Raw genomic sequence first — 115,018 nt, 5'->3', positions numbered from 1 at the left:
CAGTCCACCTGGCCGCCCAGCAGTTCATTGATCGCCGACCCCTTGTAGGGAACATGCAGCATGTCCACGCCCGCCGCCCTGCAAAAAAGCTCTGCGATGACGTGCGTGGTGTTGCCGATCCCGGACGAACCGTAGGTCAGCTTGCCATTCTTCGCAGCCTCGATGAACTGCTTCAGCGTCTTGTAGGGGGATCGGCTGGAAACGAACAACGCGAAACCGGGCGCTGACGTTATGCGCGTGATGGGCGTGAAATCGGCGATTGGATCGAACGGCAGGTTCTTGATCAGGACCGAATTGGTGGTGTGCGCGCCGGTGTTGAGAAGCAGCGTCAATCCATCCGGCTTCGACTTCGCAACAAACAGCGAACCGATGGAAGCGCCAGCGCCCGGCTTGTTGTCCACGACGACAGTCTTTCCACTTGTCACCGTGATGGCTTGCGCCAAAGCACGTGCGGTCAGGTCCGACCCCGACCCTGCCGTCAGCGGGACGACGATACGGATGGTGTCTGGCTCGGCCGCCCGGCCGAGCAGCGGGAAGGCGCTTGCTGCGGCAGCGCCCAAAATCTCTCGACGCGTGAATTTCATCTGGTGTCTCCAATGACTTGTGAAAGGCAAAATATCGACTTGCGGTGAAGTAAGCGCACCGCGCTTCCGCGACGGCTCAACCTGCGGCGACCGACATGTCGCGGGTCGGCCTGCCGTGCAGCTACGCAGGCGAGAACGGCACAGGCTTCAGGATCCTGGATTCCTGTTCGCGTATGGCACCCATTTCCTTGTTGCGTACCCTGTAGGCCTGCCAGGCAGGATCCGCCTCCAATGCGGTGCGACGCTGTTCGCGGTCAGCCAGACTGGCAAAGCGCCACAGATGCACCATCTGGTTGAGTGGGCCGATCTCGCTGAGGTAGAAGCCCACAAGGCCGCCCAAGTGTTTGTTTTGCAATGGCAGCGCCATGGTCTCGTACTGCTTGAGATAGTCGGCGGTGCGACCAGGGTGCGCGGTGTAGGTTCTCAGTTCGAAGATCACGTTGACTCCACGGGTTGGTTCAGACGGGCATGCTTTGATGCATCGGGTACAGGCGGTGCTCGAAGTTTTTTTACCCATGGCGCCTAAGCGTCGTCTTCGATCCGGTTCGACAGGATGCCGATGCCTTCGATCTCGACCTCGACGGTGTCGCCGGCCTTCATCCAAACCGGCGGTGTGCGCGCGTAGCCGACGCCGGCAGGCGTCCCCATGATGACAACGTCGCCTGGCTCCAGAGTCATGGCCTCCGTGATGAGGCAAAGTGTTTCGACCACGGGGAACAGCATCTGCCCCGTGTTGCTACTTTGCATGACCACGCCGTTCAACCGCGATTCGATCGACAGGCCCGCGGCGCCCGGCGGCAGCTTCGAGGCAGGCACCAGCCAGGGCCCGAAAGCGCCGGTCGCGTCGAAGTTCTTGCCGATAGTCCATTGCGCGGTTTTGCGCTGGTAGTCACGCAGCGTGGCGTCGTTGAAGCAGGCGTAGCCGGCCACCGCTTCCAGCGCGCCCGTTGGGGTCAGATGGCGCACGGTCTTGCCGATCACCACCGCCAGTTCGGCTTCGAAGTCCAGTTTGGTGGAGGCGCGCGGTCGCTTGATGGGCGCCCCATGCGCCGTCATGGACGACGGGCCGCGCATGAAGAAACTCGGATAGTCAGGCCGCGCATTGCCGCCTTCGGCAGCATGATCAGCGTAGTTCAACCCCATGCAGATGATTTTTCCGGGGCGCGGTACAACCGGCAGCAGCTTGACGTGATCCATTGGGTAGCGGTCGGCGAGGGGTGCGGAGGAGGCCAGCTTGGCGGCGGCGGCAAGGCCGTCGGCGCCGCTCGCGCAGAGCGCGACCATGTCGCCTGGCAGGGTGACGACGGAACCATCGGCGACCGCGCCCAGGCGAGGTGTGGCGTCGGCCGCGGTACTGAAAGTGACGAAATTCATTTGCTTGTCTTGAAGTTGGAGGATCAGCGAGCCTTCAGTCCCGCGCCGACGGAACTCATCAGGTTGTACAAAGCGGTGTGGCCCTCGAAGCCGATGCCGGGCAACTGCGGCGCCTGCACATAGCCGCCCTCCACCACCGCGCCGTCGGCAAAGCCACCAAAGGAGCCGAACACGCCGGGATAGGCTTCGCAGCCGCCAAGACCCAGGCCGGACACCAGGGCCAACGACATCTGGTTGCCTCCGTGTGGGAAATGCCTGTGCGCCGGCCACCCTTGCGCTTCGAGCGCAAGCACCATGCTGGCAAAGGCATGCATGCCGTAGGACTGGGGTGGATCGACCTGGATCAGGTCCTGGTCGCTGCGCCAGCCGCCCAGGCGAACGAGGTTCACCACGTCCTGGATGCCATACAGGTTCTCGCCTGCAGACAGCGGCGACGCGTACACGGACGCCATTTCGGCCATCAGCGAAAAGTCGTTGGGGTCGCAAGGCTCCTCGAACCAGCGCAACCGGTATGGCGCCAATGCAGCAGCGTAGACAAGGGCTTCGTCGCGCTGGAATTTGCAGTTGGCATCGACCGCCAGATGCCCGCTGTCGGGGAGAACGCTCAAGGCGCAATCGATGCGACGCAAGTCCTCGTCCAGTGGCGCCCCGCCCACTTTGATTTTCACGTGCGTATAGCCGCTGGCCTGGTAGCGCTGGATCTCGTCGGCGACGTCCTGCGGCGCGCCACCCGGCCGGTACCAGCCTCCGCCGACGTACACCGAGACCTTTCGATGCATCGATCCGCCGCGGTAGCGTTGGGCTAGCAACTCGGCCGTAGGCAGGTCCCGGGCCTTCCCGATCGCGTCCCACAGCGCGGTCTCGATGGTGCCAATGGCGATGGAGCGCTCGGCGTGACCGCCCGGCTTCTCGCCGACGAGCATAGTCGCCACGGCCTGGGCCGGATCGAGCACACCGCCAGCATCGAGCAACGACTCGGGTCGAGCGCGCAATAGCCGGGGAAAGAAGCGCTCGCGCATAGGCTGGCCGCAGGCGTATCTGCCGGTGGAATTGAACGCATAGCCCGTGACAGGTGCTTTGCCGGTGCCCGGATCGAGCCTAGCGGCGACGATGGACGTGGTCATCTCCGCGAAAGAGAAAACGGCATTGCGCATGGTGCTCTGCACAGGAAACGCTGCTTCTTGAAGGTCGATGATTCGCATGGGTTGGCTTGTTGTTGTCAGCGCTTCGACCTCCACATGAGGTCTGACGCTGACGGTGTGTGTGTCTCCGCTTGTTGCGATTCTGGCGGGACAGGAGCCAACGCAAAAGCATAGATTTCAGGTACCGTCCATCTAAACTTTCGATGGATTGGTCATAGGAGCCCTGAATGGATCTGCGTCAAGTTCGCTACTTTGTGACGGTGGCCGAGAAGGGAAGCATCAGTGCGGCGGCCGCAACGCTGCATGTGGCTCAGTCGGCCGTCAGCCGGCAGATGCGTTTGTTGGAGGAAGACATGGGCGGCCCACTTTTCAACCGAAGCATCGCGGGCGTCGCCCTGACGGACAGCGGCCTGATGTTCCTGGAACGAGCCCGATTCATTCTGCGCGAAGTGGAGAGCGCGACCCAGGATGTCTCCAACTTCAATCGTGGAATGCGAGGGTTCCACCGCGATGTGCGCGGCAGTGTGCGAATGTCCGCAGCGCCGACGATCGGCCAGGCCCTGCATGGCCGGCTGGCCCTCGACTTTCGGGCGCGATTTCCTCAGGTGCAACTCGAACTGACGGAAAGCTGGAGTGAGGACGCGCTGCATCGGCTGTCCACCGGCACCATTGATATGGCAATCGTGTCAAATCCCGGCAATCTTGAGCACATCGATTTCACGCCGCTCATGAAGCAGGAGACGGCCGTGTTCTGCCTTCCTGGTGCCAAGTTGGCCACCCGATCGAGCGTGCATGCCCGCGAGTTGCGAAAGCTGCCCATCATCATTTCCCAGGGCCTGCGGCGCAGTCTCGAAGCGCAACACGGCGCGATGCAGCCGGTGATTCAGATGGATGGCCTTGAAGGCATTGCGCAGTTGACCCGCGCTGGCATCGGGGTCGCGGTGATGCCAGGATCCGTGCTGCGAACGTCGAACCTCTGGCAAGGTCTTGTCGCGCTGCGCATTCAAGGGTTTTCAGTCACCCGCGCGCTTGCCGTTGCGAAGGGCCGCCCGGTCAGCTTGGCCGCAAAAGTCTTCCGTGGTGCGATCGAAGAGCAAGTCGGCCACTGCATTGAAGAGGGCCTGTTCTTGCCTGCTTGAAATGCAGGCAAGTCAGCCACGCCGTCGGCTGGCCTCGCCACTGCTCTCCGCGTCAGGCCGGTCCGAACGCGGCAAACGTTCGGACTGTTCATGCCGCCTCAGTCGGGCTGAACGGGATGCTGCGCCAGCGCTTCGAGGGCGCGCACCAGTGCCGAGTGATCGGACTGGCCATGGCCCAGCGCAGCACAGGCGTTCATGAGTTGCGCCGCGCCCGCCGTCTGGGGCAATGCCACGCCGAGCGCACGCGCGCTTTGCATCGCCAGGTTCAGGTCCTTCTGGTGCAAGGCAATGCGGAAGCCCGGCGCAAAGGTGCGCTTGATCATGCGCTCGCCATGCACCTCCAGGATGCGCGATGAAGCGAAGCCGCCCATCAGCGCCTGTCGCACCTTGGCCGGGTCGGCGCCGGCCTTGCTGGCGAACACCAGCGCCTCGCCGACCGCCGCGATGTTGAGCGCCACGATGATCTGGTTGGCCACCTTGCAGACCTGGCCGTCGCCGATGCCGCCGACCAGGGTGATGTTCTTGCCCATCTTGTCGAGCAGGGGCTTGACCTTGTCGAACTCCGCCTGCTGGCCGCCGCACATGATGGTCAGGCTCGCGGCCTTCGCGCCCACTTCGCCGCCGGACACCGGCGCATCGACATAACCGCAGCCCAGCGCCTCGATCTTCTTGCCGAAGCCCTTGGTGGCCACCGGGTCGATGGAGCTGCAGTCGACGACGGTCTTGCCCTTCGACAGGCCGGCCGCAACGCCACCTTCGCCGAACAGCACGAGTTCGACGTCGGGCGTGTCCGGCACCATCACGAAGATGATGTCGGCCTGCTGCGAGACCTCGGTGGACGTCTTGCAGACCGTGGCCTTCGACGCGAAGGGCTCGGGCGTCTTGCCGTGGGTGTTGACGAAAAGCTGGTGGCCTGCATCGAGCAGGTGGCCGGCCATGGGCGCACCCATGATGCCGAGTCCGATGAAGCCGATCTTCTGTGGAGTGGTGCTCATTGAAAAAATTCTGTGTGATGCGCTGCTGCGCGAACTGGCTCGAAGGGGCGCGGGATCGGGTTCAGGCGCCCGCCGCTTCTGTTTGCCTGGTCAGTGCCTCGCGCCAGCCGAGGCCGGCAGTGGTGGTGGTGCGGGGCTTGTATTCGCAGCCGATCCAGCCGTCGTAGCCGATCGCGTCGATGTGCTTGAACAGCCACTCGTAGTTGATCTCGCCCGTGCCGGGTTCGCCGCGGCCGGGGTTGTCGGCGAGCTGGATGTGGCCGATGCGCGCGAGCTGCTTGCTGAGCGTGTTGCCCAGCTCGCCTTCCATGCGCTGCGCGTGGTAGATGTCGTACTGCACGAAGAGGTTGGGCGAGCCGACCTCGTCGATGATGGCCAGCGCCTGGTCGGTGCGGGTCAGGAAGAAGCCGGGGATGTCGAAGGTGTTGATGGGCTCGATCAGCAACTGGATGCCGGCGGCTTGCAATTCCTTCGCGGCAAAGCGCAGGTTCTCGATCAGCGTGGCCCGTGCGACCTGCGGACTCACGCCCGCCGGCAGCTTGCCGGCCAGGCAGTTGACGCGCGGGCAGCCCAGCGCCGTCGCGTAGTCGATGGCCTTGGCCACGCCTTCGCGGAATTCGGCGGTGCGGGCGGGGTCGACGGCGATGCCGCGATCGCCGCCGTCCCAGTTGCCCGCGGGCAGGTTGTGCAGGACTTGCTTGAGCTGGTTGTCACGAAGCGCGGCGGTCAGTTCCTGCTTGCTGAAGGCATAGGGGAACAGGTATTCCACCGCTTCGAAGCCCGCGTTGGCGGCGGCTTCGAAGCGTTGCATGAACGGAAGCTCGGTGAAGAGCATGGTGAGGTTTGCGGCGAACTTGGGCATGGTTTCAGCTAGGAGTGTTGATTCGCGTGCAACACCACAGCGCCGGCGATTTGCCGGGCCGCGGGTGTTGCGTCGAGAGGCGCACGAAGTGCCCGGAACCTGGGGCTAGTCGAGCATTGCGGCTGCAACCGCGGTCGGCGCATCTTCAAGTCCTTCGGCCAGCGGCTCAAACTCGTTGATCGCGTCGATCTCGGTGCCCATCGCGATGTTGGTCACGCGCTCCAGCATGACCTCGATCACCACCGGCACGCCGTACTCGGCCATGAGCTGTTCGGCACGCTGGATGGCGGGCTGCATCTCGGCCTGCTTGTAGACGCGGATGCCCTTGCAACCCAGGCCTTCCACGACCTTCATGTGGTCCACGCCGTAGCTGGCTTCGATGCCCGCGTCCGGCCCGGCATTGAGGTTGTCGAAGCCGAGCTGCACGCAGTAGTCCATCTCGAAGCCGCGCTGGCTCTGGCGGATCAGGCCGAGGTAGCTGTTGTTCACCACGATGTGGATGTAGGGCAGCTTGAACTGCGCGCCCACGGCCAGCTCTTCGATCATGAACTGGAAGTCGTAGTCGCCCGACAGCGCGACGATCTTGCGGGTCGGGTCCGCGGCGCGCACGCCGAGTGCTGCCGAGATGGTCCAGCCCAGCGGACCGGCCTGGCCGCAGTTGATCCAGTGGCGCGGGTTGTAGACGTGCAGGAACTGCGCCGCGGCGATCTGCGAGAGCCCGATGGTGCTCACGTAGCAGGTGTCGTGGCTGAAGTTGTTGTTCATGCACTGGTACACGCGCTGCGGCTTCATCGGCACGTCGGCAAAGTTGGTCTTGCGCAGCATCGTCTTCTTGCGCTGGCGGCATTCGCCGGCCCAGCCGCCGCGGTCGGGCAACTGGCCCTTGGCCTTCATTTCCTCAGCCACTTCGACGAACAGCTCCAACGCTGCCTTGGCGTCCGACACGATGCCGAAGTCCGGCGTGAACACGCGGCCGATCTGCGTGGGCTCGATGTCGACGTGCACGAACTTGCGGCCCTTGGTGTAGACCTCGACCGAGCCGGTGTGGCGATTCGCCCAGCGGTTGCCGATGCCGAGCACGAAGTCGCTGGCGAGCATCGTGGCGTTGCCGTAGCGGTGGCTGGTCTGCAAGCCGCACATGCCGGCCATCAAGGGATGGTCATCGGGTATCGCGCCCCAGGCCATGAGCGTGGGGATCACCGGCACGCCGGTGGCTTCCGCGAAGCGAACCAGCAGGTCGGCCGCATCGGCATTGATGATGCCGCCACCGGCGACGATCAACGGGCGCTCGGCCTCGTTGAGCATGCTGATGGCCTTCTCGATCTGCGCACGTGTCGCAGCAGGCTTGTACGGCTTGAGCGGCTCGTAGGTGTCGATGTCGAACTCGATCTGCGCCATCTGCACGTCGAAGGGCAGGTCGATCAGCACCGGGCCAGGACGGCCGGAACGCATGATGTGGAAGGCCTGCTGGAACACCTGCGGCACCTGGCCGGGTTCGCGCACCGTGACCGACCACTTGGTGACGGGCTTGGAGATCGACTCGATGTCGACCGCCTGAAAGTCTTCCTTGTAGATCCGTGCGCGCGGCGCCTGGCCGGTGATGCAGAGGATCGGGATCGAGTCGGCGGAGGCCGAGTAGAGGCCGGTGATCATGTCCGTGCCGGCCGGGCCGGAGGTGCCGATGCACACGCCGATGTTGCCGGCGACGGCGCGGGTGTAGCCCTCGGCCATGTGCGATGCGCCTTCGACGTGGCGCGCCAGGATGTGGGCGATGGTGCCCTGCTTGCGCAAGGCCGAATACAGCGGGTTGATGGCTGCGCCGGGCACGCCGAATGCCTGCGTCACGCCTTCTTTTTCCATCACGAGCACTGCGGCCTGGGCCGCTGTCATCTTTGCCATTGGGTATCTCCTGTTGATGGGCTCGATTCTGGGAATCAACGCGCTTTGTAAGAAGTGGGTATGCAGCCATAAAACCTATTCCGCCCTGGAATAAGTCGATACGATCGGGACCGCCGGGCGGGTCGCCCGGAGCGTGCAATCAGGAGTAGCCGTGGACCGCTTGCTTGCCATGGAAATGTTCGTCCGCGTGGTGGAGACCGGCAGCTTCTCCAAGGCCGCGCGCGAGTTCAACACCACCCAGCCCACCGTGACCAAGCAGGTCGCGGCCATCGAGTCGCGGCTCAAGGCGCGGCTGCTCAACCGCAACACGCGCGGCGTGAGCCTGACCGAATCGGGCGCGCTGTACTACGAGAAGTGCAAGGGCATCGTGCGCGACGCGGAGGAGGCCGACAGCATCGTGCAACTGCGCCAGTCGCAGGCGCAGGGCCTGCTGCGCATCGGCACCTCGGTGGCCTTCGGCCGGCGCGTGGTGGTGCCGCAGGTGCTGGAGTACCTGGCGCGCCATCCGCAGGTGCAGGTGGATCTCAGCTTCGAGGACCGCTACGTCGACCTGGTGGCCCAGGGCATCGACGTCGCGATCCGCATGGGCAAGCTGGCCGATTCATCGCTGGGCGCGCGCTTCCTCGGTCGCAATCCGTGGGTGATGGTCGCCGCGCCCAGCTACCTGAAGAAGCACGGCATCCCCAAGCGCGCGCAGGACCTGAGCACGCATGTCGCGCTGATCTACAGCAGCGTGGTCGGCGACGATGTCTGGCAGATGCACACGCCCAAGGGCGAGCCGGTGACGGTGCCGGTGTCGGGCCGGCTGCGGTCCAACAACGTGTCGGCCGTGCTGGTGGCGGCCAGGGAAGGGCTGGGCATCGCGATGATGCCGCACTACGTGGCCAGCGAGTCGATCGCCACCGGCAAGGTGCTGCGCGTGCTGGCCGACCATCCGCTGGCCGAGCAGGAGATCCATGCCGTGTTCCCGTCGCCCAAGCTGGTGCCGGGCAAGGTCATGAGCCTGATCGCCTTCATGCAGGGGCGTTTTGCGGACGGCTGGTGGACGCATTGATCATTTCGGCGGTGGAATGTCCTCGTCCGGCACATCGTCCAGGTTGCCCGAATTGACGAACAGGCTCCACGCCGCCATGAACAGCGCCGCGATCGCCGGCCCGATCACGAAACCGTTGATCCCGAAGATCGCCATGCCGCCAATGGTCGCCATCAGCACGACATAGTCGGGCATCTGCGTGTCCTTGCCGACCAGCAAGGGCCGCAGGATGTTGTCGACGAGGCCGATCACCGCCACGCCCACGAACACCAGCACGCCGGCCTGCCAGTAGTGCCCCGTGGCCAGGAAGTAGATCGCCACCGGCCCCCAGATCAGCGCCGCGCCCACGGCCGGCAGCAGCGACAGGAAGGCCATCAGCACCGCCCACAGCAGGGCGCCCTGCACCCCCAGGAACATGAACGCCAGCCCGCCGATCGTCCCCTGCGCGATGGCCACGGCGACGTTGCCCTTGATGGTCGCGCGGATCACGGTGGTGAACTTGTTGAGCAGGTAATGCGTGTGCGGCTTGGCCATCGGCAGCGCGTTGCGCACCGTCTTCGAGAGGTCGGCGCCGTCGCGCAGCAGGAAGTACAGCAGGTACAGCATGACGAAGAAGCTGACCAGGAAGTCGAAGGTGTTCTGCCCGATCGCCAGCGCATGCGTCGCGATCGACTGGCTCGCCGCCGAAGCGCCGGCCGTGATGCGCGACTGCCAGGCGGCCATGTCGCCGAGGTTGAAGCGCTGGGCCAGGTCCACGAGCCAGCGTGGGGAGGCGTCGAGGATCTGCTGGAAGTAGGCGGCGAAGTTGATCTGCCCCGAGCGGATGGCCTGCGCGAGCAAGGTGACCTGCTCGATGACGGACAGGGTGATCATGATCAGCGGCAGGATCACGATCACCAGGCAGATCGTGAGCGTCACCAGCGCGGCGAAGTTGCGCCCCTTCGGCAACCGCTTGAACAGCCAGCGGTACATCGGCGTGAACAGGATGGCCAGCGCCATGGCCCAGAACACCGCGCCGAAGAAGGGGAGAAGGATCCAGACGAAGCCAGCGGTGACGGCGGCCAGCAGTGCCAGGAAGACGCCGCGCTGCAGTTGGGTCGAATTCATATGCAGCTCACCGTACAGCACGCTCAGCGCGTCTGGCGTGGCTTGCCGGCGAGGGACAGCGTGGTTCGATGCCGCGTCTGCGCGTCAGGTTCCGTCGCGCGCTTCATTCGCCAAACCAATACGAATTGACTATCAATTTCCTAATCGAGGAATCTTTCAGCAGAAAAGCATTGACACAAAATGGCACAACGTGACTACATATGTGTCCAAAACACCGTAAACGGCTAACAAAAACTGGCTTTTTTGAGAATTTGGAATCACTAACATCGCAAATTTGTTATGCTGCCCACAAACGATCAGGGAGGATCACATGGGTTGCAAAACCAACGCATTGGCACGGAACACGTTCGGGGGACCACGTTTCGGTGTCACATTCGCAGTCATCGCGCTGCTCGCCGCATGCTCGAAAAAAGCACCGGAAGCCCCGGCCGCCGCCGCGCCCGCCGACGTCTCCGTCATCACCCTCAAGGCGAAGGAAGTTCCGGTTTCCTACGAGTTCGTGGGCGAAACCGAGAGTTCGCAGAAGGTCCAGATCCGTGCGCGGGTCGCTGGCTTCCTTGAAAAGCGCGTCTACACGGAAGGCGCCGTCGTCAAGGCCGGTCAACCGCTGTTCATCATGGACAGCAAGCCCTTCGTTTCCGAAGTCAAAGCCGCGAAAGCCGTTCTGGCCCAGCAGCAGGCTCGCCTCAACACCGCGCGCGCCAACCTGAACCGCGTCAAGCCCCTGGTGGCCGACAACGCACTGGCCGCCAAGGATCTCGACGACGCCACCGGGCAGGCGCAAGCCGCCGCCGCGGCGGTCGAGGCTGCCGCCGCCAAGGTGACCGACGCGGAACTCAACCTCGGCTACACGACCATCACATCTCCCTTGGCGGGCATCAGTTCCTTCGCCAAGGTGCAGGACGGCGCCTATGTCAATGCCGCCAACAGCCTGCTGACCTACGTTGCCAAGCTCGACCCCATGCGCGTGAACTTCAGCCTCTCGGAGAACGAAAGCCTGAAGCTGAAGAGCGACGTTGCCAAGGGCCTGCTCAAGGCCGCCCCGGGCGACAAGTACGAGGTCGAAGTCCTGCTCGCCAACGGAACCACCTTTCCGTCGCGTGGCCGCATCACCTTCGCGGACGCCTCGTTCAGCCAGGAAACGGGCACCTTCCTGTTGCGTGCCGACCTGCCCAACCCCGCGGGTGAATTGCGGCCGGGCCAGTTCGTGCGCGTCAACGTCCATGGTTTCACGCGGCCGAACGCCATCGTGGTGCCGCAGCGCGCCGTGCAGGCCGGCCCGACCGGCTCCTTCGTCTGGACGGTGGACGCCGAGGGCAAGGCGCGTCCGCGTCCTGTCGATGTCGGCCGCTGGATGGGCGACAACTGGCTCGTCAACACCGGCCTGAAGGATGGTGAACGTGTCGTGGTGGATGGCTTCATGCGCATCGGACCGGGCTCGCCGGTGACTGCCAAGGAAGCGACACCATGAGCATTTCCCGCTTCTTCATCGACCGCCCGATCTTCGCAAGCGTCATCTCGATCATCCTGGTGCTTGCGGGCGGGGTGGCGTTGGTGAACTTGCCGGTCGCGCAGTTCCCCGACATCTCGCCGCCGCAGATCTCCGTGATTGCCAGCTATCCCGGGGCGAGTTCAGAGGTCGTGGCGCAGAACGTGGCCGCGCCCATCGAGCAGCAGGTCAACGGCGCCGACCACATGATGTACATGAACTCCACGTCGACCTCGACGGGGACCATGTCGCTTTCGGTGTTCTTCAACATCGGCACCGACCCCGCGCTCGCGCAGGTCGACGTGCAGAACCGGGTCAACCTGGCGCTGCCGACATTGCCGCAGGCGGTCAGCTTGCAGGGCGTTTCTGTCCAGAAGCGCTCGCAGTCGTTCCTGATGCTGGTGTCGATCTATTCGCCGGACGGCAGCCAGGATCCCACCTACGTCGCCAACTACGCCAGCATCAACGTCCTCGACTCGATCAAGCGCCTGCCCGGTGCCAACCAGAGCGAGATCATGGGCTTCCCGGACTACGCGATGCGGCTGTGGCTCAAGCCCGACCGCATGGCCAGCCTTGGTCTGACCGTGGGGGACATCCAGCGTGCCGTGGCGGCGCAGAACCAGCAGTACGCCGCGGGGCGGCTGGGTGCGCCGCCGACCTCGTCGCCGGTCCAGCAGACCATTCCGGTCGCCACGGCCGGGCGCATGACCGAGCCTTCGCAGTTCGACAACATCATCCTGCGCGCGCAAGAAGGCACTGGTGCGATCGTCCGCGTCAAGGACATCGGCCATGCCGAGCTGGGCTCCAAGGACTATTCGATCCGACCCAAGTACAACGGCAAGGACGCCACGCTGATCGCGATCTACCAGCAGCCGGGCGCCAACGCGCTGCAGGTGTCCAAGGACGTCCATGCGGCCCTGGCCGAGATGAAGAAGAACTTTCCTGCCGGGATCGAATACGACATCTCGCTCGACACCACGGAGTTCGTGAAGGAGTCGATCAACGAAGTGGTCCACACCTTCGTCGAGGCGCTGATCCTGGTGGTGATCGTGGTGTTCATGTTCCTGCAGAGCATCCGCGCGACCATCGTGCCGATCCTGGCCGTGCCGGTGTCCATCATCGGCACCTTCATCGGCCTGTCGCTGATGGGCTTCTCGGTCAACATATTGACCTTGTTCGGGCTGATCCTGGCCATCGGGATCGTGGTCGACGATGCGATCGTGGTGGTGGAGAGCGTCGAGCACAACATGGCGACGCATGGCCTGTCTCCCAAGGAGGCGGCCCGCAAGACCATGGACGAAGTGAGCGGCCCTGTGGTCGCCATCGTGCTCGTGATGTGCGCCGTGTTCATTCCGGTGGCCTTCCTCTCCGGCATCACCGGGCAGCTCTACAAGCAGTTCGCCATCACGATCGCGTTCTCCGTGGTGCTGTCGGGCGTCGTGGCCCTGACGCTGTCGCCGGCACTTGCAGCCATCCTGCTGAAGGCGCCGAAGCCGGGCGAGCACGGCCAGAAGAAGGGATTCTTCGGCTGGTTCAATCGCGGCTTCGATCGCATGACCGAAGGCTACAGCTCGGCGACCAAGCTGATCATCAAGCGGTCGGCCGCCGCGGGTCTGCTCGTTCTCGGCATGTGCGCCATTGCGCTGGGCCTGTTCCGGCAAGTGCCGACCTCGTTCCTTCCCGTGGAGGACCAAGGCTACATCTTCGCCGCGACGATCATGCCGGACTCCACCAGCCTGGATCGAACCCAGGCCGAGACGGACCGCCAGGAGGCCTGGTTCGGCAAGCAGCCCGGTGTCAAGAACACCGTCAGCATCCCCGGTTTCAGCCTGTTCGACATGCAGCTGAAGCCCGATGCAGGTGCGCTGTTCGTCGTGATGAAGGACTTTGCCGAACGCAAGGACCCCAACACCAAGGCGGACGCCTTGATCCGGAATGCAAGCGAGGCGTTCTCCAAGGACCAGAAGAGCGTGATGATTCCGATGAATCCGCCTTCCATCCCGGGCTTGGGTACGACCGGCGGCTTCGAATTCTGGATCCAGAGCGAGGGTGACGGGACGCTGCAGCAACTGGAGAAGGTGACGCGCGACTTCATCGCCAAGGCCAACTCGCGGCCTGAACTGAAAGGGTTGAACTCCACCCTCAACACCAGTTCGCGGCGCTTGATGGTGGATGTGGATCGCGACAAGGCGGAAAGTCTCGGCGTGCCGGTGCAAGAGGTCTACATGACCCTGCAGACGCTGTTCGGCTCGGCCTACGTGAGCCAGTTCCCCAAGAACAGCCGTTTGTTCCAGGTGCTCCTGCAAGCCGAGTCGGACGCGCGCACAAAGCCGGAGGACTTGCAAAACATGTACGTGCGCAGTGCCGACGGCAAGATGATTCCGCTCAACGCCTTGGTCAAGACCAGCTATGGCATTGGCACGGACGTCGTCGCGCGCTTCAACAACTTCACGGCGGCCAAGATCACCGGGGATTCCGCGCCGGGCTACAGCTCGGGGCAGGCGCTCTCGGCGATGGAAGCGGTGGCAAAGGAAGTGTTCCCGCCGGGCTATTCGTTTGCGTGGTCAGGCCAGGCCTACGAAGAGAAGAAGGCGGGTTCCACGGCCGGGCTGGTGTTTGCGTTCGCACTGGTGATGGTGTTCCTGATCCTTGCGGCCCAGTACGAGAAATGGGCGCTGCCCTTCGGCGTTCTGCTGGCGGTGCCGTTTGCCTTGTTCGGCGCCATTGCGGCGATCTGGATGCGTGGCACCGAGCAGGACATCTACTTCCAGATCGGCTTGACCGTGCTCATTGCGCTGGCGGCGAAGAACGCCATCCTGATCTTCGAGTTCGCGATCGAGATGCGGCACAAGGAAGGCATGTCCGCCTATGACGCGGCCGTTGCCGCTGCCAAGATGCGCTTGCGTCCCATCATTATGACCTCGCTGGCGTTCATCCTGGGTTGCGTGCCGTTGGCGATTGCCAGCGGTGCCTCCTCGGCGAGCCGCCATTCGCTCGGTACGGGCGTGATCGGCGGGATGCTGGCTGCGACGGTGATTGCCATCTTCTTCATTCCCATGTTCTTCTGGGCGCTGGAAGTCTGGAGCGATCGCTTCGGCAAGAAGTCGGCGGAGCCCGCTCAATTGGCCGATGGCAAGGAGGTCGTCGATGCGCACCATTGATCATCCGGGGCGCCCCCGCGCAGTGCGGGGCGCGATGGGACTGGCGCTGGTCGCGCTCTTGTCCGGCTGCATGCTGGGCCCGGACTACAAGCGACCCGAACTTTCCGTGCCGACAAAGTTCAGGGACAACGCGTTGCTGGCCGGTGCGAGTGCGACGGCGGCCGACACGGCGTGGTGGCAGCGCTTTGGCGATCCCCAGCTGGACGCGCTCGTCACCGAAGCGCTGGCCAACAACCAGGACATCGTCGCCGCAGCCGCACGCGTGGACCAGTTCTACGGTGCGCTGGGCACGACTCGTTCGGCGCTCTTCCCCCAGTTTGGCGCGCAGGTGACGGACACCCGCACCCGCGCCAGCGAGCTCACGATCACGCCGGCGCCGGGGACGAATCCGTTCAATTCCGCGCAGGCCAATCTGCTGGCCAGCTGGGAGATCGACCTGTTCGGCCGCACCCGTCGTCTCACCGAGGCCGCCGTGGCGGAACTGCAGGCGAGCGAGGCAGCCCGGCGCGGCACGATTCTCTCGGTCGTGTCGGCCGTCATCAACGGCTATGTGACCTTGCGCGAACTCGATCAGCAGGTGGATGTCACGCGCAACACAGTCCAGTTGCGCAAGGACACGTTGACGCTGTTCGAGAAGCGCTTCCGGGGCGGCGTGGTATCGGAACTCGAGTTGAACCAGGCCCGGTCCGAGTACGCGGCAGGACTGCGCGCGTTGCCGCAACTGGAGCAGGCGCGGGCGCAGCAGGAGAACGCGCTGTCGAATCTTGTCGGCCGCAATCCGGGGCCGATCGCGCGCGGCAAGACCATCGGCGAACTCGTGTTGCCCCTGGTTCCGGCGGGACTGCCTTCGGATCTGCTCGAACGCAGGCCCGACGTGCTCCAGGCCGAGCAGTCGCTGGTGGCGGCCAATGCGCGCATCGGTGCAGCCAAGGCGGCGTACTTCCCGTCCATCTCGCTCACCGGGGCGTTTGGCGGTGCCAGCCGCTCGCTGTCCGATGTGTCGAAGGGCGCCGCGCGGTTGTGGACCTACGGTGTTGACGTCAACTTGCCGATCTTCACCGCTGGCGCCATCGCCGGCCAGGTCCAGAGCGCGGAGGCGGCCCAGCGGGCGTCTCTCGCGCAGTACCGCAAGGCGGTCCAGGCGGCCTTTGGCGAAACCGAGAACGCGCTCGTGGGCGTGACCGAATCGGTGAAGTCGCGCGACGCATCGAAGATGCAGGCGGACGCCTTGAGCAACTACGCTCGGCTGGCCCGCAAGCGCTATGAAGGTGGCTACAGCAGCTACCTGGAAGTCATGGACGCGGACCGCAGCCTGTTCAATGCCCAACTGCAATACGTCGATGCACAGGCTGCCGTGCTGTTCCAGGCCACGGCACTCTACAAGTCGATGGGTGGCGGCTGGGTGAATCTCGCGAACAAGGAAGCGGCGCAGCCTGCATTCCAGGTCAGCGAGAAGGCTGCACCGACCGCTGCGCGCTGATCCTTCGCCGACCCCGTGGCTGCGCGCTCAGCGCGCAGCGCGGGGTCTCGCGACGGGCGCGAGCGATGTTCGCAGGCGGGCGGATGCGTCGGGCTGGGCATTGGCCTGATCCACCTCGAGTGCTTCCTCGACGTTGCCGATGTGCCTGAGCATCAACGTCCGGGCCAGTGCGTTGTTGCCGGCTTCCAGTGCGGCCACGATCTCGCCGTGCTCGGCGCAGGACTGCGTTGCTTCATGTTTCGACTGGAACAGCGTGGCGGCCAGCGTGGTGCGTGCCGTAAGGTCGCGCAGCATGTCGCTGAGCAGGCGGTGGCCCATCTGCTCGGCCAGGCAGACATGGAAGTCGGCCAGCAGGAAGGCCCGTGTGGCGGCATCGGCGCCATCGATCGCACGCTGTTCGTCCGCGATGTGCTCGCGCAGTCGGCGGATCACCTTCTGCAGCGGCTTGCCGGCGTGGTTCAGGATGCCCGACTCGACAATGCGCCGCGCCGAGAAGGCGTCACGCGCCTCCTCGACCGAGGGCTCCACCACGAACCAGCCGCGCTTCGATTGCACCTCGACGAAGCCGCGCGCCTGCAACTGCATCAGGGCCTCGCGCACCATCGTGCGGCTCACGCCGAAGTGGGTGGCCAGTGCCTGTTCGCCGAGCCGCTCGCCGGGGGCCAGCTTCTGGGCGAGGATGGACTCGACCACCTGCTCGGCGATGACGGTGGGCGAGACGATGGCTATTGAAGCTCCCGCGCCCGGCGCTGAAGTGTCCTCGCTGCTCCTCGGTGGAGTGCGAACTTGCTTGGGGCGGCCGGGTGCGGCGCTCATGTCCACGTTGTTCAATGGCTCGGGTTGAGAGCGGGCGACACTACCACGCCCGGCTCGGCCAGCGGTTCATCGTCCGGCGAGTAGCTGCCATTCAGCACCGCATGCGCCCGCTCGCGGTCGATGTCGCCTTCCCATGCCGCGATGGCGACGGTGGCCACACAGTTACCGATCAGGTTGCCGAGCGCACGGGCGATGCCCATGAACCAGTCCACCGACAGCACCAGCACCAGGCCAATCGCCGGAATCGCCGGGATGGCATGCAGCGTGGCGGCCAGCACCACGATGGCTGAGCCCGGCACGCCGTGCGCGCCCTTGGAGGTGACCAGCGCAATCGCGAGGATGGTCATCAGGTCGGTCATCGAGATCGGCGTGTTGGTGGCCTGTGCGATGAACACGGCCGCCAGCGTGATGTAGATCGAGAAGGCGTCGAGGTTGAACGAATAGCCGGTGGGGATGACCAGGCCGACCGTCGAGTCGCGGATGCCCATGTTGCGCAGCTTGGCCATGATCTGCGGCAGCACGCTGTCCGACGAGGTGGTGGCGAAGACGATGGTCAGTTCTTCCCGCAGGTAGCGCAGCAGCTTGATGAGGCTGAAGCCCGACATGCGCATCACCAGCCCGAGCACCACGAACACGAAGATCAGCACCGCGCCGTAGAACAGCGCCACCAGCATGCCCAGCTGCTTGAGCGAGCCGATGCCGTACTTGCCGACCGTGAAGGCGATGGCGCCCAGCACGCCGAGCGGCGCCAGCTTGATGATGATGCCCATGATCTTGAACAGCACCAGCGACAGCGCATCCACCACCTGCGCCACCGGCTTGCCGCGGTCACCCAGCAACGCCAGGGCGCAGCCGAACAGCACCGCGAACAGCAGCACCTGCAGCACGTCGCCGGTGGCGAAGGCGTTCACCACCGTGGTGGGGATCAGCTTCATGAGGAACTCGACCGTGCCGCCGCTGGTGAGCTTGTCGGCGTTGGAGGCATAGGCGCTCATGGCCGATGCGTCCAGCAGCTTGGGGTCGACGTTCATGCCGACCCCCGGCTTGAAGACGAAGGCCAGAACGAGGCCCATGGCGAGGGCGATGGTCGTCAACACCTCGAAGTAGATCAGCGCCTTGACGCCGACCCGGCCCACGCGCTTCAAGTCGCCCGCGCCGGCGATGCCATGCACCACCACGCAGAACACGAGCACGGGGATGATCATCTTGATCAGCTTGATGAAGCCGTCGCCCAGGGGTTTGAGCTTGGCGGCAAAGTCGGGCACGAAGAGGCCAAGCAGCACACCGACGACAAGCGCGATGACAACCTGGCCAAAAAGGGATTTCGCGAAACGGGGCATGAAGGGGCTCCTGTTAGGTGCAAGGTTGCATGCAACATCGATCAATCTTGCATGCAAGAAATGTAGGCAAGATTGAGCTTCGGGATGCAGAGGGTATTCCCGAGGGTGGTTGGGTCTAGCAAGCGCCGCGCCCGCAGCGCCATTCGGCGCGCCAGACGCAAGAACGCCCGCGGGCAGCGGGCGTTGCGGGCACCACGCGAGAGCTTTTTCAGCTGCCGGGGTGCATGCTCTCCAGTTCCTTCAGTCGCTTCATTGCATCCTCCTGCTTCAGCAGGCCGTAGTTGATGCCGCCCGCATTGAGCGAACTGCCCGCCTGGTAGGGGTAGTCGCCGAAGTCGCTGAAGAACTTCTTGATCTGGCCCTGTACCGGCACCAGCAACCACATCTGCTGTGCCAGGAACTTCATGGCCTCGCCGCCTTCTTCCATGCCCTTTTCGTAGGGGTCCATGCGAAGGTTGGCGATGGTCGCCCAGGCGGTGACGGAGCGTACGCCGGTCGCGATGTTGCCGTACTGCACCGCGAAGCTGACCTTCCAGTCCTGATAGCGCAGCGCGTTGAGGTTGCCGCCCTGGTCGAAGTAGTAGATCTCATCGCGAGGGCCCTTCGTTTCCTTGCCCTGGAAGTAGGGCATGAAGTTGTAGCCGTCGAGGTGCACCTTGAACTTCTTCTTTCCGAGCGTCGTCCCCTTGGCTAGTTGCTCCTTGATGTCGGGTGCCCCCGCCGCCGCACACAGCGTCGGAAAGAGGTCGAGCAGCGAGATGACGTCGTTGTATACGGTGCCCGGCTTGATGGTGCCGGGCCAGCGGATCGCCATCGGGATGCGAAATCCGCCTTCCCAGGTCGACCCTTTCTCGCCGCGGAACATGGTCATGGCACCGTCCGGCCAGAGTGCGATCTCGGCTCCGTTGTCGGTTGTGTAGACGACGATGGTGTTGTCGTCGATGCCGAGTTCGTCCAGCAGGTCGAGCAGTTGGCCGACATGGCCGTCATGCTCGACCATGCCGTCCGCGTGCAGGCCCTTGCCGGACTTGCCGACCGACTCTTCCTTGAGGTGGGTGAAGACGTGCATGCGCGTGGTGTTGAACCACACGAAGAAGGGCGTGTCGGCCTCGACGCTGCGCTGGATGAACTTCTGCGCGCCGGCGAGGAATTCCTCGTCGACCGTGGGCATGCGGGCGCGATTGAGCGGGCCGGTGTCCTCGATCTTTCCGCCTGCGATGGAGTGGATCACCCCGCGCGGGCCGAAGCGCTTCTTGAACTCGGGGTCCTTGGGATAGAAATAGCCCTCGGGCTCCTCTTCGGCATTCAGGTGGTAGAGGTTGCCGAAGAATTCGTCGAAGCCGTGGTTGGTGGGCAAATGCTGGTCCTGGTCGCCCAGGTGGTTCTTGCCGAACTGGCCGGTGGCGTAGCCCTGCGCCTTCATTGCGTCGGCGATGGTCGGCATCCAGTCCGTGATGCCGTGCGGGTCACCGGGCATGCCGATGGTCAGCAGGCCAGTGCGGAATGGCTCCTGGCCGAGGATGAACGAAGCCCGCCCGGCGGTGCAACTCTGCTGGCCATAGGAGTCAGTGAACAGGGCCCCTTCGTTGGCAATGCGGTCGATGTTCGGCGTCTGGTAGCCCATCAGTCCGCGCGTGTAGGCGCTGACCTGCGGGATGCCGATGTCGTCGCCGAAGATGACGAGGATGTTGGGCTTCTTGCCCGCCGGTGCGTTGGAAGATTTCCTTGCTGCCATGTCTGCTCCTGTGATGCGTATGGGCGCGTGACGTCCCCGAGGCGCACGCGGGGAGAGCGTCATCATGGAGGCGGGCGTTGCCGCCATCTGTTGTCCTGTGGTGCAGTGGGCACTGGCACCTTGGTGCATCGGCGGAGTTGCGCCGCAGCTGTCGATCATGCGCACAATGGCCCGATGATGCGAACCGTCTCTACTCCATCCGGCGCCGCCATGCCGGTGCTCGGCCTCGGCACATGGCGACTTGGTGAAAACACGGGGCTGCGCGTGGCGGAAGTCGCTGCGGTGCGCATCGCGATCAAGATGGGCTACCGCTTGATCGACACCGCCGAGATGTACGGCGACGGCGGTTCGGAAGAGGTGGTCGGACGGGCGATCGCGGAAGCCATCGACGCGGGCGAGGTGCGCCGCGACGAGTTGTTCATCGTCAGCAAGGTCCTGCCGCATAACGCCAGCCGCAAGGGCACGGAGCAGGCTTGTGCGCGCAGCCTGCAGCGGCTGGGCCTGGACCGCATCGACCTCTACCTGCTGCACTGGCAAGGCTCGCATCCCTTGCGCGACACGTGTGCCGCGTTGCAGGCGTTGGCCGCGCGCGGCGAGATCGGCCAGTGGGGCGTGAGCAATTTCGATGTCGACGACATGGCGGAACTGAATGCGCTCGGGGAGGGCAAGGATTGCGCCGCCAACCAGGTCTATTACTCGCTGAGCGAGCGCGGTCCGGAGTTCAGCCTGCTGCCCTGGCTGCGCAACCATGGCCAGCCGTTGATGGCCTACAGCCCGATCGACCAGGGCGCGCTGGCGACCGATCTGGAACTGGGTGCGCTGGCTGCGCGTCGCGGCGTCACGGCGGCGCAGCTTGCGCTGGCGCGGCTACTGGCGGAGCCGGGCGTGGTCGCGATTCCGAAAGCTGTTCGCGAGGGCCATCTGCGCGAGAACCTTGCCGCGGCAGACCTCGTGCTCACTTCCGAAGATATCGCGGAGATCGACCGCCTTCATCCACCGCCGCGGCGCAAGACGCCGCTGGCGATGATTTGATATCTCAGGTTCGTTTGGCGCCGCGCATCATGACCATGTAGATCACCGCACCAGCAATCGCGCCGATGAACCAGCCGAAGTTGTTCTCCGGAATCACATGGAACAACTGCGAGGCGAACTCCCAGCCGATTGCGATGGCGCTCGACAGGCCCAGCGCAGCAAGACCGACCTTGTTCCACCCGCCGTCGTAGTTGTAGCGGCCGTTGGGTGCCATCGTGTAGAGCTGTTCCACGTCGACCACCTGCTTCTTCAGCAGGTAGAAGTCGGCCACCATCACGCCGAACATCGGCGCCAGCACCGCTCCGAACACGCTCACGAACACGGTGATCGCCTTTGGGCTGTCGACGAAGATCCACGGGCAGACGCATACCGCCAGGATCGAAGCGATCAGGCCGCCCTTCTTGAAGCTGATGTGCTTCGGAAACAGGTTGGCGATGTCGAAAGCCGGTGAAACGAAATTCGCGACGATGTTGATGCCCATGGTCGCAACGATGAAGGTCAGGCTGCCCAGCACCACGGCCCACTTGTTGTCGATCTTCGAGACGATCTCGATCGGGTCCATGATCATGTGGCCGAACACCTTGGCGCTCCCCGAGGTGACAACCACCACGATGATCGCGAACAGGATGAAGTTGACCGGCAGGCCGAGGAAGTTGCCGACCTTCATGTCGCGCTCGGTCCGGGCATAGCGCGAGAAGTCGCCGAAGTTCAGCAGCAGCGCGGCGAAGTAGCTCACCACCAGCAGGATGGCATTGCCCATCGCGAACCATGCCTGGGTGCCCGTCAGCACCTTGTCGCTCAGCGTGAGGTCGAGCGACCAGCCGGCCTTCCAGATGATCCAGCCCATCAGCAGGAACATCACCACGTACACGGCCGGGCCGCAGAAGTCGATGAACTTGCGGATCGCTTCCATGCCACGCTGGAAGATCAGCAACTGGAAGAACCACATGAACAGGAAGCAGGCCCAGCCCAGCAGGTCGAGCCGCAGGAAGCTCATGTCATGCAGCGCGGCCGCTCCGGGGAAGAACACCAGCACCAGCGTGGCCACCGCCTTGGAGGCGAAGTAGGTCTGCACGCCGTACCAGACGATGCCGACCACCCCGCGGATCACGGCCGCGAAGTTGGCACCCATCACGCCGAGGCTGACGCGCGCCATGACCGGAAATGGAATGCCATGCTGCTGGCTCGGCTTCCCGATCCAGTTCATGAGGACGTTGACCACCGAGATGCCGATCACCAGCGCCGCCAGCACCTGCCAGCCGGAAAGGCCCAGCAGGAACAGGCTGGCCGCGAAGGTGTAGCCGCCGACGCTGTGCACGTCGGACATCCACATCGCGAACACGCTGTAGTAGGACCAGCCCTTGCGCTCGCCCGTCACGGGCGCCAGGTCTTCGTTGATGAGCTGGGGGTCAGAGCCCCGGATGCCGTGATCGCCGTGTTCCATGGGTGTCCGCCTACCGTTGTAATGGATGAAGGAAAGGGATCACCGCGGCGTGCACCGTGGTGTACTCCAAACTGTATACACTTCATCAACGAGTCTATATGGCGGAAAACCCTTGTTTCCAAATCAACGGGATCGTGAGGATTCGTGAAACGTGGCGGACTGGCTTTGCCGGCCGCTGGTGTGCCCCCCGGTCGTGGCGCAAGGCGTGCGCCGCCGCCGGGGTAGGGGTCAGTGCGCTTCAGCCTGCTTCGCGGCCGCGATGATTGCGTCCTCGTCGTGCTTCGCCCCGTTCAGGAACAGGTTCAACGCCACCGCGCAGATCGAGGTCAGCAGGATGCCCGACTCGATCAGCGAGTGGATGCTGTGCGGCATCCATTGCTTGAAGTTGGGCGCGATCAGCGGAATCATGCCGAAGCCGATCGACACCGCCACGATCATCGCGTTGTAGCGGTTGGTCTTGAAGTCCACGTTCGCCAGGATGCGGATGCCGGTCGCGGCCACCATGCCGAACATCACCAGCCCCGCGCCGCCCAGCACCACGGTGGGCAGTGACTCCACCAGCGCCGCCATCTTCGGCAGCAGCCCCAGCACGATCAGGATCACGCCACCGGCCACGCAGACAAAGCGGCTCTTCACGCCCGTCACCGCCACCAGCCCCACGTTCTGCGAAAAGCTGGTGTACGGGAAGGTGTTGAAGATGCCGCCGATCAGCGTGCCCAGCCCGTCGGTGCGCAGGCCGCGTGCCAGGTCCTGCTGGGAGATCTTGCGGCCGGTCATTTCACCGAGCGCGAGGAACATGCCGGTCGATTCGATCATCACCACGATCATCACCAGCGTCATCGTCAGGATCGACAGCGCATCGAACTTCGGCATGCCGAAATGGAAGGGCGTCACGATGTCGAGCCATTCCGCCTTGCCGACCTTCTCGAAGGTCATGATGCCCATCATCGTCGCCACGATGGCGCCAATGACGATGCCCAGCAGCACCGAGATGTTGGCCACGAAGCCCTTGGCGTACTTGACGATCAGCAGGATGGACACCAGCACCAGCGCCGCGATGCCCACGCCGGTCAGGTCGGCGTACTTGGGGTTGGGCACGGTCGGCACGATGGCCAGCCCCTTGGGCACTGGCGGCAGCGCCGAGCCCGGCGCCGTGATGTCCGACAGCCACTTCAGGTGCGCCGGGTCGACCACGTTGGGCGCGGTCGGACCGAAGGGGTTGCCGAAGATCCAGTTGATGCCCACGCGCATCAGGCTGATGCCGATCACCGCGATGATGGTGCCGGTCACCACCGGCGGAAAGAAGCGCAGCATGCGGCTGACCATCGGCGCGATCAGTATCGAGATGATGCCCGCCCCGATGATCGAGCCGAACAGCAGTTGCGCGCCGGCCGTGCCCGGATTGGTGTTGGCCATGGCCACCATCGGCGCCACCGAGGCGAAGGTCACGCCCATCATCACCGGCAGCTTGACGCCGAACCACTGCGTCGCGCCGAGCGACTGGATCAGCGTCGCGATGCCGCAGCAGAACAGGTCGGCCGAGATCAGCATCGCGACCTCATCCGGGGTCAGCTTGAGCGCGCGGCCGACGATCAGCGGCACCGCGACCGCGCCGGCGTACATCACCAGCACGTGTTGAAGACCCAACGCCGTCAGCTTGCCGGCCGGCAATCGTTGGTCGATGGGGTGGACGGAGGGCGAACCGGCTGAACTCATGAAGGACTCCTGGGCGGCTGACGAATGGGCGGTGCACGAATGAGGTGGCACCGCAGCGTGCATGCAAAGAATAGGCCCACGACGCAAATCGAAAAAGACGCACAATCGTATAAATCAATCTGGATTCACGATGAAAGCCTCCCTGGCCGAGTTGCGGGTGTTCGTCACGTTGGGGGAAAGCGGTCATTTCACGCGCGCCGCCGAGCGGCTGGGCATGTCGCAGTCCTCGCTGAGCGCCTCGCTGGTCAAGCTGGAGAAGCAACTCGGCACGCGGCTGTTCGACCGCCACACGCGTGCCTGCCGCGTGACCGAGGCCGGTGCGGCACTGTTGCCCTCTGCACGGCGCCTTGTCTCCGACTGGGACCATCTCTTTTCCGATGCGCGCGACTTCGCCCGCTTCTCGCGTGGCAGGGTCACCGTGGCCGCGCCGAACGCGCAATGCGCCTTGCTGCTGCCGCCGGCCATCCGCGCCTTCGCGTCCTCGCATCCGGGCGTGCGCGTCGTGCTGCATGACGTGCCTGAGCACGAGGTGCATGAACTGGTGCGCAGCGGCGTGGCCGACCTGGGCATTGCCACGCAGACCGATGCGCGCACCGACCTGGTCTCCACCGCGATGTCGTCCGACGAATGCATCGCCGCGCTGCTGCCGAGCCATCCGCTGGCGTCGCGCCGCTCACTCGAATGGGCGCAGTTGGCGCGCGAGCCGCTGATCGGCTATCTGCCGGGCAACCCGGTGCGCCGCATGCTGGAGGAAAAGCTGGCCGGGCGTGGCATCACGCTGGACTATGCCTACGAGATCGCGCTGCCCTGGACCATGATGGGCCTGGCGCGCGAGGGCCTCGGTATCGCGGTCGCGACCATGGCGCTGCGGCCGCTGGCGCAGTGGAACGGGCTGGAGGTGCGCACCGTCGGGCGACCCCAGTTCGCCCGCACCATGACCCTGCTGCGCGCGCCGGGCAATTCGTTGTCGCCGGCGGCGGCGGCGTTCCGCGAGTTGCTGCTCGGGGGCAGTGTCTCGACCCAGTGACAGTGCTGGGCGGGCATTCAGGTGACAGTCATTTACTTTCGCCAGAATCCGGAACCACCTAATCCTCCGTCTGGTGTGGAGGCTCGTTTTCCATGCAACTTCCGTCCATTGCAATCACGGTGCTCCTCTGCGGTGGCGCGTGCGGCGCCGTTGCGCAATGCGTGCCGTCGGCCGCGGGCTTCGGTGCTGCTTGCGCCAACGCTGCACGGCCCGAAACGGGCGCCTACATGGGCAATCGACGTGTCGGTGATCTGCTCTTTGTCTACAGTCTCAGCGACCGGATCGGCGACTACTCGTTGGTGTCGCCTGCCAGCCCCGATGCACCCGGCGCCGGGCGCGGCTTCTGGATGCGCACCGGCGGCGAAGGCTTTCGCCTGAAGGCCGACGGCACTGGCTTCGGCGTCGACAGCAGGCAGGCCTTCATGCAGGCCGGGGCGGATGTCTGGCAGTGGTCCTTGGGCACGGGCCGGCTGTCGGTGGGTGCGTTGCTCAGCGTCGGCGGCGGCCGCACCGACGGCACCTCGCCTGGCAGCTTCTTCACCGCACAAGGCCGCACCAACGGCGGCGGCTTCGGCTTCTATGCCACCTGGTTCCAAGACGGCCAGACCCGGCTCGGCTGGTATGCCGACACCTGGACGCAATACGCGCGCTTTCGCAACGAGGTCGAGAGTCCCCTGGTCCGGCAAGCCAGCTACACCTCGCACAACGGCATGGCGTCGGTGGAGGCGGGCTACGCGCTGCGCCTGTCGGACAGCAGTTCCTGGGTGATCCAGCCACAAGGCCAACTGATCTACGTCCACAACCACGCCTACAACGTGACCCAGTCCGACGGCACCCAGGTCGATGGCGCCAAGCGCGGGGGCTGGACTTCGCGCCTGGGCGTGCGGATGTACCCCGGCTGGATCGGCGAGGGCGACACCCGCATCAAGCCCTACGCGGCCGTCAACTGGCTCTACGACCACCTCGACGACGAACTGACGTACGGAAGCCAGTTGCCGAGCAAAGACGTGTTCCCGTCCAGCCGCTATGAGCTGAAGGCGGGCGCCGACCTGCGCATCGGGCGCGGCTGGGCTGGGTGGGGCGACATTGGGTGGCAGGCGGGGTCGTCGTACAGCGCGTGGACGGCGCGGGCGGGGGTGAAGTACAGCTGGTGAGACTGGGCCTCCGCATGTGCTTTCATGCGCCTTGCATGCGGCGGCAGGCCAGTCTCCAGTCGGCTGAGACGGGACCCGTGTGACCTGCCGGTGCGGGCACGTAAAGTCGCTGCATGCATACCCCCATGTCTCCCCTTCAAACGCTTGAAGCGGTCCGGATTCCACCGCGCCTGCAAGGCTTCGAATCGCACGGCGCCGAGGTCTTCGACGTGAGCTTGGCCGGCGGCCGGATCGCTGCGATCGAGCCTTCAAGGAAGCCGTCACGCGGCACATTGCTGAGCGCGCTGGTCGACGCCCATGCCCACATCGACAAGAACTTCACCGTGCGCGAAGCCGGCGCGGCGCAGGGCAATCTCTTCGCCGCCATCGAGCGCATGGCCACGCACCGCGCCGGCTGGACCCATGACGACCTGCACGCGCGGATGACGCGTGGTGTCGACGAGGCGTGGCGAGCCGGCACGCGTGCGCTGCGCACCCACCTGGACTGGCAGGACGCCGAGCCGCCGCTGTCCCTTGCCGCGTTTTCGGATCTCCGTGAAGCGTGGCGGGGAAAGGTTGAACTGCAGTTCGTCGCGCTGGTCGCGCTCGATGTCTTTGCGGACGCGAAGGTGGGAGAGCGCATCGCGCAGGCGGTCCGTGATGCGGGCGGCGTGCTGGGTGCCTTCGTCTATCGCAACGCGGACATCGCGGGCAAGCTCGCGCGTGTGTTCGACCTCGCGAAGACGCACGGGCTGGCGCTGGACTTCCACGTCGACGAAGGGCTCGACCGCGAGGCGACAGGGCTGGCCGACATTGCGGACCTGACGATCGCGCACGGCATGCAGGGACGCGTCGTGTGCGGGCATGCCTGCTCTCTCTCGGTGCAGGACGACGCGAGCGCGCTGCGCACCCTGACGCGCTGCGCCGAGGCCGGCATCCACCTGGTGTCGCTGCCCACCACCAACCTCTACCTGCAGGGCGCCTGGGATGGCACGCCGGTCCACCGTGGCATCACGCGCATCCGCGAGGCGGCGGCGCAGGGCCTGCGCGCCTGCCTGGCCACGGACAACGTGCAGGACTCCTTCTATCCCTATGGCGGCTACGACCTGGTCGAGACCTTTGCCCTCGGCGTGCAGATGGCGCACCTCGCGCCTGCCGACGACTGGCTCGACACCATCACCGTCAACCCCTCGCGGGCCATGGGACTCGCATGGGACGGGCGCATCGCCATCGGCTGCCCGGCCGACCTGGTGCTGCTGGCCGCCACGGACGAACACGAACTGCTCGACGGCAAGGGCCGGGCCCGCACGGTGATCCGCGCCGGGGGGACAATCGCAGCATGAGCATGGGCATACCAATGGCCAACTACGCCGCCGCGAAGCGCGTGGGCGACTTCGTCCTGATGAGCGGCGTGGTGGCAGTCGACCCTTCCACGCGCCGCGCCGTGACGGCCTACGAAGACATTCCCGAATCGGCATGCACGGCGCTGCAAGGCATCGGCTATGCCACCGGGCAGATGTCGGTGGATGTGTTCGAGGCGGCCATCGTGGCGCAGAGCTGGTTCGTGCTGGAGCGCATCCGGCAGATCGCGGCCGAGCATGGCGGCACGATGGACGACGTGGTGAAGCTGGTGCAGTACTTCCGCCACCTGCCGCACTACGCGTTCTACAACCGCGTGCGCGGGCTGTTCTACCCGGGCGAGCCGCCAGTCAGCACCGTGGTCGAGGTCTCGCGCTTCCTGCCGGGCGACGAGGTGCTGGTCGAGGTCGAGGCGACGATGTACCTGCCGCAGCGCGCGACTACCGCGCCTACCTGACGCCTGCGCCCTTGAGCAGGAACGCGGTCACCTGCTCGATCAGGTGGCGGCGCTCCTTGTCGTCACCCTGCAGCGCTTCCGCGCGGTAATAGGCGGCCTGCGTCGCGTGGTCCGCATAGAACTGCGTCACGGCCCAGATGTGGAACAGCAACAGCATCGGGTCGCCCTTGTCCATCAGGCCCTGGTTCATCCAGTTCTGGATCACGGCCGCGGCCTGGTCGGTTCGCGCCTTGCTGGTGCCCATCATGTCGTTGAGCACCGGCGCGCCGCGCATCATTTCCGCCGTGAAGATGCGCGAGCGCAGCGGATGCTCGAAGGAGAACATCATCTTGCGATGGATCAGGTCACCGAGCACCTTGCGCGGACCAAAGGCCTCGTCGCTGAAGCCGAACACCACGATCCAGTCGCTGAGGATGTCCTGCAGCACCTGCCGGTACAGCGCCTCCTTGCTCTCGATGTAGTAGTGCAACTGGGCTTTCGACAGGCCAGCCTTGTCCGCGATGGCCTGGGTCGACGCGCCGGCCAGTCCCTCGCTGGCGAACACCTCGATCGCCGCCTGGTTGATGAGCGCGAGCACCTGCGTGTACTTGCGCGAACGTCCGCGCGTGGCCGGTGCGTCGTTGGCGCCCTCGTCGGGGGCGATGTCGGGTCGCGCGCTCACAGTTGCAGCACCAGTTCCTGGCCCTTGGCGCGCGAGCAGCAGAGCGCGACCCGGGTGCGCCGCTCGCTGCCGGTCAGGCAGTAGTCGCGGTGCTCCGCACCAGTGCCATCGCCTTCCACCACGCAGGTGCCGCACAGGCCTTGCTGGCACGACACGGGGATGTCGATGCCGACCTCGTGCAGCGCATCGACGGCGGTCTGGTCGGCGGCCACCGGCACGCTGATGCCACGTTGCGCGAGCCGGAGGGTGAAGGCCTGGCCGGTGGTGGTGTTGGCATCGGTCGGGGCGGCGAAGTATTCGGCGTGCACCGTGTCCTCGGGCCAATGTGCGGCGGCATTGCGCACGGCCTGCATGAAGCCGCCGGGGCCGCAGACGTAGAGGTGCGTGTCCGCTTCGCGCTCGGCCAGCAGGGCGGTCAGATCGATGCGCTGCGATGCATCGCCCTGGTCCAGATGCAGGCGCAGATGCGGTGCCAGGTCCGGGGCGCGCAATGCATCGGCAAAGGCCAGGTGCTCCTCGCTGCGGGCGAACACGCAGAGCGTGAACGCTGCGCCGCGCGCCGCAAGTGACTGCGCCATTGCCAGCAGCGGCGTCATCCCGATGCCGCCCGCCAGCAGCAGGTGATGCCGGGCCTCTGTGCGCAGCGGGAAGGTGTTGCGCGGGGCGCTGATGGGCAGCAGGTCGCCCTCGCGCACGCGCTCGTGCATCGAGGCCGAGCCGCCGCGGCTGGCCACCTCGCGCTTCACGCCAATCACGTATGAACCGGCATCCGACGGCGCACGCGCCAGCGAGTACTGGCGCGAGAAGCCGCCGGGCATGTGCACGTCGATGTGCGCCCCGGCCTCATAGGACGGCAGCGCGCGGCCCCACGGATGGGCCAGCTCGAAGGCCAGGATTTCCGGCGTCTGCTGCGAGATGCGTTCGACGCGGACAGTGAGAGTGCGTTCAAGGCTCATGGTCTTCGCTTCCTTGGTCTTGAAGGATGTCAGATGTGCTGCAGTTTGCGTGCAACGCGCGCGATGAAGCGGGCGCGATCCTGCGCGGTGACGGCGTTCATGTCGTGCAACTGCAGCCAGGTCACCTTGCATCGCCACGCGAACAAGGCACGCAAGGCGCGCGTGAACAGGCGCCGGCCCGGATCGCCGATCGCGATCACGAACCAGCGCGGCGAGCCGCCCGTCGTCACCACCGTCAGCCGCCGGATGTGCCGCAGGCCGGACTTCACCGCTTGTCCCTTGCGCTCCGCCGGCAGGAAGGCCACGCCCGGCAGCCAGACCCGCTCCAGCCAGCCCTTGAGCATCGACGGGGGTCCGTGGAACCAGGTGGGGTAGACGAACACCAGATGCTCGGCCCAGAGCAGTGCGTCGACATGGGGTTTCACGCGCTCGCGGATCAGATCGGGCTTGTCGATGTAGGCGATGCGCTCCTCGCGCGTCAGCGTGGGATGGAAGCCTTCCGCATAGAGGTCGATGGCTTTCACGGTGTGCCGGGGCGCGAGCGATTCGAGGGCGGCTTGGTAGAGCGCGTGGTTGAAGCTGTCGGGGTCCGGATGGCAGTGAATGACGAGCGTTTTCATGAGGAGACCTCCGCTCGCCGGCCCTTACTTTCCGCCGAGCTGCTTGCGAATGTCGAGGCCGACGCCCTTGTTCACGAACTGCGTCGTCGCGACCTTCGACAGTTCGATCTCGCCCGGCTTGTAGAGGCCGGCCTTGACCATCTTCTCGTAGAAGTCCTTGATGCGCGCTTCGTCCATGGCGCCGATGCCGCGGGTGAGCGATTCACCGCTGTCGACGATGCCCATCTTCTTGATGAGTTCGATCGAGCCCTGCGACGACGCGACAGGCGAGTCGGGGTTGAGCTTGGCGATCATCTCGTTGGCCGCCTTGTTGTCGCCGTAGAGGTAGTTGTTCCAGCCGATGATCGAGGCCTCGACGAACTTGCGTACCGTCTCGGGCTTGGTCTTGATCAGGTCGGCGCGCGTCTCGATGGTGTTGGCATAGGTCGAGAAGCCATGGTCGGCCAGCAGGTACACCACCGGGTCGAAGCCCGCCTGGGCCTTGATCGACAGCGGCTCGGAGATCGCATAGCCCTGCTGGATCGACTTCTTGTCGGCCAGGAAGGGGCCGACATTGAAGGTGTAGGGCTTGAGTTGCGTGTCCTTGAAGCCATGCTCGGACTTCATCCACTGCCAGAAGCTGAACTGGCCGTCCTTGCCGATGAAGGCGACAGGTGCCTTGGTCAGGTCCTTGAAGGTGTCGTAGCCCTGGCCGGGGTGAGCGAAGATGGCCTGCGGGTCCTTCTGGAAGAAGCTTGCGACCACCACCGTGGGCACGCCGTTCTTCACGTTGTCGAAGGACTGCAGCAGGTTGCCGGTCATGAGGAAGTCGACCTTGCCGGCCGGCAGCATCGGCCGGTTGTTGACCATCGGGCCGCCTTGCTGGATGTCGACGTCGAGCCCGTACTTCTTGTAGGTGCCGTCCACCAGCGCCTGGTAGAAGCCGCCGTGGCCGGCCTGTGCCTTCCAGTTGGTTGCGAAGACGACTTTCTCCTGTGCGTGCGCTGCGAAGGCGGCACCCGCAAGGGTCAGGCCGAGCGTGAGGCCGCGCAGGAGCGGGCGGTTCTGTGAAGCGAGGGTGTGCATGGCGGCGATCTCCTGGACGGTTGCGGATGGATGTGTGGATGGAATCGGGTCAGCGGTCGCGGGCCATCGAGGCGTCCCAGCCGCGTGTCTTGCCGGGGTTCATGAGCCCCATCGGGTCGCTGCGCTTCTTGAAATCGATCTGCTGCGTGTCGATGGTCTTCATGCCGCCGTCCTCGATGGTCACGACGTGCGGGTTGAAGATCTTGCAGCCGCCTTGCGACTCGATCTCGCGGATCAGTTCGTACTGGTGGGCCTCGCCCTTCCAGCGCACCAGCAGGATGCCGAAGGTGCCGCACTCGCCGTTGGCGCGCGCGAAGTCCTGGTGCTGCAGCACGTCGTCGCCGAAGAGGGCGAGGTGCCGCTCGACCACGGCCGCATCGAAGGGCTGCGCGTAGGCCACCTGCAGATACGTCCAGCTGCGGTCGGCCTTGAGCGCCTGCAGCGTCGTGTGGTTGAACGCGCATTCGTAGGCGGGCGGGAGGCCCTCGGACTGCAGCTCGGCTTCGGTGCCGGCCACGGAGATGCTGCCGCCGAGCGACCCGGCCAGCGCGCGGAAGTCCGCCATCGACTCCGGCGAGACCATGGCGAACACGGCGTGCCGGTCGGCTGGAAAGCGGTCGCGCATGGACTTGTAGTAGGGCGAGAAGCGGGCCTCGACCGTGGACAGCAGGAAGATGTCCAGCGTCGGCGCTTGCGCCGCGATGCCGAAGTCGAGCGCCCCGCGGTAGGTCTCGAACAGCACCGTGCAATGGACCCATTCGACGGCGGGGCTCAGCGCCACCTCCACATCGAGGATCACGCCGTTGGTGCCATAGGCATGGTGCACCTGCTGGATCTCGTCGCCCACCAGTTCGATGATTCGCGGCTCGCGCTCCACCGTCATCACGCGTGCGCGCAGCAGGTTGCCGGGGTCGCGCAAGATGCCGTGGCGGAACGACCCGATGCCGCCGAAGCCGCCCGCGATGAAGCCGCCGATGGAGGCCACATGCCAGGTCGAGGGCCACATGCGCAGGGCCTGTCCGGTTTCCCGTGCCATGAGGTCGATGTCGTGCATGCGTGCGCCGGCCTCGACGCGGATGCGGCCTTCGCCGATGTCGAGCACGCGGCACATCTGCGTGACGTCGAGGACGATGCCGCCTTCGAGCGGCACGCACTGGCCGTAGTTGCCGGTGCCGCCGGCACGCACGGTGAGCGGCAGCTTCCACTTCGCAGCCACGCTCGCGGCCTGTCGCACGTCCTCTTCGGTGCTGACCTTCACGACCAGGTCGGCCACGCAATCGGCGAGTTGCGCGCTGAGGATGGGGCTGTACCAGTAGAAGTCTTTCGACAACTGCTTGCGCTGGCTGGGCGCGGTGACCAGGTTGAGCCCGCGCAGTTCATGGCGGACGGCGTCCCAGTCCACGACGCGTGCGGCCGTTGGCTCCGGCATGGCGATGGCGTCCATGGCTTCCATCTCGAGCGCCGGATCAGCGTTCACGGCGCATCTCGCTTTCATGCCAGTGGCCCAGCACCATGCGCGACAGCGCGGCGAACACGATGAATATCACGATGCCCAGCAGGGACACCAGCAGCAGCGCCGCGAACATCATCGGAATCTCCGTGCGGAAGCTCGATTCCAGGATGCGCGAAGCCAGCCCGGTTTCCTTGCCCGCGGTGCCGGCGGTGAACTCCGCCACCACCGCGCCGATCAGGCTCAGGCCGCCCGCGATCTTCAGCCCCGCCATGAAGTAGGGCAGCGCGCTGGGCGCCAGCAGGTAGCGGAAGGTCTGCCAGGGCGAGGCCTTGTAGAGCTGGAACAGGTCGCGCAGGTTGCTGTCGGCGCTTTTCAGCCCGATGACCGTGTTCGACAGGATCGGGAAGAAGGCCACGATCCAGGCGCACAGCAGCAGCGCAGCCGTGGTGTTGGAGACGTAGATCAGGATCAGCGGCGCGATCGCGATGATCGGCGTCACCTGGAGGATCACCGCGATCGGGAACAGCCCGATCTCGACCCACTTGAACAGCGCGAAGGCGATCGCCAGCAGCACGCCGCCGACGATGGCCGCACTGAGCGCGAGCAGCGTGAGCTTCACCGTGAACCAGAGTGCGCTGGACAGCGAATCCCAGTTGTCGAGCAGCGTGCGCAGGATCAGCGACGGCGCCGGCAGGATGTAGTGGGGGATGTCGTTGGCGCGCACCATCCATTCCCAGGCCAACAGCAGCGCAAGGACGATGGCCGCGGGCACGGCCATGCGCAGCATCGATTCGCGCCGGCGCAGCTTGTCTTCACGCGCACGCAGCGTCTCTGCGGACGGCGTGGCCTCGGTGGTGTTGACGGGTGCCACGGGTTCAATGATCGATGTCGAGGCCATGGAGCGCTCCACGCAAGGATTGGGACACCGCCGTGCAATGGGCGTTGTAGCGGCTCGAGGTGCGGAACTCCTCGCCGCGCGGATAGGGTTCGTCGATGCGGATCTCGTCGATCACGCGGCCCGGCCGCGCCGCCATCACGACGATGCGGTTCGACAGGTACACCGACTCGTAGACGCTGTGCGTGACGAAGACGATCGAGAAGCGGTGCTCCTTCCAGATCGCGAGCAGGTCGTTGTTGAGCTTGATGCGCGTCATCTCGTCGAGTGCGGCAAAGGGCTCGTCCATCAGCAGCAGCCGCGGATGCGTGACCAGCGCGCGGGCGATCGACACGCGCATCTTCATGCCGCCCGACAACTCGCGCGGATAGACGTCGGCAAAGCGCGTGAGGCCGACCAGTTCGAGCACCTGCTGCACCACGGGCGCAGCCGCGTCCCGGCTCACGCCGGTGAGCTTGAGCGGCAGCCAGACGTTGTCGAACACCTTCGTCCAGGGCATCAGCGTCGGCTCCTGGAACACGAAGCCGAGGTCGCGGTCGCTCGTGCCCTTGACGCTGTTGGCATCCGACCAGCGCATCTCGCCGGAACTGATGCGGGTCAGGCCGGCGATGAGCCGCAGCGCGGTGCTCTTGCCGCAGCCCGAGGGGCCGAGGAAGCTGATGAAGTCGTGCTCGCCGACGTCGAGGTTCATGCCCTGCAGGGCCAGCGTTCCGTTGCCGAAGCGCTTGCTGACGTTGCGCAGGCTGACCAGCGGCGCGGTGGTGGATGGCGTGTGGCTTTCCATGGTGGCTCCTGCGGTGGCGGGGCTCAGTGCCAGGCCGGTTCGTTGGCGAGGCGCTCGATGGGGAAGCGGTCGACTTCGTGGAGCAGTTCGACGAAGCGGCGCCCGACGTGGTCGAGCACCGCGGCGCCCTTGTCGGCCGTGGCGCGCGTGGCATCGCCTGCCGCGCCCAACGGGTTGATGTCGTGCATCTGCCAGCCGAGCTTGCCGCTGGGCGTGATCGACAGGAACTTGCTTTCGTTGGCCATGTCTTCGGTCATCGAGCGGAAGTTCTGGAACTGATCCTTGCGCACGTAGTCCGGCGTGAGGTGCAGCATCACCGAGCTCTCGAGGTCGCCCGCGTGGATGCCGTGCTTGCCTTCATGCGCGGTGAAGAGGCCGTCCGGCAGGCCGAGGGTGTACCAGTTGGCCGCGACGACCATCATCCCGTGCGCCTCGCGCAGGTCGCGCGCGACGATGTCCATCACCGACATCTGTCCGCCGTGGCTGTTGTAGAGCACCAGCTTGCGCACGCCGGAACGGGCCACGCAGTCGCCGATGTCTTTCCACATCGAGATCAGCGTGGTGGCCGACACGTTCAGCGTGCCGGGGTAGCGCGAGTGCTCGTTGCTCTTGCCGTAGGGCACGGTGGGCAGGAACAGCACCGGCAGGTCGTCGGGCAGGTGCGGCAGCGTGGCCTGCACCATGCCGTCGATGGTGGCCGTGTCGGTCGACATCGGCAGGTGGGGACCGTGCTGCTCCGTGGCGCCGACAGGCAGCACTGCGATGAGCCGGTTGCGGTCGAGCCGCGAAAACTCTTCACTGGTCAGGTCGGACCAGAAGCGACTGCGTGGGCGGACGTGGGCCATGGGGTGCAACCTTCATCGTGGACGATGGCTAAATTATCCAACTGGACAAAAATAATAGCCTATCGTTTACCCGAGGTATCGGTCACTGGATTGAAACTGCTTGTTGCTTGAGTGCGCTGCGAAGAGGCGAGGAAGCGTGCGCCGATCCCTCGCCGTGCGACGGAGTGAATGGGAAATTACTGCACCCGAGGTACAGCGGACGCAGCCCCGATGCTCTCCTCAAAAAATGTCCGAGTGGTCATAAAAGGAGGGCTGACCTCGATGCAGAAAAAGGCGCTGCTTCCTCAGGCGGCAGGCGCGATGCCGATATGGGCGGGGCGTGTCTGCCCGTGGCGCTTGGCTCGCTCGCTCTGGCCGAAGACGCCAGCGGTTCAGGTCTGCAATGACAGGCGGTCCCACGCCTCGCGCGCGCTGACGATGGGAATGCCCTCATAGCTGGCCAGGGGCAGGAGGTCGCGCCGGTCGCCCGAGGCGATCAGGTCGGCGGCACCGGCCAAGGCCGCGGCCAACACCTGATCGTCGTCCGGGTCGGTGGGCACCACACGCGGCACGCTTGCGGGTGTGACCACGATGGCCAGCAAGCGCAAGTCGGCTGTGATGCTCTCGGGAGTTCGGCCGGCGAGGCGATCGGCGAACTTGGTACGCCCGAGCACGCGTTGCAGTTCGACGAGCAGGGCTTCGCTTATGCACAACTCAAACTCGCCAGCACGCGCGGCATCCAGCAGTTGACGCGGCAGGCCCGGAGAGATGACGCCCGAGACGATCAGATTGGTGTCGATGACGAAACGCATGGGCGCCGCGTCGCTCAAGCGCCTTGGCGGCGGGCTTGGCGGTCAGCTTGTACTTCGGCCTCGATCTCTTCCTCGGAAAGTGGCGGCAGGCCCAGGGCGTCGATGCTGGCGAAGGTATCGCCCAGGCGAGCCGCGGCTGCCGCGCGTTCTTCGCGCGCAGCCAGGAACTCCACAAAATCCACCACCTCCGCGACGCGGCCGGGCGGCAATTTCTTCAGGCGTTCGATCAGGCGGGCTTCGAGAGCGGTCATTGGCTGGTTCCTTGAAACACAAGGGCGTGAGTCGTTGAACGGGTTGTACCGCAGGTTGACTCAAACCGTGCACTGCTCCTAGAAAACGGCCGCGACCTTTCCGTGTTGGGTCGCTCGCAAATCAGGGCCGGGCGATGGCTCCCAGATATTGATTCACAGCGTCGCGCCAGAGTTCAGGCCGCGCGTGGATTCCGTGACCGCCTTGTCCGATGCCGGGGTCGATCGCCACGAAGTCGGCCCTGCCGCCTGCGGCAGTGAACGCATCGTAGTTCTTGCGGCTGTGCGCCATCTTGTAGAAAGGATCGTTCTCGCCATAGAGCCAGAGCTCGGGCTTCCTGAACCTGGCGCCGCGTTCGAAGGCCGGTGCGTTGATGGCATCCACCTGCAGGCACCCATCGCCCATCCAGCCGCCGACGAAGTTGATGACGCCTGCAAAGCGCTCGGGGTGCATGCCCGCATAGGCGACCGACAGGACGCCGCCCCTGGAGACGCCGGCGATGACACTGTGCCTGGTGTCCACCTCGGGTTTGGCGAGCAGGTAGTCGGCGGCTGCGTCCACGTCGGCCAGCGCGTGATCGAAGCCAGCCAGTGAGAGCGCTGGATTGCAGCTGTAGGCCGACCGTTCGCGGTTGAAGCCTTCGTCATAGAGCCCGTCGGATTTGCCGCGTCCGCGCCGCTGCGGATACGCGACCATCCAACCCTTGCCGACGAAGTACCTGGTCAGCGTCGGGCTGGTGAAGGTGCTGGTGAAGAGGGCGGGGTTGTCGCCATTGCCGGTCGAGCCGTGGTTGACCATCAGCAATGGGAAGGGTCCGATGCCCGCAGGCTTGTAGATAACGACTTCGAGCGATACCGGCTTGCCGCCTTCGACGAAGGGTGTCGGAATGCGTTCGACCACGCGTTGCGGGCTGCTGGCGTCGGCCTTGGCCAGAACGCCCGCGGCGAACTCCGTCGCACTGCGGCGAGACAGAAACTCCATCACATTGCCGTCGCGAAGGCGAAACACAAGCTGCCTGCCGTTGGTCAACGTGCCTTGCAGTTCACCATCGGCATTGAAGCGTGCTTCGAGTCGCTCGCTGTAGCTCGCCATCGCGGAAGACGCTGCAGCGTAGACGATCGTCGCGCCCTGATCGCTGACTTGCTCGACGGCCACCTTGACATCGCAGACGCGCGCCGCACACGCCCAGCCCGACCACGCGCCGCTCCAACGTTTGCGCGACGCCGGCAATGCGGCGTCAGGTACCCGCACCACCGCATCTGCCGGGAGCGCGGCCATCACCGGGCTTTCCGATGTGTCGGGCTCCAGCGAAGATATGTAGTCGGGCCAGCGCGTCTGGCCTGACGCCATGCCTGCGCAGAAGACAAGGGCGACGAAGAGCGCGCGGCGAATCATGGGTTCGCCGCTTATCAGGCCAGCAGATCCGCCAGCGTTCGCGCCACCACCTTGGTCGCGCGGCGCAGGTCTTCAAGCACCAGGCGCTCGTCGCTGCGCTTGGCATGCGACTCCAGCACCGTGCGCGGGCCGGCGCCGTAGATCACGCCGGGGATGCCGGCCTCGCCGTACAGGCGCACGTCGGTGTAGAGCGGCGTGCCGACGGCCTTGAGCGGCTCGCCGAAGATGTCTTGGCCGTGCTTCTGGATCGCATCCACCAGCGGCTTGTTGCCGGGCAGGGGCTGCATCGAGTTGGCCAGCAGCAGGCGCTTGATGTCGACCGTGATGCCAGCCATTTCCGCGGCCGCGTCGGCGATCACCTTGCGGATGCTGGCCTCGACCTCGACCGGATTCTCTTCAGGGATCATGCGGCGGTCGAGCTTCAAGACGACCTTGCCGGGCACCACGTTCGTGTTGGTGCCGCCTTCGATGCGGCCGACGTTGAGGTAGGGATGCGTGATGCCCGCGACTTTGGACGTGACCTGCTGGTAGAGCGTGTTCTGCGCATAGAGCGCCGTGAGGATCTTCGTCGCGCCTTGCAGTGCATCGACGCCGGTGGTCGGGATGGCCGCGTGGGCCATCTTGCCGTGCACCGTCACTTCCATCTGCAGGCAGCCGTTGTGGGCGGTGACGACTTCGTAGCTGAAGCCGGCGGCGATCATCAGGTCGGGCTTGGTCAAGCCCTTCTGCAGCAGCCAGCCAGGGCCGAGCAGGCCGCCGAATTCCTCGTCGTAAGTGAAGTGCAGTTCGACGCTGCCTTTGGTCGGCTTGGCGACGGCTTCGAGCGCGCGCAGCGCGAAGGTGAAGCTCGCGAAGTCGCTCTTGCTGACCGCGGCGGCGCGGGCGTAGAGCGCGCCGTCGACGATCTCGCCGCCGTACGGGTCATGCGTCCAGCCTTCGCCGGGCGGCACCACGTCGCCGTGCGCGTTGAGCGCCACGGTGCGGCCTTCGCCGTACTTGCGGCGCACGATCAGGTTGGTGATGGATTCGAGGCCGTAGTCCTTCACTTCCTGTTCGGGCACAGCATGCTTCTCGGCGTCGAAGCCGAAGTCCTTCAGCAGCTCGGCCGTGCGTTCCGCATGCGGCGCGTTGTTGCCGGGCGGCGTGTCGGTGGGCACCTGCACCATCTGCTGCAGGAACTTCACTTCCTCGTCGAAGTGGGCGTCGATCCAAGCGTCGAGTTTGGCGTAGTCAGTCATTTTTTTATTGAACCGTGAGGTTGTTGAGCAGGTGCTGGAAGGCCTCGACGGCCAACTGCATGTCGTCCGAGGTGCTGGACTCCAGCGGGTTGTGGCTGATGCCGGAGTTGATGCCGCGCACGAAGAGCATGGCTTGCGGCATGACTTCGTGCAGCTTCATCGCGTCATGGCCGGCGCCGCTGGGCATGCGGAACAGTGGCAGTCCGAGCGAGCCGACCGCGTCTTCCCAGCGCTTCTGCCATTCGGGCGCGCTCGGTGCGGCGGCGGCGCGCATCGTCTCTTCCAGCGTGTAGCGCACGCTGCGGCGCTCGCAGATTTCCTTGAGCGCGGCCAGGATGTCGTTGGCCATGCTGTCGCGTTGTGCGTTGTTGGGCGCGCGGATGTCCAGGCTGAACTTGCAGTTGCCCGGCACCACGTTGATGGAGCCGTTGGGCACCTGCAGCATGCCGACCGTGGCGACCGAATCGCCATCCTTCGCGGCGCGCTGCTCGGCGAAGAGGATCAACTCCGCGACCGCGGCGGCCGCATCGCAACGGCGGTCCATCGGCGTGGTGCCCGCGTGGCTGGCCATGCCGATGACTTCGCCGACATAGCGCACGCTGCCGTTGATGGACGTGACGATGCCGAGCGGCAAGTCCTTCTCGGTCAGCACCGGACCTTGCTCGATGTGCACCTCGACGAAGCCGAGGTACTGCGCCGGATCGCGCTGGATCTTGGGAATGTCTTCTTCCTTCAACCCCGCATGCTTCATCGCCTCGCGCATGGTGATGCCGTCGGCATCCTGTTGCTCCAGCCAATCGGGGTTGAAGTGGCCGATGAGCGCGCCGGAACCGAGGAAGGTGGCCTTGTAGCGCTGGCCTTCCTCTTCCGCGAAGCCGACCACCTCGAAGGCGAAGGGCAGGCGCTTGCCCTGGCGATGCAGTTCACGCACGCAGGCCATCGGCACGAAAATGCCGAGGCGCCCGTCGTACTTGCCGCCGTTGCGCACCGTGTCGTAGTGCGAGCCGGTGATCAGCGCCTTGGCGCCCGGCGTGGCGCCTTCATAGCGGCCGACCACGTTGCCGACCGCATCGATGTGCACCGAGTCGAAGCCGCATTCGGTCATCCAGGTCGAGATCTGCGCGGCACAGGCGCGGTGCGCATCGGTGAGATAGGTGACGGTAAGCTGACCCAGCTCGCCATAGCCCGGATCGGTGTAGACCGCGAGTTGCTCCTGCCAGTCCCACACGTCGTTGCCGAGCGTGATGTCGCGGCCGAACTTGTCGTTCAGGCGGATCTCGGCGATGCGGTGGATGTTGCGCATCGCCTCACCCAGCTCGAACGCGGGATGGTGGTGCAGCCGGCGCTCGAAGGTCTCGATGATCGCCTTCTTGCCGAGACCCGCGCCGCGCGGGCCGCGCACCGCGAGGATGAAGGGAAAGCCGAACTTCTCGCCATAGGCCTTGTTGAGCCCGCGGATGTGCGCAAGCTCTTCCGGCGTGCAGTTGGTCAGCCCGGCCTTGCCCTGCTCGTTGGTCGATTCTGCGGTGAGCGTCTTGGCTTCCATCGCCTTGCCGGCCAACTCCGGGTGCACGCGGATCAGGCCCAGCTTCTCTTCCTCGCTGGCGCGCTCCAGCACTTGGACCATCGCCAACTTCAGATGCGCGAGCGACTTGAAGGGCCGCTCGGCCAGCGCGCGCTCGCCCACCCAGGGCGAATGCTCGTAGATGCCGTCGAGCATGGCGACGGCCTCGGGCGCCGAAGCGCTGTTCAGTTGTTCGATGGTCAGTGGCATGAGAGTCTCCCTTTAGGCTTGGAACGGATGCACTTTCTTCCAGTGCTGGGCGATGTCGATGCGGCGGCAGACCCAGACCTTGTCGTGCTTCTGCACATGGTCGAGGAAGCGCTTGAGCGCGCCGATGCGGCCGGGCTTGCCGAGCAGGCGGCAATGCATGCCGATGCTCATCATCTTCGGAGCCTCTTCACCTTCGGCGTACAGCGCGTCGAAGCTGTCGCGCAGGTAGTTGAAGAAGTGCTCGCCGGTGTTGAAGCCCTGGGCCTGCACGAAGCGCATGTCGTTGCAGTCGAGCGAGTAGGGCACGACCAGGTGCGGCACCACGCTGCCGTCGCTCTTGGTGACCTGCGTCCAGAAGGGCAGGTCGTCGCCGTAGTAGTCGCTGTCGTATTCGTAGCCGCCGTGGTCGGCCAGCAGGCGGCGCGTGTTGGGGCTGTCGCGGCCGGTGTACCAGCCGAGCGGCCACTGGCCCTTGGTCATGTCGCGGATGACATGCGTGGCCAGGTCCATGTGCCGCTTCTCGTTCGCGGCAGGCAGGTTCTGGTAGTGGATCCAGCGCAGGCCGTGGTTGGCGATCTCGTAGTCGTTCTTCATGAAGACGTCGAGCAACTCGGGATAGCGCTGCAACGCCATGCCGACACCGAAGATGGTCATCGGCAGGCCGCGCGATTCGAACTCGCGCAGGATGCGCCAGACGCCGGCGCGCGAGCCGTACTCGTACATCGACTCCATCGTCATGTGGCGGTTTTCGTACGCTTGCGCGGTGACCAGTTCGGAGAGGAAGGTCTCCGAGGTCGGGTCGCCGTGCAGCACGTTGTTCTCGCCGCCTTCCTCGTAGTTGAGGACGAACTGGACGGCGATCTTCGCGCCGTTGGGCCATTGGGCATGGGGAACGTCACGGCCGTAGCCGATCATGTCCCGTGGGTAGGGAGTCTTGGGTGAATCGCTCATGATGGGTTGCGTCGCTAAGACAACGCGAGGGAAATATCGTTCGTCGGGACCTTGCGGTCGAAGGTCAGATTGGCCTCGACATGCTCAAGGTGTTCGGTCATCAGGCGCACTGCGCGTTCTTCGTCCCTCGCCGCCAGCGCTTTCACGATGTCGGCGTGCTCATCATTCGAATGTTCTGCTGCACTGGCGCTCTGGTACATCAAGGTGATGAGCGCGCAGCGTGAAATCAGCTCTCCCAATATCTGGGCCAGCACCGTGTTGCCCATGAGTTCCGCCATGCGCACATGGAAGTCCCCCAGCAACTCGGTGCGGCCCGAGATGTCCTCGCCTTCGACGGCGGATTTCTCCAGCGCCACGTGTTCCTTCAGCGCTTTGATCTTGGCCGGCGTGACAGTGCGCACGAAGGCGCGCGTCATTTCGGCCTCAAGCATGCGGCGCACCGCGAACACCTGCTTGGCCTCGTCCACCGCCGGCGCCGCCACGAAGGCACCGCGCGCGGGCTCCAGGCGGATCAGCCGGTTCTGTGAGAGCTGGAACAGGGCTTGCCTGACCAGCGTGCGCGACACGCCGAAATGGTCCGCCAGCTTCTGCTCGGCCAGCTTGGTGCCGGGCTGCAGGCGGTGGTCGACGATCGCTTTTGTGAGCGCGTCGACGATGGATCGGGTGGCGGATGAGGTCTCCATGATTTTTATGATAGCCCCAAAGTGAATAACTGTATACACTTTTGTCCACCGGAATTTTCCGCGGCAAGATTCGAGGAGCAAAACCATGGGCTTGAGCACCCACGTACTGGACACGATGCATGGCGGCCCGGCCGCCGGCATGTCGGTGGCGCTTTACACCACCGACGGCGAGCAGGCGACGCTGGTGCGCCAGTTCACGCTGAACCACGACGGCCGCAGCGACGGCCCGCTGTACGACAACAACACCATCAAGGTCGGCACCTATCGGCTGGTGTTCGATGTGGCGGGCTACTTCAAGGCGAAGGGCGTGCAGTTGCCCGAGCCCAACTTTCTCAACAAGGTGGCGCTGGACTTCGGCGTGGCGCACACCGACCAGCACTACCACGTCCCCTTGCTGGTCAGCCCGTGGAGCTACTCCACCTACCGCGGCAGCTGATCAGAGTTGCCCTTCGCTGAGCGTGTCGAGCTGGAAATGACCGCCCTTGTCCCACAGCCAGGTGTCGGTCCAGGTCACCTTGCCGAGCTTCGTGGCGACCGGGAAGGGCGCGGCCGCGAGCACCGTGCGCTCGATTTCCTCGATGACTTCGGGCGCATGCTTCGGCGCGCGCATCCAGTGCATCGATGTCACCTTGCCGCTGCCGTCGACGTTCACTTCCAGCGTGCCGATCGCGTAGAGCAGGGCGGGCAGCTTGCCTTCGTAGATGCGCTGGGCATTGGCGGCGTAGACGTGGCGTGCGGCATCGCGGCGGTATTCGCGCGCAGTGGCGGCGTTGGAAGGGCGGGGTGTCGGGCTGGGTGTGCCGCCCTTCGAGACGGTGGCGTTGCTCAACTGGCCGGGAACCGTGGGGCCGCTGCTTCCGCAAGCCGCGAGGCACAGGGTGCAGAGCAAGGCGCCGACGCGGGCGAGGCGGCGCAATGGGAGCGAAGAGTTCATCGGCGGGGTTATACCGCGTGCGTGCAACCCGAGGACGCTTCGAGGTTTCACGGGCGCGCGCTTGGCCGCCGCTCTGGTACAGCACGCAGTGCCGAGTCCGGCGTGAAAGGCCTTGGATGAGCGGCGACGTCGATCTGTTGCTCGACCGCCTGTCGCGTGAAGACGGCGTGCTCGTGCGCATCACACGCACGCAAGGGTCCGCCCCGCGAGAGGCTGGCACCTGGATGGCAGTCTGGCAAGACGGCCTCACCGCCACCATCGGCGGCGGCCAACTCGAATTCCAGGCCACGCAGGAGGCGCGCGGCTGGCTGCTGGGCGGGGAGGGCATCCCCGAAGTGCGGCGCTACCCGCTCGGCCCCAGCCTGGGCCAGTGTTGCGGCGGGGTGGTGTTTCTTTCATATCAATACATCACCGCGGTCGACCGTGCTGCGCTGCAGCGCGAACTCGTGGCCCGGCTGACCCCGGTGGCCCTGTTCGGCGGCGGCCACGTGGGCGCGGCGCTAGCCCGACTGCTGGCCGGCCTGCCCTACTCGGTGCGTTGGATCGACAGTCGGGATGGCGTCTTCCCCGAGGCCTTGCCCGCACAAATCGAAACCGAGTATTCCGAGCCGGTGCAGGACGCCGTCGCGCAGCTCGCGCCGGGCTCGCACGTGCTGATCATGAGCTTCAGCCATGCGGAAGACCTGGACATCGTCATCGCCTGCCTTCGGCGCCTGCGCGAGCGGGACGACCTGCCCTACATCGGCCTCATCGGCAGCAAGACCAAGTGGGCGACCTTCCGGCACCGGCTGGAGGCACGCGGTTTCACGGAAGAAGAAACGGCGCGCGTTACCTGCCCGATCGGGGTGCCGGGCATCACCGGCAAGGAGCCGGAGGTGATCGCCGTGGCGGTCGCGGCACAGTTGTTGCAACGCCGCGAAGGGTAAAAAAAGTGTGCGCAATTGCAGAAACTGTATACACTTCGGTTCACAAGCCGCAGCGGAGCGAGGGAATTCGCGGCTTTCTGCTGTTCACAGCCCCGCAGTGGTGAACAGAAGCAAACATAAACGCGGCGTCCCGATGCGCCGCCAGGGCTGAGAGCAATCATGGAAAGCTACTACCTCGATTGGGCCAATCTGCTGCTGCGGTGGGTCCACGTCATCACCGCGGTCGCGTGGATCGGCGCCTCCTTCTATTTCGTGATGCTGGACAACAGCCTCGAAAAGCCCGAGGACCAGGAATCCCTCGACAAGGGCGTAGGCGGTGAGCAATGGGCCGTGCACGGCGGTGGGTTCTATAACTCGCAGAAGTACCTGCTGTCGCCCAAGAAGCTGCCGGACCACCTGCACTGGTCGTACTGGGAGAGCTACACCACCTGGATCACCGGGTTCGCGCTCTTCACCATGTCGTACCTGTGGAACGCCAGCACCTACCTCATCGACAAGAGCAAGATGGACTGGCAGCCGGGCGCGGCCATCGGCGTGGCACTGGCTTTCTTCGTCGTGTTCTGGATGGTCTACGACGGCATCTGCCAGATCTTCGGCCGGCGCAAGAACGGCGACACCATCGTCGGCGTGCTGATCGCCATCTTCATCGTCTTCGCGACCTGGCTGGCCTGCCACCTGTTCGCGGGCCGTGCGGCCTTCCTGCTGGTCGGCGCCATGATGGCCACGACCATGAGCGGCAACGTGTTCTTCTGGATCATCCCCGGCCAACGCAAGAACGTCGCCGCACTGCGCGCCGGCCAGCCGGTCGACCCGGTGCACGGCCAGCGTGGCAAACAGCGCAGCGTGCACAACACCTACTTCACGCTGCCGGTGCTGTTCGCGATGCTGAGCAACCACTACAGCTTCACCTACACGCACCAGTACAACTGGATCGTGTTGCTGCTGATCATGCTGGGCGGCGCGGCGATCCGCCAGTTCTTCGTGGTGCGGCATCGCTTCAAGCTGGGCAACGCGGGCAACCCGCTGCCGTATGCGCTTTTGGGCATCGCAGTGCTGGGCCTGACCATCGTGTGGATGAAGCCCCAGCCCGCGGCGGCGCCTGCGCCTGGCGCGGTGGAGCAGAAGGTTTCGTTCGGCGAGGTGCAGAAGGTGCTGGAGCAACGCTGCTACATGTGCCACGGCACGGCCATGCAGATGAAGAACGTTCGCGTGGATTCACCGGACCAGGTGGCCGCGCATGCGCAGGGCATCTACCAGCAGGTGGTGGTCACGAAGATCATGCCGATGAACAACTCGACCGGCATGACCGATGCGGAGCGGGCGTTGATTGGCAAGTGGTTCGAGGGCGGAGCGCCGACGAAGTAGGTGGATCAGCCCAGCTGCAGAACGATGGCCCCGCATTCGTGATGAATGCGGGGCTTCTTTCTTGTCGGCTTGTCGCTCTTGTCAGTGCCAATGGGCAGCGATCACGCGGCGCAGTCCCTGAAGTTTCTGATGCCGTCCTTCGCCGTCGGCATGCTTCCGATGACGGCGCTTGTGCATGGCTCGTGCCGTGTGGAACTGTTCGAGCCATTGCCTCGCTTGGGCATCGATCCTATTCCGTGGACCGCATGGCCTCTCCGTGCGCGGCGGCGTATCGTCACTTTGATTCACGTGCGAGGGTCGCAGATCGCGAGACGTGACCGCTCTCCATCGAATTCAAAGAGTTCGTGGAGCTGCAGATGCCCCGACCGCATCAGGCTCGATCGCTGCGGCGGATCGCACCGTCAACGCGTTTCAAACCGGAAAAGATGGGGCCTTCCACCGCACCGGGCATGGCCAGCGGCATGTAGGCGATGGCTTCCGCCTCTTTCGGGTCGAGCCCGAAACCGACCAGCACGCTGCGCAGGATGTGCTCGGGATGGTGCTTCTGCGTCGGCTCGGTGAGCATGGTCTCGATGCCGTAGAAGATCGAGCCGAGCACGATGTCGCGCGCGACGGTGACGCTGTCGACCTGGATCCGCTTGCTCTTGCGCGCGGCCTCGAGGTCGCGCGTGAGGTAGACATCGATGAGCTGGCCGCGCGTGGCGATGCGGGTGCCGACGCGCGTGATGAAGCCGCCCCACAGCGGGTAGCGCACGGCCATTTGCATGTAGAGGCGCGTGCCGCATGCGACGCGCGCGACAGGGTCTTCCAGTTGCAGGACGAGCGGGTCGACGATCTGCAGCACCTCGTCGCTCATGGCTGCCGCCAGCTCGAGCAGCAGTTCGTTCGTCGTCTTGAAGTGGTTGTAGAAGGTGCCGCGCGAAACACCGGCCGCGGCGATGAAGTCGTCGATGACAGCCACGTCCGGACCCTTCTCCGAGAACACCGACAGCGCGTTCTCCAGCAGTCGCAATTTCGTCTTCTCGCGTCGCTGTGCGCCGACGCGCACGCGGTGGTCTTCGGGGGCTGTTTCTGCTTGCTTCGTTGCCATGGCTGTCGAGGGTACACGATGAGATTCGACCGGAAATCGATCGGTGGGGCATAGGGAAACCACCTACCATTTTTCCTTGTTTGTCATATTGATGTTTTTGTCAGTTCGACTAAAGTTCGTTTTAGACAAACAGTCCAAATCAACTACCGAGAGGCACATTCATGAAGCTGCTACGTCACGGCCCCGCAGGGGCAGAAAAGCCAGGCGCACTCGACGCGAACGGCAAGGTCCGCGACCTGTCCCTGCTCATCCCCGACTTCACGCCCGAGTGGATGTCGCCCGCCAAGCTGCAGGCGCTGACCGCCATCGACCTGTCGAAGCTGCCCTTGGTCCCGGAGGGCACGCGGCTCGGCGCGCCGGTGACGGGCGTGCGCCAGTTCGTCGCGATCGGCCTCAACTACCGCAAGCATGCGGAGGAGTCCGGCCTGGAGATCCCGAAGGAACCGGTGGTGTTCACCAAGGCGCTGACCTCGCTCGCCGGCCCCGATGACGACGTCGAATTGCCCGAAGGCTCGGTCGCCGGCGACTGGGAGATCGAACTGGGCTTCGTCATCGGCACGCAGTGCAAGAGGGTGTCGGTGGCCGATGCGCTGAAGCACGTGGCCGGCTACTGCCTGGCCAACGACGTGTCGGAGCGCGACTGGCAGATCAAGCGCAACGGGCAGTGGGGCAAGGGCAAGAGCTTCGACGGCTTCGGTCCGATCGGCCCGTGGCTGGTGACCAGCGACGAATTGCCGGACCCGCAGAACATCCCGCTCGAACTGGCGGTCAACGGCGAGGTCAAGCAGCAGAGCAACACCGCCGACATGATCTTCCCGGTGGCTGAAGTGGTGTCCTACCTGAGCCAGTTCATGACGCTCCTGCCCGGCGACGTGGTCATCACCGGCACACCGCAGGGCGTGGGCCTGGGCATAAAGCCGAACCCGCAGTTCCTCAAGCGCGGCGACGTCATGACCCTGTGCGCCGGCGTGCTGGGCACGCAGCGCCAACAGGTCATCTGACCCCGCGCCAGCCGCTGAACGCTTTCAAGACAACGCCGTGCTGCACGCGTTGCAGCCGGCGAGGGCGGAGCTTTGCCCGCCGCCAGAGCCAACAAGGAGACAACGCATGACTGCAACGACAAGCCATCGCAGCGACAACGACTTCCTGGCGGTGCACTCCGTCGACGAATTCGTCTACAGCGTGCCCGACCTGGAACAGGCGCGCCATTTCTACACGGCCTTCGGGCTCGATGTGCGCGACGAGGGCGACGCACTGGCGCTCTACACCTTCGGGCATCCGCATCGCTGGGCCCGCGTGTTGAAGGGCGGCGACGCCAAGCGGCTGGCATGGATCAGCCTTGGCATCCACGCATCGGATGAGGCGCGCTTCCGGCAGCACCTGGCGGCCAAGGGCGTCGCGACGATTGCGGCCCCTGCGCATGCCGATACCGGCGGCATCTGGATCGAAGGCCCGGACGCGATCCCTCTCCAACTGCGCGTCGCAGCGAAGTCCTCGCCGTCGCAACCGGCGCCGCGCGAATTCCCGCCGGTGAACGGCAACGCCGGCCGGTCGCCGAGCCGCAGCAAGGCGAAGGCTGCGCGCCCGTTGTACCTCTCGCACATCCTGCTGTTCAGCGCCGATGTCGATGCAGCGCGCGCGTTCTACGAAAACGTGCTGGGCCTGCGCCTCTCCGACAAGTCGGGCTCGGTCATCGCTTTCCTGCACACGCCGCACGGCAGCGATCACCACCTGATCGCGCTGGCGTTGTCGAACGGCGGCGGATTGCACCACAGCAGCTGGTGCGTGCCGTCGATCGACGAGGTCGGGCAGGGCACGCAGCAGATGGCGGAGGCCGGCTACGCGCAGGGCTGGGGCGTGGGCCGCCACGTGCTCGGCTCCAACTACTTCCGCTACGTGCGTGACCCGTGGGGCAGCTATGCGGAGTACTCCTTCGATATCGACTACGTCGAGGCCGGCAACACCTGGCCTGCGGCCGACCACCCGGGCGAGGACTCGCTCTACGTCTGGGGCCCATCGCTTCCCGAGGATTTCATCGTCAACCACGAAACGGCTGCTCGCTGAGCGCGCGGCACAAGGAGACTCGTCATGAACAGCAGCAACATCCCCTTCTACGACGTCGTGCAGATCGGCTACGGCCCGGTCAGCGAGATCATGGCCCTTTCACTCGCCCGTCAAGGCCACAAGGTTGCCATCTTCGAACGCTGGCGCGAGCGCTATGCGCTGCCGCGCGCCGTGTGCATCGACCATGAGCTGTACCGCGTGCTCTCCGCGCTCGGGATGAGCCAACAGTTGCCAGCCGTGAGCCATGCCGGCCCGCACTACAAGTGGTTCAACGCGGAGTGGAAAGAGCTGCTTTCCATCGACTGGGAATCCGAGTCCATCTCCGGCGGCCCCGAGGTCAACTTCGTGCACCAGCCCACGCTGGAGAAGATGTTCGAGGAAGTCGTGCAGGCGCGCCCCGAGGTCACGCTGAACCTGGGCTGGGAAGCCATCGAGGCGACGCAGACGGCCGACTACGCACAGCTGGTGGTGCGCGACACCGAATCCGGCGAGACGCGCACCGTCCGCTGCAAGTACCTGATCGGTGCCGACGGTGCCAACAGCCTGGTGCGCCAAGCCATTGGCTCGACGCAGGAAGACCGCGGCTTCGAAGCCGACTGGCTGGTGATCGACGTGCTGCCGAATGAGGGCGTAACGCTCGACATCCCGCCGGCCGCCCAGTACTGCAACCCGGTCCGCCCGACCACCATCGTGCCGGCCGGTATCAAGGACGGCCGCTACTTCCGCCGCTGGGAGTTCATGCGCCTGCCGCACGAGACCGCCGCGGAACTGGAGCACGAACACGTCGCATGGGACCTGCTCGAACCGTGGGTGAAACGAGACCAGGCCACCATCGTGCGGCACAAGGTCTACACCTTCCGCTCGCTGCTGGCCAACACCTGGCGCAAGGGCCGCATGCTGATCGCCGGCGATGCGGCGCACGTCATGCCGCCCTTCATGGGCCAAGGCATGTGCGCCGGCCTGCGCGACGACTGGAACCTCGCCTGGAAGCTCGACCTGATCCTGAAGGGCCACGCCGAGGACACGCTGCTCGACACCTACCAGCCCGAACGCCGCCCGCATGTGAGCGATGTGATCGACCTGTCGATGTTCCTCGGCAAGATCATCTGCATTCCCGATGCCGACAAGGCGGCCGAGCGCGACGAAGCCTTCTTCAGCGGCAAGGTGCCGCCGCCGCCCGCGTTCCCCTCGCTGACCGACGGCATCCTGCGCCGCGATGCGAGCGGTGCCGTGCAAGCGCCTGCCGGCCTGCTGAGCCCGCACGGCACGGTGCGCTCGGGTGAACGCCAGGGTCGCTTCGATGAGGTCGTGGGCCTCGGCTTCGTGCTCGTCTCGCGTGGCAGCGCGCCGTCGCTCGGCGCATCGCAGCGCGCGTTCCTCGATGCGATCGGTGCGAAGCGCGCGGTCGTCGGCAACATCGCGGCGCAGGGCACGCTGGTCGATGTCGACCACAAGTACCTGCCCTACATGGAACAGCACGGCATCCAGACCATGCTGGTGCGCCCCGACTTCTATCTCTATGGCGCGACCGCCGATGCCAGCGGCGTCAACGATCTCGTCGACGACCTCGCCGCCGACCTGAAGCGCCATGGTGTGCATGTGCAAGCCGGGCAAAGCGAGCAAGCACCACAGGCGCTCGCCGCCTGAGCAAGCACCTGAACACCAAGGAGACAAGCACGATGAACACCTACGTCGCAAGCCAACCCGTCACCGCGCCGTCGAAGTCCCGCTGGGACGTCAGCTACGAATGGAAAGCCGTCGCGCTGCTGTGCCTGGGCTTCGGCCTGGTCGGCATCGACCGCTTCATGATCCTGCCGCTGTTCCCGGTCATCGCGAAAGACCTGAACCTCAACTACCAGCAACTCGGCCAGGTGACCGGCGTGCTGGCCATCGCCTGGGGCGTGGCCGCGCTGTTCATGGGCAACCTGTCGGACCGCTTCGGGCATCGCAAGGTGATCATCCCCGCGATCATCGTGTTTTCGCTGCTGGCCGGCTTCAGCGGGCTTGCGACCGGCGTGATGAGCCTGATGTTCATCCGCGCCCTGATCGGGTTCGCGGAAGGAGCCTACACGCCGTCGAGCATCGTCGCGACGCTGGATGCCTCGAAGCCTTCGCGGCAAGGCATGAACATCGGCATCCAGCAGGCCGCGCTGCCGCTGTTCGGGCTGGGCATCGCGCCGATCATGGTGACGCAACTGCTCAAGGTGGTGGAATGGCACTGGATCTTCGCGATGGTGTCGATCCCGGGGCTCCTCATCGCGTACCTGCTGTATCGCATGCTGCGCAACACGCCGGCCGCTGTCGCCGCGACGCATACATCGACGCATGACGCCTCGCCGCACAAGTGGTCCGACGTGTTCAAGTACCGCAACGTGCCGCTCAACATGATCGGCATGCTGTGCTGGCTGACCAACATGGTCGTGCTGAGCGCGCTGCTGCCCAGCTACCTGATCGACTACCTGCACCTGTCGCTGGAGCAGATGGGCCTGGTGCTGTCGGCGATCGGCTTCGGCGGCACGATGGGCACGCTGGTGATGCCGGCGCTGTCGGACCGCATCGGTCGCAAGCCGGTGATGATCATCTCGGTCATCGGCGCGGCCATCGGGTTGTACTTCCTGATGCACACCGGTGCGCAGCCCTGGAGCCTGTTCGCCTGGCTGTTCGTCACGCTGTTCTTCATCTTCAGCATGATCTGCCTGACCGTCGGCCCGCTGAGCGCGGAGTCGGTGCCGGCGAAGCTGATGTCGACGGCCTCGGGCATCGTGGTCGGCACGGGCGAGATCTTCGGCGGCGGCATTGCGCCGGTGATCGCGGGCTACGTGGCACAGCACTTCGGCATTCAATACATCATGCACCTGGCGGCCGTGGCGTTGGTGATCGGGTTCTTCGTGGCGTTGCTGCTCAAGGAGACCGCGCCCGGGAAGACTTGATCTGCCGCTGGTCTCCATGCTTCGCGCGCTCCTCAGCGCCCTGTCGGGGGCAACACCAGCGGCCCGAATCGCTGTTGATCGCTCCCGGCTCCGCTTCGCTTCGCCAACCTCCGACCCGGAGCGCATCAGCGCCTCGCAAGGCCGGGTTCGTCGCATCTCGCCTCACTCATCCAATCGATCGTTCCAATGAACACGCTCTCCTTCGCCCGTCGCGCCCTCGGCGCACTCGCCTTCGCATGCGCCGCTGTCACCGCGCACTCCGCTCCCCTCAACGTCACATTGCTCGGTACCGGCAGCCCCGTGCCCAGCAACGTGCGCTTCAGCCAATCGATCCTGGTCGAGGCCGGCAAGGAGAAGCTGGTGTTCGACCTCGGTCGTGGCGTCACCATCCGGCTCGCGCAACTGAACATCCCGTTCAAGGACGTCACGGCCAGCTTCATCACGCACTTTCATTCGGACCACCTGGTCGGCCTGCCTGACCTATGGCTGACGGGCTGGCTGCCCACGCCCTTCGCTTCGCGCAGTACGCCCATGGTCATCTACGGACCGAAGGGCACCGAAGCCATGACGAAGAACCTCACGGCCGCCTTTGCCGAGGACATCCGCACGCGCATCGCCGACGAGAAGCTGCCGCCCGCGGGCATCGCCTTCGACGCGCACGACATCGCAGCCGGCGTGGTCTACGAGCGCAATGGCGTCAAGGTCACCGCCTTCCCGACGCACCATGGCGACCTCATCGAACACAACTTCGGCTACAAGATCGAGTACGAGGGCAAGAAGGTCGTGATCTCCAGCGACACCACCTACGACGAACGCATCGCCGCGCAGGCCAAGGGCGCGGACCTGCTGATCCACGAGGTGGCGGACATCGATCCCGAACTGCTGAAGGCCTACCCGCGCTTCAAGGAAATTGCGGCGCACCACACCACGCCGGAAGAGGCTGGCCGAATTTTCTCGCTGGCACGGCCGAAGGTGGCGGCCTTCACGCACATCATCGTGCTCAAGGCGAACGCGCCGCTGGACATCCCGCCGACCGAGGTGCTGGCGCGCACGCGCACGACGTACGACGGCCCGCTTGTCCTGGGCGAAGACCTGACGCGATTCGAGATCGATGCAGAGGTCAAGGTCTTCGACGCGAAGAGGCAAAGCATCGATCCGGTCGCGCCCTGAATCCCATCTTCAGGGCAGTTGTACTCCCCAGTCCCCGGCAGCACAATCGCGCGGAGCGCAACATGCGCGCTCGATGCCAGGGCCGTCGACAGTGCGCGCCTGCCTCGGCCCGCACCTGAAGACGGGACAGCGTGGTCGAGGCTGGGTCCGGCGAGCAGTCGATCAACGGCTTGTGATTTCCACCCACCTTGGAAGTACCTCACGATGACCATGTTGACTATCAATGGCAAGGCGACCACCGTCGCCGCGCCGGATGACACGCCGCTGCTCTGGGTCTTGCGCGACCATGTCGGCCTGACCGGCACCAAGTTCGGCTGCGGCATGGCGCTGTGCGGCGCCTGCACCGTGCATCTCAACGGCGCGCCGGTGCGTGCATGCCAGACGCCGCTGTCCGCGGCGGTGGGCAAGAAGATCACGACGATCGAGGGGGTCGGCGCCAGCCCCGCCGGCAAGGCGGTCCAGGCGGCGTGGATGAAGATCGGTGTGCCGCAATGCGGCTATTGCCAGTCCGGCCAGATCATGAGCGCCACCGCGCTGCTGCAGACCAACCCCAAGCCAAGCGATGCCGACATCGACGCCGCGATGAGCGGCAACATCTGCCGCTGCGGCACCTACACCCGGATCCGCTCGGCGATCAAGTCGGCTGCCGGCATGGGAGATGCAGCATGAACGCGCGTCGCCAACCCCATTCGCTCGCCGACTACGTTGCAGCCGGCGGCTCGATGGACACGCCGCCTGTTCCCTCGGCGGGCACCAGTCGCCGCCGCTTCCTCCAGGCGGCGCCCCTGACAGGCCTTGTGCTGTACGTCGGCCTTCCCGCCATCGGCGTCGCTGCCGATGCGCCTGCGAAGTACGGCGGCGACGGCATGCCGGAAGGCCTGCGCGACAGCCCGAAAATCTTCGTCTCGATCGCACCGGACGGCACCGTCAGCATCGTCGTCAACCGCTCCGAGATGGGGCAGGGCGTGCGCACCAGCATCCCCAAGATCGTGGCCGATGAACTGGAGGCCGACTGGAAGCGCGTGCGCGTGGTGCAGGCGCCGGGTGACGAAGCCAAGTATGGCAACCAGGACACCGACGGCTCGCGCAGCACGCGCCACTGGTTCGATCCGATGCGGCGCTGCGGCGCCAGCGCGCGCGTGATGCTCGAACAGGCCGCGGCCGCGCGCTGGAAGGTGCCGCTCGACTCGGTGCAGGCCAGGAACCACGAGGTCGTGCACAAGCCCAGTGGGCGCAAGCTCGGCTATGGCGCTCTTGCACTCGCCGCGGCCAAGCTCGACGTGCAGGCACCGGCCTCGGTCAAGCTGAAGGATCCGAGCCAGTACCGCTACATCGGCAAGGAGGACACCTTCCTGACCGACGGGCAGGCGATCGCGACCGGCAAGACCTGGTTCGGCATCGACACTCGCCTGCCGGGCATGTTGTATGCGGTGATCGCGCGCCCGCGGGTGCTCGGCGGCAAGGTCAAGAGCTTCGATGCCACGGAGGCGTTGAAGGTGCCTGGCGTGGTCAAGGTCTTCGCAATGGAAGGCACGCCGCCGCCCTCGGAGTTCCAGCCCATCGGCGGCATCGTCGTGGTCGGCAAGGACACCTGGGCGGCGATCAAGGGCCGTAGCCTGCTCAAGATCGAGTGGGACGATGGGGCGCACGCGAGCTACAACTCGCCCGCCTTCAGGGCCGAACTCGAGCAGGCCGTGCTGAAGACCGGTGGCAAGGAAGTGCGCAACGAAGGCGACACCTACGCTGCGCTGTCCAAGGCCGCGAAGAAGGTCGAGGCCAATTACTACGTGCCGCACTACGCGCATGCGTCGATGGAGTGCCCGGCGGCGACCGCGCGCATCGTCAACGGCGCCTGCGAGGTCTGGGCCTGCACGCAATCGCCGCAGGCCTCGCGCGACCGCGTTGCGAAACGGCTCAACCTGGCGGCGGACAAGGTCACGGTCAACGTGACGCTGCTGGGCGGCGGCTTCGGGCGCAAATCGAAGCAGGACTTCGTGGTCGAGGCCGCGCTCACATCCAAGGAAATGGGCGGCCAGCCGGTCAAGCTCACCTGGACGCGCGAGGACGACCTGCACCACGACTACTTCCACACCGTCTGCGCGCAGCACCTGGAGGCAGGCCTGGACGCCAACGGCAAGGTCACGGCGTGGCTGCATCGCACGGCGGAACCCACGATTGCGTCGATCTTCGCGCCGGATCCGAAGACGCTGGCGACCTTCGAATTGGGGCTGGGCCTTGTCGGCTTGCCTTACGCGATCCCGAACATCCGCATCGAGAACCCCGAGGCGACTGCGCATGCGCGCATCGGCTGGCTGCGTGCGGTCAACAACATCCAGCATGCGTTCGCTTCGCAGTCCTTCATCGCCGAGATCGCGCAGGCGCAAGGCAAGGACCATCGCGACCTGCTGATCGAGTTGCTGGGGCCGGACCGGCTGATCGATCCGCGCAAGATCGGCGACGGCTGGAACCATGGCGAGTCGCCCGAGCGCTATCCGGTCAACGTAGGCCGGCTGCGCGGGGTGATCGAGCGCGCGACGAAGGAAGCGCAGTGGGGCCGCAAGCTGGGCAGCGGCAAGGGGCTGGGCCTGGCGGCGCACTACAGCTTCGTGACGTACGTCGCCGCTGTCGTGGAAGTGAGCGTCGATCCCTCGGGCGACATCCTGATCCCGCGCATCGACGTGGCGGTGGATTGCGGCCCGACGGTCAACCCTGACCGCGTGCGCTCGCAGATCGAGGGCGCTTGCGTGATGGGCCTGAGCCAGGCGGTGGTCAGCGAGATCACCTTCAAGAACGGCCGCGCCGAGCAGGACAACTTCCACCAGTACGAGGTCATGCGCATGAACCTGGCGCCGAAGAAGATCGTCGTGCACATCATGCCCTCGACCTATGACGTGCCGCTGGGCGGCGTGGGTGAGCCAGGGGTGCCGGTGATCGCCCCGGCGCTGATGAATGCGATCGCGGCGGCGACCGGCAAGCGCATCCGGCAGTTGCCGCTGCGTGCTCAGCTGGCCAACGTGACCTGAAGTCGGATGCTCCAGCAGTTCACCACGTCCCTTGTCTTCCAGACGCGCGGACGTGGGTTGCTGGAGGTCACTTCAGAGGTGGCCGACTGGGTGGCCGAGGCCGGTGTTGCCGAAGGTCTGTTGACGGTCTTCGTCAGGCATACCTCGGCAAGCCTGTTGATCCAGGAGAACGCGGACCCCGATGTGCGCGGCGACCTGGACCGCTTCTTCGCGCGCCTGGTGCCGGACGGCGATCCCTTGTTCCGTCACCGTGACGAAGGCGCGGACGACATGCCGGCGCATGTGCGTGCGGCGTTGACGGCCGTGCAGTTGTCGATCCCGCTGTCCGGTGGCCGCCTGGCGCTCGGGACCTGGCAAGGCATCTACCTTTGGGAGCACCGGACGCGCCCGCATCGGCGCGAGTTGGTGTTGCATCTGCTGGGGTCGTAGGCGGGCTCCTTGGCCCGAAGCCCTTTGCACGCTCAGCGAGCGGTCGGCCGCATGAATCCTGTGGCCGGCAGGATCCAGTCCACGGCATCGCGCAAGCGGGAAGGCACCGTGGAGCCGCCGCCCGTGAAAAGCAATCGCTCCTCGACCAGCAGGAAGCGGAGGGCGTTCGCATCCTGGGTGTCGACCACCGCACGGATCGTCGCACCGCCCACTTCCAGTGCATCTTCCGCTGAAGCTTGGATCGCACGGGCTTCCGGCCACACGGCCCGCAGGCTTTCAATGGTCCCTGCGTCCAGGCGTCCGCGCGCTCCGGTCGAGAGGATCCACCGGACCGGACCCGGCGCCGCACCGCGCAGCGCCGCAAAGTGCGTCGATGTCATGGGCATCGGGTCAATCAGCGCGCAGTCGCCACCCGCCTCGCCGACGAAGTAGCTGTTCAAGCCTGGTGCAGACGAGGCCCCATCCACACCATCCGTCACCCGCCAGACCCTGGGCGAGAGCGACATCGCAAGCCCCGCCTCCAGCGCGTAACGCCCGGTGCTCTTGCCATCCGGATCGATGTGCCCAAGCTCCTCATGCGCCGGCTCCTCGATGTTCACCGCGCGCTGTCCTTGTGGGCCTTGCGCGAGCCGCGGCATGTTGAGCGGGATGCGTTGCAGCGATCGCGCATGGGCCAGGCAATCCTGCGCGGTGCCCAGGAGGTCCAACTGCTGCAGGATGCGCCGCGTCACGTTCATCAGCTTGAGGCCACGCGCCGGTGACAGCGCTTCATGCGGACGCAGCCACATGTGCTCGACGGTTTCGCGTCCATCTTCGCGGACCGCTTGCGCAGGCGGCATCAAGGCCGCGAAGAAGCGCGTGTCGAAGCGGCGCGGCATGCCGGGCGGCGTGAGCCAGTGGGCGAAGTAGGTCAGGTGATCGACGGCCAGGCGCCAGCCCCGTTGCTCGCACAGCTCCAGCAACGCATGCGTGCCTTGCTCGGCGGCAGCGCGCATGGCTGCGAGTTCCTGCGCCGGCAGGCCCGCCAGGTCGACCAGCTTGCCGTCGGCATCGCTGGCGAACAGCACGCCGGCCTCTTCGAAGCATTCGCGAATGGCAGCGGCGTAGTAGTCGAGCCCGCCCGCGTTGATCGACAGGCGCTCGCTTGCCTTCGCGTCGTCCAGGCCGGCGCAGTGGCTGTGCAGCGTGCGGTCGTGCGCGTCCAGCACACCGCCCGGAAACACGCTGGCGCCGCTGTTCTGGTCGTTGGCCTTTTCGGCGCGGCGCAGGAGCAGCACCTCGAGCCCCTCGGGTCCGTCGCGCAACACAAGCAGCGTGGCGGCGGCGCGTATCGGTCGCGGTGTCGATGGTTGCAGGGTCGGAGAGCTGGGGGCGGTGGTGTGGGCTTGCATGACTCGCAATTGTCGATGGCAAGCTTGGCCGATCCAAGCGGCGCCTGTCGCCTCCGAGGCCGGCTCGCGCCTCCGGCATGCGATTTGCGTGTGACATCGCGAACGGTTGGGCTGGGTGAGAATTGCCGCGACCAACTTCGTGGGGACCCATCTCGTGATGAGCAAACGAATACTGTGGCCGATCGTGATCCTCCTGGTTGCCGCATGCGCGACGCTTGCAGGAGGCCGCTTCGACAAGCTGTTCGGCCCGGCCGATCCAACGCGCTTCGACGCGCGTCCCGCCGGCCCGGCATCGGGCGACTACGTCCGGGCGGTCCAGCCCATCCTCGACCGGCGCTGCGTCGTCTGCCATGCCTGCAACGACGCGCCGTGCCAGTTCAAGGCCACGAGTTGGGAAGGGATCGCCCGCGGCGCCAGCAAGACGCCGGTCTACGATGCGACCAGATTGCTTGCCGCGGAGCCTTCGCGCCTGTATGTCGATGCCGACAAGACTTCGCAGTGGCGTGAGCTCGACTTCTTCCCGGTGTTGAACGAGCACGCGGTCCAGACGCCGGAAGCCAACAAGACCGCCGGTCTCATGCACCGCCTGCTCGCGCTGAAGAAGGCCCACCCGGGCCCCACCACAGGCGTCGTCGGCGGCGGGCTGGATTTCTCGCTGGAACGCAGCGCATCGTGCCCGGCTGGCGAGGAAATCGCCCATTACGAGCGCACGGCCCCGATGGGCGGCATGCCCTTCGGCCTGCCCGCCCTCAGCACGACAGAGAACGACACGCTGACCCGCTGGCTGGCGGACGGCGCACCCGCAGCCGCGCCACCCACACCCACCGCGCTGGCCCTGCAACGTGTCGCGCAGTGGGAGCGCTTCTTCAACGGTGATTCGCTCAAGGAACAACTGTTCAGCCGCTACGCGTACGAGCACCTGTTCCTGGCCCACCTCTGGTTCGACGATGACCCACAGCGCCAGTTCTTCAAGCTCGTGCGATCGGAAACGCCGCCCGGGGAGCCGGTGCGCATCGTCCGAAGCCGCCGGCCGGTCGACAGCCCCGAGGTGGACCGCGTGTACTACCGTATCGTTCCCGAGCGCGAGACCATCGTCGACAAGACGCACATGCCTTATGTGCTGTCGGCCCAGCGGATGGCCCGATGGCGCGAGCTGTTCCTGGACCCGGCCTATGAGGTGACCCGGCTTCCCGGCTACAGCGCGCAGGACGCGGCCAACCCGTTCTCGACTTTCGCGGCATTGCCGGTGAACGCGCGCTACCGCTTCATGCTGGACGAGGCGGAGTTCACCATCATGGGTTTCATCAAGGGCCCGGTGTGCCGCGGCCAGATGGCGCTCAACGTGATCCGCGATCGCTTCTGGGTGGTGTTCGTCGCACCGGAGAAGCGCTTCGACGAGCCGCTGTCCGCGCTGCTGGCACGCGACGCCAATTTGCTGCGACTGCCCACCGGCAGCAGCAATACCAACTTGCTCGTGCCATGGGCGCAGTACGCCCGCCTGGAGAACGAGTACCTCAAGTCCCGCTCCAGCCTGCTGGCCAACGCGTTCGGCAAGAAGCGGGTCAAGCTCGACCTGGACTTGATCTGGAACGGCGACGGCCGCAACGACAACGCAGCGCTCACGGTCTTCCGCCACTACGACAGCGCCAGCGTGGTCAAGGGCCTGGTGGGTGACACGCCCCGCACCGCCTGGGTCATCGGCTACCCGTTGCTGGAGCGCATCCATTACCTGCTGGTGGCCGACTACGACGTGTACGGCAACGTGGGCCATCAACTCAACTCGCGCATGTACATGGACTTCCTGCGCATGGAGGGCGAGTTCAACTTCATCACGCTGCTGCCGCGTGCGCAGCGCGAGGCCGTGCGCGACGCGTGGTACCGCGGCGACAGCAGAAGCACGCGCGAACAGGTCTACGGCGGCCCAGGCACCACGCTGACCGCAGAGAGTGCGGTGCGCTACAAGACCGCGGATGCCAGGCAGGAACTCATGGGCCAGTTGAAGACCCGCCTCGGGCCGGTGCTGGACACGCGCCTCGATCTGGCGGTGAATGCGCCACCGGCCCTGCGCGCGCCGCTGCGCGAACTCGCCGCCATCCAGGGTGAATCCTTGCAATGGCTCCCCGAAGTGGCGCTGCTCGTCGTCGACACACCCGGCGGGCCGACGAACACCTTCACGCTGCTGCGCAACACGGCGCATGCCAGCGTCTCGCACCTGCTCGGTGAAAGGAAGGAGCTGCGGCCCGAGGAGGACACCGTCACCGTCGTGCCGGGCGTCGTCGGCAGCTATCCGAATGCGTTCTACCGCCTCGATGCCGCGCAGCTTCCGGCACTGGTCGATGCGATCCGCCAACTGCGCTCGGAGCAGGACTACACCGCCTTCGCACAGCGCTGGGCCGTGCGCCGCACCAGTCCGGTGTTCTGGGCCGTCAGCGACGACGTGATCGCGCGCTACATGCGGTCGCAGCCGCTGGAAGCCGGGGTGCTCGACTACAACCGGCTGGAAAACCGCTGAGCGTTCAAGCGTGCCCGCGGGTGCGCCCGGTCTGCAACGCATCCATCGCCGCAGCCTCCGCCCCCGCCGAAGTCAGCATGTCCCGCGTCAGCACGGCATTGGTCTGGATGATCCGCGCCACGCAGCCGGTCCAGCCCGTCTAGTGGCTGGCGCCGACGCCCGCGCCGGTGTCGCCGTGGAAGTACTCGTGGAACAGCACGAGATCACGCCAGTGCGGATCGTCCCTGAACCTGTGCGCGTCGCCATTCGCCGGCCGCGCACCGGTCGCGTCGCGCAGGAACAGCCGGGTGATGCGCTCGCCCAGTTCGTGCGCCACTTCCATCAGCGTCATCATCTGGCCGGAGCCTGTCGGGCACTCCACCTTGAAGTCCTCGCCGTAGTAGGCATAGAGGCGCAGCAGCGCCGAGACGAGCAGGAAGTTGATTGGCATCCACACCGGCCCGCGCCAGTTGGAGTTGCCGCCGAACATGCCGGAGTCGGAGTCGCCCGGCACATAGCCCACGCGGTACTGCCCGCCGCCATGCTCGAAGACATACGGGTGCTCCAGGTGTTGCCGCGACAGGCCGCGAATGCCGTGCGGGCTGAAGAACTCGCTTTCATCGAGCATGCGCGACAACAGTCGTCGCACCTTCCGCTCGTCGACGATCGCCAGCATGCGCCGGCCGCTGACGCCGGGCTGGTCGGGCAGGTGCATGCTGCCCTTGAACTCGGGATGGCGCATCAGGAACTCGCCCGCGCGCTTGCGGAAGTTGGGCAGCTTCTCGAGCATGCCCTCCTCGAAGATCGCGATCGCCGCGAGCGGCAGCAGCCCGACGATCGAGCGCACCTTCAGCCGCTGGGCATTGCCATCGGGCAAGCGCAGCACGTCGTAGAAGAAGCCGTCCTGCTCGTCCCACATCTCGTCGTTGCATTCGCCCACGCGGTCCATCGCAGCGGCGATCGACAGCGTGTGGCAATAGAACTTCTCGACGAACTCCTCGTACAGCGGCTCATGCACCGCCAGCTCGCCGGCGATGCGCAACATCTGTTGGCTGAAGAACACCATCCAAGCGGTGCCATCGGCTTGGTCGAGGTAGCCGCCGGTGGGCAGCGGCTTCGAGCGGTCGAACACGCCGATGTTGTCCAGCCCGAGGAAGCCGCCCTCGAACACGTTGGCGCCGGTGCGGTCCTTGCGGTTGACCCACCAGGTGAAGTTGACCAGCAGCTTCGAGAAGGCGTACTTCAGGAACTCGACGTCTCCGTCGTCGTCGCGATGCTCCTTGTCGACCAGGTAGAGCTGCATCGTCGCCCACGCATGCACGGGCGGATTGACGTCGCCGAAGTTCCATTCGTAGGCCGGCAACTGGCCGTTCGGATGCAGGTAGTCGTTGCGCAGCATCAGGCCGAGCTGCTGCTTGGCGAAGTCGGGGTCGACCATGCCGAGCGGGATCATGTGGAAGGCCAGGTCCCATGCGGCGTACCACGGGTACTCCCACTTGTCCGGCATCGAGATGATGTCGTCGTTGTACATGTGGCCCCAGTCGACGTTGCGCACACCCTGGCGTCGGCGCGCTTGCGGCGTTTCGGCGCCTGCGCCGTGCTCGTCGAGCCACAGGCCGACGTCGTAGTAGAAGTACTGCTTGGACCACAGCATGCCGGCGAGGGCCTGGCGCATGACGCTGGCGCGGTCGGGGTCTGCGGTCACGGCGGGCGGCGTGAGGGCCTCGTAGAACGCATCGGCCTCGTCCAGGCGCGTGGTGAACACGTCGTCGAAGTCGGCGAAGGTGCTTGCGTCCGGCCTGCGCGTGGACAGGCGCAGGCGGATCACGCGTGTCTCGCCCGCGGCCAGCGTCATCGCATGGTGCGTGGCCGCCTTGGTTCCCTGCTGCGCTGGGTTCACCGCGCTGGCGTCACCGTGCACGACGAAGTTGTGGAACGCATCCTTCACATGGGGCGATGCGTTCTGCGTACCGAACAGGCGCGCGTTGTTGGTCTCGTTCTCGGTGAACAGCAGCGGGGCGTCCGTGTCGCAACTCAGGTGGTAGTCGGCCAGTGATTCCCGGAACAACGGGTCGGTGTGATGTGCCCGCAGCGCCGCACGGCCGGGCAGGTCAATCTTCTCCAGCACCGGCTTGCTGCCACCGCCCGGCGCCGCCCAGGTGTTGCGGAACCAGAGCGTCGGCAGCACATGCAGCGGTGCGGCAACGGGCCCGCGGTTGATCGCCGTGATGCGCACCAGCACGTCCTCGGGCCCGGCCTTGGCATATTCGACGAAGACGTCGAAATAGCGGTTGTTGTCGAACACGCCGGTGTCCAGCAGTTCGTACTCGGGCTGCTGCCTGCCGCGCTGCCGATTGGTCTGGATCAGGTCGAGGTAGGGATAGGCCGCCTGCGGGTACTTGTACAGGTACTTCATGTACGAGTGCGTCGGCGTCGAGTCGATGTAGAAGTAGCACTCCTTCACGTCCTCGCCGTGGTTGCCTTCCTCGTTCGCAAGCCCGAAGGCGCGCTCCTTCAGGATCGGATCCTGCCCGTTCCAGAGCGCAAGCGCGAAGCACAGCACCTGGTGGTCGTCGCTGATGCCGCCGAGGCCGTCCTCGCCCCATCGGTAGGCGCGCGATCGGGCGTGGTCGTGGGTGAAGTAGTTCCACGCGTCGCCGTTGTCGCTGTAGTCCTCGCGCACCGTGCCCCATTGGCGCTCGCTGAGGTAGGGGCCCCATTTCTTCCAGTCCGCCTGCTTCATGCGGGCTTCGTCGAGCCTGGCCTGTTCCGCATTGGGGATCAACGCACACCTCCGGGACTTGGGGGAGAAGCGCCGAGTGTCGCGCAGGTGTTGCACTTGCGCTGCGCGTTGCACCAAGGTGCAGTTGCAGGCTCCCTACGAGACGAGTGGAAATGCGCGCTGCCAAGGGGTAGAACTGCGCCACCATGATGATCCGAAGCGAGCGCCCGCCCGACCGCTGCATCGACAACGGCACCATCCACACGCGCTACGGCGCCCTGACCTTCGACAAGGGCCAGCCGACCCTCGAATCCGCCGAGCGCCTGGCCCAGATGCTGACCTTCAGCCGCGCCGTCGACATCTACCAGCACAACGCGGAAGCCGTCGCCATGTTCCGCTTCCGGCAGGGGCTGGCCAACTCGGGCATCCGGCAGACCTGCCAGGTCGTGATCTGGAAGACCGTGCAGGACGTCATCGAAGGCTCGACGTCCGGCGTCCGCGAGAAGGTGCAGGTGTGCAACTTCCTGAACCTGCGCAACGGGCCGATCGTGATCGACGTTCCGGCCGGCATCGTGAGCGTGTTCGACGACATGTGGCGGCGCCCGGTGGGCGATGTGGGGCGTCTCGGCAGGGCCGCGGGCAAGGGCCGGAAGTACCTGGTGCTGCCGCCCGATGACCTGCAGGGCGACCGGCCCGGCTACTTCGCACTGCGCTCGCCGACCTACGGCGTGTGGATGCTGCTGCAACCGGTCGACGGCGATCCGCTGCTGGCCGTGCGTCGCTTCGCCGGGCTGCGCATCTATCCGCTGGCTCAGCAGGCAGCATGCGTGCCGGCCGTGCAGTTCCTCGACCGGTCCCACGGCCCCATCGACACGAGCGCGCCCGCCGACTACCGGTACTTCGAGCAATTGGGCGAACTGGTCGAGCAGGAACCCGCCGGTGCCGTGACGCCGCTCGAGCGTTTCCATCTCTCGCAGATCGGCATGCGATTCGGCCATCGCTTCGCGCCCGACGACACCATGAAGGCGCTGCTGGCGGAAGCCGCGTTGGTGGGCGGCGCCGCGGCGCGCATGGGTCATGCTGGACGAGTGGCCGCCCCGGCAGGGGGGCATCGGGGCCAATGGCAGCGCACGCCCGCCTGATGGGCCGGCAAGCCTGACGAATGAAATCGGCCATCCCCGGCTTTCTTGCCACTGGAGTGGCCGCCGCAGGTATCTCCGCCTTCGCGCAAACGAGCCAGACGACTGTCGACCGCACCGCCATCACGATGTTCGGCATTGCCGACGTGACGATCGGCTATGGCGCGGGCAGCACATCGCATCTCGTCCAGCTCTACAGCGGCGGCAATGCGACTTCGCGCGTGGGATTCAGGGGCTTCCAGGATCTGGGTGGCGGGCTCGCTGCCGGGTTCTGGCTGGAGATGGGCTACGTCCTGGATACCGGCCTCGGCATGGCGGGCAATACCAACAACCAGCCCGACGGCGCGACCTCATCGAATGTGATCTCGTTCAACCGTCGCGCCACGGTGAGCTTGGCCGACCGCTGGGGCGAGTTGCGATTGGGGCGCGACATCACGGCCTCGTACCGCAACCGTCAGGACATGGACCCCTTCGACAATAACGGCGTCGGCACCACCGAGCCGCAGGTCGAATCGATAGCCGGACCGACCTCGACCCGCGCGTCCAACATGATCGGCTACTTCCTGCCGCACGACCTGCACGGTTTCTTCGGCGAGGTCCAGTACTTCCTGGGTGAAAGCATCTCGGGCACAGGCTTGCCATCGTCGCGCGACGGCACGGGGTATGCCGGCCGGCTCGGATTCACCGTCGGCAACTTCGCGATGGCGGCGGCGGGGTCGAAGGTCAGCTATGCGCGCACCGCCGACTTCGGAACCGTCCGTGTGTTCAACATCGGCGCGGCTTATGACTTCGACTTCGTCAGGATGACGATCGGCTACTACCGCGACAGCGTGGACAGCGCGCCACCCGTGACCCGCAAGGGCTTCGTGCTGGGCGCCGTCTTTCCGGTGGGGCAGGATCAACTCAAGATGGCGATCTCAAGCTACGGAACACGCGAGCCCGGCGACCCGGCCACGCGCAAGCTGTCGCTCGGCTACGTCTACAACCTGTCCAAGCGCACTGCGCTCTACGTCACCGGCGCATACGTGCGCAACAGCGGCGGCGCGTCCGTCGCGTTGAACGGCGCCAGCACCGCGCCCAACGAGTCGTCGCGGGGCATGGACCTCGGGATGCGCCACAACTTTTGAGCCTCGAGGCCAGGCAGCGCCCGGCCCCGTTGCGCGCGCCACCGTATAGGGATGGCGAAGCCGCATCGACCCGAGGGCGCCGGCTCTGCGGCGCGCAGCGGCTAAAGTCACCGTCCCTCCTGCTCCCTCCGTCATGCGGTTCCAGATGCCACGATTCGCCACGCTCTTTGCCCTCGTCATGCTTGTTCTCGTTGCCGGATGCGCGTCGGGCTCTGCACCTCGTGTCACGCGGCTGGGCGATGGCGTTTTCACGTCGCCGACCATGCAGGAGGCCGAGGCCTATTGCCGCAACTTCGGCGCACCGATGCGGCTCACCGACCCCAAGCTCAAGCCGGCGCCAGGTGCCGAGCTGTCATTCCGCTGCGACTGATGCGACTTCGCCATCCATCGCATGACTGGGTCGGATCGCCTTCCCGTGCTGCCGGACCAACTGCGGCGCCCCGCCTTGTCCTGCGCGTGAATGCAAAGTCGCCGGACGCTCTCGGCGCATTCCAAGAGCGCCCGATGATTTGAAAATATTTGTGAACAGCCTTGTCCGCAGGGGGGCGGATGTGCTCCCATGACGCCCGCACTTCTTCGGAAGCACTTGCAGGGAGCAGCATGGCCTTCGGGTGGGGCGGCAGTCGGGTGACCAGGCCATGGTGTTGCTGTCCGGCCCACTAGACCAAAGGGTAGGTTGCCGCGCGCCAACCCGCCAGATTCAATAGCCGTCTACTACGACATGACAGCCGAACAGGGAGCTGGCAGCCATCGACGCGCATCGGGCGCGAAAGGTTGAGATGACCGAGAGCGACTTGTTGGACGACAGCGAGGATGCAGCGCTGGTGCGCCTCATCGACGATGACGTGGCATTCCGGCGCGAGCTTCAAGGGGTTCTTCGCGCGGCGGGGTACAGGGTGTCGGAATACGGTTCCGTCGGCGAGATGTTGCTTGACGGGATCGGGGACGCGCCGGGCTGCCTGGTGCTGGACATCCACATGCCCGGCCCGAGCGGGCTGGACCTGCAGGAAATGATTGCCACGCAACCGGAGCCCTTGCCCGTCATCTTCGTGACGGCGGAAGCCACGGTGCACGAGACCCTGCGCGCCATGAAGGCCGGCGCCGCCGACTTCTTCTTCAAGCCGGTCGACAGCGATGCATTGCTGCCGGTCGTCGCCAAGGTGATCGAGGACGACGCCCTGCGCCGCCGTGCGCGCCTGCGCCAGACCGCGCTGCAGGCCCGCTACTCGAGGCTCAGCCCACGCGAACGGCAGGTGCTCGACATGGTGGTGAACGGCGCCCTCAACAAGCAGATCGGCTGGGAGCTCGGTGCGGCGGAACGCACCGTCAAGGCCCATCGAGCACACGTCATGGAAAAGATGGAGGTCCGCTCGCTGGCGGAACTCGTGAAGGCGGTGGGGCAACTCGAAGCCCCGCTTGCATTCGCAGCGGGGCGCGGCGGGAGCTGAGGGGGGGCGCGGCTGGGAAGGGACGCGAAGGCGCTCAGCGCGGTATCACGCGCGCGCTTTCTCCGCTGCCCTCGATGAAGACGTTTTGTCCCACGCGCAAATCGGGCGCCACGGGTTGCGTGACCGAAACCAGCACGCCACTGCCAGTGCGCACGATGATCTGCTGCCCTGCCACGGGTTGCTCGTAGCGTTTCTGGACTTCATTGCCAGCGACCGCGCCGCCGATCGCGCCGACGACCCGTGCCACATCACGCCCGTTGCCGTTGCCGATCAGGCTCCCCACGGCCAGGCCACCGAGCCCGCCCACGATGGCGCCGACGCCGATCTGGTGCGAGTCCTGCAATTGCGTTGCACTGATCTGCTCGATCCGGCCCATCCGAATCTCGGGCGGAGCCGAGTTGTTCGCGCCGGGCAGGGCGCAGGCGGCGAGCGTGCCGGCCAGTGCGAGCGAGGAGATGCGGGTGAGAAAACGAGCGGTCATGAATTTCACTTTCAGTGGAGGATCAGATCTTTGATGCAATGCTGCCCAGCCCTGCGTGCGCAGCCCGGCGCAGAGGCGAATCCGCTGCGCGACAACCGTGTGGGCGAACCGAGGTGCGACGACCTACTGCGGGCCGCCACCATTGCGCCGCAACATCGCAGCCAACAGGTCGGTGTCCGGATCGGTGTTCTTCCGCGCGGTCGCTGGGGCGCTGCTCGTCTCGCGGCGCTTGTCCTCGCGTCCCTTCGCAACGGTCGTGCTGTGGGGCTTTCCCGGTGCGTGCGCCTTGCCCCGCGTCGCTACCATGTGGGCGGGTTGGCGGGCCTGCTTGTCCGTCGTTTGTTTCCGAGCGGGCTTGGGTGCCGCGACTTTTCGGGGCTTGTCCGATCCGATTTTCGATGCGCCTGTCGCCGCCTGCGCAGCCACCGCCACAGAGGCTGCGGCCACGTCCTTGGGCACATGTGCAGGCGCGTCGGTGATCTTTGCGACGTGGGTACCCGCGGCGGTGGCGGAGTCGAGGTTCAGTGCGGTGAGGGCGGGAACCGTCGGCTTCGGCGCCTCGGCTGAGACAGGCGCAGCGGCAGGTGAGGGCGTAGCAACAGGTGGACTTGCGGGCGCCGCGGCGGCTGGCGCTGGCGCCGATGCAACCACGGCTGGCGGCGCTGCTGCGACCACCGGTTTGGGCGCACCTGAAGTCGCCCAGAAGCCTGCCCCGATCCCCATCGCGACGATGCAGCACGCAACGGTGATCATCCCGCCCGAAATGCCTGGAGGCTTGTGGCCGCCAAGGTCGGCCAGCACGCGCGTGGGCTCCGTGGCGTTGCGCGGGCCGGATGGCGAGGAAGGCGCCGGGTCGATGAGGCTGGGCCGACGGCTCGCCGACGCCTTCTTGTCTGAAATGCTCATTTGTATTTCCCCCTGATGAACCTGCACTTTTCAGCACAAGGTGACAGCCGCTGCAGATTAGCAGGTTTTGCAACCAATACGCCACCCTACAATTTCCGCGTCCTCGTTCGTTCATGGTTCGGCTTGTTCGCTTTCGCGCTTTTCTTCTACTTTGTATTGATGGTGGCAGTGGCCGCCATTTTTTTTCTACCGACGGCCCGGGCGCGAGCCGTGGCGACGGTGAGCGGCGCATGGCGTTCCTTCACCAGCAACTGGCGCCGTGCCCGGCATGGCGCCGCGCGGACCTCGACCGCATCGGTTCGCGCAGCGGGCACTGCGGGCGCTGATGCGGTGCAATTCCTGGTCCGGCGCCGGCTCATGCTGTCGGGCGCCGTGGTGCTGCTTGCGATACCGGTGCTGCTGAGCGTGGTGCTGCGCAGCGGCAAGACCGTGTTCTACGAAGACGCGGCACGTGACACCGACGAGAAGGTCGAGGCCTTGCTCCGAGGCGAGCAGCTGGTGCCGCCACCCGCCTTGCCGCCCGAGGTTTTCGCGACCGCGGAAGTGGAGCAGGTGCGCCCGCTCACGAAGGAAGGCAGCCGCAACTGGGACGTGCTGGACCCCGACTTCCGCGCGCGCCTGCTGCTCGTCTACAAGGTCATGAAGGACAAGCATGGCTACGACCTGGCGCTGCTGGAGGGCTACAGAAGTCCGGAGCGTCAGGCAAAACTTGCCGCTTTGGGCGAGCACGTGACGAGAGCGAAGGCCAATCAAAGTTACCATCAGCACGGTCTGGCAGCAGACAACGCGTTCTATCGAAATGGCAAACTGGTCATTACCGAGAAGGATCCGTGGGCGATGGAAGGCTACCGCCTGTATGGCGAAGTCGCCGAATCGCTCGGGCTTGTCTGGGGCGGCCGATGGTCGTTCAAGGACTATGGACATGTGGAATACCGCAAGCCAGGTTTCAAGCTGCCACGGGATTGATTGAAATTGTGTGAGTTGCGCGCCGCCAAGAATGCGGTGCGCAGGGCAGCCAAGGGAGTAGATAAAAATGAATCGACCGCACAACGTGCCGGGCGATGGATCTGACTGTCACGGCGTCTCCGACGCCGCGTCCGCCAACCAATCGACATCATCATCCAGCCGCTGCGCCATGTGCGCGGCTCCGGGCCGCACGCGCCTTGCCGTGATTACGGCCGCATCGCGGCACGGCTGAGTCATGAGTCGCTTCTTCAGTTTCCTGCTGGACACGCGCACGCTGTCCGTCATCGGATTCCTGGCGCTCGCCGGGGTCCTGTTCCTGGGCGCGCAACAGCTCGAGCTTGCCTTGATCTATGCCGTGGCCGCGTTTTCCGTGGCCTTGGCCATTTGGCTGGTGGTCTGGCTGATCCGCCGCTGGCGCAGGCGGAAGGCCAACCAGGAGCTCGGCGACATGCTGGAGCACCAGGACGAAACTGCCCCGGTCACGCCCATTGCCGACCCCGCGCGACGTGCCGAGATCGAAGCGTTGCGCGCCCGCATGATCGCGGCGGTCAAGACCATCAAGACCTCCAAGATCGGCCAGGTCTCCGGCAACGAAGCCCTGTACGAACTGCCCTGGTACATGGTCATCGGCAACCCGGCCGCCGGCAAGAGCACGGCCATCCTTAATTCCGGCCTTCAGTTTCCTTTTGCCGAAAAGGGCAACGCGGTCATCCAGGGCATCGGCGGCACGCGCAACTGCGACTGGTTCTTCACCACCGAAGGCATCGTGCTCGACACGGCCGGCCGTTACTCGGTGCACCAGGAAGACCGCAAGGAATGGTTCGGCTTCCTCGACCTGCTCAAGAAGTACCGGCCCAAGGCGCCGATCAACGGCATCATCGTGACGGCCAGTGTGCCGGAACTGATCGGCAACCGGCCCGACTTCGCGATCGAACTGGCCAAGAGCCTGCGCGAGCGCGTGCAGGAACTCACCGAGCGGCTCGAGATCTTCGCGCCGGTCTACGTGATGTTCACCAAAGCCGACCTGATCACCGGCTTTGCCGAGTTCTTCGGTGACAGCGACAAGGTCGAGCGCGACCGCGTCTGGGGCGCGACGCTGCCCTACGAGCATGATGAGAAGCAGGACGCGGTCGCGTTGTTCGACAAGCGCTTCGACGAGCTCTACACCGGCCTGAAGGAAATCAGCGTGGCCCACATCGCCACGCGTCGCAACACCAATCCGTCGCCCGAACTGCTGATCTTCCCGCTGGAGTTCGCCGCCACCAAGCCGGCGCTGCGCGCGTTCCTGGCCACGCTGTTCGAGAGCAATCCCTTCCAGTACAAGCCCATATTCCGCGGCTTCTATTTCACCAGCGCGCTGCAGGAAGGCACGCTGCGCAGCCTGTCGACCGAACGCATCGCGTCACGCTTCGGGCTGCGGCTGACCGACCCGGCGAGCAAGGCGAGGGAGGTGTATTCGCAGAACGGATTCTTCCTGCGCGACCTGTTCTCCAAGGTCATCTTCGCCGACAAGAAGACCGTCCGGCAGTTCTCCAGCCCGCTCAAGACGCGGCTGCGCTACCTGGTCTTCTTCGGCTTCGTCACTGCGCTCGGCTTGATGCTGGGCGGCTGGACCTGGTCCTACCTGGGCAACGGGCAACTGGTCGAGAACGTGCAGGCCGACCTCGACAAGGTCGGCAAGCTGCAGGCCAGCGGGCCCGGGCTCAAGGCGCGCTTCGAAAGCCTGGGCATCCTGCAGGACCGGATCGAGCAACTCGAGAAATTCCGCAACGATCGCCCGCTCGCGCTGTCGCTCGGCCTCTACCAAGGCAACACGCTGGAAGACAAGCTGCTGTCCGAGTACTACGGCGGCATCAAGCAGATCATGCTGGCACCCGTATCGGAGAACCTGCAGGCTTTCCTGAAAGAGGTCAACGCGCATCCGGAATCGTTGAAGAAGCCCGTCGTGCCGAATGCCGATGGCACTGCGCCAACGGCGACGCCCGTCGTCGCGACCCGGGCGATCCCGCGGCCTGTCGACGCCGGCGGCCTCTATGCCGGCTCATCGCCCACCGATGTCCAGGACACGTACAACGCCCTCAAGACCTACCTCATGCTGGCCGACAAGCGGCATGTCGAGACGGCGCACCTGACCGACCAGATCTCTCGTTTCTGGCGCGTCTGGCTCGAGGCCAACCGCGGCGACATGACCCGCCAGCAGGTCATCCGCGACGCCGAGCGCGCGATCAGCTTCTACTTGAGCCGCGTTGGCGACGACAACTGGCCGGTGCTCACGGACATCAACCTCACGGCGGTCGAGCAAACGCGCGATGCCTTGCGTCATGTGGTGCGCGGCATGCCGGCACGTGAGCGCGTCTACGCCGAGATCAAGGCGCGCGCATCCACCCGCTTTGCACCGATGACCGTGTCACGCATCATCGGCGGCAGCAACACGGCCGAGAGCGGAGCAGTCATCGCGGGCAGCACGGCGATCTCCGGCGCCTTCACCCGCGAAGCCTGGCAGCAATACGTCGATCAGGCCATTCGCGACGCGGCCAATCGCGAGACCTCCAACAAGGACTGGGTGCTGAACGTCGCCAGCAACGACGACCTCACGCTCGAGGGCAGCCCGGAGCAGATCCGCAAGACCCTGGTCAACATGTACAAGCTCGAATACGCGAAGGAGTGGAAACGCTTCTTGCAGGGCATTGCCGTGCGCGACCTCGCCAATTTCGACCAGGCCGTCGGCGCGATGAACGTGCTGGGCGACCCGCAGAACTCGCCGATCCGCAAGGTGTTCAACACGGTCTACGACCAGACCTCGTGGGACAACCCGTCGCTGGTCAATGCCGGGTTGAAAGAGGCCAAGACCGGCGCCGTCGCATGGGTCAAGGGCCTGTTCTCGCGCGCCACGCCGTCGCAGTTGAACGTGAACGTCAACGTCGATACGAGCAACCCGGTCGAGATTCCCATGGGGCCGGTGGGCAAGGAGTTCGCGGGCGTCGGCCGCATCGTCGTGGAACGCGACAACACCTCGCTGCTGAAAGGCTATCTGGGCTCGCTGTCGAAGCTGCGCACGCGCTTTAACCAGATCAAGAACCAGGGCGACCCCGGCCCGGGCGCACGCCAGTTGATGCAGCAGACGCTCGACGGCAATGGCTCCGAACTGGCCGACGCGCTCAAGTACGTGGACGAGCAGATGCTGACCGGCATGGACCCTTCGCAGCGCCAGGCCTTGCGGCCCTTGCTGGTGCGTCCGCTGCTGAGCGCGTATGCGGTGACGATCCAGCCGACGGCGGTCGAACTGAACAAGGTCTGGAGCGCACAGGTCCAGCAGTTGTTCCAGCAGTCGCTGGCGACCAAGTACCCGTTTGCCGCCCGCTCCACCATCGAGGCTGCGCCGGCCGAGATTGCGCAGGTGTTCGGGCCGGAAGGCGCGATCAGCAAGTTCGTGGCGACCACGATGGGGCCGCTGGTCAATCGGCGTGGCGACTTGCTGTCGGCACGCACCTGGGGCGATGAGGGCTTGCGCCTGAATCCTGAGTTCGTGGGCGGCTTTGCGCAATGGGTCGCGCCGCTGGCCGGGGGCGCAGCTTCTGGCGGAGGCGCGGCAGCAGCCCAGCCGCAGACCCTGTTCCAGATCCTGCCGCAGCCGTCATCGGGCCTGACCGAATACGTGATCGAGATCGACGGCCAGCAACTGCGCTACCGCAATACGCCGCCGCAATGGTCCAACTTCGTCTGGCCCAATGCGCAGGGCACGCCGGGTTCGAAGATCTCGGCCGTGACCTTCGATGGAACGACGGTCGAGTTGATCAACGAGCCGGGCAACTTCGGGCTGGAAAAGCTCTTTGCCACCGCGCAGCGCAAGCGCTTGCCTGACGGCAGTTTCGAGTTGACCTGGGCCAAGGGCGCAGCCTCCGTCTCTGTGAAGCTGCGGCTGATCCAGAGCGCGCAGGCTGGGGCCAGTGGCTCCGACTCGCCGCAAGGCAGGGGCCTGCGCGGCGTCACGCTGCCCTCGACCGTGGCCGCTGCAGGCCCCGCGGCCTTCGCGCCGGGTGGAGCTGCGCCGGTACCAGTGTCGGTCGGCGCAACAACGCAGGGAGTCACCCAATGAGCCAATTGCAACTCCAGGCCCAGCAGATGTCCTACTTCGGCAAGCTGCCGATGCGCGGCGATTTCGTGAAGGGCATCTACAACCCGCAACTGCTGCGCGTGCTCGACAACTGGCTGTCGCAAGGCATGGAACTGTTGTCCGAGGATCCGCGCTGGAAGCTCATCTACGACGATGCGGCGCCACTGCATTTCGTCTGCCTCGGCTCGCGCAGCCGGCTGGCGATTGCGGGCCACGTGCGGCCCAGTCATGACGAGTCGTCGCGTCGCTACCCGTTCCTGGTGGCGGTGCCGCTGGATGTCGACAAGGCCATCGACTTCATGAGCGGCGCCCCGGCACTGCTGCAGCCGTGGTGGGACCGGGTGTCGCGACGTGTGGGCGAGCTGGCGACCAGCAGCGACATCGAGACCGACCTGCGCAGCCTCGAGACCGAGTCCTTCCACGTCGAGACCGCCTTCAAGGGCTCCGCTGCGCACGTGACCTACCAGGACTTCATTCGCGACTACAGCCTGCTGCGCATCGAGCAGTCGCTCAATTTCGACGGACACAAGGTGTCATTGCGGCGCATGACGCTGGCGCTGGGGCTGCTGCTCCAACCCGTCATGGCCAGCACGGTGTCGCATCTGGAGAAGGGGTTGACCTTGCCGTTGCCGCGCGATCCGTTCCTCCAACCGATGGTGGCGACGTTCTGGCTCGACATCGTGACCCGGTTCTTCGCGAAGGCGGACTTTGAACTGGTGCTCTGCGTCTCTGCCATCAGCGGGCTGCCGCGCCTGATCATCGGGTTCAACGGCCTGTCGCCGCGGACGCTGCAAAGCGTCTTGCACCTGCACGTCCATGCCAAGCAGAACATCGAGATCGACAACCCGGAATGGGTTGAGGAAAGCATTCACAGCAACTACGCGATGTACAAGCTGGTGAGCTATCTCGAGCAGCCGCAGCTGCCGCTCGAGATCGTGTTGTCCGCGTTTCGCGAAGTCTTCATCGGGGATTGAGATGCGCAAATTGAACATCGCGTCGTTGCGCGTCCTGGCATGGGCCGGGGTCCTTGCGTTGTCGCCGCTGGCCCAGGCGCAAGCGCCTGCCACCGGGCCTGCGCAGGGGGCGAACATCGAAAGCCAGGGCGGTGGCGCCGGCAAGACCGAGCAGGTCGTGGCGGGCGGCCATGTGCCCGACGAGGCAACGCGCGCTGCAGTCATCGCCGCTCTGCGACAGGTCTATGGCGCGGCCAACGTGGTCGACCGGATCGAGGTCGTCAGCTCTGTCGGAACGCCGGCCAATTGGTCGGCGAACGTGCAGAAACTGCTCAACCCTTCGCTCAAGCAGATCCACCGCGGGCAATTGCAGATCGTGGGCACGCAGATCACTGCGCAGGGGGAAGTCGGCAATGAAGCGCTGCGCCAGAAGATCGTCAGCGACATGGCCAGCGCGCTGAACCCGACCTACACCATCAAGAACAGCCTGCGGGTACCGGTCTCCGAGCAGGTCGTGGTGGACCAGGTGCTGGGCAACCGTATCGTCGAGTTCGAAGTCGGCAGCGCAACGCTCACCGCCAAAGGGCGAGCCATCATGGACGAGATGGCGACGGCGCTGGCCAAGCTCAGCAACAAGTCGGTGGCGATCATTGGCCATACCGACAACTCCGGCAACCGCGCCTCGAACCTGGCATTGAGCCAGGCGCGAGCCGAGGCGGTCAAGGGCTATTTGGTGGGCAAGGGCATCGATCCTGCCAGCATGAGCACCAGCGGTGTCGGACCGGACCAGCCGGTAGCGGGCAACGACACGGAGGCGGGTCGCGCGCGCAATCGGCGGATCGAGTTCAGACTCGGGCGCTGAACGACTCAAGGGGCGAGGTCCGTGCCACGCCACGCAGAGTCATGAGCTGATCGGTGCCTTTTTCGCCAGCGCGCTACAGCGCGCCGGCGGACTCAGCGGCCCTCTTGTGCCGCCTGCCCGCTTACGCCGAGCAGGTCTTCCAGTTGCGCGAGTTCCTGCTCGTTCTTGACCACGTTGCGCAGCCATGCATGCAATGACATGTCGGCCCATGCCGCAGCCTTCTTGGCCATGTAGGCCGTCGGGCTGGACGGTTCGGTGCGCTCGAAAAAGTTGGCCACTTCGTTGAGTTGCGCGATAGCCTGCGCCCGGGTGTGAATGCCGCCACGCTGTGGGGCGATCATCGCGCCAGGCGCTTCGCCGATGGGCGTTGACAGCATGCGCTCGACGCGTTGCAGCGATTCGTCGCTGGCGATGGGCGCAGGCGGCACGGCGACGCGCCCCAGCGCAACACCGGCATCGCGCGCGAAGCGCTCCACGGTGGCGCGCGTGGACTCCAAGGTATCCTTGACCCGCGAGAAGCTCGGCCCGTTCGAGTCAGTGCGCGCGTCGAAGACTTGCTCGAAGCGCTTCACGGACGACTCGCAGGCGACCAGGTCGGCATGCACCGCCTGCAGGAACTTCGCCGGTGTCGCGCGACGTACGCGGTCGAACTGATCGGTCGTGATCTTGCCCCGCGTCAGTTCGTCGCCGTCGGAGGGCGTGCGTTTGACGGCCTGGTCCAGGGCAAGGGCTTGCTCCCAGGCGTGCACGCCGTACGAGACCTTTCCGTCGTTCACGATGGGCGCGCGTCGCACCAGCTCGATGGAACGCGATGCCAGCCAGCTGACGCTGCCAAAGCGCATGTCCATGTCGCCGTCTTCGGCTTGCGGATGCAGGTCGTCCCAATGACGCTCGCAAAGGCCGGTCAGCAAGCGGTAACCGTCGTTCAATCCGGCAAAGCCCTGGCGGCTGGCCAGTGCGTCGGTGAGCCAGACGCCGAGCCGGAGATCCTTGGTGGATTCGGTCAACAGCTTCTGCGACTCGGCGATGACGAAGGGCCAGTTGGCTTCCTTGAGATCGATCACCCAGTCGCCCTGCTCGAGCGTCGGGTCATCCTGCAGGCGCGCGTTCTGGATCGCATCAAACTGGGGCGAGAAGAGCATGTCCGAGCCGCAAGGCAAGGGGCCGGCGATCGGGGCAAGCAGCGCGTCGAGGTCAAGCATGGTTTCAGCAGTCGTCAGGGCAGGGAGATCGTGAGGTTGGCCTGGCGCGGGCCCAGTCGAACGATGTCCTGGTAGCGTTCCAGTGCGGATTGCGTGGTGTTGGACAGGTGAAGGGACAAGCCGATGAACGCGACCAGGGCGATCAGCGAGAACACCGAGGCCACGACCCACTGCGGCGCCTCACGCTTGAGTGTGTGCGCGATCTTGTCGGGCAAGGGCCAGTGCGGTGCGAAGGGCGTGCGCTTGCCCTTGATGTTGGCGATCTCGTCCCCCAGCCGGGCGGTGAGGTAGGCCAGCTTTTCAGGGCCTTCGAGGATGTACTTGCCCTGGAAGCCGAGCAGCAGGCACATGTAGAACACCTCGAGCGTCTGCACGCGTGACGCGCCCTGGGCTCGTTGCGCCTCGAGCATGTGAAAGAAGTTCTCGCCGGCGATCTGGTCGCCGAACAGTGCGAGCTGAAGCGGCCGGCGTTCCCATTCCGGCTGGATCGCAAACTCCGGTGACGCCAGGACGAATTCGTCGACGACGGCGCAGAACGCGTACTTGCAGGCGTGGACTTCCTCGGCACCGGCGCCGAGCTTGCGCGCATTGCGCTCGAACTCCGCGAGATAGCTGCGGATGCCGCCAAGGAACTGTTCGGCCTGTGCCGGCTGCTGCTTCTTCTTGATAAGGAACAGCATGACAAAGCCGTCGTACAGGATGTCGAGCAATGATGAGTCCTGGCCGGGGAGGGCGCCGGCGGGCGTGAATCCCGTGGGCGGTGCGTCATCGCCGAAAAGGGAGGGCGGGCGTGCCGTGGTGTTCATATCGAAGCCTCTGTGCTGTGCGCTGCGGTGCGTGCTGTCTTGGGGTGATCGTTCCCGGTACTCACGATGTCACCGCAATCAGTTCAAGTTGCATGTCGGGAATGCCGGTCGGCGCGTAGATGGCGACGCTTTGCGCTTGCAGCATGCGCTCGTAGAGCGGGCTCTTGGTGTCGACCGCGAAGTAGCAAGCGCCAGCGCGGATCGGAATCGCAGGCGGCACTTGCGGCGCGTAGACGAGGCGCACGCCGGGCATGGCGGAGAGCACCAGCTTGTCGACGTCTTCCGGCGCGCCGATCTTGAAGCGCGCGGGCACGGCCTCGACCAATTCCGCCGCCGGCATGCTGGCGGTGACGGCCATGTAGAAGACCGTCTTCTCGTCGATCTTGCCGGAGTCGAGCCGGCCCATGTGAAAAGCGCGGCGCGTCTCGGTCAGCGTGATCGCGAAGTAGCGCGTCGAGATCACGGTGTCGAGCAGGTCGCGGATGATGTGGTCGAGTTCGGCGAACGCAGCGCCGGGCTTCTCGTGGTCGTAAGTGGGCAGGTCGTTCAGCGTGTAGGTCTTGGCAAAAGTCATCAGCGCGCCGGCGAGGTTCAACAGCTCCTGGAACAGTCGTTCAGGGTGCAGCGCCGGATGTCGAAAGAGATGCGACAGCGACGCGAACGCCGAGTTGGCGGTGTGCAGCAGCCAGAACGAGGCGATGTCGCCCGAACGGAACTCGATGATGTTCTTGCTCGGCTCGCGATGGATGCCGTAGAGCGAATTGACCTTGGCCTGCAGCACGTCGAGCAGACGGCGCAACTGCTGGTAGACGGTGGGCGATGTATCCACGCAAATACATGGCGGTACGAAGGACTGATCGAGCTCGAAGCCGCCCGATGCCGTGCGCCGGATGCGCACCACCGGAATCGAGACGAACTGCTCGCGCGGCTCGGAGTCGGCCAGCAACTTCACCCTCTTGCGCAGGTAGACCACTTCGGCGTTGACCGCATCGGTGAAGAGATCGGGGCATTGCGTCGCGTCGCTGACATAGCGGGTGGCGAATGCGCTCTCTTCAGGTTCCTTGTAGTTGTGCCCGAGTTCCCGAACCGGATGGAGCACTAGGTAGAAGGTGATCTCGTTCTGGCCTGGGCTCAGCGTGTCGAGAGAGATCGGGGGCGGCAGCTTGTCCACATGCGGCGCCGAATACGGCTCGCCATCGGGGAACACGACTGACAGCTCCGACGCGCGCAGCATGCCGCTGGCCAACGCGTCCAGGTCGAAACTGAACGAGCGAACGCCCCAGTAGTACGGATGCAGCGATTGCGCGGTGTTGTGAAGGCGCGCCTCATGGTAGGCGTCCTGACGCTGGAAATGCTGAGGGCGCAGAAACAGACCCTCGCCCCAGAGAACCTTGGCGGCATAGCTCACGACGAATCACTCCCTTGAAAAACATTTGCCGCGACGGGTATGGCTCCCTTGGCGCGGCGAAAAAACGGTCGCAGTATCTCATGCGACCCCGGAACTTCAGGTCTTGCAGTTGACCTGCGCGAGTCTGTTGTAGTTGCGCGGCGGCTCGCTCTGCCCATGACCCTGGATGTCGAGCACGGCGCCTTGCGTGACGGTGAGCGCGCAGGCGTGCGCGCCGATGACGACGCCGGTCTTCTCCGCCTCGGCGGCATCGAAGGCGACCCGCCATCGTTGCCCGCCAGGAGAATGGAACAGCACCACGATGCCCATCGCGTTGACTGTGCGCGGCAAGATCTCGCTCAGGTTGAATTGCCGGTCCGGAATGAGCGTGATGTCGCGGCTTTCGATCAGGTCGTCGCCAAGAGCGGCCTTGTCGCGACCCGCAGTGACGAAGGCATCGAAAGGGGCCTGGTAGAACGCCGTGGTGTCCTTCAGCTTGTAGATGCGCATCACTGCCGACAAGGGGCGCCCGTTGTCTCCGGCATTCAGGTTGTTCCCGGTCGCGATCGAGACGGGGACCTTGCGTGGCGGCTTCTGCATCTCGGGCAACTCGGGCTTGGTCAGGCCGCTGACTTCGAGCGCGACCTTGGCGACGGTGCCCAGTGTGGCCACCGGCGATGCGCAGCCCGCCAACACCGCTGCACACAGCAGCGTCGCAAGGAATCGGTATCGCGTGGCGCGCGCTGACTTGCACTGCGGCGAGGCCGCATGCGTGACGGATCGAGTCCGCATCGTGTATTTCTCCCTCATGTTTGGTACGTGCCGTGGGCGACCCGTAAGCAATTTGTAGTATCGTTCGGCCGGACCGGAAAAGGCGATGGGCCTTTCCGACAAAACAGAAGACTTCAGGGAGTAGTGGTGAACAACAAGCACATTGCCAGTGCGTTGGTGGCGTTTTCTATCGCCACCGGCCTTTTGACCGGCTGCGTCAATCCGCCGACGACAACCGCTGCGGCGCAGTCGTCCGAGGAATTCAGCAAGAGCATGGCGGAAGCCGACCTGGCCGCGGCAGGGGACAAGGCCGGCGACAAGGAACGCGCCATCGGCCTGTACCAGAAAATCGCGACCCAGAACCCCAGCCGCGGGGAACCCTGGTCACGCATCGCCCAGATCCACTTTGCGCAGGGCAATTACAGCCTCGCAATCGTCGCGGCAGAAGAAACACTCAAGCGCGATCCATCCAACCGGCAAGCCAAGAGCGTCACGGCCGTGGGCGGCCTTCGCCTGGCGGCCCGGTCGCTCGAGGACCTGCGCAAGGACAGTTCGGTGAGCGGCGATACAACTGCCGATGCGCAACGGCTTGCGCAACTCCTGCGCGAGACCTTGGGCACCTCGGTGCTGGTTCCTGCGACGGAGCCAGCGCGCACCACGACGCCGGTGCGTCGGCCGCGGCCTCTCAAGCCCGCAAAAGCGCCTTCCGCGCCGTCCGCGGATGCGGCGGCTTCGGGACCTTCCATTGCTCCCGCGCCTGCCACGACCGTCAAGCCCGTGACACCCGCCAAGGCCGCACCTGCCGCGGCACCCGCAGCCCGTTCGAGCGGCGGCGGCAATCCATTCGATGCGTTGAAGTAACTGCGTTTCTTGCAGGGAGGAAATCCATGGCTACCAAAAGACAAAGCGTCCAGAAGCGCTTGCAAAAAGTGCGTCCCCCGAGGGTGCAACTCACATATGACGTCGAGATCGGTGACGGCATCGAACAGAAGGAGCTTCCGTTCGTCGTGGGTGTGGTCGCCGACCTGGCCGGCCAGTCGCGCATCGACCAGTCGAAGCTGAGAGATCGCAAGTTCGTCAATGTCGACCGCGACAACATCGACGACGTCATGCAGGCCGTGCAACCGCGCGCTGCATTCCAGGTCGAGAACAAGCTCGATGCGCGCGGCGGCAGCTTCGAGGTGGACCTGACCTTCACGTCGATGGATGCCTTCTCCCCTGACGCCGTTGTCGACCAGATCGAGCCGCTTCGCAAGCTGCTCGACGCGCGTACCAAGCTGGCCGACCTGCGCAACAAGATGGCTGGCAACGGCAAGCTCGAAGACCTGCTGGCCGACGTGCTCGGCAACACCGAACAATTGCAGCGCCTGGGCAAGGACGCCGCGAAGAAGAAAGTAGGCTGAACCGATGAGCGCAGCACAAGCAGCGGCATTCGCCGACAACGCACAGGCCGCCACCAGCCTGCTCGACCAGATCGTCGACCAGAGCAAGGTCGCGAAGTCCGAATCCGAACACTCCCGCGCCCGCGACATCATCGGTGAGCTGGTGAGCCAGGTGCTCGATGGGTCTGTCATCGTTTCCGACAACGTCTCGGCCATGATCGACGCCCGCGTGGCGGACCTCGATCGCCTGATCTCGGCCCAACTGAGTGCCGTGATGCATGCGCCGCAGTTCCAGAAACTCGAAAGCACCTGGCGCGGCCTCGACTACCTGGTCAAGGAAACGCCCACGGGTTCGATGCTCAAGATCAAGGTGCTGAACGCCACCAAGCGCGACCTGGTCCGCGACTTCAAGTCCGCCATCGAGTTCGACCAGAGCTCGATGTTCAAGAAGATCTACGAAGAAGAATTCGGCACCTTTGGCGGTGCGCCGTTCGGGGCGATCATCGGCGATTACGAAGTCACCCGTCAGCCAGAGGACATGTACTTCCTCGAGCAGATGTCGCACGTTGCCGCTGCTGCGCATGCACCCTTCATCAGCTCTGCATCGCCGGAATTGCTGGGTCTGGAGACCTTCTCCGACCTGGGCAAGCCGCGTGACATGGCCAAGGTGTTCGACACAGTTGAATACGCCAAGTGGAAGTCCTTCCGCGACTCCGAAGACTCGCGCTACGTCGGCCTGACCTTGCCGCGCTACCTGGGACGCCTGCCGTACGACCCGAAGGAAGGCACGATCGTCGACAGCTTCAACTTTGTCGAGGACGTCGACGGCACCGACCATTCGAAGTACCTGTGGTGCAACGCAGCCTGGGCCTTCGCGACGCGCCTGACGGCGGCGTTCGATGACTTCGGCTGGTGTGCAGCCATTCGTGGTGTCGAAGGCGGTGGCCTGGTCGAGGACCTGCCCACGCACACCTTCAAGACGGATGACGGCGATATCGCACTGAAGTGCCCGACCGAGATCGCGATCACCGACCGTCGCGAAAAGGAACTGAGCGACCTCGGTTTCATTCCGCTCGTGCACTGCAAGAACTCTGACTACGCCGCCTTCTTCGGCGCCCAGTCGCTGCAAAAGGCCAAGAAGTACAACACCGACAGCGCCAATGCCAATGCCGTGCTGTCGGCGCAGCTCCAGTACATCTTCTCGGTGTCGCGCGTGGCGCACTACTTGAAGGCGATGATGCGCGACAAGATCGGCAGCTTTGCATCGTCGCAGAGCGTCGAGCAGTTCCTGAACCGCTGGATCTCGCAGTACGTGCTGCTCGACGACAACGCGTCGCAGGAGCAGAAGGCGCAGTTTCCGCTGCGTGAAGCTTCGGTCCAGGTATCCGAGGTTCCCGGCAAGCCGGGTGTCTACCGTTCGGTCGCGTTCCTGCGGCCGCACTTTCAGCTTGATGAATTGTCGATTTCGCTACGGCTCGTGGCGGATCTTCCCAAGTCCGTCAACAAGTAAGCCGTGGTGGCTTGCCTGTACGGTGTCAGTGTGTTGGTTGTTTCGTAATCAAAAACTTCAGCAGGAGAGGTAAGAGTGAAAGACATTTACGTCAAATTCGGTAGCCCGGCCATCAAGGGCGAGTCGCAGGATCATGAACACAAGGATTGGATCGAGGTCAACACCTGGCACCACACCATCGTCCAGCCGCGTTCGGCAACTGCTTCCACCGCCGGTGGCCACACCGCAGAGCGCTGCGAACACGGTGAAATGATCTTCACGAAGGACATGGACGTTGTCAGCCCGCTGCTGTACCAGCATGCCTCGGGCGGCAGCACCTTCGACGAAGTCACGATCGAGTTCTACCGCGCCGACGGCGAAGGCAAGCGCGTGAAGTACCTGGAGATCAAGCTCAAGTACGTGCTGATCGCCAGCGTGAGCCCGAGCGTCGTCGAAACCGGCGTGCCGAGCGAATCCTTCTCGCTCAAGTACGCCGCTGTCCAGTGGAAGTACATCCAGCAGAAGATTGGCGGCAACCAGGGCGGCAATTCGCAAGGCGCCTGGAGCCTGACTAAGAACGACAAGACCTATTCGGTCTGAGTCTGATCTGCAGGCAAGAACCGCGGCATTTGCCGCGGTTCTTTTTTGGGCTTGCCGCCTCGCGGCTATCGCCTGAACGCGGGAATAAACACAATGATGGGGTTCGAACCCGGCTTGCTCGACAAGCTGTTTGACGACGATCGTCGCGGACCAGCTTCGCCAGCGTTGCGGAATTTTTCGCTGGAGGATATGAAGAACGTGGTGGCTCGTGACCTCGAGACCTTGCTGAACACGCGCATGGTGTTCACGGAACAGATGCTCGAAGGCTTGGACCAATGCAAGAGTTCGGTCCTCACCTACGGGCTCAATGATTTTTCCGGGCGCAGTCTGGCCAGCTTCAACGACCGCACCTTCATCTGCAGATCGATCGAATTGGCCATCGGCCGGCACGAGCCGCGATTGAAGAACGTCGAAGTGAAGCTGGAGCTCGACGGTCAGTCCAACACGAGCGTCCTGTATTTCAGTATCTCTGCCTTGCTCACATTGCCCGCCATGAAGGAGCCGGTGAATTTCGATGCGCTCCTGCAACCGACCACCCTTCAATATTCCGTGACCCGTGGGGCCAGCAAGGCCCGCAACTACCAATAAATCATGGAAGAGTTACTGCCGTTCTACGAGCGCGAGCTGGCGTTCCTGCGCGGCTATTCGCAGGAGTTCGCGGACAACTATCCGAAGATCGCGGCACGGCTGGCGATGCCTTCGGACAACAGTGAAGACCCGCACGTCGAGCGGATGATCCAGTCCTTCGCGTTGCTGACGTCTCGCATCAGCAAGAAGCTCGACGACGACTATCCCGAGTTCACCGAAGCGCTGCTGGAGATCCTCTATCCGCACTACCTGCGCGCGTTTCCATCGTGTACGATCGCGCAGTTCGACACCAGCGAGGCCGTTGCGAAGTTGAGCACGGGCGTGACCATCGAGCGAGGCGCTGTCCTGAAGTCGCGCCCGATGCAAGGCGTCACCTGCTGCTTCCGGACGGCCTATGACGTGACGTTGGCGCCGGTCCAGATCGCCGATGCGGTCTTTCATTCGGTCGTCAATCCGCCCCTGCATGTGACGCTGCCGAAGAACGCGACCGCCAGCCTGTCGGTCACGATCGAATTGGTGGGCGAGCAGACCTCATTGCAGAAGCTGGGGCTCGATCAGCTTCGCGTGTTCATCGATGCAGAGCCATCGCTCGCCATGGCGGTCGCCGACGCGATGTTCCTGAAGACCGCCGCCGTGTTCGTCGAGCCGAATCGCAGCGGCAAGTGGACGCCGGTCAAGGGTGAGCTGCTGCACGAGGTCGGTTTCGACGAGAAGGATGCGCTCATCGAACTCCCCGCGCGTTCGCATCCGGCCTATCGTTTGCTGAGCGAATACTTCGTCTTCCCGGAGAAGTTCAATTTCGTGGACATCGACCTGGGCAACGCAATGCAAGCCGTCGGCCCTTGCCGTACGCTGACCCTGCATTGGGTGATGCGCCACCTGCGTGCTGATTCGCCGGTGTCGCGCCTTTTGGAAGGCGTCTCGAGCCGCAACCTGCGGCTAGGTTGCACGCCGGTCGTCAACCTGTTCAAGCAGGCCGCCAATCCGATTCGCATAACGCACACCGCTGCGGCTTACCCGGTGCTAGGCGATACCAAGCATGCGTCGGCCTACGAGGTCTACAGCATTGACTCGGTCACGATCGTCAAGGAAACGCCGGGGAGCAAGACCTTCATCGAATTCCGTCCGTTCTACTCGCTGCACCACGGCGAGCAGCCGAAGGATTCCGAGCACTACTGGTTCGCCCGCCGCGACGAGCTGGTGGCCAGCAAGAGTCCCGGCTACGAGACCGAGATCTCCATTGTCGACATCGACTTCGACCCCGCCGCACCGGTGACCGAGACGCTCAGCATCGACATCACCTGCACCAACCGCGACGTGCCCAATGGGATGGCGGTTGGCCTGCCAGGCGGAGATTTGTTCGTGGACGGCAATACGGTCGCGGCAGGTATTCGCCTGCTGCGGCGGCCGACCCGCACGCAGCGCGTGGCGCGTGGCAAGGGCGCGCATTGGCGGCTGATCTCGCACTTGTCGCTCAACCATTTGTCGCTGGTTGGTAGCGGCCTGCCGGCGCTCAAGGAAATGCTGCGACTCTATGACCATGGCCGCACGGCGGTGTCGAGCAGGCAGATCGAGGCGCTGGTCGCCATCGAGCAGAAGCCCGCCACGCGGTGGTTGCCGGGCAAGCCCTTCGCGACTTTCGTGCGTGGCATCGAGTTGCGCATCACGGTCGACGAGGCCGGGTTCGTTGGCAGCAGTCTGCAGGCATTCGCGCGTGTGCTCGACCATTTCTTCGGGCTCTATGTGCACCTGAACAGCTTCACCCAGCTGGTGATCCTGTCGTCCCGCGACAACGAGGAGCTCGTGCGATGCAAGCCACGCAGCGGCGATTCGATCCTGCTGTAATCGAGCAACTCGAGCGCGAGCCCTACCGCTTCGAGTTCTTCCAGGCGGTGCGGCTCCTCGAGCTGGCGATGCTGCGGCGGCAGGAGCGCGACGTGCACCAGCGACTGGTGCCCGGTGACCGCATGGTGCCGCAGCGCATGCGTTTCCGGAGTTCGCTGAACCTGGGTTTCCCGCCTAGCGAGATCGAAGCGCTGCAACTGCGCAATGCCGCGGGCGAGCCGGTGTCCGGCAGCGACTGGGCAAGCCTGCCGCATCCCGAGTCCGATGCGATCGACAAGGTCGAGATCACGCCGGCGTTCTTCGGCATGCTCGGCGGTTCCGGCGCGCTGCCCATCGCCTACACCGAGATCCTGCAGCGGCGCGAGCAGAACCAGCGCGACAGCGCGGCGCGGGCCTTTCTCGACATCTTCACCAACCGCGCCGCCGCGCTGTTCTATGCGGCCTGGCGCAAGTACCGCCTGCCGCTGCACTACGAGCACGAGCGCACGCGGGCGTACCTGCCGGCGTTGCTCTCGCTGTCGGGCCTGGAACACAAGGCGCAGCGCCAGCCCTTGCGTGAGGGCGATGGCCGCGTGTTCGACGAGAGCGTGGCGGGCTATGCCGCCGCGGTGCAGCACCGGCCGATGTCGGCGGTGTACCTGCAGCGGGTGCTGTCGGACTACTTCCAGAGCCGCATCCGCGTGGAGCAGTTTCTGGGCAAGTGGTACGACGTGCCGAAATCGCAGATGTCGCAACTCGGCGGCAACAACATCCAGCTTGGCCACACCGCGTTGGCGGGTGTGCGCGTGTGGCAGCGTGACCTGCGCATCCGGCTGTGGATCGGCCCGCTCAAGCGCAAGCAGTTTCGGGATTTCTTTCCCGGCAAGGCGCATGCGAAGGCGCTGGAAAAGATGCTCGGTTTGCTGGCGGGGGTCACCGTCGAATACGAAGTGCGGCTGATCCTGGCCAAGGAAGAGGTTCGCTCGGTCACGCTCGACGAGCCGCTGGGCAGCCATCTCGGCTGGGACAGCTTCCTGGCCACGCGCCCTGCACCGCAGGACCGCAGCGACACCTCGTACGAACTGCATCCACTGAATACCTGAACTCCCAGAAGAAAAAGCCATGAGCACATCACTCAAGACGCTGATCACCAAGCTCAACCCTTCTGCTCGCGCCGCGACCGAACGTGCGGCGAACCTGTGCCTTTCGCGTGGGCACTATGAAGTCGACCTGGAGCATCTGTTCCTTGCGTTGCTGGAGCAGCCGGGCAGCGACATTGCGCGCGTGGTTCGTGCCAACCGCATCAGCGCGACTGCGCTGCAGTCCGACCTGGAGCGGGAGATCGGCACGTTCAAGAACGGCAACACGCGCACGCCGGTGTTCTCGACTTATCTGCAGAAGCTGTTCCAGCATGCGTGGCTGCTGGCCTCGCTGGATGCGCATGTCACGGCGATCCGATCGGGGCACCTGTTGCTCGCTTTGCTGACCGAGCCCGACCTGTCGCAGCTCGCGCAACGCGGGTCGCCGCTGTTCGCCAAGATCCGGTTGGAAGACCTCAAGCACGAATTCGACAAGATTACCGACGGGTCGGACGAGGCGGCCGATGCCAGTGCTGCCCGATCATCGGTACATGCTCCGACAACAGAGACTGAAGCGGGCGCGCAGCCCGGCAAGACTCCGGCGCTCGATCAGTTCACCACCAACCTGACGCAGCGTGCGCGTGATGGCGCGCTCGACCCGGTGATCGGGCGCGATGCGGAGATCCGACAAGTCGTCGACATCCTCATGCGGCGCCGGCAGAACAACCCCATCCTGACCGGCGAGGCCGGCGTCGGCAAGACCGCGGTGGTGGAAGGCCTTGCGTTGCGGATCGCCGCGAACGATGTGCCGAAGGTGCTGCAAGGTGTGGAAGTGCACACGCTCGACATGGGCCTGCTGCAGGCCGGCGCGAGCGTGAAAGGCGAGTTCGAGAACCGGCTGAAGAACGTCATCGCCGAAGTCAAGAAGAGTCCGCATCCGATCATCCTGTTCATCGACGAAGCCCACACCATGATCGGTGCGGGCGGGCAGGCCGGCCAGAACGATGCGGCCAACCTGCTGAAGCCGGCGCTGGCGCGCGGCGAGTTGCGCACCATCGCGGCGACCACCTGGGGGGAGTACAAGAAATACTTCGAAAAGGATGCGGCGCTGGCGCGTCGCTTCCAGGTGGTGAAGGTCGAGGAGCCGAGCGAGACGCTGGCCTCCGCGATGCTGCGCGGCATCGTGCCGCTGATGGAGAAGCACTTCAACATCCGCGTGCTGGACGAGGCGATCACCGAGGCCGTGCGCCTGTCGCATCGCTACATCAGCGGTCGGCAGTTGCCGGACAAGGCGGTGGGTGTGCTCGACACGGCTTGCGCGAAGGTGGCACTTGGGCAGAGCGCGACGCCTGCGTTGATCGAGGAGGCTCGGAAGGCGATCGATCGGCTCGACGTCGAGACGGCTGCGCTCAATCGCGACACCGTGGCGGGCGGCCGGCATGAGGCGCGACTGGCCGAACTGGCAGAGCAGAAGGCGGCGGCGCAGGCGTCGCTGGTGGACTACGAGGCCAAGCTCAAGAAGGAAGGCGAACTGGTCGAGCGGATCCGGGCCTTGCGTGCGGAAAGGGAAGCGGCGCCTGCAGCTTCGGCGCCCGTGGACGCGACTGAGAAGGCTGCCGAGAAAGCCGCTGAAAAGACGACGGCGCCCAAGTCCTCTGCACGCGGCAAGAAGACCGCAGCCGGCGCTGCCCCGAGCCAGATGGACGCATTGCTCACTGAACTCCGCGCGCTGCAAGGCGAGACGCCGATGGTGCCCTTGCAGGTCGACGGCCATGTGGTCGCGGAAATCGTCTCGGCCTGGACCGGCATCCCGCTCGGCCGCATGGTGAAGGACGAGATCCGCACCGTGCGCAATCTCGACAAGCTACTGGCCGAGCGCGTCATCGGGCAAGACCATGCGCTGGCGGCCGTGGCCCAGCGTGTGCGCACGGCCAGTGCGCGTCTTGAAGACCCTAACAAGCCGCGCGGCGTGTTCATGTTCGTCGGCCCGTCCGGCGTCGGCAAGACCGAGACCGCGCTGGCGCTGGCCGACATCCTCTACGGCGGCGAGAAGAAGCTCATCACAATCAACATGAGCGAGTACCAGGAGGCGCACAGCGTGTCGGGGCTCAAGGGTTCGCCGCCCGGCTATGTCGGCTACGGCGAGGGCGGCGTGCTGACCGAGGCGGTGCGCCGCGCGCCCTACAGCGTGGTGCTGCTCGACGAGGTCGAGAAGGCGCATCCCGACGTGATGGAGATGTTCTTCCAAGTCTTCGACAAGGGCATGATGGACGACGCCGAGGGGCGCGAGATCGACTTCCGAAACACGCTGATCATCCTCACGTCGAACATCGGCTCGCCGCAGATCATGCAGGCCTGCCTCAACAAGTCCGGCGATGAGCTGCCCGCGCCCGATGCGCTTGCGGATGCATTGCGTCCGGCGCTGATGAAGTCGTTCAAGCCGGCCTTTCTGGGGCGGCTGAAGGTGGCGCCGTTCTATCCCATCACAGACGAAGTGCTGGTGCAGATCATCGAGCTGAAGCTCGGTCGCATTCGCGATCGCATCGCGGTGAATCACAAGGCGGTGTTCGAGTGGGACGAGTCGCTGGTCGAGGCGGTGTTGGCGCGTTGTACCGAGGTTGATTCGGGCGCGCGCAACGTCGATCACATCCTCAACGGGACCTTGCTGCCGGAGATTGCCGAGGCGGTGCTCACGCGCATGGCGGACGAGGCGCAGATTGGCAAGATCAAGGTGAGTTCGGCGAAGAACGGGGACTTCAAATACAAGATTGCTTGAGAAGGTTTGAATATTTCTACTGTGGCCATCGATCTCGGCCCTGCGCTGCTCGCCGTACCAGAGTGCGGCTGCGCTGCTCGACCCGACCTCGGCGCCCTCGCTACGAAATCTTCACACCTTCTGAGCCCTCGCGGGCGATCAAGTCGGGGTGGCAAGCGACCCGGACTTGATAGAGTGCCGTGAAGGCTCCCGGGGAGCCTTCAGTGATGAGTGAGAGAACAGGGAGAGAACAAGAAATGACCGTGAGTCCATTCCAGGTCGGCAACCTGCTGCGTGCAGGCTTCGAGCAGCGCCATCGTCTGCTGGTGCTGCACACCCCGCTCGGCCCCGACCGCCTGCTGGCCGAGACGCTCGAAGCCACGGAGTCCATCGACGATGGCGGCTTCCGGCTCGAACTCACCGCGCTCTGCGACGACGCTCACATCCCACTCAAGCGCCTGATGGGCCAGGCCGTGCGCCTGGACCTGCAGACCGCGCAGAGCCGCACGGTGTTGCGCCCCTTCCATGGCCACGTCACCCAGGCCACCCTGGTTTCCAGCAACGGCGGCTTCGCGCGCTACGGCCTGGTCATCGAACCCTGGCTGAGCTTCCTGCAATGGCGTCAGGACAGCTACCTGTTCCAGGACATGAGCGTCTTCGACATCGTCGAGGCCGTCTTCGCCGACTACCAGACCCAAGGCAAGCTCAATCCTCAATGGCGCTGGGACATCGCCGACCGCGGCGTCTACCCGCAACGCGGCATCACCACGCAGTACAACGAAAGCGACCTGGCCTTCGTCACCCGCCTGTTGGCCGAAGAGGGCCTGTACTACTGGTTCGAGCACGAGGCCACCGACGGCGACAGCCTCGGCCAGCACACCCTGGTCATCGCCGATCACCCCGGCGCGCTGAAACCCAACGCCCAACCCGAAGTCCGCTTCCACCGCGCCGACGCGAGCGAAGCCGAGGACAGCGTCCTGCAATGGCACGCCTGCCGCCAGTTGCAGACCAACAGCCTCAGCCAGGTGAGCTGGGACTACAAGTCCGTCAGCGCGCGACCGCTGCAGGATGCGAGTAACCATGCCAACGCCCTGCACCATCGCACCCTGAACTGGGCCGACGATCCGGGTCACTACGCTTGGGAAACCAGCGCACAGGGCACGCGCCTTCTGCGCAACGCCCTCGAGGCGCTGGAACTGCGCAACAAGACCTTCGAGGGCGAGGGCACTGCCCGCACGCTGAGTCCCGCGAGCACCTTCACGCTGACCCAGCATCCGGTGCATGACCGGGACGGCGCGGAAGACCGGCGCTTCGCGGTGCTGAGCGTGCGGCACGTGGCGCGCAACAACCTTGATGAAGACCTTCAGCGCGCGGCTGATGTGGAACTCGGTCCGTCCTATCTGGCGCAAGAACTGCGATCCGCGTCCAATGCCGGCGAGGACGCCAAGGGCAGCAAGTCCGGTAAAAGCAGCGCGACCAGCAAAGGCAAGGCGAACACCAGCGAAGCCGTCCCCCACTACCGCAACCACTTCAGCGCCGTACGCGCCGCCATCCCGTACCGCCCCCTGACCCTCGACGGCCACGGCCGCGCCATCCACCCCAAGCCCACCATCCGGGGCAGCCAGACCGCCATCGTCATCGGCGCCGGCGATGTCATCCACACCGACCGCGACCATCGCATCAAGGTCCAGTTCCACTGGCAGCGCGGCGCAGGCTCTAGCAGCCGCCTCACCCATCCGGCCGGCGACGACAACGCCCCCGCCACTCACCGCCTCGGCGCCTGGGTGCGCATGGCCAGCGCCATGGCCGGCACCAACTGGGGTCAGTCCGGGCCGCCGCGCAACGGGCAGGAAGTGCTCGTCGACTACCTGCACGGCGACATCGACCGCCCCGTGGTCGTCGGCGCCCTCTACAACGGTCAGGGCGCACCCGACGCCCAATACAACCAGAAGCAATCGGGCGCGGCCAACGCCACCGGCAACGCCCCTGCCTGGTTCGCCGGGCAGGAGGGCGAACACGCCCACAACGCCGTCTACAGCGGCATCAAGACGCAGGAGATGCGCGCCAGCCAGAGCGGCACCGGCGGCTACAACCAGCTCGTCTTCGACGACACCCCACAACAGAGCCGGCTGGCGCTGGCCACCACGCAAGCCGCGAGCCGCCTGCACCTGGGCCACCACAAGCAACAGAACGACAACCAGCGCGGCAAGGACCGAGGCCACGGCGCCGAACTGGCCACCACCGCGCAAGGCGCGGTCCGCGCGGGCTCGGGCCTGCTGGTCAGCGCCTACGCACAACCCAACGTCACCGGCCCCTTCATGGCCAGCCGCGAGGCGCAGAACCAGACCACGCAGGCGCGCGAACTCGCCGAGTCGCTCGCCGAAAGCGCCCAGACCCAGAAGGCCATGCTCAAGGGCGAGGCCAAGCCCGACAAGCTGGAGCCGATGCAGGGGCTCAAGCACGTGGCCAAGGTGCTGGGGACGACCGAAGGCGGATCAGGCGCGGGCAGCGACGGTGGTGCTGGCGAAGGCGACATCAAGGCCACCGGCGGTGGCCAAGGCAGCGTGACCGCGTGGAGCGAGCCGCACCTGCAACTGACCGCGCCGATGGGCATCGGCATCGCCACGCCCAAGGAGGCGGTGATCGTCAGCGGCCAGACCAGCACCATCGTCGCCAACGAAGACATCGACCTGATGGCCCAAGGCCAGGCGGCCATCGCCGTGGCCAAGGGAGTGAGCCTGTACACAGTGGGCACCAAGCCCAAAGGCGAAGAACCCAACACCGAACGCGGCATCAGCCTGCACGCGGCCAGCGGCAAGGTGAAGCTGCAAAGCCAGGACGGGGCCACGAAGATTGCCGCGGACAAGAAGGTGACGATCGCCAGTGTGACCAAGGAGATCGAGGTCGAGGCGCCCACGCATGTGCTGATCACGGTAGGCGGGGCGTATGTGAAGCTGGAAGGCAGCAGCATCAAGATCCATGCGCCGGGGAAGGTGACCTTTCATGGAATGCATTCGATGGTGAGTCCGATGGGGGATAAGGGAAGCAATGGCGTGGGGAAGTCGACGTACAAAGGTTGCTCACCAAGCTCCATGGCAGCAGCCTCCAATCAAAGTGCAACTGTGAAGCTGGGCTGATCACGATGGACTCGACCCAACCTGCGAAGACACCGGCGAATCAGATCTCGCATCAGCTTCATCGACATCTCGGTTTGCCCGCTGCGCCCAATTGCATGTTGCTTCTGGACCCGGTGCTGCGCCCGATCAGTGACGCCGATGCCATCGCAGAGCGTCACTGGGAGTATTCGTACACCCCTGTGAGGCTCGCGCCGCACGTTGACCCGACGGAATGGCCTCAACTGGTTAGCTTTGATGTCACAAAATTTTCCGGTAGTGAATACCTCGCACTGAGCGTCGAGGACGCTTGCGAGGAACTTGCACCGGAAGCGCTTCGGACCGGGGCTGGGCGTCGCATTGGCGGATGGTTGGCAACGAGAGCGTCCGCCAAGGAGGTCGCCAAGCATTTGGCGCGGACGATGGTGCAGAACCGCCCCGGTGATGGCCCTACTTGGCTTCGTGTACATGACCCGGCCGTGATGTGGTGGCTGTGGAGCTTTCTCTCTCCGGGGCAGCGCAGGTTATTGCTCGGCCCCGTCGATACGCTGTGGATACTCGATCCCAGCGGACAGCTCGTTGCGTTGCGTGCCGAAGTTGCAACGACTAAAGGCAACACCGCGCCGCTCGCGCTCACGGACGACTTGTGGCGGGACGTCGATTGCATCGCGCCGCTGAATCTGGCGCTCCGCGAATGGGCGCGGGCCAGCGCATTGGACCAACGGATTGACCCGCTTTGCACAGGCGCGCTCGATGCGGTGCGCAGGGCCATGGCCGCGGGGTTCCATAGTAAGCGCGACCTCACGGCCTACGCGCAGTATGCGTTGAAGGTCCATCCGCGTTTCGATGCGCATCTGGACGTTCAGAAGCTGATCGCACAGCGGCGCTCAACGGACTACTTCACACGGTTGGTCGATGGTCTGAATGAAGAAGACTGGAAGCGCATCGCCCGCGAATGCGTCGCCAGTGACGCCGTTGAACAACCAGTGGGCCAAACACAAAAGAATCGGTGAGGGAGAAATATCTTGAAGTTGAAGTGCGACCAATGCTCGGCGAAGGGCTTGCCCATCATGCCGGTGCGCTACGCCGTAGTGCCGAAAGACGTCAGCCCCGGATTGCCTGATTGGGCGAGCGGGGAAAGAGTCAAGGAGGTCGCACTGGGGAGCGACTTTCAATACGCCCTGCGGACGATGCGCAAGGGATATCTCTACATCTTTTATCAATGGAACAAGGAAGGCTCCAACAAATGGGAATGCTACGCGGTGGGCGAAGACGGGTGCCTCACTATTCAGCCTAGCCCGGCCGCCGCGTGGCCTCAGAGCACTCCGGTGTTGGCGTGTTCGCGCCATGCGCTCAACACTCAAGTCCACTACATCGTCATCGAGGAGCCTGAGAAATGCGGGCCCACTTGGATTGCATACAGCGAACACAAGTGGAGCAATGAGACGGTCAAAGAGTACGAGACCGATAGCGTGTTACGCAACAAGCGCATGCAGACCATTCACCCACGCCAGATGGCGGCGGGTGCCAAGCATTCGCACGGGGAAATCGCCACCAAGGCCGTATTAGAAGCCGTTCTAGAGTATTCAGAAACCGGGCAACCCGGTTCGCTTCCTTACGAGAGGGTGGTGGGCAACATCAGCCAAGAAGACGGCAACTACAAATTCAGTAGATTTGGTTTGACCGATCTTGAATGCATGAGTACTAGGTATCCTTGGCATCTCCGCACGGGAATGGCCGAGCGTACGGCAGAAAGTATGATTGACCGGAGCAAGGGTTCGGAAAAACCGTGCACACCACATGTGCTCGCGATTTGGGATGCAATTGGTGTTGCCCATGAGCTTAATGGGTATCGAAACGATGCTGCAGGATGGATAAAGAAAATACGGTGACGAGCGCGAGAAGGAAATAGCGGCAATCAATAGCTATAGGGGCCTGAAAATGGCTTTGGAGAATCAGGCCCGTTCGCAAGGAGAAGAATACATTCTACGTGGCGAAAAAGAGGGCCCCTTGCAATCTGCTCAGCAGGAACTCGAAGAAAAAGTTTTGAATTCGCCGTACGACGAATACTTGCGAAAACAGTTAGAGCAAGTTCGTGCTCTCAATAGCCAAATCTCCGCCGGTGCTCCGCAACTATCAACAGACTTCGGAAAAAGTCGAGCGAGCAAGGCGTGGCCATCTTATCAAGCACGCATCGACGAAGACGCGAGGCAGCGTTTCGAGGGCAACATGAACGATTTTCTGGGTGCAGCCTCGGGTATTGTTGAGCGACGCACAGTCTCACTCATTCGGTGGCTTGAAGCGCAACTTCTAATCGACACGCTAAACGATTTCAACGGCAGCAATATAGGTGACGGTGTGTTTTTTGGTGAGCAGGTCGCAGAGGCGATATGGGGCCTCGGTTCGTGCAAGTCAGGCGCAAAAAAGATAAACTTCTGGGTGAAGGAATGCAAAGCTACCGTCGATTCCAATTTGCTTTGGCGCGTTGTTGCCCTCAATCAGTCAAAGGCGCGAGAAGAACTCGACAAAAAACTGAGTGAGGCCAACCAATATAAGGTACAGCAAACACTCGCCAGCACGCTCACTTGGGTAGGCTATTCTGCAAAGTCCATGAAGGCGATCGCCGATACCTATAAGAAGGCGCAAAGCGTCTACGATGCCAACATCAAGGCTCAATTAGGAAAAGCTGAAGCGTTTAAAGTCGAAATTAACAAGGTCAACACTCGCGGCGCTGACAAATTTGCGATCGAAGTAGGGGACTTCATTTTTAAGTATTTTCGAGTTGACAAATTGGGAGACTACGCGAGCGAGAAGCTCATTCAACATATCTTTAGTATTCGCGCTTTGGTGAATCCGATGGAGTCGGAGGACTTGATTGCCAAGCAGGTCGATGCAGGAAAAATTGGACGCGAACAGACTTTGCGCCGTCTGCAGGCCACCAAAAGTTTCATGAGGCTTGACACGCCAGAAATTCATGCGCGACAGACGGAGGGTCTGAAAAAGGCCTGGGCCGCGTTCAAAGTTTCAGATGATGTTAAAGCACCACAGGCAATTAAAGATGCACGGCTGGCGGCGGTGGTAATGCTTATCGAGGGTGTGAATTTTAGTAAGCTCATAATCGAGTGCAAGACCAAGAACGACGAAAAGAGTCGGCTCAGTCTGCTCGCGTCAGGCATGTCCATTGGCAGCGCCCTGCTGGACATTGCGACCGTTCCCATTAAGAACCTGCCGGGTATGGGCCAGGAAACATGGGGTTATCAGGTGGTGAAGGGTTGGGGCGGGTTGCTGAGTGGGGGCGCGTCCCTTTTGGGAGCATGGATCGATTTGGTCGATACAGGCAAGAGCATCGACAACGGATACAACTACTTGGCGAGCTTTTATGCAGCAAAGGCGTTCTTGGGGGTTGGCGCAGGAGCACTTACGTTCGCGGTCACGTTTACCTACGCAGCCCCCCTGGTTGCCCGTCTTACGGGGCGTGCGGCCGTGGGCGTGACTATCGAAGTAGTAGTAGGTACGCGTGCCGCGGCCATCATCGGTTTGCGAATCGTGGGCATGGCCGCCGGGGCATGGATCACGGTTGGGATGTTCGGGCTTCAATTGGTTATTTGGCTGATCACGCCAAACGCGATCGAAGACTGGATCGACCATTCCGCGTTTGGCAAGAGACGGGCTACGGGCGGATATAAGACGGCCAAAGAGCAAGATGGAAAACTCTCGGAAGCCCTAATCGGGATGGGCCTCCAATGACCGCTTCGAATCACCCAAACGGACTAGTGAAACTCTTCGGGAAAATTAAAAACTACAAGGTCACTCGCACTGAGGCCAGTTTCGTATTCACTGATGCGGATCGAACAAGGTTAGGCGTGATTGCGGTTGCGGCGGGTATTGTTGGGCTTAGTGGACCTGCAATCTCGGCGGCATCAAGTGCGGTGGGAGCTGAGGAACTTGCGGACTATGTGGAATTTAATCTCCATGAAAGTTCGGTGAAGGGCTGGGTGTGGCGTAGCCCTTTCAAGGAGGGCGATCTGGTCGAGATAGTCGCCGAATGGCAAGGCGATCACTATGAGGCGATAGGAATCGCAAGACCTGTTGATCGAATTATTGCGATGTATCCGCATTGTTCGCGAGGTAGGTCGACGCATGTTCGGAATGCTTTGAAGTGGTGGATTTTTAGCGTTACCGCGCTTTTAGGTCTTGGTTCAATATTTTTTTGGGTTGGACTTGGGGCAGATCAAATGCATGTATTTTTCACAAGAATTTTTCCGTTTGTTGGGCTCGGGTCGTACACATTTTTTGGTCTTATGACGATTAGTCTGGCGCGCCGGTGGATGCCGTTCGTGCGGTTGGCGCAAAAGGTATTTGTCACGCTCGATTGGGCGGATCCAGGAAATATTGATTTGGTGAGGTCCTCAAAAATCAAGCGGAAACTTGATGATCCGGGCGAATTTGGAACATTTTATTTTCGTTATTGAAGAGTGGCGTTGTTTGCAGGCTTTTTGGTGTGTGAAATGATTGTTGTGTTTTCAGATGAGTTTAGTGCCGCAATGCAAATGATCAAAGGAACCATCGAAAACCTTGTTGTGCAGCGTGGCGACGAGATAATTTTTGGAGGTGAATTACATCGTCCAGCCGGATCAGGCGTTGCTATAGCGTTGGCGGCAGTCGGGTTGGCAGGCGCTGCGACAAGCGCATCATTCGTGCAAGGAATATCGGGCTCGGTAGAATTATTTTCTGCGAAAGTCGGACGTCGGATAATTTCGGGGAAGATTCTCTCGAGTGACTTTCAAAGAGGGAGACGAGGTTGAAGTTGTGGTTGAGCTTCAATCAGATAGAACGTTGACTGCCTTGGCGGTGCGTCGTCCAAGTGATCAAATTCTTTGGATATTTCCGCATTGTTCTCGGGGTGCTATGGCGCAAAATAGACATGCATTAAGAATTTTTTTTTGGACGTTTGTTGTCATCTCATTGATCTCCAGCATAGGGTATGGCAAGCTTCCAGGGTCACCCATGATCCCGCTGATTCGGGGCTTTTCTTTGGAGCAATTTCCGCGACTTTATCTCTTGTTGCTGCCCTCTATTTTTCCATTAGATTTTTGATGCAATGGCGTCCATTTGTTCAGAAGGCTGAACTGATTTTTGCTTTGCTTGGTTATGACGATGTAAAAAGGGTGGACTTGGAGATGGAAAATAAAAGGTACTGGAGGAATTGTGGCGGTAAGTGGCCGTACCCATCGGATGGCTCTTGGTTATTTCATTATTTGAAGGCCTGAATTTGGCACAAGTGCCTTGCAGCTCAATCCACCTCAACATTCGCAGCCGGCGGGCCACACGCACGCCGACGCACAGACGTCGCGAGCGTCGCAGCCACAGCAACTAGACAGTCAAGGGAGCAGATAAAAAATGGATCGACCATTCATCCTGTTGGGCGACAAGACCAACCATGGCGGTGTCGTCATCACCGCATCCGAGAACACATTCACCGACGAGAAGCGCGTGGCGCGGATCGGGGACCTAGTGAAGTGTCCGATTCCGGGGCACGGGATCAATCCGATCGTCACGGCGAGCCCCTATGTCGAGATCGATGGGCGGCGAGTCGCGCGTCACCATGACACGACGGCTTGCGGCTCGCTGTTGCTGGCGAGCCAGTTCGACTCTTCTTCTGAATAGCGCCTCTGCGCTCTCGTTGATTTCATGTTCTCGCGAGTGATCAAGCCGGCGCTGCTGGTGCTGGCATCGTTCGCCCTTGTCTGGGGTGCGGTGTACGTCTATTGGCAGTCGACGGCGCGGATGCCGAGTACGGGCGACGTGGTGGGGTGGTTGCTGGCAGCGCCGCTTGCGTTGGTGCTGACTGTTTGGGGGGTGAGCAAGGTGCGTGCGAGCGTGGCTGCCGATGCGTCGAGTCCGACTCCGAAAGTGGCGGCGAAAGGCCAGGCTGCTGCAGGCGGTGCACGCGCAGGCAAGGCGTCAAGTGAGGCAGACAAGACCGATGCCGCCGAGGGTCGCTTCCGTGTGACCGTGCTCGCCTCCAGCCTGCGCTCGCCCGGCGGTGCAACGGTGGAGGAACTGGCCGCGGCAGTGGCGGAAGGCAAGGGCGTTGGACCCGATCCCGAGCTGAAGAACGATGCGGGCTTTCCGATCTTCGCGGCCCGCATCGCGGATATTGAAGTCGACGAGTTGCGTGATGACCTGGCCGACATGCCATTGGCCAAGTCTGCCGAAATCGACGTGGCGATGCTGGCCGACGATCGCCTGCGTTCGATCCAGGCGATGAGCGAGACGCTGACGGATTTGCTGCCCCACGCGGACGAACTGATGCTTGCAACGGAGCCGCAGTCCGCAGCGGACAACGGCAACACACAGAGACAGAGGATCGCGGTCGAAGCCCCCGTTCTCCGCATCTCCTTGCTGCTGCCGGGCGGGTGGACCGAGCACGAGCGCTTGCTCGCAGCTCAATGGTTGCAGCACGCCTGCGCCACCGAGAGTCCGGCGCATGCATGGTCGGTCGACTACCTCCGCAACGATTCGGGCGCCACAGCCTGGACCGTGCTCGACCGCATCAGCCTCGCGCTCAATCGCGAGCCGCAGAAGCCTGCGCTGTGGATCGTGTTGGCGGCGGAGTCGGCGATCTCCGATGCCTGCGTGGCGCAGTGGGAGGCGCGCGGCACGTTGTTCTCGACGGCGCGCCGCAATGGCCTGATGCCGGGCGAGGCCAGTGCCGGCCTGTTGCTGACCGGCGCGAAGGACGTGCGCTTCGCCAAGGCCGATGCGGCGCAAGTCGCGCGGCCCGTGTTCGGGCAACTCGAATCATCAGCCGACGCCTCGACCGTGTCGCGCGCCACCGTGTTGGGCGCGCTCGCAGGGCGATTGGCCGAAGCATCCGCAGTGGAGGTCGCGGCCATCGAATGGGTGGTGAGCGATGCCGACCATCGCGCATCGCGCGTGACCGAAGTGGCCCGGCTGCTGCAAGACCGCCTGCCCCATGTCGCCTTCGACGAGAACAACTTGTCGACCGGCATCACCTGCGGGCACATGGGCGCGGCGAGTGAACTGGTCGGCCTCGCGCTGGCGTGTTACCTGGCGAAGGAGCACCAGAAGCAGGTGATGGTCGCGTCGGTGTCCGATCCCTTCGCGCGGGGCGCATTGCTGGTCGGCATGCCGGCCCCGCCGGCGGAAAGCGCCGTCAGCGCTTGAGCACGTCCTGCGCGGTCAACGGGGCAGCGTTGTTGCCCCAGGCGCCGCGGATGTAGCTCAGCACCGCGACCACGTCGTTGTCGTCCAGCGCCTGGCGGAACGGCGGCATGCCGTAGGGGCGCGGGTTCCCTGCGGTCGCAGGCAGGAAGCCGCCGTGCCGCACGATCTGGATCAGGTTGATGGGCGAGTCCATCAGCACCACGCGGTTGCCGGCGAGCGGGGGGTAGGCGCCCCGGGCGCCTTCGCCTTTGTCGCCGTGGCAATACGCGCAACGCTGGTCGAAGATCTTCTGGCCGGCGGCCATCACGCCGGGGTCGCGGCGAATCGTTTGCGAGGGCGCCGGTGCGGACGTGGCGCTGGGGCTTGGCAATGCCTTCAGATACGCAGCCATCGCGTGCAAATCGGCCTCGCTGAGGTGCTGCGTGCTGCGATAGACCACATCGGCCATCGGGCCCATGACCGCGCCGCGTGCGGACCTTCCGGTCTGCAGTAGCGCCACGATCTGTTCCGCATCCCAGTCGGAAACCCCGGCCTCGCGCGAGGAGGTCAGCGACGGGGCATACCAGTTCTCGACCGGAATCGATCCGCCTGACAGGCCGCGCTCCGAATCCGTCGCACCGAGCACGTTGCGCGCACCATGGCAGGCGATGCAGTGGGTGAGGCCTTCGACCAGGTAGGCGCCGCGGTTCCATTCCGCCGGCTTCGAGACATCGGGCGCGAAGGGCTCGGGCTTGAACGACAGCGCGCGCCACACGGCGAGCGCGGCCTGCGTGTCATAGGGGAAGCGCAATCGATGCGCATCGTTGGGGCGCGGTGATGGCGCCACGCCCTTCTGCAGGTAGGCGTAGATCGCGTCGGAGTCCTCGCGCGTGACCTTGGTGAAGTTTGGGTACGGAAAGGCCGGGTACAGCAGGCGGCCGTCCTTGGAGCGGCCGTTGTGCATCGCGCGCCAGAAGTGGGCGGCGCTCCAGTCGCCGATGCCGTTCGTCTTGTCCGGTGTGAGGTTGCTCGAGAACACGGTGCCGAAGGGCGTGTCGATCGCGACACCGCCGGCGTAGGGCTCGCCGCCGCGCGTGGTGTGGCAGCCGGCGCAGTTGCCGGCCAGTGCGAGGTAGCGGCCGCGTTCGACCTGCTGGGGCGTGGCGGTGAAGGTGAAAGTCGAAGCGAGAGGGTCTTCGCCGCGAAGGTTCAGTTGCCACACCACCACCGCAAGGGCCGCGAGCAGCAGCGCAAGCGTCACCAGGATCCATGCAAGGCGCCGCATCACTTCGCCTCCATCCCGCCGCATCGCATCGGCAGCGGCGCGGGCAAGGAGGCCGCGGGCTTGGGATTGGCAGGCATCGGCTGCAGCGCAATCCAGCTGGCCACGGCGTTGATGTCGGCAGTGGTCATCTTGCGGCCGATCTCGGCCATGCAGTCCGGCGCGAGCGCATGCCGGTCCTGCGTGAGCCATGCGCCGAGTTGAGACGACACATACAGGCGGGGCAGTCCGACCAGCGCGGGGATGGCCGGTTGCACGCCCGTCAGCGTGGCGCCGTGGCATTGCACGCAGGCCGGGATGCCGCGGGTGGCATCGCCTTCCAGGGCCAGTTGCCTGCCGCGCTTCAGCGTGGCGTCGCTGGCATCGGTGGTCTGCGGCACGGGCGGGTAGGGCAGGTCGAGCCCGGCAAAGTACTCGGCCATCTCCCGCAAATAGTCGTCCGACAGGTGCCGCACCATCCACACCATGTCGCTGTTGAAGCGGCGGCCGTCGCGGAAGCTGCGCAGCTGGTTGTAGAGGTAGCCGGCCGGCTTGCCCGACAGGCGCGGGAAGTAGCCGGCGCCGGTGGTCGCCCCCTCACGGCCATGGCAGGCGATGCAGGCGGCCACGCGCTGGGCGATGGTGTCCTCGGGGCCAGCCGATAGGGCCGGGGCCGCCAGGAGGCTGCCCAACAAGAAAAACGCACCCATCCATCGCAAGAGTTTTGACATGGCATGACTGTGGCCCGAACCGGCCCAAATGAACAGATGCAGTTTCTGGTGGATCGGGCATAGCAGATAGAGTCGGCGACCATGGATTCCGCACCGCCCCTCAAGCGCTATGAGGCCCTCGCTGCCGATATCGAGGCGTCCATTCGCAGTGGCACGCTCCGCGTCGGCGATCGCATTCCGTCGGTGCGGCGCACGGGTGAAAGCCGCGGCGTCAGCGCGTCGACGGTGTTCCAGGCCTACTACCTGCTGGAGGCGCGGGGCCTGATCCGTGCCAGGGACCGCTCGGGTTACTACGTGGCGGAGGGCGGTTCGCGCGCGGCCCCTCCGGAAGCGGAGCTGAGCTCGCAGCCCGATGGCGAATCGGTGGCGCTCGACGTGAGCGAGCATGTCTTCAGCATCCTCGAAGCGAGCATGACGCGCGAGGTCGTTCCGTTCGGCTCCGCCTTCCCGAGCCCGCTGCTGTTCCCCTTGCCGCGACTGGGGCAGATCCTCGCGTCGAGCGCGAAGAAGCTCGATCCCTGGAGCACGGTGGACGACCTCACGCCCGGCAGCGTCGCCTTGCGCAGGCAGATCGCCCTGCGCTACCTGGCCAACGGCGTCAATGTGCAGGCCGACGACATCGTGATCACCAACGGCGCGCTGGAAGCCCTCAACCTGTGCCTCGGTGCGGTCACGCGGCCCGGGGATTCGGTGATCGTCGAATCGCCGACCTTCTACGCCGCCTTGCAGGCGCTGGAGCGGATGGACTTGCGGGCCATCGAAGTTCCGACGCATCCGCGGGAAGGCATCGAGTTGGACGCGCTGGAACAGGCTGTGGTGCGGCACAAGCCGAGCGCGTGCTGGCTCATGACCACGTTCCAGAACCCGCTCGGCAGCCTCATGCCCGCGGCCAAGAAGAAGGCGCTGGTCGAACTGCTCACGCACCATGACGTGCCCTTGATCGAAGACGACGTCTACGCCGAGCTGTACTTCGGCGACAGGCAACCCGTGCCCGCCAAGGCCTTCGATACCGACGGCCTGGTGCTGCACTGCTCGTCCTTTTCCAAGAGCCTGGCGCCGGGCTACCGCATCGGTTGGGCAGCACCGGGGCGTTTTACCCGCGATGTGGCCCGCCGCAAGTTGACGACCACGCTGAACACCTCGGTGCCGGCGCAACTTGCGCTCGCCACCTACCTGGAGCGCGGCGGCTTCGACAAGCACCTGCGCAAGCTGCGGCAGACGCTGGCGACGCAGCAGGCGACCTTCGCGCAAGCGGTCGGCCATCATTTTCCCGAGGGCACGCGAGCGACCCGGCCGCTCGGCGGCTATTTCATGTGGGTCGAGTTGCCGACGACGGTGGATGCGCTTGAACTGCATCGACGCGCGCTGACCTTGGGCATCAGCATCGCGCCCGGGCCGGTTTTCTCGGCGACGGGTGGCTTCGGACATCACCTGCGCCTCAACTACGGCCATGTCTGGGATGCGCGCGCCGAACGCGCGCTGGCCACGCTGGGCCGGCTTGCGGGCGAGTGCGCGAAGCGTGGATGAACACGCCGCCAGGTGACGCTTCTCGACAGGCGGCGCTAAAGTCGACCCGATGCGCAAGCACCTCTCCACCACCACTGGCATCCAACGATTGAGCTACGGCGCCGCGGTTGGGGTTGCCGTGGCGCTGATCCCGTCACCGCTCATCAACGGCATGGCGCGCGGGCTGCTCGGGTGGGTGGTGGGCGTAGCGGTTTATCTCTCACTCGCCTGGTGGCTGGCCCATAGCTTCGACGCGCAACAGACGCGCGAGCGCGCCCAGTCGCTGGATCAGCCCAACCTGGTGCTGCTCCTGACGATGCTGACCGCAGTGGGCTTCAGCGTCGCCGCGATCGCGATGTTGCTGCAGCAGGTCAAGCTGCTCGCAGGGCTGGAGCGGGGCGCCCACATCGTGCTGGCGATGGTGGCGCTGGCCGAGTCATGGCTCATGATCCACACGATCTACGCCTTCCACTACGCGCACCGTTACTACCAGCAGGAAAAGACCCGCAAGCCGGACGACCATGGGCTGGACTTCCCCGGCACCGCGCCACCGGATTACGCCGACTTCGTCTACTACTCCTACGTGATCGGCATGACCTCGCAGGTCTCCGACGTGCAGATCCTTTCGCCGGAGATGCGACGCATCACGCTGATCCACAGCGTGCTGTCCTTCGCGTTCAACATGCTGGTTCTGGCGTTCAGTATCAACGTGGTAGTGGGCGCATTCTGAAATGAAAGCCCACCCCCGAAGCGCCTGCGGCGCCTCCCCCTCGAGGGGGCGCACCCAGCGGCCCGGCAAAGCCGGTTCCGCGGGTGCCCACAAACAGGCATTGCTCGCACTGGTTTCATGCGTCGTGGGTCACGCGATTAGCGTGGTGGAAAACTGATATGAGTCCCCAGGGCCGGTCGCAGCCCGGCTCTTCCCCGGCGAGGAATCAAGTCGATATGGCAAAGCCACACCGATTTGAACCGCTCCGCCCGTCTACCCTTGCTTGACCGCCGTACCACCCAGCGGCAGCTTGACGATCCCGGTCGACAGCGCCACGCCGCAGACGATCACCGCCGCGCACATCAGCATCCACATCGTGACCGGCTCGTGCAGGAACACCGCGCCGTAGAACACCGCGAACACCGGCACCAGGAAGGTCACGGTCAGTGCGCGGGCCGGCCCGGCCTCGGCGATGAGCCGGAAGAACAGGATGTAGGCCACGCCGGTGCAGAAGATGCCGAGCGCGGTGAGCGCCAGCCATGCATGCAGGCTCGGCATGTGCGATGGCCAGAGCCAGATGGCGGGTAGCGCAAGGAACAGCGTCGCGCCGATCTGGCTGCCCGTGGCCGTGGCCAGCGACGGAATGCCGACGAGATAGCGCCGCGTCGCGCTGGCCGAGATGCCATAGCTCAGGCACGCACCCAGGCAGGCCACCACGCCGAGCAGTTGACCGCTGCCCGAATCGCCCGCGCCACCCGCATGCGGCGCGCTGCTGCGGCTCGCCAGCAAGGCCACCCCGATGAAGCCCACCACCAGGCCGACCAGTCGCGAGTTGTCGGGCCGGTCGCGGAACCAGGCCCATGCGACCAGCGCGCCGAACATCGGCACCGTCGCATTGAGCACTGCGGCCAGTCCGCTGCTCAAGCTCAGCAGGGCAAAGCAGAACAGCGCGAACGGCAAGCCCGAGTTGGCCACGCCGATGAGCAGGATCGGCTTCCAGTGCTGCGCCAGCGCCGGGCCTTGTCGCACAAGAAAGAGGCAGGGCAGCAGGAACAGCGTGGCGATGCCGACGCGCACCGCCGCCGTCGGCAGTGCGCCGAACTCTGCCGCACCGATCCGCATGAACAAAAAGGACGCGCCCCACAGCGCGCCGAGCAGCACGAGGTCGACAAGCCAGCGGCGCGATTTCCGGCTGGGCTGATTCAAAGGGCACCCTCCAGCGTGAGCAATGCGCTCTTGCGTTCCAGCGAGCCCGCGTAGCCGGTCAGCCCACCATCGGCGCCCAGCACCCGATGGCAGGGCACGATCACGCTGATCGGATTGCGTCCGACGGCAGCGCCGACTGCGCGTACCGCCGTGGGCTTGCCGATGCCCGCGCCGAGTGCGCCGTAGGTGGTGGTCGTGCCGGGCGCGATGCTGCACAGCGCCTTCCACACGGCCTGCTGGAAGTCGGTGCCATGCGACAGGTCGAGCGGCAGGTCGAAGTCCGCGCGCTTGCCGGCGAAGTAGTCGCGTATCTGGGCCGCGGCCTCGCGCAGGACGGGGTGTGCTTCGTCGGTCTGCCAGCCGTGCATGTCAGGCAGGTGCTTCTGCCCGTCGAACCAGAAGCCGGCCAATCCGTCGTCGGTGGCGGCGAGCGTGATGCCGCCGAGCGGGCTGTCGATGTGGGTGCAGCGGATGGCTGCGGGGTTCTTGAATTTCATGAAGGTGTCCGGTCAATTGGAGGTGCTCGTCGCAGGCGCGGCGGTGATTGTCGAAGGCGAGGGCAGCGAATGCCATGCACGCAGCACCGCATAGCTGCGCCAGGGCCGCCATCCGAGCGAGGCTTCATGCGCGGCCTTGGCGCCGCTCACGCCGAGCGCCTTCTGCAAGGCCACGTCGCCGGCGGGAAAGGCATCGGGCCAGCGCAAAGCGCGCATGGCGATGTACTGCGCGGTCCAGTCGCCGATGCCGGGCAGGGCTTGCAGCGCGGCCAGCGTGCTCGGCACGTCGGCGCCGGCATGCAGGGCCAGCCGGCCATCGGCCACCGCGCGTGCCAATGCCTGCAGCGCAGCCTGTCGTTGCCTGACGATGCCGAGTTGACCCAGGGCATCGCCGCTCGCGGCGGCGATGGCGTCGGGTATCGGGAACAGGCGGCCCAGTCCCTTGACTGGCGTCTCGATCGGCTCGCCGAAGGCCGCGACCAAGCGCGTGCCCATCGTGCGCGCCGCCGCCACGGTGATCTGCTGGCCCAGCACCGCACGCACAGCGAGCTCGAAGCCGTCCAGCGCGCCTGGCACCCGCAGCCCGTCGCCTTGCGGAAAGTGCGCGTGCAAGGCGGCGTTGATGACAATCGGATCGGCGTCGAGATCGAGCATGCCCCGGACGCGGCTGATGACCACCGGCAGCACCGCAGCCAGCGAATCGCTCACCGAGAGCAGCACCTGCCCGCGCTCGCCGTCGAAGCGCAATTGCAGCCAGCCGGCGTGCGTGCGTGCGCCCTGCACGATGCGCAGCGTGCGCGCGAGGGTGCCGGCCGTGACCAACTCGACCTCACCCAACGCACGTCGCGCGAAGAAGCCGAGCATGGCCGCTTCGTCATATGGTGGCCGATAGCCCAGCCGCACCTCGATCGGCCGGCCCTCGCGGCTGCCGCCCACCCGGCGCAGTGTGCGCGGGTTCAGCTTGTAGTGCGCCAGGAAGGCCGCGTTGAAGCGGCGCACGCTGGCAAAGCCGCTGGCCGTCGCCACTTGCGTCATGGGCAGGTGCGTGTCCGCGATCAGTTGCTTGGCCACGAGAAGCCGGCGCGTTTGCAGGTATTGCAATGGCGAGACGCCGAACTGCGCCTCGAAGATGCGGCGCAAGTGCCGGTCGCTCACCCCCAGCCGCAGTGCGATCTGCGCCGCGCCGGGGCCGTCTTCGGCCCACGCATCGGGCTCGTCGATCAACCTCGCGGCCTGCAGCGCGAGGATGCGCGAGGCGTCTTCGGTCGACCAGCTTGCCGCCCTGGGCGCCAGTTCCGGACGGCAACGCAGGCACGGCCGGAAGCCTTCCGCCTCGCACTGCGCCGCATGCCGGAAGAAGAGGCAGTTCTCGCGCCGGGGCAGCTTCACGCGGCACACGGGCCGGCAGTAGATGCCGGTAGATGTCACTGCCGTGAAGAATGTCCCGTCAAAGCGAGCATCGTGCGTTTTCATCGCCAGGTAGCAGGCATCGCTCTCCAGGGCGGTTGCGGAGGGGTTTGACATAGGGGAATGATACGGCTCTCCCACTCTGGGAATAGCCGTTTCCGGACATGATCCCGACGAACCTACGGCCTACAATCCGCGTTCGCTTTTTTCAGACCAGTCGGGATACTTCCATGCAACTCAGCGCTTCGATTTTCAAGGCCTACGACATCCGCGGGGTCGTGCCCAGCACGCTCAATGTCGACGTGGCCGAGGCCCTTGGCCGTGCGTTCGGCAGCGCAGCGCGCGCAGCCGGCGAAAAGACCGTGGCCGTGGGCCGCGATGGCCGCCTGTCCGGCCCCTCCCTGAGCGCCGCACTCATTCGCGGCCTGGTGGCCACGGGCGTCGAGGTGATCGACGTCGGCGCCGTCACCACGCCCATCCTCTACTTCGCCGCGCACACGCTGTGCACCAGCGGCATCCAGGTCACGGGCAGCCACAACCCGAAGGACTACAACGGCTTCAAGATGATCCTCGCCGGCCGTGCCATCTATGGCGACGAGATCCAGGGCCTGCGCCGCACCATGGAAGCCGGCAGCGCCGTGCTGGCCCCCGGTGGCAGCGTGCGCGAGGTCGATGTGGTGCCTGCGTACGTGCAGCGCATTGCCGGCGACGTCAAGCTCGCGCGGCCGATGAAGATCGTGGTTGATTCGGGCAACGGCATCGCGGGTGCATCGGCGCCGGCGATCTTCCGCGCGCTTGGCTGCGAAGTGACCGAGCTCTTCAGCGAAGTCGACGGCAACTTCCCCAACCACCATCCCGACCCGAGCAAGCCCGAGAACCTGCGCGACCTCATGGCCGCGCTGAAGGCCGGCGATGCCGAACTGGGCCTGGCCTTCGACGGCGACGGCGACCGCCTCGGCATCGTCACCAAGGACGGCCAGAACATCTTCCCGGATCGCCAGATGCAGTTGTTCGCCGAGGACGTGCTGTCGCGCGTGCCCGGCGGCGCCATCATCTACGACGTGAAGTGCTCGCAGCGCCTCGGCCCCGCGATCGAAGCGGCCGGCGGCGTGGCCATGATCTACAAGACCGGCCATTCGCTCATCAAGGCGAAGATGAAGGAAGTCGACTCGCCGCTCGGTGGCGAGATGAGCGGCCACATCTTCTTCAAAGAGCGCTGGTTCGGCTTCGACGACGGCACCTATGCAGGTTGCCGCCTGCTGGAAATCCTCAGCAAGAGTCCCGATGCGAATGCCGTGCTCAACGGCCTGCCGACCAGCTTCTCGACCCCTGAACTCAATGTGGCCTGTGCAGAAGGTGAGCCGCACGGCCTGGTCGACACGCTGGTCAAGAACGCAAGCTTCGATGCGCCCGCGAAAGTCTCGACCATTGACGGCCTGCGCGTCGACTGGCCCGATGGCTTCGGCCTGATCCGCGCGTCCAACACCACGCCAGTGCTGGTGATGCGCTTCGAGGGCCAGACCGATGCCGCGCTGCATCGCATCCAGGACACGATGCTGACCCTGCTCAGGACCGTCAAGCCCGACGCCAAGCTGGCCGAAGCCGCCCACTGACCGCGACGAACAAGAAGAAAAAACCCCACGTGCGTTCGTTGTCCCTGCGCCTTTATGGCGTTGTTACCTGGCTCATGCAGCCATTGCTGCGCCGCAAACTGCGTCGCCGCGCCGTTGCCGAACCCGGCTACGCGGTCGCGGTGGAAGAGCGCTTCGGCCACTACCCGACCACGCCCGGCGGCACCGACTGGTGCTGGATCCATGCCGTCTCGCTCGGTGAGGCGCGTGCCGCAGGCATCCTCATCGAGGAACTGCGGCGCCAGGCGCCCGGCATCCGCCTGCTGTTGACCCATGGCACTGCCACGGGCCGCGACGAAGGCGCCAAGCTGCTGCAACCGGGCGATGTCCAGGTCTGGCAGCCCTGGGACATGCCGGCGGCCGTGGCGCGCTTCCTGGACCGTTTCTCGCCCCGCATCGGTGTGCTGATGGAGACCGAGGTCTGGCCCGAGATGACGGCGGCCTGCGCCGAACGCGGCATTCCGCTGGTGCTGGCCAATGCGCGGCTCAATGCCAAGTCGCTGGCCTCGGCCGAGCGGCTGGGCTGGCTGGCGCGGCCGGCGTACTCGTCGCTGCGCGCGGTGTGGGCGCAGACCGAGGCCGACTCGCACCGCCTGGTGTCGTTGGGCGCCAATGTGACGGGCATCTTCGGCAACATGAAGTTCGATGCCGCGCCGGAGCCGCGCCAGTTGGCCACCGCGGCCAACCTGCGCGCCAACTTGCCCAAGCCGGTGATCGTGTTCGCCAGTTCCCGTGACGGCGAGGAGCAGCAGCTGCTCGAAGTCCTCAAGCGTTTTGGCGCCACGGCGCCAGTGCCGCCTGCGCACGCAGCCATCAAGTCGATTGCCCAGCGCGTGCATGACGTGCAGTGGATGATCGTGCCGCGGCATCCCCAGCGTTTCGACGAAGTGGCTGCGCTGGTCGAGGCCAACGGCTTTGCCGTGGCGCGCCGCAGCGCCGTGAATCAGGACCAGGGCGAAGCGGAAATCTGGCTGGGCGATTCGCTCGGCGAGATGGCGCTGTACTACGGGCTGGCGCACGTGGCCCTGCTGGGCGGCAGCTTCGAGCCGCTCGGCGGGCAGAACCTCATCGAGGCGGCGGCGTGCGGCTGCCCGATCGTGATGGGTCCGTCGACCTTCAACTTCGCCGAGGCGGCGGAACTTTCACTCGCCGCCGGTGCGTCGGTGCGGGCCAACGACATGGAGCAGGCCGTGAAGCTGGCGCTGCAACTGGTCGCCGACCCGGCCCGGCACGAGGCGATGGTGCAGGCGGCGCTGGCGTTCTCGTCATCGAACCGCGGCGCAGCGCAGCGCACGGCGGAAGCATTGCTGGCGATTGCGGAGCCGGTCGGACCGGAGCTGTAGCGGGCCGAGCGCCGGCTATTTCGCGCAGCCGCGCTTCTCGAAGTCGTCGCGGCTGGTGTACTTCAGCGCGTCGACCCGGATCCGGACGCCGCGAACCGCGCCGTCCTTTCGCCGTCTGCGTGTCGTCGCCGTGGCATGGGCGGTTCCGCGCGAGCGCGAACCTTGCGCGCTACGTCAACCGCGGCGGATCGCCGAACACTTCCTTGGCCCACTCGTCGAACGCGTCCGCATCGGATACGCCGCCGATGCCCCACCAGCGACCGAAGCCCCTGAGATCCTCAAGGGGTGTGCCAGTGGCCTGGTGGAAGATCAGCAGGATCTGGACCGCATGGGTTCCTTCGCGGTAGAGCTGGTTCGCCAGCTCCGAGACGCGACGCCCCTCGCGCAACTGCGCGCGCACGAACGCTGTCTTCGCGGGGTAATGACGGTCGTGGCGGTCTGGCGGGCGTTGTGGTTTCACGGCGCGATTGTCCCCAATGACGCCTATCGCCGTATCAGGTAATCGGCGACCGCGCGGTACGCCGGCAACATCACCGGATCCGTCACGGCATTCGCAGCCTGCGGCGCCGAGGCGAAGCGCGCGATCACCACCTGCGCCTTGGGGTCGATGTAGAGGGCCTGTCCATGCACGCCGCGCGCTGCGTACGCGCCATGGTCGTCGTTCGAGACCCACCACATGTCGCGGTAGCTCCAGCCCGGCAGGGTGGCATAGCCGGCACGCGCGAAGACCTCCTTGTCGCCGCCCTTGCGGATGGTATCGACGACGGCCTTGGGGATGATGGCCTGGCCGTTGAACCTGCCGTCCTTGCGCATCATCTCGCCGAAGCGGGCCATGTCGCGCGTGGTCAGGATCAGGCCGCCGCCCGCGAACTCGTTGCCGCTGGCGTCAACCGCGATCATGGCGTCGCGCTCCATCCCCATCCTGGTCCAGAAACGTTCCGAAAGCAGTTCGCCGACGGTCTTGTTTGTCACGCGGCGAATGAGCCAGCCCAGCACGTCGGTGTTGACCGTCTGGTAGCGGAACGCGCCCGCGACGGCGGCGGGATCCTTCTGCACCGTCCTGGCGAAGTCGTAGAAGCTCTGCGGCCCGGTGTAGCCCGCCGGGCGCGGCAACAAGCCGCCGGCGCGGGAGTAGGTCCAGATCTCGGCGTTCTGGTCGCCATAGTTCTCGGAGAACTTGACGCCGGTGGTCATGTCCATGACCTGCCGCACCGTGACCTCGCCGTAGCCGGAATCCTTCAACTCGGGGATGTATTGCGCGACCTTGGCGGTGGGGTCGAGCTTGCCCTCCGCCACCAGCACCTCGCCCAACGTTCCGACGAAGGACTTGGTGACCGACATCGCAATGTGGCGTGTCTGCGGCGACATCGCGCCGTGGTACTTCTCATAGACGATGCGGCCCCGGTGCAGCACGACGACGGCGTCGGTGTAGTTCGCGGCGAGCGCCTGCTCCCAGGTCATGGTGGGCCCCCCATTCGCGGGCTGGAACTTGATGCCGCCCATTTCGTTGCGCTCGGCGCGCGGCAATACGGAGACCCTGCCTTCGCCGCGCCAGATGTCGGACGAAGGGATGAGCTGGTTCCAGTGCGCGAAGGACCAGCGCGTCTGCGGGAACTTGAAGAAACTGCCATCGGCCCAGCGCACGGTCTTGTCGGGCGCGGGCGGGGAGCCCTGCATCCAGCCCAGTGCGACCGGGTCGCTGGCTGCCGGGTCTGGCGCGGGCGCCGGTGCCTGCGCGAGTGCTGTGCTCGCGATGAGGGCCGCGATCGCGGCGGGGATGGTTCTTTTCAAGTTTCCTCCTTGCCCTTTCGGGCTGGCCAGCCAGTGCCCGCCATCCGCGGCGGGACCATGACTTTGCCATCAGTCCACGCCGCTTGGTTTCCATGGCGCGGATGGGCTGTGTCTGTCGCGGTGAAGTCCCGTGAGGCGCACACCGAGGCCCGCTTTGCCGGTTGGCGTCGTGTGCTGTCTTCGGGCGACGGCCTTATTCCGGCAGGGCCCGTTCCAGCAGCGCCGCAACATCCAGCTTGCGCGTGTCGATCGCGCCGACGACGCGGCCCCATTGCGGGTCCAGGCGCGTCGCGATGAAGCCTTCGGCCACGAAGTCAGGCGCGGTCTTGCACAGCAGCGTGGCCTGCGCCACCAGCACCAGCCGTTGGGTGAACTGGCGGCCCATTGCCTCGAGTTGCTCGGGTGGCTGTTGCAGCATCTCGCCGAGGGCCTTCAGTTCGCCGAGGATGCGCGTGTCGCCATTCGCATCGCCCACCAATTCCTGCAGCAGGGCATGCGCGCCTCCCGGGTCACGACCGATGCCGCGCATCACGTCCAGGCACATCACGTTGCCGGAGCCCTCCCAGATCGAATTGACCGGCGCCTCACGGAACATGCGGGCCATCGGGCCGTTCTCGACGTAGCCGTTGCCGCCGAAGATCTCCATCGCTTCGCCCGACACTTCCACCGCGCGCTTGCACACCCAGAACTTGGCCGCCGGCGTCATCACGCGTTTCCAGAAGCGCTGGCCCGGTTCGTCGCCGTGCTCGAAGGCTTCCGCCAGCCGCATCGACATCGAGAGCGCGGCTTCGCTTTCCAGGGCCAGGTCGGCCAGCACGGCGCGCATCAGCGGCTGCTCGACCAGCAGGCGCCCGAACACCTTGCGCTTGCGCGCATAGCCCACGCCCTGTGCGACTGCCTGGCGCAGGAAGGCGGCGCTGCCCACGACGCAGTTCAGGCGCGTGAAGGTGGCCATCTCGATGATGGTCGGAATGCCGCGGCCTTCCTCGCCCATCAGGATGCCGAGTGCGTCCTGGAACTCGACCTCGCTGCTGGAATTGCTGCGGTTGCCGAGCTTCTCCTTCAGGCGCTGGATGCGCACCGGGTTCTTGCTGCCGTCCGGCCGCCAGCGCGGCACGAAGAAGCAGGAATGGCCGCCTTCCTCGGTGCGCGCGACCACCAGGTGCGCGTCGCACATCGGCGCCGAGAAGAACCATTTGTGGCCACGGATCAGGTATTCGCCGCCGCGCCCGCCCAGGCCCACCGGCGTGGCCGTGGTGGTGTTGGCGCGCACGTCCGATCCGCCTTGCTTCTCGGTCATGCCCATGCCGATCCAGATCGACTTCTTCTGGTCCATGGGGATGTCGCGCGGGTCGTATTCGTTGCTCATCAGCTTGGCGGCGTACTTGTCCCACAGCGCCGGTTCCTTGCGGATGACCGGGATGGCGGCCTGCGTCATCGTGGCCGGGCAGAGCACTCCTGCCTCGACCTGGCCGTTGAGGTAGAAGCCTGCGGCCCAGGTGGCCCAGCGGCCGCGCTGTTGCTCATCGCGGAAGGGCAGCGAGATCAGGCCTTCGCCGCGATAGAGCGCCATGAGCTGGTGCCAGCTCGGGTGGAAGGTGACGCTGTCGATGCGGCGGCCACGCGCGTCGAAGGCATCGAACTCGGGCTTGTACTTGTTGGCGTCGGCGCCGAGCTGCCACGTTTCGGCCTTGCCCAGCATCTCGCCGAACGCGGTCATCTGCGGCACGGCCCAGTCGGCGCCGGCGCGGGCCAGCGCTTCGCGCAAGGGCGTGTCGGTGGTGAACAGGTTGTAGTCTTGCAGTTCGTCGAACTGGTTGGTGATCTCGTGTGTTTGCCAGGACATGCGTTGCCTCGAATGTTGTGATAAAGCTGGGACAAGTCTAGGGAAAAACGCCCTTGGGAATGTTCAGGTTCAGGGCGGTGTGCGCGGCGTTGCGCCAAGGCAGGTTCACGGGGCGTGGCGAGGGCGAATCCGTGGGCACGCCAAGGGCGATGGGGCACTGGATGTGCCGCGCTTGTTCAGGTTTTGCCCGCGCCGCACTGCGGCGCGATGCGGCCCAGGTAGCCATGCAACGCGTCACGGCATTGCCGTTCCAGCATGCCCAGGTCGGGCTTGCCGTCCGCGCGGATGTGGGTGGCGGCGACCAGCTCGTAGAGGATGGCCTGGCTCACCTGCGCCGCCTCCTGCTTCGGAAATGCGGGCGGCAGGTCGCTACTGGCATCGAAGGCGTGGACCCATTCGTCGATGAACTGCCCGTACATCTTGCGATAGGCCTCCGGACCGGACAGGTGACGCTCCAGCAGGAAGTGCACGCTCCATTCCCGCGGCCGCTCGCGCACGGCGGCGAGTTGCGATTCGAGCATCGCATCGACGATCTCGGGCCAAGGCCGTCCGGCGTTCTGGTTCACGGCTTCGCGCATGGCCTGCAGCAGCGCCTTGGTCCGCAAGTGGATGCAGGTGCGAGCCAGCTCGTCCTTGCTGGCGAAGTACTGGTAGAAGCTGCCGAGGCCGGTGCCGGCCACCATGACGATCTCGCGGATCGTCACGCGGGCGTAGTCACGCTCGACGAGGAGTTGGACGAAGGCTTCCTGCAATGCGCGCGAGGTTTCCTTCGAGCGCGACTGGAGCGGCCGTCTTCGTTTCGACGGGGCGGGGGGTGCTTTCATGGGGAGAACTGGACAACGGCCATGGGCTGCCCGTGACAGGCCACTAGAATTTTTTCATTCTTCCAACGGCCTTCACGCGCAGGCCATATCCGCGAATTCATGACCCATCCCGTTTCATCAACATCCGGCGCCCCGGCAGTCTACTTGCGGGAGGGTGAGCTGTGGCTGCCTACCGATCACTCGCGTGGCCCTTGGGATCCGCGGGCCCAACACGGCGGCGCGCCTTGCGCGTTGCTGGCGCACGTTGCGGAGACCGCCGCGCCCGGCCGGGGGTGGCGGCTGGCGCGATTGACCGTGGAGTTGATCAAGCCGGTGCCGGTATCGCCGCTGCGCACGCAATGCAGCACACAGGCCGCGCGTTCGACGGCGCGCGTGGGCATCGACATGGTCGCTGGCGATGCGCTGGTCGCGCGCGCCCATGCGCTGCTGATGCGCATCGATCCGCTGAAGCTGCCCGCCGACCTGCCCATCGGCTGGTCACCCGCGCAACTGGAGCGGTTGCCGGCGCAGTGCAGCGAGCCGGTGCGCATTCCGGGCCTGCCGGAGGGCGTGTCTTTCTATCGCACGGCCATGGAAACGCGCGTCGCGCAAGGCGATACGACGCGGCCTGGCCCTGCTGGCGCATGGTTTCGCCCGATCATGCCGCTGGTGCAAGGCGCGCCGACATCGCCTGCCATGCGTGCCGCCGCGGCGGCGGATTTCGGCAATGGACTGGCCTGGGTGCTGCCGGTCAGTCGTTTCCTGTTCTCCAACGCCGACATCAGCATCCATCTGTACCGCGAGCCGGTTGGGGAATGGATCGGCCTTCTTTCCGAAAGCCAAGTTCATGGTGACGGCGGCGGCATTGTGAACTCATACCTCTACGACGAGCGGGGCGCCATCGGC

The 115,018-nt window shown here is 64.9% G+C and carries 98 protein-coding genes (2 of these 98 only partly in view); 51 read left to right on the top strand and 47 right to left on the bottom strand.

Translation table 11 applies throughout. The features are described 5' to 3' along the window. From WKW82_RS06465 to WKW82_RS06450, 4 genes are all read right to left on the bottom strand, one after another. A protein-coding gene (locus WKW82_RS06465) for a Bug family tripartite tricarboxylate transporter substrate binding protein (RefSeq protein ID WP_340341419.1) crosses the window boundary here: on the bottom strand, positions 1-584 show its 5' portion. It extends 370 nt beyond the left edge of the window; the window shows 584 of its 954 coding nt (coding positions 1-584); it begins with the start codon at positions 582-584; its stop codon lies off the left edge, out of view. A 121-nt stretch (positions 585-705) separates the two neighbouring features. Next, positions 706-1,023, bottom strand: a complete 318-nt coding sequence (locus tag WKW82_RS06460) for an NIPSNAP family protein (protein ID WP_340341418.1) — start codon at positions 1,021-1,023, stop codon at positions 706-708. 83 nt (positions 1,024-1,106) lie between these two features. After that, positions 1,107-1,958 carry a fumarylacetoacetate hydrolase family protein gene (locus WKW82_RS06455; protein WP_340341417.1) on the bottom strand — a complete coding sequence of 284 codons (852 nt, stop codon included), beginning with the start codon at positions 1,956-1,958 and terminating at the stop codon, positions 1,107-1,109. A gap of 23 nt (positions 1,959-1,981) precedes the next feature. Continuing rightward, positions 1,982-3,160 carry an enolase C-terminal domain-like protein gene (locus WKW82_RS06450; RefSeq protein WP_340341416.1) on the bottom strand — a complete coding sequence of 393 codons (1,179 nt, stop codon included), beginning with the start codon at positions 3,158-3,160 and terminating at the stop codon, positions 1,982-1,984. Between the two features lie 167 nt (positions 3,161-3,327). Here WKW82_RS06450 and WKW82_RS06445 point away from each other — a divergent pair, with 167 nt between their 5' ends. After that, positions 3,328-4,239, top strand: a complete 912-nt coding sequence (locus WKW82_RS06445) for a LysR family transcriptional regulator (RefSeq protein WP_340341415.1) — start codon at positions 3,328-3,330, stop codon at positions 4,237-4,239. Positions 4,240-4,337: 98 nt separating this feature from the next. Here WKW82_RS06445 and WKW82_RS06440 read toward each other — a convergent pair whose 3' ends face one another. The 3 genes from WKW82_RS06440 to gcl all read right to left on the bottom strand — a co-directional run bounded on the left by WKW82_RS06440 (position 4,338) and on the right by gcl (position 7,995). Then, positions 4,338-5,234: a 2-hydroxy-3-oxopropionate reductase gene (locus WKW82_RS06440; RefSeq protein WP_340341414.1), complete on the bottom strand. Its 897-nt coding sequence runs from the start codon at positions 5,232-5,234 to the stop codon at positions 4,338-4,340. Between the two features lie 61 nt (positions 5,235-5,295). After that, positions 5,296-6,096 (bottom strand): hydroxypyruvate isomerase, encoded by an 801-nt coding sequence (hyi, locus tag WKW82_RS06435; RefSeq protein ID WP_340341413.1) that lies wholly within the window; start codon positions 6,094-6,096, stop codon positions 5,296-5,298. Positions 6,097-6,201: 105 nt separating this feature from the next. Further along, positions 6,202-7,995, bottom strand: a complete 1,794-nt coding sequence (gene gcl / locus WKW82_RS06430; protein WP_340341412.1) for a glyoxylate carboligase — start codon at positions 7,993-7,995, stop codon at positions 6,202-6,204. Between the two features lie 151 nt (positions 7,996-8,146). On the opposite strand from gcl, the gene WKW82_RS06425 reads away from it, so the two are divergent. Next, the gene (locus WKW82_RS06425; RefSeq protein WP_340341411.1) at positions 8,147-9,049 is read left to right on the top strand and encodes a LysR family transcriptional regulator; all 903 of its coding nucleotides are present in this window, start codon (positions 8,147-8,149) and stop codon (positions 9,047-9,049) included. Here WKW82_RS06425 and WKW82_RS06420 read toward each other — a convergent pair whose 3' ends face one another. After that, a complete protein-coding gene (locus tag WKW82_RS06420; protein WP_340341410.1) occupies positions 9,050-10,135 on the bottom strand; it encodes an AI-2E family transporter in 1,086 nt (361 codons plus the stop codon). Between the two features lie 310 nt (positions 10,136-10,445). On the opposite strand from WKW82_RS06420, the gene WKW82_RS06415 reads away from it, so the two are divergent. From WKW82_RS06415 to WKW82_RS06405, 3 genes are read left to right on the top strand one after another with little or no spacing between them, the layout of a single operon-like run. Then, a complete protein-coding gene (locus WKW82_RS06415; protein WP_340341409.1) occupies positions 10,446-11,606 on the top strand; it encodes an efflux RND transporter periplasmic adaptor subunit in 1,161 nt (386 codons plus the stop codon). Then, complete coding sequence (locus WKW82_RS06410; protein ID WP_340341408.1) at positions 11,603-14,785, top strand: efflux RND transporter permease subunit; 3,183 nt, start codon at positions 11,603-11,605, stop codon at positions 14,783-14,785. Before WKW82_RS06415 ends, WKW82_RS06410 begins: the two co-directional genes overlap by 4 nt. After that, a complete protein-coding gene (locus WKW82_RS06405) occupies positions 14,772-16,265 on the top strand; it encodes an efflux transporter outer membrane subunit (RefSeq protein ID WP_340341407.1) in 1,494 nt (497 codons plus the stop codon). Before WKW82_RS06410 ends, WKW82_RS06405 begins: the two co-directional genes overlap by 14 nt. Before the next feature lie 27 nt (positions 16,266-16,292). Here WKW82_RS06405 and WKW82_RS06400 read toward each other — a convergent pair whose 3' ends face one another. The 3 genes from WKW82_RS06400 to WKW82_RS06390 all read right to left on the bottom strand — a co-directional run bounded on the left by WKW82_RS06400 (position 16,293) and on the right by WKW82_RS06390 (position 20,156). Next, positions 16,293-16,994, bottom strand: a complete 702-nt coding sequence (locus WKW82_RS06400; RefSeq protein ID WP_422823430.1) for a GntR family transcriptional regulator — start codon at positions 16,992-16,994, stop codon at positions 16,293-16,295. A gap of 98 nt (positions 16,995-17,092) precedes the next feature. After that, the gene (locus WKW82_RS06395; protein ID WP_340341405.1) at positions 17,093-18,421 is read right to left on the bottom strand and encodes a C4-dicarboxylate transporter DctA; all 1,329 of its coding nucleotides are present in this window, start codon (positions 18,419-18,421) and stop codon (positions 17,093-17,095) included. Between the two features lie 208 nt (positions 18,422-18,629). Beyond that, positions 18,630-20,156 carry an arylsulfatase gene (locus tag WKW82_RS06390; protein WP_340341404.1) on the bottom strand — a complete coding sequence of 509 codons (1,527 nt, stop codon included), beginning with the start codon at positions 20,154-20,156 and terminating at the stop codon, positions 18,630-18,632. Between the two features lie 177 nt (positions 20,157-20,333). Between WKW82_RS06390 and WKW82_RS06385 the strand changes: the two genes are divergently transcribed. Continuing rightward, positions 20,334-21,188 (top strand): aldo/keto reductase, encoded by an 855-nt coding sequence (locus tag WKW82_RS06385; protein ID WP_340341480.1) that lies wholly within the window; start codon positions 20,334-20,336, stop codon positions 21,186-21,188. Between the two features lie 4 nt (positions 21,189-21,192). On the opposite strand, the gene WKW82_RS06380 is transcribed toward WKW82_RS06385, so the two are convergent. Further along, positions 21,193-22,632, bottom strand: a complete 1,440-nt coding sequence (locus tag WKW82_RS06380; protein WP_340341403.1) for an NCS1 family nucleobase:cation symporter-1 — start codon at positions 22,630-22,632, stop codon at positions 21,193-21,195. A 228-nt stretch (positions 22,633-22,860) separates the two neighbouring features. After that, positions 22,861-24,348, bottom strand: a complete 1,488-nt coding sequence (locus tag WKW82_RS06375) for a nucleobase:cation symporter-2 family protein (protein WP_340341402.1) — start codon at positions 24,346-24,348, stop codon at positions 22,861-22,863. A gap of 130 nt (positions 24,349-24,478) precedes the next feature. Here WKW82_RS06375 and WKW82_RS06370 point away from each other — a divergent pair, with 130 nt between their 5' ends. From WKW82_RS06370 to WKW82_RS06355, 4 genes are all read left to right on the top strand, one after another. Further along, the gene (locus WKW82_RS06370; RefSeq protein ID WP_340341401.1) at positions 24,479-25,375 is read left to right on the top strand and encodes a LysR family transcriptional regulator; all 897 of its coding nucleotides are present in this window, start codon (positions 24,479-24,481) and stop codon (positions 25,373-25,375) included. 92 nt (positions 25,376-25,467) lie between these two features. Next, positions 25,468-26,529, top strand: a complete 1,062-nt coding sequence (locus WKW82_RS06365; RefSeq protein WP_340341400.1) for an autotransporter outer membrane beta-barrel domain-containing protein — start codon at positions 25,468-25,470, stop codon at positions 26,527-26,529. Between the two features lie 125 nt (positions 26,530-26,654). After that, complete coding sequence (locus tag WKW82_RS06360) at positions 26,655-27,851, top strand: amidohydrolase family protein (RefSeq protein WP_340341399.1); 1,197 nt, start codon at positions 26,655-26,657, stop codon at positions 27,849-27,851. Further along, on the top strand, positions 27,848-28,324 hold the full coding sequence (locus WKW82_RS06355; protein WP_340341398.1) for a RidA family protein: 477 nt from the start codon (positions 27,848-27,850) through the stop codon (positions 28,322-28,324). The genes WKW82_RS06360 and WKW82_RS06355 overlap by 4 nt, the downstream gene beginning before the upstream one ends. Here WKW82_RS06355 and WKW82_RS06350 read toward each other — a convergent pair. From WKW82_RS06350 to WKW82_RS06280, 15 genes are all read right to left on the bottom strand, one after another. Continuing rightward, positions 28,317-28,985, bottom strand: coding sequence for a TetR family transcriptional regulator C-terminal domain-containing protein (locus WKW82_RS06350; protein ID WP_340341397.1), 669 nt, complete (start codon positions 28,983-28,985; stop codon positions 28,317-28,319). The genes WKW82_RS06355 and WKW82_RS06350 overlap by 8 nt on opposite strands. Next, positions 28,982-29,941, bottom strand: a complete 960-nt coding sequence (locus tag WKW82_RS06345) for a PDR/VanB family oxidoreductase (protein ID WP_340341396.1) — start codon at positions 29,939-29,941, stop codon at positions 28,982-28,984. The genes WKW82_RS06350 and WKW82_RS06345 overlap by 4 nt, the downstream gene beginning before the upstream one ends. 29 nt (positions 29,942-29,970) lie before the next feature. After that, entirely contained in the window at positions 29,971-30,561 is a 591-nt protein-coding gene (locus tag WKW82_RS06340) for an NAD(P)H-dependent oxidoreductase (RefSeq protein ID WP_340341395.1), read from the bottom strand. A 24-nt stretch (positions 30,562-30,585) separates the two neighbouring features. Beyond that, entirely contained in the window at positions 30,586-31,626 is a 1,041-nt protein-coding gene (locus WKW82_RS06335) for an ABC transporter substrate-binding protein (RefSeq protein ID WP_340341394.1), read from the bottom strand. Between the two features lie 49 nt (positions 31,627-31,675). Then, a complete protein-coding gene (locus tag WKW82_RS06330; RefSeq protein ID WP_340341479.1) occupies positions 31,676-33,070 on the bottom strand; it encodes an FAD-binding oxidoreductase in 1,395 nt (464 codons plus the stop codon). Between the two features lie 22 nt (positions 33,071-33,092). Next, positions 33,093-33,977 (bottom strand): ABC transporter permease, encoded by an 885-nt coding sequence (locus WKW82_RS06325; protein ID WP_340341393.1) that lies wholly within the window; start codon positions 33,975-33,977, stop codon positions 33,093-33,095. Continuing rightward, positions 33,955-34,758 carry an ABC transporter ATP-binding protein gene (locus tag WKW82_RS06320; protein ID WP_340341392.1) on the bottom strand — a complete coding sequence of 268 codons (804 nt, stop codon included), beginning with the start codon at positions 34,756-34,758 and terminating at the stop codon, positions 33,955-33,957. The genes WKW82_RS06325 and WKW82_RS06320 overlap by 23 nt, the downstream gene beginning before the upstream one ends. Before the next feature lie 23 nt (positions 34,759-34,781). Then, entirely contained in the window at positions 34,782-35,603 is an 822-nt protein-coding gene (locus WKW82_RS06315; RefSeq protein ID WP_340341391.1) for a creatininase family protein, read from the bottom strand. A 371-nt stretch (positions 35,604-35,974) separates the two neighbouring features. After that, complete coding sequence (locus WKW82_RS06310) at positions 35,975-36,394, bottom strand: putative toxin-antitoxin system toxin component, PIN family (protein ID WP_340341390.1); 420 nt, start codon at positions 36,392-36,394, stop codon at positions 35,975-35,977. Positions 36,395-36,408: 14 nt separating this feature from the next. Further along, a complete protein-coding gene (locus WKW82_RS06305) occupies positions 36,409-36,645 on the bottom strand; it encodes a DUF2281 domain-containing protein (RefSeq protein ID WP_340341389.1) in 237 nt (78 codons plus the stop codon). Positions 36,646-36,766: 121 nt separating this feature from the next. Continuing rightward, entirely contained in the window at positions 36,767-38,038 is a 1,272-nt protein-coding gene (locus tag WKW82_RS06300; RefSeq protein ID WP_340341388.1) for an alpha/beta hydrolase family protein, read from the bottom strand. A gap of 14 nt (positions 38,039-38,052) precedes the next feature. Continuing rightward, the gene (locus tag WKW82_RS06295; RefSeq protein WP_340341387.1) at positions 38,053-39,276 is read right to left on the bottom strand and encodes a M20 family metallopeptidase; all 1,224 of its coding nucleotides are present in this window, start codon (positions 39,274-39,276) and stop codon (positions 38,053-38,055) included. Between the two features lie 4 nt (positions 39,277-39,280). Then, positions 39,281-41,050, bottom strand: coding sequence for a 2-oxo-4-hydroxy-4-carboxy-5-ureidoimidazoline decarboxylase (uraD, locus tag WKW82_RS06290; protein ID WP_340341386.1), 1,770 nt, complete (start codon positions 41,048-41,050; stop codon positions 39,281-39,283). A gap of 12 nt (positions 41,051-41,062) precedes the next feature. Continuing rightward, the gene (puuE, locus tag WKW82_RS06285; protein WP_340341385.1) at positions 41,063-42,001 is read right to left on the bottom strand and encodes an allantoinase PuuE; all 939 of its coding nucleotides are present in this window, start codon (positions 41,999-42,001) and stop codon (positions 41,063-41,065) included. A gap of 14 nt (positions 42,002-42,015) precedes the next feature. Continuing rightward, positions 42,016-42,693, bottom strand: a complete 678-nt coding sequence (locus WKW82_RS06280; RefSeq protein WP_422823429.1) for a GntR family transcriptional regulator — start codon at positions 42,691-42,693, stop codon at positions 42,016-42,018. Positions 42,694-42,769: 76 nt separating this feature from the next. On the opposite strand from WKW82_RS06280, the gene uraH reads away from it, so the two are divergent. Then, positions 42,770-43,120 (top strand): hydroxyisourate hydrolase, encoded by a 351-nt coding sequence (gene uraH / locus WKW82_RS06275; RefSeq protein WP_340341384.1) that lies wholly within the window; start codon positions 42,770-42,772, stop codon positions 43,118-43,120. Here uraH and WKW82_RS06270 read toward each other — a convergent pair whose 3' ends face one another. Beyond that, on the bottom strand, positions 43,121-43,618 hold the full coding sequence (locus WKW82_RS06270; protein ID WP_340341383.1) for a hypothetical protein: 498 nt from the start codon (positions 43,616-43,618) through the stop codon (positions 43,121-43,123). 116 nt (positions 43,619-43,734) lie between these two features. Between WKW82_RS06270 and xdhC the strand changes: the two genes are divergently transcribed. Beyond that, the gene (gene xdhC / locus WKW82_RS06265) at positions 43,735-44,544 is read left to right on the top strand and encodes a xanthine dehydrogenase accessory protein XdhC (RefSeq protein ID WP_340341382.1); all 810 of its coding nucleotides are present in this window, start codon (positions 43,735-43,737) and stop codon (positions 44,542-44,544) included. Positions 44,545-44,703: 159 nt separating this feature from the next. Beyond that, complete coding sequence (locus tag WKW82_RS06260; RefSeq protein ID WP_340341381.1) at positions 44,704-45,909, top strand: urate hydroxylase PuuD; 1,206 nt, start codon at positions 44,704-44,706, stop codon at positions 45,907-45,909. A 370-nt stretch (positions 45,910-46,279) separates the two neighbouring features. Here the strand turns inward: WKW82_RS06260 and WKW82_RS06255 are convergent, their stop codons facing one another. Then, entirely contained in the window at positions 46,280-46,999 is a 720-nt protein-coding gene (locus WKW82_RS06255) for a TetR/AcrR family transcriptional regulator (RefSeq protein WP_340341380.1), read from the bottom strand. Between the two features lie 161 nt (positions 47,000-47,160). Here WKW82_RS06255 and WKW82_RS06250 point away from each other — a divergent pair, with 161 nt between their 5' ends. From WKW82_RS06250 to WKW82_RS06215, 8 genes are all read left to right on the top strand, one after another. Next, a complete protein-coding gene (locus tag WKW82_RS06250; RefSeq protein ID WP_340341379.1) occupies positions 47,161-48,000 on the top strand; it encodes a fumarylacetoacetate hydrolase family protein in 840 nt (279 codons plus the stop codon). A 106-nt stretch (positions 48,001-48,106) separates the two neighbouring features. Further along, a complete protein-coding gene (locus WKW82_RS06245) occupies positions 48,107-49,063 on the top strand; it encodes a VOC family protein (RefSeq protein ID WP_340341378.1) in 957 nt (318 codons plus the stop codon). A gap of 24 nt (positions 49,064-49,087) precedes the next feature. Then, a complete protein-coding gene (mhpA, locus tag WKW82_RS06240) occupies positions 49,088-50,710 on the top strand; it encodes a bifunctional 3-(3-hydroxy-phenyl)propionate/3-hydroxycinnamic acid hydroxylase MhpA (protein ID WP_340341377.1) in 1,623 nt (540 codons plus the stop codon). A gap of 32 nt (positions 50,711-50,742) precedes the next feature. Continuing rightward, positions 50,743-51,993, top strand: a complete 1,251-nt coding sequence (locus WKW82_RS06235; RefSeq protein WP_340341376.1) for an MFS transporter — start codon at positions 50,743-50,745, stop codon at positions 51,991-51,993. Positions 51,994-52,179: 186 nt separating this feature from the next. Then, entirely contained in the window at positions 52,180-53,163 is a 984-nt protein-coding gene (locus tag WKW82_RS06230) for an MBL fold metallo-hydrolase (RefSeq protein WP_340341375.1), read from the top strand. Positions 53,164-53,367: 204 nt separating this feature from the next. Then, the gene (locus tag WKW82_RS06225; protein ID WP_340341374.1) at positions 53,368-53,832 is read left to right on the top strand and encodes a (2Fe-2S)-binding protein; all 465 of its coding nucleotides are present in this window, start codon (positions 53,368-53,370) and stop codon (positions 53,830-53,832) included. A gap of 53 nt (positions 53,833-53,885) precedes the next feature. Next, positions 53,886-56,186 (top strand): xanthine dehydrogenase family protein molybdopterin-binding subunit, encoded by a 2,301-nt coding sequence (locus tag WKW82_RS06220; protein ID WP_340341477.1) that lies wholly within the window; start codon positions 53,886-53,888, stop codon positions 56,184-56,186. A gap of 6 nt (positions 56,187-56,192) precedes the next feature. Continuing rightward, positions 56,193-56,615, top strand: coding sequence for a secondary thiamine-phosphate synthase enzyme YjbQ (locus tag WKW82_RS06215; protein WP_340341373.1), 423 nt, complete (start codon positions 56,193-56,195; stop codon positions 56,613-56,615). Between the two features lie 32 nt (positions 56,616-56,647). Here WKW82_RS06215 and WKW82_RS06210 read toward each other — a convergent pair whose 3' ends face one another. After that, positions 56,648-58,006 carry an NUDIX domain-containing protein gene (locus tag WKW82_RS06210; RefSeq protein WP_340341372.1) on the bottom strand — a complete coding sequence of 453 codons (1,359 nt, stop codon included), beginning with the start codon at positions 58,004-58,006 and terminating at the stop codon, positions 56,648-56,650. A gap of 157 nt (positions 58,007-58,163) precedes the next feature. Between WKW82_RS06210 and WKW82_RS06205 the strand changes: the two genes are divergently transcribed. Beyond that, positions 58,164-60,518 (top strand): fatty acid cis/trans isomerase, encoded by a 2,355-nt coding sequence (locus WKW82_RS06205; protein WP_340341371.1) that lies wholly within the window; start codon positions 58,164-58,166, stop codon positions 60,516-60,518. Between the two features lie 139 nt (positions 60,519-60,657). Here the strand turns inward: WKW82_RS06205 and WKW82_RS06200 are convergent, their stop codons facing one another. Beyond that, entirely contained in the window at positions 60,658-63,282 is a 2,625-nt protein-coding gene (locus WKW82_RS06200; protein WP_340341370.1) for an MGH1-like glycoside hydrolase domain-containing protein, read from the bottom strand. 143 nt (positions 63,283-63,425) lie between these two features. On the opposite strand from WKW82_RS06200, the gene WKW82_RS06195 reads away from it, so the two are divergent. The 4 genes from WKW82_RS06195 to WKW82_RS06180 all read left to right on the top strand — a co-directional run bounded on the left by WKW82_RS06195 (position 63,426) and on the right by WKW82_RS06180 (position 66,933). Further along, entirely contained in the window at positions 63,426-64,361 is a 936-nt protein-coding gene (locus tag WKW82_RS06195; protein ID WP_340341369.1) for a DUF1254 domain-containing protein, read from the top strand. 20 nt (positions 64,362-64,381) lie between these two features. Then, positions 64,382-65,485, top strand: a complete 1,104-nt coding sequence (locus WKW82_RS06190; protein WP_340341368.1) for a porin — start codon at positions 64,382-64,384, stop codon at positions 65,483-65,485. Positions 65,486-65,663: 178 nt separating this feature from the next. After that, complete coding sequence (locus WKW82_RS06185) at positions 65,664-65,855, top strand: hypothetical protein (protein ID WP_340341367.1); 192 nt, start codon at positions 65,664-65,666, stop codon at positions 65,853-65,855. Positions 65,856-66,264: 409 nt separating this feature from the next. After that, on the top strand, positions 66,265-66,933 hold the full coding sequence (locus WKW82_RS06180; RefSeq protein WP_340341366.1) for a response regulator transcription factor: 669 nt from the start codon (positions 66,265-66,267) through the stop codon (positions 66,931-66,933). A 34-nt stretch (positions 66,934-66,967) separates the two neighbouring features. Here WKW82_RS06180 and WKW82_RS06175 read toward each other — a convergent pair whose 3' ends face one another. Beyond that, positions 66,968-67,414: an outer membrane lipoprotein gene (locus WKW82_RS06175; RefSeq protein ID WP_340341365.1), complete on the bottom strand. Its 447-nt coding sequence runs from the start codon at positions 67,412-67,414 to the stop codon at positions 66,968-66,970. 123 nt (positions 67,415-67,537) lie between these two features. After that, complete coding sequence (locus WKW82_RS06170; RefSeq protein WP_340341364.1) at positions 67,538-68,320, bottom strand: hypothetical protein; 783 nt, start codon at positions 68,318-68,320, stop codon at positions 67,538-67,540. A gap of 123 nt (positions 68,321-68,443) precedes the next feature. On the opposite strand from WKW82_RS06170, the gene WKW82_RS06165 reads away from it, so the two are divergent. From WKW82_RS06165 to WKW82_RS06150, 4 genes are all read left to right on the top strand, one after another. Continuing rightward, positions 68,444-69,286 carry a M15 family metallopeptidase gene (locus WKW82_RS06165; protein ID WP_340341476.1) on the top strand — a complete coding sequence of 281 codons (843 nt, stop codon included), beginning with the start codon at positions 68,444-68,446 and terminating at the stop codon, positions 69,284-69,286. Between the two features lie 235 nt (positions 69,287-69,521). Next, positions 69,522-73,382 (top strand): type VI secretion system membrane subunit TssM, encoded by a 3,861-nt coding sequence (tssM, locus tag WKW82_RS06160; protein WP_340341363.1) that lies wholly within the window; start codon positions 69,522-69,524, stop codon positions 73,380-73,382. Further along, on the top strand, positions 73,379-74,374 hold the full coding sequence (gene tagF, locus WKW82_RS06155) for a type VI secretion system-associated protein TagF (RefSeq protein ID WP_340341362.1): 996 nt from the start codon (positions 73,379-73,381) through the stop codon (positions 74,372-74,374). The genes tssM and tagF overlap by 4 nt, the downstream gene beginning before the upstream one ends. A gap of 1 nt (position 74,375) precedes the next feature. Next, positions 74,376-75,215: an OmpA family protein gene (locus WKW82_RS06150; RefSeq protein WP_340341361.1), complete on the top strand. Its 840-nt coding sequence runs from the start codon at positions 74,376-74,378 to the stop codon at positions 75,213-75,215. A gap of 92 nt (positions 75,216-75,307) precedes the next feature. Here WKW82_RS06150 and tssA read toward each other — a convergent pair whose 3' ends face one another. The 4 genes from tssA to tssJ all read right to left on the bottom strand — a co-directional run bounded on the left by tssA (position 75,308) and on the right by tssJ (position 79,402). Further along, positions 75,308-76,417, bottom strand: coding sequence for a type VI secretion system protein TssA (gene tssA / locus WKW82_RS06145; RefSeq protein ID WP_340341360.1), 1,110 nt, complete (start codon positions 76,415-76,417; stop codon positions 75,308-75,310). 14 nt (positions 76,418-76,431) lie between these two features. Further along, complete coding sequence (icmH, locus tag WKW82_RS06140; protein ID WP_340341359.1) at positions 76,432-77,223, bottom strand: type IVB secretion system protein IcmH/DotU; 792 nt, start codon at positions 77,221-77,223, stop codon at positions 76,432-76,434. Between the two features lie 61 nt (positions 77,224-77,284). Then, a complete protein-coding gene (gene tssK / locus WKW82_RS06135) occupies positions 77,285-78,631 on the bottom strand; it encodes a type VI secretion system baseplate subunit TssK (protein ID WP_340341358.1) in 1,347 nt (448 codons plus the stop codon). Positions 78,632-78,727: 96 nt separating this feature from the next. Continuing rightward, the gene (gene tssJ, locus WKW82_RS06130; RefSeq protein WP_340341357.1) at positions 78,728-79,402 is read right to left on the bottom strand and encodes a type VI secretion system lipoprotein TssJ; all 675 of its coding nucleotides are present in this window, start codon (positions 79,400-79,402) and stop codon (positions 78,728-78,730) included. Between the two features lie 126 nt (positions 79,403-79,528). Here tssJ and WKW82_RS06125 point away from each other — a divergent pair, with 126 nt between their 5' ends. The 16 genes from WKW82_RS06125 (at position 79,529) to WKW82_RS06050 (ending at position 99,402) form a co-directional block, all read left to right on the top strand. Beyond that, positions 79,529-80,242, top strand: a complete 714-nt coding sequence (locus tag WKW82_RS06125) for a tetratricopeptide repeat protein (protein ID WP_340341356.1) — start codon at positions 79,529-79,531, stop codon at positions 80,240-80,242. A 26-nt stretch (positions 80,243-80,268) separates the two neighbouring features. Beyond that, on the top strand, positions 80,269-80,784 hold the full coding sequence (gene tssB, locus WKW82_RS06120) for a type VI secretion system contractile sheath small subunit (protein ID WP_340341355.1): 516 nt from the start codon (positions 80,269-80,271) through the stop codon (positions 80,782-80,784). A 4-nt stretch (positions 80,785-80,788) separates the two neighbouring features. Further along, positions 80,789-82,273: a type VI secretion system contractile sheath large subunit gene (tssC, locus tag WKW82_RS06115; RefSeq protein WP_340341354.1), complete on the top strand. Its 1,485-nt coding sequence runs from the start codon at positions 80,789-80,791 to the stop codon at positions 82,271-82,273. Between the two features lie 75 nt (positions 82,274-82,348). Further along, positions 82,349-82,852, top strand: coding sequence for an Hcp family type VI secretion system effector (locus tag WKW82_RS06110; protein WP_340341353.1), 504 nt, complete (start codon positions 82,349-82,351; stop codon positions 82,850-82,852). 93 nt (positions 82,853-82,945) lie between these two features. Continuing rightward, entirely contained in the window at positions 82,946-83,440 is a 495-nt protein-coding gene (tssE, locus tag WKW82_RS06105; protein ID WP_340341475.1) for a type VI secretion system baseplate subunit TssE, read from the top strand. A 3-nt stretch (positions 83,441-83,443) separates the two neighbouring features. Continuing rightward, positions 83,444-85,285, top strand: coding sequence for a type VI secretion system baseplate subunit TssF (gene tssF, locus WKW82_RS06100; protein ID WP_340341352.1), 1,842 nt, complete (start codon positions 83,444-83,446; stop codon positions 85,283-85,285). Then, on the top strand, positions 85,249-86,367 hold the full coding sequence (gene tssG, locus WKW82_RS06095; protein ID WP_340341351.1) for a type VI secretion system baseplate subunit TssG: 1,119 nt from the start codon (positions 85,249-85,251) through the stop codon (positions 86,365-86,367). The genes tssF and tssG overlap by 37 nt, the downstream gene beginning before the upstream one ends. A gap of 19 nt (positions 86,368-86,386) precedes the next feature. Beyond that, positions 86,387-89,119: a type VI secretion system ATPase TssH gene (gene tssH, locus WKW82_RS06090; protein WP_340341350.1), complete on the top strand. Its 2,733-nt coding sequence runs from the start codon at positions 86,387-86,389 to the stop codon at positions 89,117-89,119. Between the two features lie 236 nt (positions 89,120-89,355). Next, positions 89,356-92,235 (top strand): type VI secretion system Vgr family protein, encoded by a 2,880-nt coding sequence (locus WKW82_RS06085; protein ID WP_340341349.1) that lies wholly within the window; start codon positions 89,356-89,358, stop codon positions 92,233-92,235. 5 nt (positions 92,236-92,240) lie between these two features. After that, positions 92,241-93,224 (top strand): DUF4123 domain-containing protein, encoded by a 984-nt coding sequence (locus WKW82_RS06080; protein WP_340341348.1) that lies wholly within the window; start codon positions 92,241-92,243, stop codon positions 93,222-93,224. Positions 93,225-93,236: 12 nt separating this feature from the next. Continuing rightward, the gene (locus WKW82_RS06075; RefSeq protein ID WP_340341347.1) at positions 93,237-94,103 is read left to right on the top strand and encodes a T6SS effector BTH_I2691 family protein; all 867 of its coding nucleotides are present in this window, start codon (positions 93,237-93,239) and stop codon (positions 94,101-94,103) included. Positions 94,104-94,152: 49 nt separating this feature from the next. Continuing rightward, positions 94,153-95,958 carry a T6SS effector BTH_I2691 family protein gene (locus WKW82_RS06070; RefSeq protein ID WP_340341346.1) on the top strand — a complete coding sequence of 602 codons (1,806 nt, stop codon included), beginning with the start codon at positions 94,153-94,155 and terminating at the stop codon, positions 95,956-95,958. Continuing rightward, the gene (locus WKW82_RS06065; RefSeq protein ID WP_340341345.1) at positions 95,955-96,683 is read left to right on the top strand and encodes a putative type VI secretion system effector; all 729 of its coding nucleotides are present in this window, start codon (positions 95,955-95,957) and stop codon (positions 96,681-96,683) included. Before WKW82_RS06070 ends, WKW82_RS06065 begins: the two co-directional genes overlap by 4 nt. Positions 96,684-96,987: 304 nt before the next feature. Continuing rightward, a complete protein-coding gene (locus WKW82_RS06060; RefSeq protein WP_340341344.1) occupies positions 96,988-97,308 on the top strand; it encodes a hypothetical protein in 321 nt (106 codons plus the stop codon). A gap of 303 nt (positions 97,309-97,611) precedes the next feature. Next, positions 97,612-97,878 (top strand): PAAR domain-containing protein, encoded by a 267-nt coding sequence (locus tag WKW82_RS06055; protein WP_213957023.1) that lies wholly within the window; start codon positions 97,612-97,614, stop codon positions 97,876-97,878. 24 nt (positions 97,879-97,902) lie between these two features. Next, on the top strand, positions 97,903-99,402 hold the full coding sequence (locus WKW82_RS06050; protein WP_340341343.1) for a hypothetical protein: 1,500 nt from the start codon (positions 97,903-97,905) through the stop codon (positions 99,400-99,402). Here WKW82_RS06050 and WKW82_RS06045 read toward each other — a convergent pair. Next, the gene (locus WKW82_RS06045; RefSeq protein WP_340341342.1) at positions 99,392-100,666 is read right to left on the bottom strand and encodes a cytochrome c; all 1,275 of its coding nucleotides are present in this window, start codon (positions 100,664-100,666) and stop codon (positions 99,392-99,394) included. The two genes, WKW82_RS06050 and WKW82_RS06045, sit on opposite strands and share 11 nt — an antisense overlap. Then, complete coding sequence (locus WKW82_RS06040; RefSeq protein WP_422823428.1) at positions 100,666-101,352, bottom strand: c-type cytochrome; 687 nt, start codon at positions 101,350-101,352, stop codon at positions 100,666-100,668. The genes WKW82_RS06045 and WKW82_RS06040 overlap by 1 nt, the downstream gene beginning before the upstream one ends. A gap of 102 nt (positions 101,353-101,454) precedes the next feature. On the opposite strand from WKW82_RS06040, the gene WKW82_RS06035 reads away from it, so the two are divergent. Next, positions 101,455-102,900 carry an aminotransferase-like domain-containing protein gene (locus tag WKW82_RS06035; protein WP_340341340.1) on the top strand — a complete coding sequence of 482 codons (1,446 nt, stop codon included), beginning with the start codon at positions 101,455-101,457 and terminating at the stop codon, positions 102,898-102,900. Positions 102,901-102,949: 49 nt separating this feature from the next. Continuing rightward, positions 102,950-103,609 (top strand): DUF1345 domain-containing protein, encoded by a 660-nt coding sequence (locus WKW82_RS06030; protein WP_340341339.1) that lies wholly within the window; start codon positions 102,950-102,952, stop codon positions 103,607-103,609. A 252-nt stretch (positions 103,610-103,861) separates the two neighbouring features. Here WKW82_RS06030 and WKW82_RS06025 read toward each other — a convergent pair whose 3' ends face one another. Genes WKW82_RS06025 through WKW82_RS06015 form a run of 3 tightly spaced genes read right to left on the bottom strand, consistent with a single transcriptional unit; the run spans position 103,862 to position 106,815 of the window. Further along, positions 103,862-104,794 carry a DMT family transporter gene (locus tag WKW82_RS06025; RefSeq protein WP_340341338.1) on the bottom strand — a complete coding sequence of 311 codons (933 nt, stop codon included), beginning with the start codon at positions 104,792-104,794 and terminating at the stop codon, positions 103,862-103,864. Then, entirely contained in the window at positions 104,791-105,291 is a 501-nt protein-coding gene (locus tag WKW82_RS06020; protein ID WP_340341337.1) for a methylated-DNA--[protein]-cysteine S-methyltransferase, read from the bottom strand. Before WKW82_RS06020 ends, WKW82_RS06025 begins: the two co-directional genes overlap by 4 nt. 12 nt (positions 105,292-105,303) lie before the next feature. After that, the gene (locus WKW82_RS06015) at positions 105,304-106,815 is read right to left on the bottom strand and encodes an AlkA N-terminal domain-containing protein (RefSeq protein WP_340341336.1); all 1,512 of its coding nucleotides are present in this window, start codon (positions 106,813-106,815) and stop codon (positions 105,304-105,306) included. Between the two features lie 113 nt (positions 106,816-106,928). Here WKW82_RS06015 and WKW82_RS06010 point away from each other — a divergent pair, with 113 nt between their 5' ends. Further along, positions 106,929-108,311, top strand: a complete 1,383-nt coding sequence (locus WKW82_RS06010) for a phosphomannomutase/phosphoglucomutase (protein WP_340341335.1) — start codon at positions 106,929-106,931, stop codon at positions 108,309-108,311. A gap of 29 nt (positions 108,312-108,340) precedes the next feature. Further along, entirely contained in the window at positions 108,341-109,672 is a 1,332-nt protein-coding gene (locus WKW82_RS06005) for a 3-deoxy-D-manno-octulosonic acid transferase (RefSeq protein ID WP_340341334.1), read from the top strand. A 169-nt stretch (positions 109,673-109,841) separates the two neighbouring features. Here the strand turns inward: WKW82_RS06005 and WKW82_RS06000 are convergent, their stop codons facing one another. The 4 genes from WKW82_RS06000 to WKW82_RS05985 form a co-directional block, all read right to left on the bottom strand. Next, positions 109,842-110,132 carry a hypothetical protein gene (locus WKW82_RS06000; protein WP_340341333.1) on the bottom strand — a complete coding sequence of 97 codons (291 nt, stop codon included), beginning with the start codon at positions 110,130-110,132 and terminating at the stop codon, positions 109,842-109,844. A gap of 23 nt (positions 110,133-110,155) precedes the next feature. Beyond that, the gene (locus tag WKW82_RS05995) at positions 110,156-111,463 is read right to left on the bottom strand and encodes a serine hydrolase domain-containing protein (RefSeq protein ID WP_340341332.1); all 1,308 of its coding nucleotides are present in this window, start codon (positions 111,461-111,463) and stop codon (positions 110,156-110,158) included. Between the two features lie 193 nt (positions 111,464-111,656). Next, positions 111,657-113,309: an isovaleryl-CoA dehydrogenase gene (locus tag WKW82_RS05990; protein ID WP_340341331.1), complete on the bottom strand. Its 1,653-nt coding sequence runs from the start codon at positions 113,307-113,309 to the stop codon at positions 111,657-111,659. Positions 113,310-113,485: 176 nt separating this feature from the next. Then, positions 113,486-114,133, bottom strand: coding sequence for a TetR/AcrR family transcriptional regulator (locus WKW82_RS05985; RefSeq protein WP_340341330.1), 648 nt, complete (start codon positions 114,131-114,133; stop codon positions 113,486-113,488). A gap of 99 nt (positions 114,134-114,232) precedes the next feature. Between WKW82_RS05985 and WKW82_RS05980 the strand changes: the two genes are divergently transcribed. Continuing rightward, on the top strand, positions 114,233-115,018 hold the 5' portion of the coding sequence (locus WKW82_RS05980) for a thioesterase family protein (protein ID WP_340341329.1). The gene runs 51 nt beyond the window's last position; the window shows 786 of its 837 coding nt (coding positions 1-786); it begins with the start codon at positions 114,233-114,235; its stop codon lies off the right edge, out of view.

This window comes from Variovorax rhizosphaerae (genome assembly GCF_037889975.1).
Taxonomy (GTDB): domain Bacteria; phylum Pseudomonadota; class Gammaproteobacteria; order Burkholderiales; family Burkholderiaceae_C; genus Variovorax; species Variovorax rhizosphaerae.
Note: the sequence above shows the minus strand (reverse complement) of the source record. Positions and strands in the feature narration are given on the sequence as shown.

Coding starts and splice junctions, on each gene's coding strand:
- WKW82_RS06455 (WP_340341417.1), bottom strand. CDS start 1,958: ATGAATTTCGTCACTTTCAGTACCGCGGCCGACGCCACACCTCGCCTG.
- WKW82_RS06450 (WP_340341416.1), bottom strand. CDS start 3,160: ATGCGAATCATCGACCTTCAAGAAGCAGCGTTTCCTGTGCAGAGCACC.
- WKW82_RS06445 (WP_340341415.1), top strand. CDS start 3,328: ATGGATCTGCGTCAAGTTCGCTACTTTGTGACGGTGGCCGAGAAGGGA.
- WKW82_RS06440 (WP_340341414.1), bottom strand. CDS start 5,234: ATGAGCACCACTCCACAGAAGATCGGCTTCATCGGACTCGGCATCATG.
- hyi (WP_340341413.1), bottom strand. CDS start 6,096: ATGCCCAAGTTCGCCGCAAACCTCACCATGCTCTTCACCGAGCTTCCG.
- gcl (WP_340341412.1), bottom strand. CDS start 7,995: ATGGCAAAGATGACAGCGGCCCAGGCCGCAGTGCTCGTGATGGAAAAA.
- WKW82_RS06420 (WP_340341410.1), bottom strand. CDS start 10,135: ATGAATTCGACCCAACTGCAGCGCGGCGTCTTCCTGGCACTGCTGGCC.
- WKW82_RS06415 (WP_340341409.1), top strand. CDS start 10,446: ATGGGTTGCAAAACCAACGCATTGGCACGGAACACGTTCGGGGGACCA.
- WKW82_RS06410 (WP_340341408.1), top strand. CDS start 11,603: ATGAGCATTTCCCGCTTCTTCATCGACCGCCCGATCTTCGCAAGCGTC.
- WKW82_RS06405 (WP_340341407.1), top strand. CDS start 14,772: ATGCGCACCATTGATCATCCGGGGCGCCCCCGCGCAGTGCGGGGCGCG.
- WKW82_RS06395 (WP_340341405.1), bottom strand. CDS start 18,421: ATGCCCCGTTTCGCGAAATCCCTTTTTGGCCAGGTTGTCATCGCGCTT.
- WKW82_RS06390 (WP_340341404.1), bottom strand. CDS start 20,156: ATGGCAGCAAGGAAATCTTCCAACGCACCGGCGGGCAAGAAGCCCAAC.
- WKW82_RS06385 (WP_340341480.1), top strand. CDS start 20,334: ATGCGAACCGTCTCTACTCCATCCGGCGCCGCCATGCCGGTGCTCGGC.
- WKW82_RS06380 (WP_340341403.1), bottom strand. CDS start 22,632: ATGGAACACGGCGATCACGGCATCCGGGGCTCTGACCCCCAGCTCATC.
- WKW82_RS06375 (WP_340341402.1), bottom strand. CDS start 24,348: ATGAGTTCAGCCGGTTCGCCCTCCGTCCACCCCATCGACCAACGATTG.
- WKW82_RS06370 (WP_340341401.1), top strand. CDS start 24,479: ATGAAAGCCTCCCTGGCCGAGTTGCGGGTGTTCGTCACGTTGGGGGAA.
- WKW82_RS06365 (WP_340341400.1), top strand. CDS start 25,468: ATGCAACTTCCGTCCATTGCAATCACGGTGCTCCTCTGCGGTGGCGCG.
- WKW82_RS06360 (WP_340341399.1), top strand. CDS start 26,655: ATGTCTCCCCTTCAAACGCTTGAAGCGGTCCGGATTCCACCGCGCCTG.
- WKW82_RS06355 (WP_340341398.1), top strand. CDS start 27,848: ATGAGCATGGGCATACCAATGGCCAACTACGCCGCCGCGAAGCGCGTG.
- WKW82_RS06345 (WP_340341396.1), bottom strand. CDS start 29,941: ATGAGCCTTGAACGCACTCTCACTGTCCGCGTCGAACGCATCTCGCAG.
- WKW82_RS06340 (WP_340341395.1), bottom strand. CDS start 30,561: ATGAAAACGCTCGTCATTCACTGCCATCCGGACCCCGACAGCTTCAAC.
- WKW82_RS06335 (WP_340341394.1), bottom strand. CDS start 31,626: ATGCACACCCTCGCTTCACAGAACCGCCCGCTCCTGCGCGGCCTCACG.
- WKW82_RS06330 (WP_340341479.1), bottom strand. CDS start 33,070: ATGGACGCCATCGCCATGCCGGAGCCAACGGCCGCACGCGTCGTGGAC.
- WKW82_RS06325 (WP_340341393.1), bottom strand. CDS start 33,977: ATGGCCTCGACATCGATCATTGAACCCGTGGCACCCGTCAACACCACC.
- WKW82_RS06320 (WP_340341392.1), bottom strand. CDS start 34,758: ATGGAAAGCCACACGCCATCCACCACCGCGCCGCTGGTCAGCCTGCGC.
- WKW82_RS06315 (WP_340341391.1), bottom strand. CDS start 35,603: ATGGCCCACGTCCGCCCACGCAGTCGCTTCTGGTCCGACCTGACCAGT.
- WKW82_RS06310 (WP_340341390.1), bottom strand. CDS start 36,394: ATGCGTTTCGTCATCGACACCAATCTGATCGTCTCGGGCGTCATCTCT.
- WKW82_RS06305 (WP_340341389.1), bottom strand. CDS start 36,645: ATGACCGCTCTCGAAGCCCGCCTGATCGAACGCCTGAAGAAATTGCCG.
- WKW82_RS06300 (WP_340341388.1), bottom strand. CDS start 38,038: ATGATTCGCCGCGCGCTCTTCGTCGCCCTTGTCTTCTGCGCAGGCATG.
- WKW82_RS06295 (WP_340341387.1), bottom strand. CDS start 39,276: ATGACTGACTACGCCAAACTCGACGCTTGGATCGACGCCCACTTCGAC.
- uraD (WP_340341386.1), bottom strand. CDS start 41,050: ATGCCACTGACCATCGAACAACTGAACAGCGCTTCGGCGCCCGAGGCC.
- puuE (WP_340341385.1), bottom strand. CDS start 42,001: ATGAGCGATTCACCCAAGACTCCCTACCCACGGGACATGATCGGCTAC.
- uraH (WP_340341384.1), top strand. CDS start 42,770: ATGGGCTTGAGCACCCACGTACTGGACACGATGCATGGCGGCCCGGCC.
- WKW82_RS06270 (WP_340341383.1), bottom strand. CDS start 43,618: ATGAACTCTTCGCTCCCATTGCGCCGCCTCGCCCGCGTCGGCGCCTTG.
- xdhC (WP_340341382.1), top strand. CDS start 43,735: ATGAGCGGCGACGTCGATCTGTTGCTCGACCGCCTGTCGCGTGAAGAC.
- WKW82_RS06260 (WP_340341381.1), top strand. CDS start 44,704: ATGGAAAGCTACTACCTCGATTGGGCCAATCTGCTGCTGCGGTGGGTC.
- WKW82_RS06255 (WP_340341380.1), bottom strand. CDS start 46,999: ATGGCAACGAAGCAAGCAGAAACAGCCCCCGAAGACCACCGCGTGCGC.
- WKW82_RS06250 (WP_340341379.1), top strand. CDS start 47,161: ATGAAGCTGCTACGTCACGGCCCCGCAGGGGCAGAAAAGCCAGGCGCA.
- WKW82_RS06245 (WP_340341378.1), top strand. CDS start 48,107: ATGACTGCAACGACAAGCCATCGCAGCGACAACGACTTCCTGGCGGTG.
- mhpA (WP_340341377.1), top strand. CDS start 49,088: ATGAACAGCAGCAACATCCCCTTCTACGACGTCGTGCAGATCGGCTAC.
- WKW82_RS06235 (WP_340341376.1), top strand. CDS start 50,743: ATGAACACCTACGTCGCAAGCCAACCCGTCACCGCGCCGTCGAAGTCC.
- WKW82_RS06230 (WP_340341375.1), top strand. CDS start 52,180: ATGAACACGCTCTCCTTCGCCCGTCGCGCCCTCGGCGCACTCGCCTTC.
- WKW82_RS06225 (WP_340341374.1), top strand. CDS start 53,368: ATGACCATGTTGACTATCAATGGCAAGGCGACCACCGTCGCCGCGCCG.
- WKW82_RS06220 (WP_340341477.1), top strand. CDS start 53,886: ATGGACACGCCGCCTGTTCCCTCGGCGGGCACCAGTCGCCGCCGCTTC.
- WKW82_RS06215 (WP_340341373.1), top strand. CDS start 56,193: ATGCTCCAGCAGTTCACCACGTCCCTTGTCTTCCAGACGCGCGGACGT.
- WKW82_RS06210 (WP_340341372.1), bottom strand. CDS start 58,006: ATGCAAGCCCACACCACCGCCCCCAGCTCTCCGACCCTGCAACCATCG.
- WKW82_RS06205 (WP_340341371.1), top strand. CDS start 58,164: ATGAGCAAACGAATACTGTGGCCGATCGTGATCCTCCTGGTTGCCGCA.
- WKW82_RS06195 (WP_340341369.1), top strand. CDS start 63,426: ATGATGATCCGAAGCGAGCGCCCGCCCGACCGCTGCATCGACAACGGC.
- WKW82_RS06190 (WP_340341368.1), top strand. CDS start 64,382: ATGAAATCGGCCATCCCCGGCTTTCTTGCCACTGGAGTGGCCGCCGCA.
- WKW82_RS06185 (WP_340341367.1), top strand. CDS start 65,664: ATGCTTGTTCTCGTTGCCGGATGCGCGTCGGGCTCTGCACCTCGTGTC.
- WKW82_RS06180 (WP_340341366.1), top strand. CDS start 66,265: ATGACCGAGAGCGACTTGTTGGACGACAGCGAGGATGCAGCGCTGGTG.
- WKW82_RS06175 (WP_340341365.1), bottom strand. CDS start 67,414: ATGACCGCTCGTTTTCTCACCCGCATCTCCTCGCTCGCACTGGCCGGC.
- WKW82_RS06170 (WP_340341364.1), bottom strand. CDS start 68,320: ATGAGCATTTCAGACAAGAAGGCGTCGGCGAGCCGTCGGCCCAGCCTC.
- tssM (WP_340341363.1), top strand. CDS start 69,522: ATGAGTCGCTTCTTCAGTTTCCTGCTGGACACGCGCACGCTGTCCGTC.
- tagF (WP_340341362.1), top strand. CDS start 73,379: ATGAGCCAATTGCAACTCCAGGCCCAGCAGATGTCCTACTTCGGCAAG.
- WKW82_RS06150 (WP_340341361.1), top strand. CDS start 74,376: ATGCGCAAATTGAACATCGCGTCGTTGCGCGTCCTGGCATGGGCCGGG.
- tssA (WP_340341360.1), bottom strand. CDS start 76,417: ATGCTTGACCTCGACGCGCTGCTTGCCCCGATCGCCGGCCCCTTGCCT.
- icmH (WP_340341359.1), bottom strand. CDS start 77,223: ATGAACACCACGGCACGCCCGCCCTCCCTTTTCGGCGATGACGCACCG.
- tssJ (WP_340341357.1), bottom strand. CDS start 79,402: ATGCGGACTCGATCCGTCACGCATGCGGCCTCGCCGCAGTGCAAGTCA.
- tssB (WP_340341355.1), top strand. CDS start 80,269: ATGGCTACCAAAAGACAAAGCGTCCAGAAGCGCTTGCAAAAAGTGCGT.
- tssC (WP_340341354.1), top strand. CDS start 80,789: ATGAGCGCAGCACAAGCAGCGGCATTCGCCGACAACGCACAGGCCGCC.
- tssE (WP_340341475.1), top strand. CDS start 82,946: ATGATGGGGTTCGAACCCGGCTTGCTCGACAAGCTGTTTGACGACGAT.
- tssF (WP_340341352.1), top strand. CDS start 83,444: ATGGAAGAGTTACTGCCGTTCTACGAGCGCGAGCTGGCGTTCCTGCGC.
- tssG (WP_340341351.1), top strand. CDS start 85,249: ATGCAAGCCACGCAGCGGCGATTCGATCCTGCTGTAATCGAGCAACTC.
- tssH (WP_340341350.1), top strand. CDS start 86,387: ATGAGCACATCACTCAAGACGCTGATCACCAAGCTCAACCCTTCTGCT.
- WKW82_RS06085 (WP_340341349.1), top strand. CDS start 89,356: ATGACCGTGAGTCCATTCCAGGTCGGCAACCTGCTGCGTGCAGGCTTC.
- WKW82_RS06080 (WP_340341348.1), top strand. CDS start 92,241: ATGGACTCGACCCAACCTGCGAAGACACCGGCGAATCAGATCTCGCAT.
- WKW82_RS06070 (WP_340341346.1), top strand. CDS start 94,153: ATGGCTTTGGAGAATCAGGCCCGTTCGCAAGGAGAAGAATACATTCTA.
- WKW82_RS06065 (WP_340341345.1), top strand. CDS start 95,955: ATGACCGCTTCGAATCACCCAAACGGACTAGTGAAACTCTTCGGGAAA.
- WKW82_RS06055 (WP_213957023.1), top strand. CDS start 97,612: ATGGATCGACCATTCATCCTGTTGGGCGACAAGACCAACCATGGCGGT.
- WKW82_RS06050 (WP_340341343.1), top strand. CDS start 97,903: ATGTTCTCGCGAGTGATCAAGCCGGCGCTGCTGGTGCTGGCATCGTTC.
- WKW82_RS06045 (WP_340341342.1), bottom strand. CDS start 100,666: ATGCGGCGCCTTGCATGGATCCTGGTGACGCTTGCGCTGCTGCTCGCG.
- WKW82_RS06040 (WP_422823428.1), bottom strand. CDS start 101,352: ATGGGTGCGTTTTTCTTGTTGGGCAGCCTCCTGGCGGCCCCGGCCCTA.
- WKW82_RS06035 (WP_340341340.1), top strand. CDS start 101,455: ATGGATTCCGCACCGCCCCTCAAGCGCTATGAGGCCCTCGCTGCCGAT.
- WKW82_RS06030 (WP_340341339.1), top strand. CDS start 102,950: ATGCGCAAGCACCTCTCCACCACCACTGGCATCCAACGATTGAGCTAC.
- WKW82_RS06020 (WP_340341337.1), bottom strand. CDS start 105,291: ATGAAATTCAAGAACCCCGCAGCCATCCGCTGCACCCACATCGACAGC.
- WKW82_RS06015 (WP_340341336.1), bottom strand. CDS start 106,815: ATGTCAAACCCCTCCGCAACCGCCCTGGAGAGCGATGCCTGCTACCTG.
- WKW82_RS06010 (WP_340341335.1), top strand. CDS start 106,929: ATGCAACTCAGCGCTTCGATTTTCAAGGCCTACGACATCCGCGGGGTC.
- WKW82_RS05990 (WP_340341331.1), bottom strand. CDS start 113,309: ATGTCCTGGCAAACACACGAGATCACCAACCAGTTCGACGAACTGCAA.
- WKW82_RS05985 (WP_340341330.1), bottom strand. CDS start 114,133: ATGAAAGCACCCCCCGCCCCGTCGAAACGAAGACGGCCGCTCCAGTCG.